Here is a 115343-nt window from a genome sequence, read left to right on the forward strand (position 1 = left end):
CTTAAAATCTATGTTTTTTATAGACTATAGCGCTCCATGGTCGACATTGAGCGAAAACATGGATGAAACGGCATGTCTTATCTCCTTAGTCTTCTCGACAAAAGTCCGATTGAACAGGGGCTCAGTGCCACCGATGCGCTTGGCGCAACGACGAGGCTCGCCGTTAGGGCCGAAGAACTTGGCTATCATCGCTTTTGGGTCGCCGAGCACCATAATATGGCGAACCTCGCAAGTTCGGCGCCGGAAGTCCTGATCGCTCATCTTCTTGCCCGGACTTCTAGGATCCGCGTCGGCTCCGGCGGAGTCATGCTGCAGCATTACAGCGCCTACAAGGTTGCCGAGACTTTCAATCTCCTGGCTTCGTTGGCGCCGGGGCGCGTGGACCTCGGTGTCGGCAAGGCGCCGGGTGGGTTTCCGCTCTCGACGCGGGCATTGCAGCGGGCCTTCGATTCCGAGAAGAAGCCTGACTTCGCCGAACAGCTTTCCGATATCAACACCTATCTCGCGGCCGACCCTCATTCCGATGGCGCGCTGGCGACGCCGTTTCCGCCACGCGCGCCGGAGCGCTTCCTTCTTGGCGCCAGCGTCGAGAGTGCGAAGCTTGCCGCGGAGAAGGGCTGGAGGTTGGTGTTTGCCGGCCATCTGAACGGCGATCCGGAAAATCTGCGCAATACCTTCGAAGCCTACGCAAATGCGACGGGCGGCAAGGTGCCGATCCTGGCGCTCGCAGCCTTGGCTGCCGAAAGCGAAGCCCATGCCCGTGAGCGCGTCGGCCAGCTGCGCATCGTCAAGCTCTTCCTGCCCAACGGCCAGAGCGTCAATGTCGGCACCCAGGAGCAGGCAGCGGAATTTGCGCGTCAGGCCGGCTTCTCGGAGTTCCGGACCGAAGAGAAGGCGCCGAGCGTGCTGCATGGCACGGCAGCGCAGATCCGCGACGAGCTTGACGCACTCCACCGCCGTTACGGCGTCGAGGAATTCGTGCTCGACACGCCGGCGCTGACCGCGGCCGAACGGCTCAACTCCATAGAATTGCTCGCCAAAGAACGCCTTTCCCTCGTTGCCTGAGCGGCCTGTCCCAGGAGGATCATCATGGCTCAAAAACACGTCACTTTCGGTATCATGCTGCAAGGCCCCGGCGGCCACATGAATGCCTGGAAGCATCCGAGCGTCCCGGCTGATGCCAGCACCAATCTCAACTTCTTCGTCAAGACGGCCCGCAAAGCTGAAGAGGCAGGGATTGCCTTCGCCTTTGTTGCCGATGGCCTCTATATTAACGAGCAATCGATCCCGCATTTCCTCAATCGCTTCGAGCCACTGACGATCCTTTCGGCGCTTGCCGCCTTCACGACGAAGCTCGGTCTGGTGGGTACGGTCTCCACCTCTTATAGCGATCCCTTCACCATCGCCCGCCAATTCGCCTCGCTCGATCTCATCAGCGGGGGCCGCGCCGGCTGGAACGCAGTAACCTCACCGCTCGAAGGCTCCGGCCGCAACTATAGCCGCGAGCATCCCGAGCATGAATTGCGCTACGAGATCGCTGACGAGTATCTCGATGCGATCAAGGGGCTCTGGGACTCCTGGGACGACGATGCCTTCGTGCGCGACCGTGAGAGCGGCGTTTATGCCGACAAATCCAAGCTGCATCGCCTGAACCATAAAGGTCGGTTTTTCCGCATCGAAGGCCCCCTCAATATCGGTCGCTCAAAGCAGGGCCAGCCGGTGGTCTTCCAGGCCGGCGCCTCTGATTCCGGCATCCGGCTGGCCGGCAAACATGCCGATGCCGTCTTCACCAATGGCGGACCGCTGGAAGACGCGAAGACCTTCTACAAGCAGGTCAAGCAATCCGCGATTGCCCATGGCCGCAGTGCCGCCGATGTCGGCATCTTCCCGGGCATCGGGCCGATCGTCGGCGCGACGCAGGAGGAGGCGGAAGCCAAGTATCAGGCGATCCGCAATCTCGTCACCATCGAGGAGGCGCTCGCCTATCTCGGTCGCTTCTTCGATCATCACGATTTCAGCGCCTATCCGCTGGACGAGCCGTTTCCCGACCTCGGAGATATCGGCCGCAACAACTTCCGCGCCACGACCGATCGCATCAAGAAGACGGCGCGGGAGAAGGGGCTCTCCTTGCGCGAGGTGGCGCTCGACGCGGCAACGCCGCGAACCTCCTTCATCGGCACGGCCGAGCACATTGCTAATGAGATCATCCGCTGGGTGGACGAAGAGGGCGCCGACGGCTTCATTCTCGGCTTCCCCGTCATCGGTGAAGGCTTCGACGATTTCTCCAGGTATGTCCTGCCGATCCTGACCGAGCGCGGCTATTTCGATCCCGCTTTGAAAGGCGAGACGCTCCGCGATTATCTGGGACTGCCATATCGGGAAAGCCGTTATGCCGCAGAGGCTGCCGACATCGAACCCGCAAAAGCCGTAGGCGCTTGAGCCAGGACGATGACCATGAACGCCATCATCAAGACCGCTTCGATTACCGATCCAATCGAGACAGGGATCGCCGCCTATCTCGATGAAATCATCGCGCTTAGGCACGACCTGCATCAATATCCCGAACTCGCCTTTCAGGAGCATCGCACTGCCAAGAAGGTAGCCTCGCTGCTTGCCGATTGGGGCTATGAAGTCGCGACCGGCATAGCCGGGACCGGCGTGGTCGCGACCCTAAGACGGGGCATTGGTAACCGCAGTATCGGCATCCGTGCCGACATGGATGCCTTGCCGATCGAGGAAGCGACCGGACTTGATTACGAGAGTGCCAATCCCGGCGTCATGCACGCCTGCGGCCACGATGGACATACGTCGATCTTGCTGGCTGCTGCCCGCTATCTTGCCGAAAGCGGCAATTTCAGCGGCACGCTGCGGCTAATTTTCCAGCCGGCTGAAGAAATCGGCGCGGGTGCGCGCAAGATGTTGTCGGAGGGACTTTTCGATCGCTTCCCGGTCGATGCGGTGTTCGGCCTGCACAATTGGCCGGGCGTCCCGTCGGGGCAGTTCGGCTTCGTTGCCGGGCCGGCGATGGCCTCAGTCGACAAGGCGGTCATCACGATCGTTGGAAAGGGCGGGCATGGTGCCGAGCCGCATCGTGCGGTCGACCCGGTGCTGGCTTCGGCCTCGTTCATCACCGCCCTGCAAAGCGTCGTCTCGCGCAATATCGATCCTCAGGAAATGGCGGTTGCAACGGTCGGTTCCATTCATGCCGGTTCGGCTTCGAACGTCATCCCGGAAAGCGTGGAGATGAAGCTGACCGTGCGCGCCTACAATGAGACTGTTCGGGCGAGATTGCAGGACCGAATTTCCGCCCTGGCACGCGCGCAGGCGGAAAGCTTTGGCGCCGCAGCGGAAGTCGATTACCGCCTCGGTTTTCCCGCCCTCGTCAATCATGCCGAGGAAACGGAATTCGCCCGCAATGTCGCCTTGCAGGCGCTTGGAGGCGCTGCCGTCGAGGCGGATTTCCGGCCGCGGACGGCAAGCGAAGACTTTGCCTTCCTGCTGCAGGCAAAGCCTGGGAGCTACTTCTTCGTCGGCAATGGCGACAGCGCGCCGCTGCACAGCGCCCGCTACGATTTCAACGACGCGATTATCGCGCCAGCGGCTCGCTACTGGGTGCGGCTCGCCGAAACTTTCCTCGCGAATGACAACGGGTGACGAACGACATGAGCGACACGTTTCTTTATACGACCACGCTGGACCCGCGCGCCAAGCCGCTGATCGACGAACTGATCCACGAATATGACAGTCGCTACGGCAACTATTTCAATGCTGAAGGGGCGGCTGCCGAACTCAATCGCTATCCGCCGGAGGCCTTCGCGCCGCCGCATGGCAATTTCCTGCTCCTGCTCCGAAACGGGGAGACGATCGGCGGCGGCGCTTTCAAGCACTATGACGACCAAACTGCTGAATTCAAACGGATTTGGACGCGGCACGATCTCCGTCGCCAGGGATTGGCGCGTAGGCTGCTGGTCGAACTGGAGGCCCAGGCGGCGCGGCAGGGCTATCGCCGCATCTACCTGACGACAGGCTTTCGCCAACCCGAGGCGGTCGGTCTTTATCTCAACAACGGCTACACAGCCCTGTTCGATACCTCCGTCGATCCGGAGATCTACAAGAGCCTGCCCTTCGAGAAAGATATCAGCCATTTGGCTCTGGCCTATATCGCCGAAACCTCGGGCTCGCAGCAGCGCTTGGCAGCCGCCGGCCGGTAATGCGTAGCGGATCAACGACAATCAAAAAGGGGTAAAGATCATGGCGCTGACGACCGATTTTGCAGGTGTCGATCGAGGCACTGGAGCCGCCGAGACGAAGACAGATTATTCGCGTTATCGCATCGTGCCGGCGAGGCACCCTGGACGAACCGCCGGCACGATCTTTGCCGCAGTCGTCATGGCGGTCGTCCTCTACTCCACCTTCACCAATCCGCGCTGGGGCTGGGGTGTCTTCGCCGAGTGGTTCTTTGCCGAGCCGGTCCTGGTTGGCCTTGGCAGGACGTTGCTTCTGACAGCGCTTGCGGCGGTCTCGGGCTCTATCCTCGGAACGGCATTGGCTCTGGCGCGCGTATCGAAGTCGGCCCTGCTTGCGAGCCTCTCCTGGGGCTATATCTGGCTGCTGCGTTCGATCCCAATGATTGTGCTGCTGCTGGTTCTCAACAATCTCGGCTATCTCTATGAAACCATTAGCATTGGAGTCCCGTTCAGCGACAAGGTTCTCTTCGATTATCCGACCACGCAGCTCCTGACACCGTTTGCCGCGGCCTTTCTCGGACTGACGCTGAACCAGTCGGCCTTCTTTGCCGAAATCGTGCGCGGCGGCATTCTGTCAGTCGACCAGGGTCAGCTGGAAGCGGCCGCGTCCCTCGGCCTCTCGCGCCGCCGTCAGGCGTTCCGCATCGTTCTGCCGCAGGCGATGCGCTCCATCCTGCCCACGGGCTTCAACGAGATCATCGGCCTCGCCAAGAGCACCTCCATGGTCTACGTGCTGGCCCTGCCGGAACTCTTCTACACGGTGCAGGTCATCTACCGCCGCAATCTGGAAGTCATTCCACTGCTGATGGTGGCAACCGTCTGGTATCTCGTCATCATGACCGTGCTATCGATTGCCCAGCACTATATCGAGCGCTATTTCTCCAAGGGTGCGGTGCGCAATCCGACGCCGTTGCCGTTCCAGGCATTCTTCAAACGCTTCCAGCGGCCGCTGCCCGCTACTGTAGACGGTAGTTCGGACACCAGGGCATTCGCCGCTTTTCGGAGCGTGACAGATCTTCGTGCCAGGGGCGGTGCCGTGCGCATCCATGGTATTTCGAAGAGCTTCGGCACGCTGAAAGTTCTCGACGATGTCGAGCTCAACCTGCCAGCCGGCAGCGTCACGGCCATTATCGGCCCGTCGGGCTCGGGGAAATCGACGCTGCTGCGCGCCATCAACCATCTTGAACGCGTCGACAGCGGCTTCATCTCCGTCGATGGCGAACTCGTCGGTTACACGCAGAAGGGCGAGGTGCTCTATGAGCTCAAGGAAAAGGACATTCTGAAGCGCCGGACCGACATCGGCATGGTCTTTCAGAACTTTAACTTGTTCCCGCATCTTACTGTTTTGGAAAATATTATCGAGGCGCCGATCCAGGTTCGTGGGGTGAGCCGCGACGAAGCGACCGCCTATGCGCAAGAGCTTCTCGCGCGCGTCGGCCTCAGCGATAAGATCGATGCCTATCCCCGCCAGCTTTCCGGCGGCCAGCAGCAGCGTGTTGCCATCGCCCGCGCGCTGGCACTCCGGCCGAAGGTCCTTCTTTTCGACGAGCCGACATCGGCGCTTGATCCTGAACTCGTGGGCGAAGTGCTCGATGTCATCAAGGAGCTTGCGCGCACCGGCACGACGCTCGTCATCGTCACCCACGAGATCGGCTTTGCCCGCGAGGTCGCCGACAGCATCGTTTTCATGGAGGGCGGCCACGTTATCGAAGCCGGCACGCCCACACAGATCCTCAACGATGCGAGACATCCGCGCACGCGCGCTTTCCTCGCCAAGGTTCTCTAGCAGTCGCAGGCAAGCATTCGACGCTCTGACGCAGCAGGCGTCCGGGCCATTATAGCTGTATCAACAACTTAAAATTGAAAAAGGAGAAAGGGAAATGACATTCATTGAGAGAGCAAGATATATCGTTGCCGGTGTTCTTACGGCGGTAGCGATGAGTGGGACGCCGACCATTGCGGCCGAAAAATTCAACCTGAGCCCGGATACATCCAATCGCATCCGTGCCGAGAAGGACGAGGCAGCGATCAAGGCGATTGCGCGGGGCTTCAAATTCGTCAATCCCGGCAAGTTCACGGTTGCGATCAACCCGTGGGACCCGCCGATCGCTACTTATGCGACCGACGCGAAAACGGTCGTCGGCACCGATCCCGATATCGCACAGTTGCTCGCCGACTCCCTCGGCTTGCAGCTCGAGCTGGTGCCGGTGGCCTGGGAGGACTGGCCGCTCGGCGTCTCCTCAGGAAAGTATGACGCTGTCATTTCCAATGTGACGGTCACGGAAGAGCGTAAGCTGAAGTTCGATTTCTCCACCTATCGCAGGGACGTGCTCGGCTTCTACGTGAAGGCTGACAGCAAGATCACCGCGATCAAGGAGCCGAAGGATGTCGCAGGCCTCAAGGTGATCACCGGCGCTGGCACCAATCAGGAGAAGATCATTCTCGAATGGGACCGCCAGAATGTGGCAGCCGGCCTGAAGCCTATCGAGGTTCAGTACTACGACGACCGTGCCGCCGCCGATCTTGCCTTGCAGTCCGGTCGTGCCGATGTCGAATTCAATCCGAATGCGACACAGGCCTATAAGGCCGCCATCAACGGCACGAGGAAGCTTGTCGGCACCGTCTCCGGCGGTTGGCCGCTGACGGCCGAAATCGCCGTGACGACGAAAAAGGGCGCCGGCCTTGCCGATGCCATCACCCTCGCACTCAACGATCTGATCAAGAACGGCAAATATGGCGAAGTGCTGAAGCGCTGGAGCCTGACTGCTGAAGCGGTCGATCAATCCAAGACCAACCCTGCGGGCCTGCCGAAGAGCGGTTCGTAATGTTGGTCGGGCGGACCGGCGTCAGTGGGGCTCACGTCGGTCCGCTCCCATCCATCGCAAATGGAGATACAGGTTCCGTGACTATCCATATGAACTTGAAAACTATACTGGCAGGTGCAGTGGTGCTTGCCTTGACCGGTTTCGCGCCGGCAAGGGCGGCCGAAAATTTCGATCTGAGCCCGGAACAGCCAGGACGTCTTCACGCGGCGAAAAACGAAGCGGCGATTGCCGCCATCCCGAAGGATTTCAAGTTCGTCACATCAGGCACCTTCACCGTGGCGGTCGCGCCCGGCGGTCCGCCGCTTGCGACCTATGCGACAGATGCCAAGACGGTGGTTGGCGCCGATCCCGATTATGCCTATGCGGTTGCCGATGCGCTTGGCCTGAAGCTCGAGCTTGTCCCGGTCGCGTGGATCGACTGGCCGCTCGGACTGACCTCGGGCAAATATGATGCCGTCATTTCCAATGTCGGCGTCACCGAGCAGCGCAAGGAGAAGTTCGATTTCTCCACCTATCGGCAAGGCCTGCACGGTTTCTTCGTCAAGAGCGACAGCAAGATAGGGTCTATCAAGGAGCCGAAGGACGCAGCCGGCCTGCGCATCATCGTCGGCGCCGGTACAAATCAGGAGCGCATCCTGCTGAAATGGAGCGATGAGGATGTCAAAGCCGGCCTGAAGCCGATCGAGCTGCAATATTACGACGACGAGGCGGCGAGCCTTCTGGCTCTGCGTTCTAACCGCGCCGATGTCATCGTGCAGCCGCACGCCCAGCTTGTCTACATCGCCGCTCGCGACAAGAACATCAAGCGCGTGGGCACGCTGAGTGCTGGTTGGCCGGATCGCTCGGATGTCGCGATCACCACGCGAAAGGGCAGCGGTCTCGCGGCGGCGCTCACCATCGCAACGAATGGGCTGATCAAGGATGGTACCTACGCCAAGATCCTCGACCATTGGCATCTTGCCGAGGAAGCCTTGCCGACGTCGGAAACCAATCCGCCAGGCCTGCCCAAATTTTGAGGAGACAGCCCCATGAGCCGCCAAGCCGCATCGATCAGCCATATCGGCTTTCTCACGCCTGGAAACTATCCGGATGAAGATCCGCTAGCCGGTCTGGAACAGACCCTGCAATTGCTCGAATACGGAGAGGAGAGGGGTTTCAACAGCGCCTGGGTTCGCCAGCGACACTTGGAGCCCGGCATTTCCTCGGCGAGTGCCTTTCTAGCGGCAGCGACCCAGCGCACGCGCCATATCGAGCTCGGCACCGCCGTCATTCCCATCGGCTATGAAAGCCCCTATCGGCTGGCCGAGGATCTGGCGACGGTGGATGTGCTCTCGCGCGGACGGTTGAATATCGGATTGAGCGCCGGCCGGCCGCTGCATGCGGATCTGATCGGGCCGCTTGCTTTCGATGGGGACTGGGAAAGCCACGATTTCTCTCATCAGCGGGTGCTGCGCTTTGCCGATAATCTGCGGGGCGCCTATCTCGGCAATCAGGATACGCTCATCAAGACGCCGTTCGGCCCACAGCGTCCGCGGCTTCAGCCCTATGCGAAGGGGCTGATCGATCGCATCTGGTATGGCGGCGGCTCGTTGCGATCTGCCGGATGGGCCGGACGCAACGGCTTCAATCTGCTGATCGGCAACGTCACCACGGGCGAGCAGACCGACGATTTCTTCGTTGCTCAATCGCGTCAGCTGGAAACCTATCGCGCCTCTGGCGGCGATACGAGGCGGGTGGCGCTCGGACGAGTCATCGTGCCCTTCGACAGCGCCGATGCGATTACCCGCAAACGCTACACCGACTATGCCGCCGGCCGCTATGAGCGCACGCTTTCACCCCAAGGCGAACGCCGCACGCTTTTCGCCCGCGATATCGTCGGCTCCTCGGATGAAATTCTTGAGCGCCTGCGCAAAGATCCGATCTTGCCTCATGTCAACGAATTCCGGCTGGAGCTGCCTTATGAGTTCCATGATGAGGAATATCGGCAGATCATCCACGACTTCGTAACGCTGATCGCTCCGGAGCTTGGCTGGAAGGAGACCATGTTTCTGCGCCGATCGGCTTCCTGAGCTGCGCTTAGCCAAGAAACCGGGCAGGTTGCAAGCTACCCGGTCCGCATCACGTCGCGTGAGGGGATGCTTAGCCGATCTGCGCGGCCGCGGCTTCATTGCCTTCAAGAATCCGCGCCGCAAGGCGAAGCGCATCCTCATGCGTCGCGACGAGATCCATTCTAGTGCCGAACGCCTTCGTCGCCAGCGCCATCTGCACCTGCATCGCTGCCCGCTTGATGGGGTTTGCCTCGATGCCGATCACTGCCCGGCAAATTGCCGCAAGCGCCGTTTTGTTCTTCTTCAGCCATATGCCGCGGGCCTTGCGATCTTCGTGATCCTCGGCTGCCTGATCGCCGTCCATGATGACCACGAAGGGCGTGGAGATGGCGAGGATAGCGTCCATCTCCCTTTCCCATTGTATGGAATAGCCTGGCTGCACGGACCCGGCCGATTGGCGCACGATTGGCCATAGGGTGACGTCGTGAAACGTGAAGGTGGTTGCATCGATTGTCATGCTGTTGTCCTTAAGCGATTTTGTCTGTCATTGCTGCGAACAGCATCGCCGCACCGCGTTCCGACGTATCAATGGCGCGGGCCGCGCGTTCGCGCATGTCGGCCTCGTAATCCAGCAAGGCCGTATAGGCCGTCTTCGCTTCCTTGCCGGATTTGGCCAGGATCTGTGCGAGCATGCGAGCATCCTCGAGCGCTGTATTAGCGCCGAGTCCACCGGCAGGGCTCATCGCGTGAATGGCGTCGCCGAGCAGCGTCACTGCACCGAATGGCCAGAGAACGTCCGGGCGTCCGCTTCTGACGGGGAGTGCCGCCACGGTTGTCGATTTGCTGTGGCTGATGATCTGTTTCAGTTCAGGATGCCAGCCGCGCATTGCTGTCCTCAGCAATACAGGCAGATCCTGCGTGTGATCGTAGGTCTCCAATCCAAGTTTTTGACGAGGGCCGATTAGCGCCCAATATAGATAGTCCGTCACCGGCGTCAGCCTGCAATCGGGTACGAGACTGACGGCGAGGTTCGGAAGATCGTTGCGGAAGCGCATGAGATCGAAGATCCCCGTGCACCCATCGGCAAAGACTACCGTCGTTCCATTCCCAAGCAGGTCGGCGGCATCGTTCAGCGGCATTTCGCTCCTGCCGTAGACACATATGGAACCTGTATCCGCCGGTTCGGCATAGGGTGCCAGGTGGCGGCGCACTTGCGAGTTCACGCCGTCGGCGCCGACCAACAGATTGCAGGAAACCGGGCCGGCACCGTCGAACTGCACCTCGACGCGACCGTCATCCATGCAACGATAATGGGTGAAGGCATGTCCGAAATGAACATGATCTTCGATCCCCGACAGCAGGATTTCGCGAAGCGTGAGGCGATTGACGCTCAGATCGCCGTCGTCTTCATCCTCGCCGGTATCCCAGCTCGCCGGCGTGCGCCCTGTGACGGGCAAAAGCTGAGGTGTCAGGAAGCAGGAGGATCGAGGACTTATCGAGGCAGTCGCCCGAAAGAGGTCAAACAGAGTGGCCGGCAGGCATGACGTCAGCGCTTGCTGTCCGTTTGCGTCGATACGGATGCGGTAGCCTTGCAAGCGGCTATCGGCGGCCGTATCGCGCTCATACACGTCAAAACGGATGCCGGCGCGCTTCAATCCCTGTGCAAGGCACAGGCCACCGAGGCCTGCGCCGATGATGACGACATGAAAGTCCTGCATGGTCTTCTATTCCACTCACTGGTCGATTTCGATCTTGCGAGAGAAAGATAGCGCAGCACCGCCAGAGCATGATAACGACATTCGGACTATGAATATTGCAAAACGGCCAAACCAAAATGGGCATCGAAGATATCGGCGAACGCGTCGACGGGCCGCCGCTCATCGCCTTCTGGGGCTCGGATGAACCCGGCAGCACCTTCCGTCTCGGCACTCAGGAATATGATTGGCACGCGCATAGCCGTGGGCAGCTTTTCTGCATTGAGAGCGGGCTCGTCCGTGTCGATACCCCCGGCGGTTCATGGTTGCTACCGCCGCAGCGTGCGGGCTGGATTCCGCCCGGCGTCATGCACAAGGCAGGGATCAACGGCGTGCCGAGCGGCTGGGGCATCCTGTTGACGCCAGGCGCCAGCGCCGGTTTGCCGGTGACGCCGTGTGTTCTGAGCGTCAGTGACGTGTTGCGAGCATTGGTGCGCCGGGCAACCACATGGCATTGGGAGGAAAAGCTGTCGGCGCAGCAGCGTCGCCTCGCAGCGGTTCTACTCGATGAGGTTCGGGCCGCACCGCGTGAAAGCCTGCATCTGCCGATGCCGACAGACCGGCGTGTTCTGCGCATCACGGACGCCGTACTGCAGGACCCTGCCAGCGAGGAGACGTTTCAGTCACTGGCGCAGCGGGCGGGCATATCTGAGCGTTCGGCCAGGCGGCTGTTTCATGCAGAAACGGGCATGTCTTTCGCAAATTGGCGCCAGCAGGCTCGGCTGTTGCTGGCACTGGAGCATCTGAGCGCGGGAGCACCGATCGCTGAGGTGGCGGACAGCTTGGGCTATGCGAGCGCGAGCAGCTTCATCGCCATGTTCCGGAAGGCATTCGGACTGTCGCCGCGCCGTTATCTGTCCGTCCGGAGGTCCTGATCCGGCGGCAATTTTGGAAGCAGAAAAGATAGGCGCCGACATGTTCATCGGCGCCAGTCGACGATTCAGGCTGCCACCCGGCGAGGCCGCAGCGCGAGCAAGCGTAGAGCATTCATGGTGACCAGTACGGTTGCCCCGGTATCGGCGAGGATCGCCGGCCAGAGCCCCGTAATGCCGGCGATCGTGGTCACCAGGAACACACCTTTCAGGCCGAGCGCGATGGTGATGTTTTGGCCGATATTGCTCATCGTCCGCTTGGAAAGATCGATCATCTCGATGACATCGCCGACGCGGCCGTGCAGCACGGCGGCATCTGCCGTCTCCAGCGCAACGTCGGTGCCTCCACCCATGGCAATTCCGATATCGGCGGCTGCCAGCGCTGGCGCATCGTTGATGCCGTCGCCGACTTTGGCGACGTGAAAGCCTTGCCGCTTCAGCTCGCCGACGATCCGCTGCTTGTCTTCGGGCAGCAATTGGGCGCGAACCTCTATGCCGAGCGTCTTGCCGATCGCCTGTGCCGTGCGCTGATTGTCGCCCGTCAGCATGATGGTCTTGATGCCCGCATCAGCAAGCGCTTTAAGACCAGCTGCCGTATCGGTGCGCGGTTCGTCGCGCATAGCGAGCAAGCCGGCGGCCGCACCTTTGGCAACCACGACGGAAACCGTTTTCCCTTCATCATTGAGCGCGGCGATCCGGGCCGATTGCTCCGAGGTCAATAATACGCGGTCGGTGGCTGCCTGCGGCGATCCGAGGAAAACGTCCACATCATCGACCGTGCCGCTGACGCCCTTTCCACCGATCGCTTTGGCATCGATGACCTGAGGGATATCAGTTCCGGCTTCAGCTGCGCGGTCGAGGATGGCACGGGCAAGGGGATGGCTGGAGCCGGTTTCGAGCGCGGCTGCCAGCCGCAACACGTCCGTTTCATTCATGCCGAGACCGACAATATCGGTGACCTTGGGCTTTCCTTCGGTCAAGGTGCCGGTCTTGTCGAAAGCAACAGCGGTGACCTTGCCGATATTTTCCAGCACGGCGCCACCCTTCAGCAGCAGGCCGCGGCGGGCGCCTGAAGACAGTGATGCCGCGATTGCCGCCGGAGTCGAGATGACCAGGGCGCATGGGCACCCGATCAGCAGGATCGCCAGACCCTTATAGACCCACTCGCTCCAACTGCCGCCCAGGAATAAAGGCGGGATGACGGCGACGAGTGCACCGACAACGACGACACCTGGCGTGTAATAACGCGAGAAGCGATCGATGAAACGCTCGGTCGGAGCCTTCGATTCCTGCGCCTCTTCGACCAGCTTGACGACGCGGGCGATGGTATTGTCCGATGCTGCCGCCGTTACCCGAACACGCAACGCGGCGTCACCATTGACCGTGCCGGCAAAGACGTTTGCATCCACGCCCTTGCGCACCGGCGTGCTTTCGCCTGTCACCGGCGCCTCGTCGATGGCGCTTTCGCCGGAGAGAATCACGCCGTCGGCCGGAACGCGGTCGCCGGGGCGCACCAGGATGATGGCGCCGACAGCGAGGCTTTCAGCCTGCACTTCGCGGGTCTTGCCATTCTCCTCGATGAGCGCGGTCTTGGGCACCAGATCCGTGAGGGACTGGATGCTGGCGCGCGCCTTGCCGGCCGCAACGCCTTCCAGCAGTTCGCCGATCAGGAAAAGGAAAACGACGGCAGCAGCTTCTTCGCCGGCACCGATGATAACGGCGCCGATGGCCGCGATCGTCATCAGCATCTCGATCGAGAACGGCGTTCCCATCCTTGCAGCCATGAGGGCGCGCCGGGCGATAGGTACCAAGCCGACAAGCATGGCCGCGCTGAAGATCCAGACGTCCAATGCCGGAACCAGCTTGCCGATACCCCAGGCGGCGGCGAGCGCCACGCCGCTTGCGATCGTCAGGCGGCCTTTGGCGGATTTCCACCATGGCCCGCTGGTCGGTCCATGATCGTGACCGTGGAGGCCGGCAACCGAGGCATCGCGCTCGTTCGAAGCGTGGTTGTGACCGGAATGATCATGCTCGTGATCGTGCCCCGCATGACCATGGTCGCGGCCATCGGACTCGTGCGTATGATGGTCGTGCCCGCAACCGCAGGCGTGATCGTCATGATTGGCTTTTTCTGTCGGAACGCTGCTTTGCGGCAGCGGAAAAACCTTGTAGCCCAGTCCCGTAACCCGCTTGGTTATGTTGGGTAACAGGTCCGGGGCGCTCTGATGCTTGATCGTCATCGTGCCTGCGGTGACCGAGACGGAAACATCCTCGACACCCTGCAGCCGGCGAACGGCCGTGTCGATTTTCGCGGCGCAGGAGGCGCAATCCATGCCCTCTACGCGATAGCGGCTCTGTTGTGTTGGCGACGTCATGTTTCGGTTCCAGATTTTGTCTTGGAACCATCGCTACATCCTCTAGTAACTAGAGGGACAAGAGCAATTCTGCGAATTTTTGTGTAATCGTTCGCAGGCGCTGCAATCGATCTAGCCGCGTGCCACGAAGCCGCCCCAGCTCTCTGCGGCGGCTACGTCAAGGCCCAGGAAAACCTATAGTAGTTTGAGCAGAACCTTGCCGGTCTTGCCGGGTGCCAACGAGGATTTCACAGCTTCTGAGATCTCGGTGATGTCGTAGGCTGCCTCCACGGGCAGCTTTACTTCGCCCGAGGCGACGCGTGTGATGAGTTCGCTAATCAGCCGCCGTCGCTCTTCCGCCGGCATGGCGGCGCTGATCTTGATGCCCCAGAAGCCCTTGATCGTGAGTTGCTTGAAGATGACGGCCCTCGAGGCGATCTGCATCGGCTTGCCGGCAGCAGTGCCGAAGGAAACCAGCAGGCCGTTTTCGCCCAGGAGGTCTGCTAGGTCGTTGCTCGCAACACCACCGACAGAATCGACTGCGGCACGGATCGGCGCGTCGCCGATCATGGCGCGCACCTTCGCCTTCCAATCGGGCGCCGCGGTCGAGACGGCATTGCCGATACCGAATGCGGATAGCTCATCGATGCCGCCATCTCGCCGAACGAGATTGATCATGTGTATGCCGCGGCTGTGTGCCAGCATGGCCAGAGTCTTGCCGACAGCACCATTCGCTGCGTTCTGGATGATCCAGTCGCCGCGCTCGACATTGAGGAATTCCAAAAGCGAGATAGCGCTGAACGGCATGGCGATCAGCTGCGCTGCGGCTTCGTCGGAGATCACATCAGGCACCGGAACAAGGCTTGCTGCCGGCGCCGTGAATTGCTCTGCCCAAGTGCCATGGACACCGGCCGCAACGACGCGCTTGCCGATCAGCGCCTTGTCGACGTCAGGTCCGACGGCATCGACGAAGCCGACCGCCTCGCTGCCGCCAATGGCAGGCAAAACAGGCTTGTAGCCATAGGCGCCGCGCACGGTCCAAAGGTCATGATTGTGGATGGGGGAGAGAATGGTGCGAATGCGCACGTCTCCGGCGGCAGGCTCCGGCAGCGGCATGTCGGCCAGATAAAGGACCGAAGCCGGGTCGCCAAAGACATCGTGGATGGCACTGCGCATTGTATTTTCCTTGTGTGTTGACATGCTGGTCCTGCTTTGGATCAAAGGCCGCCGGGTGCCAAAAGGGCTTGCTCAGTGGCAAGCATGGCCTGGTCGAGCGGTGTCTTGTCTTTTCCTAGCTTCGCCAGGATTGCCGCCCCGAGCCATAGGCTATAGAGCGAACGGGCCGTCTTTTCCGGGATGCACGATGGCGAAATCGAACCGTCCTCGCGTCCCTCGGTGATTGTGTTGGTGATGCGGCGAATGAGATCCTCGACACCGCCGAGCAGGATCACGCGCATATTGTCCGAGAGATCGGAGATCTCGGCGGCAAGCTTCACGACCAAGCACCGGTCGGCCAGGCTGGCCGTATTGCCGTCGGAAAGCCAGGCATTCCAATAGAGCATCAACCGCTGGCGGCCATTGCCTTTCCAGCCGAAGAGCGCGTCGAGCCGCTCCGCGTAGTCGGAACAATATTGCTTCAGCAGGGCGCAGCCGAAGGCCTCTTTGGATGCGAAATAGTAGTAGAATGAGCCTTTCGGCACGGCGCTCTGCTCGAGCAGCTCCTTCAGGCCCACGCCTCCGAAACCCTTGCGCAGCACCAGTTCCCGCCCGATTGCGAGAATATGGCTGCGAGTCAGCTCCGATTTCTTCTTCGTCATCATGAGCGGTCCGTAACAAATAATCGACCGGTCGTCTATAAACTCGATGTTGTTCGCAGTCAGATCAGTGCGAGGGCCGCAAGCGAGAGGATCAAAGCCGGAAACATCACGAGAGCACCGATCCTCAGAAAGGCCAGCGCTCCCATATGCAGCCCTTCGCGGCGAAGGGCAGCAAGCCAGAGGATCGTGGCAAGCGAGCCGGTGACGGAGAGGTTGGGGCCGAGATCGACGCCGATCAGCACTGCGCCGGCAATGGAATCAGGAACATGGGCTGCCTGTACGGCGCTGCCGGCGAAAAGACCGGCCGGCAAATTGTTGACCAGATTAGAGACGATTGCAACCGAAAGCCCGGCAGCGCCGACCGCCTGTGTCTGCGACTGAGCCGCCAGCAACGCCAGCTTTTCGGACAGGAGGGCGGTGAGCCCGGTGTGGTTGACCGCCTCGACGATCACGAAAAGGCCCGCAACCAGAGGTATTACGCTCCAGCTGATGCCGCGAACCGTCTCCAGCGGATTTTGCCGGGTAAGGACGAGAACGATGACGGTCGTGAGGAGGCCCGCGACAAATGTCGGGATGCCGAGATCGACATTCATGGCCGACGCCACGATCAGAATGAGGGCGGTGACTATCAGCCCCCATCCTGCCAGTTTGGCGCTATGGGAAAGGGCGGGCTGGCCAACCTCGCGGGCGATCGTGTCTTCCGCCAGTGCATGGCGCTGCGTCCAGTAGAGGCAGGCGAAGGTGACGATGATCGACACGATGGATGGCAGCAGAAAGGTCTGCATCCAGCGCGACAGGGATGGCATATCGCCGCCGGCGAAGATCACCAGGTTGGCCGGATTGGAGATCGGCAGCACGAAGCTCGCGGCATTGGCGATGAAGGCGCAGACCAGCAGATAAGGCATAGGGTCCTTCACCCGTGCCGCACGGCAGGCTGCGTAGACGGCCGGCGTGAGTACGACGGCGGTTGCGTCGTTCGACAGGAATACCGTCACGACCACGCCGACGACATAGACAAGCACGAACAGCCGGCGAGGAGAGCCCTTGGCATGCGCGGTGGCGATTGCCGCCACCCAGTCGAAGAGCCCTTCGCGCCGTGCGAGCTCCGACAAAAGCATCATGCCGATCAGGAAGAGATAGACATCGAACCCTTTGGATATGCCTGTCCATACCTCGGCTGGACCGATGAGCCGAAGCGCAACGAGAAGCGCTGCGCCGATAACAGCCCAGATTGCTTCCGGCCATCGGAATGGGCGTGTAACGACACCGAGGGCGGTCAGGCCCGCGATGCTCCAGGTGATGGCGGATTCAGTCATTCATCTCGTCTTGGATTTGAGGTCGGAGCGGCTATGTAGCATCACCACGGGGCAGCGCAAACCGTAACCGCGCTATATTCGCAGAGAACCCGGCATGAAAGGCCACTCCGAGGGAGCGTTATGCCTTCTTCGCCGTATCCGCTTTCCCGGCGATATCGTCATGCGATTTGTCGGCTCGCTCGACAAGGACGGAGCATTCCGCATGGCGGATGACGTATTCGACCGTCGAACCGAATATGCGATCGATGATATCGGACGTATGCGTTGCGAGGATAATCAGATCGGCCTTCCTCTCCTTGGCGATGGTCAGCAGCGTCGTCGATGCCGTGCCCATGCGCACATCGATGGTCGCGGTAATGCCGAGACGCCTGCACAAGGCATTGAGCTTTTCCTCGGCTTCCGTGATCGCTGAGACAGTCCATTCGTCCGGGCTTTCCCGTCCCGAGAGGAAGCGCTCGATGACGTGAGCGACCGTCAATTCGCCGTCTGGAGACAGAAGTGCGTGGGATGTACGCAACAGGCGCTCGGCGCGTTCGCGTGAGCCAAGCCCAATGGCACAAATGATATTGTCATACATTGCATTCTCCCAAAACGCCCTGGCCGCAGTCGTTCTTGGCGTCACTGGCATCTGTCTGGTTAAACTTACGACAAGCACGGCGAGCATACGAATATTCAGCACATCGACAATGGCGGGATTCGTCAAGTCTCGCCGCCACTATGATGCAAACCAAACCATGCATATCTGCGCGCTCCGTCGCCGTGGCATCGGTTTATCCCACTCTGCCGGGAAGCAGCTGCGTCATTCTGACAACTGGACTCGATCATTCCATTCATTATACATATATTGTATGCATGCAATTTCCTAATTGATTGCATTCGCTTGAGAGATTGAATCAGGAGTAATGTCATGGATATTGACTATCCCCCGATGAGCCCATTGCAGACTGGTCTCCGGTGCCGCTGCCCACGCTGTGGTCAGGGGCGCATGTTCGACGGATTTCTGACCCTGCGCAAACGATGCGAGGCGTGTGGGCTTGACTATTCCTTTGCCGATCCGGCCGACGGCCCGGCATTTTTCGTCATCTGTTTCGCCTGTATCCCGAGCGTTCTTCTCGGCGTCTGGCTGGAGGTGGCCTTCTCCGCTCCGGTCTGGGTGCAGTTTCTGTTGACTGGCCCCTTCATGCTGGCGACCTGCATCCCACCTCTACGCCCGCTGAAGGGCTGGCTTGTTGCCAGTCAGTACTTTTATAAGGCCGAGGAAGGTAAGCTCGTCCGCCTGCCGGCAACCGAAACGCTGCATTCCGCGAGCTAAGTCTGTGGGCTTCATTTCGAATTGATGACCGTCGCGGCGAGATGGACGATGGCGCCACTGTGCCGTGTGGGCGGGAATATTATGATCGAAGTTGGATTCGACGATGGTTTGAACAAAAAAGCGGCCAGAGCATCAGTTTCGAGGTGGTGCTCCTCACGATAAATAGTGTCAATTAGCCTGGAAATATCCGAAATGTGGGATTGGTTCCCTTTAGTCTTCATCTTGTTCAAGGTTCTCGTGTTAGGCACGGGCATGTTCTTCGCCATCAAGTGGCATCATGATCAAGGGAAGCAGAAATAACGAAACCAGCGGACCGCAAGCGCCCGCCGAACGCACCCTTGACGCCTCGGATCAAAGCGAAATTCTCGGCGCTCGATGCCGGATATCGACCTTCGGCATCGCAGCGCCTATGCCGCACTGCACATTTCGCCAAATAAGTCACCCTTCAAGTCAAAAAAGTATCAGTCGAGCGTACAAGGCGTAGTAGCGGCGGGCGCTTATGAGGGGTAGGTTTACCACATAGAAGACGTGATGGCCTCTGGGAGGAGGCGCCGCAACCGTTGCTATGCGGACGGATGAAAGGAGGCTTGCCGATGAACCCCGATTTGGAAGTGGTCGCGATCGGCAGCGGAGAATCCTTCAAGGCCTGGGAACACGGTTATCCCTACCGCACCGTTCGCTGGCATTTCCATCCCGAATATGAAATCCACCACGTCGTCGCGACGACGGGCCAATATTTCATCGGCGACTTCATCGGCGAGTTCGAGCCGGGCAATCTGGTGCTGACGGGGCCGAACCTGCCGCATAATTGGGTGAGCGACGTGCCCGCTGGCGTCACCTTACCGCTGCGCTGCCGCGTGCTGCAATTTTCCGAATCCTTCTTTGCCGATGCCAGTAAAGTCTTTCCGGAGCTGTCGGCCTGCGCAGGTATTCTTGAAACGAGCCGCCGTGGTGCGCTCTTTACGCCTGAGACAGCTGCCATCGTCGGCCCGATCCTCGGCGAGCTGGTGGAAGCGACCGGTATCCGCCGCATCGAACTCTTCATGAATATTCTCGACGCCATGAGCCGGGCTGAAGGCACGCGCACGCTTGCCAGCGCCGGCTATCAGCCGGACCCATCCGGCTTCATGTCGGCGGGTGTCAACCAGGCGCTGGCTTACATCAACGCACATCTGACCGAGCCGTTCAGCGAGTGCGATCTGGCCGAATTGACCGGCCAGAGCCCGAGCGCCTTTTCGCGCAGCTTTCGTCGCCATACCGGCATGGCGCTTGTGCAATATGTCAATCGTCTGCGCATCAACTTCGCCTGCCATCTCTTGATGAGCAAGGCCGACATGACGATCACCGACATCTGCTTTGCAGCGGGCTTCAACAATATCTCGAACTTCAATCGGCGTTTTCTGGATCTGAAGGGCATGGCGCCCTCCCGGTTCAGATCGCTCTTGGCACAGCACGCACGCGCGGTGGAGGCCGCCTAACACAAGGGAGGACAGGGAGGAGAGACAAAATTCAGGGCAAGCGAACGGGCAGGCACCTTTGCCGTCCGAAGGAGAAGGCTTGTCCAAAATTACCGCCGCGTCGGCCGGATGGCCGTTGCGGGACAGCCAAACAAGAGCATCGCGTGCGAACAGCCGTGATGATCGAGGGAAACCATTACCATTTGGAACGGAGAAATTCCAATGAACCATTTCGCACTGAAAATCGCCGGCGCAGCCACGCTCGCGGTTGGTCTTTTGGCCAGTACGTCCGCCTTTGCGCAATCCGCCAAGGTGACGGATACGACCGTCGCTTTCCTGATGCCCGACCAGAGCTCGACGCGCTATGAAGAGCACGATTTCCCTGGCTTCCAGGCGGAAATGAAGAAGCTCTGCGCCGGCTGCAAGGTCATCTACCAGAACGCCAATGGCGATGCTTCCCGTCAGCAGCAGCAGTTCAATTCGGCAATTTCGCAAGGTGCGAAGGCCATCGTGCTCGATCCGGTCGATTCCACTGCCGCCGCTTCGCTGGTGAAGCTCGCGCAAAGCCAGGGTGTGAAGGTCATCGCCTACGACCGCCCGATCCCGTCGGCCGCTGCCGACTACTACGTCTCCTTCAACAATGAAGAGATCGGCAAGATGATCGCCAAGTCGCTGGTCGATCACCTCAAAGCCAAGGGCGTGAAGGCGGGCGATGGCGGCCTTCTCGAAATCAATGGCTCGCCCACCGATGCTGCCGCCGGCCTGATCAAGAAGGGCATCCATGCCGGTCTCGCCGATGGCGGCTATCCAGTGCTTGCGGAGTTCGACACGCCGGAATGGGCGCCGCCGAAGGCGCAGCAATGGGCAAGCGGCCAGATCACCCGCTTCGGCAAGAAGATCCTCGGCGTCGTTGCCGCTAATGACGGCACCGGTGGTGCCGCTGTCGCCGCCTTCAAGGCCGCGGGCTTCGATCCTGTTCCGCCGGTCACCGGCAACGACGCGACCATCGCCGGCCTGCAGCTCATCATTTCCGGCGATCAGTACAATACCATCTCCAAGCCGAGCGAGATCGTGGCTGCCGCCGCCGCCAATGTCGCGATCGAATTGCTCTCTGGCGAGACACCAAAGGCCGACACGAAGCTCTTCGACACGCCGACCAAGTTGTTCACACCGGCCCTGGTCACGTCCGAAAACCTGAAGGCCGAGATCATCGACAAGACCGTCAACGGCAAGCCGATCCAGACTCCGGAACAGCTCTGCAACGACCGCTATGCAGATGGCTGCAAGAAACTCGGTATCGGCAGCTGAGAGCTGCTCCTCCCAGTCTCCGGCCGCTTCGGCGGTCGGAGGCAAAACGCCTCCGATAGCATTTCAACCCGAGAAGGTGGCTGGTCATGAGTGACGCTTCCGATCATAGAGCCCCTGACGGCGAGCTTGTGCTCAGCCTCAAGGGGATCTCCAAACACTTCGGCGCCGTCTCAGCACTGACGGATATCAACCTCGATGTGCATGCCGGCGAAGTCGTGGCGCTTGTCGGCGACAATGGCGCGGGCAAATCGACGCTCGTCAAGGTTCTGGCCGGCGTCCATCAACCGAGTGCAGGCACGATCACATTCCGCGGCAAGCAGGTGACTCTCAGCGATCCCGCAACGGCGCTCGATCTTGGTATCGCCACGGTCTTTCAGGACCTGGCGCTTTGCGAGAACCTCGATGTCGTCGCCAACATTTTCCTCGGCCGGGAGCTGAGCCCGCTGAAGCTTGACGAAACCGTCATGGAGGTTCGCGCCTGGACGCTGCTCAACGAGCTTGCTGCACGCATTCCGAGCGTGCGCATCCCGATCGCATCGCTTTCCGGCGGCCAGCGGCAGACGGTGGCGATCGCCCGATCGCTGCTGCTTGAGCCGAAACTCATCATGCTCGACGAGCCGACCGCAGCGCTGGGCGTCGCACAAACCGCCGAAGTGCTGAACCTCATCGAACGCGTCCGCGACAAGGGCCTCGGCGTCATCATGATCAGTCACAATATGGAGGATGTGCGCGCCGTCGCCGACCGTATCGTCGTGCTGCGCCTCGGCCGCAATAACGGGATTTTCTATCCCGATACGTCAAATCAGGAACTCGTCAGCGCCATCACCGGTGCCACGGAAAACGCCGTATCGCGACGGGCAGGCCGGCGGCAGGCCCAACAGGAACTCAGAGAAGGGGGCCAGCCATGAGCGAGAATGGCAAGCAATCCACCCTGCTGCTCGACCGCAGCGACGTCCGCGTCAACCATGATACCGGGCTTGCGGCCACGATCCGCTCCTCCATCGGCAAGGTGCGCTCCGGCGATCTCGGATCGTTGCCCGTCGTCGTTGGGCTCGTCATCATCTGGACAGTGTTCGGCACACTCAACCCGACCTTCCTTTCGAGCAACAACCTGGCAAACCTGCTGTTCGACGCGTCGACCGTCGGCATCATCTCGCTCGGTATTGTCTGTGTGCTGATGGTCGGCGAGATCGATCTTTCGGTGGGTTCAATCAGCGGCTTCGCCTCGGCCATGGTCGGTATGCTCTGGGTGAATGAGGGCTGGCCGGTGGCCTTGGCGATCCTGGCGGCGCTCGTCGTCGGCGGCGTGATCGGCGCCATCTATGCCGTACTGTTCAACCGGCTGGGCATGCCGAGTTTCGTTGCCACATTGGCAGGCCTTCTCGCTGTACTCGGCATGCAACTCTATCTGCTTGGAGCGACGGGTTCGATTAATCTGCCCTATGGCTCGGCGATCGTGAATTTCGGCCAGCTTCTCGTCATTCCTCGACCGCTTGCGTATGCCTTCGCGCTTATTCCGGGTGCGGTCCTGCTGTTGACCGGCTTGGGCACCGTGCGGCGGCGCAAGCAGGCGAACCTCTCCGCGCCCTCCGTCGGTGGCCTGCTGGCGAAGGCGGCCGTCATTACCGTGGCGTTGGAATTCGTCGCCTTCTACCTCAATCAGGATCGTGGCATTCCCTGGATGTTCGCCCTGTTCGTGGTGCTCGCCATCGTCATGAATTATGCGCTGACGCGCACGCAATGGGGCCGGTCGATGTCCGCCGTCGGCGGCAATCGCGAAGCGGCACGCCGCGCGGGCATCAATGTACGCAGGATCTATACCAGCGCCTTCGTGCTTTGCGCGATGTTCGCAGCCCTTGGCGGTGTGCTCGCGGCAGCGCGCCTGGCCTCGGCCAGCCAGCAGGCAGGCACCGGCGACGTCAATCTGAATGCGATCGCGGCGGCTGTCATCGGCGGCACCAGCCTCTTCGGCGGCCGCGGCAGTGCCTATTCGGCACTGCTCGGCATCATCGTCATCCAGTCGATCGCCAGCGGCCTCACCATGCTCGATCTATCGTCGGCGCTTCGCTACATGATTACGGGCGCAGTTCTTGCCATTGCCGTCATCGTCGACTCGCTCGCCCGTCGTTCCCGCGCCTCGCATGGGCGCGGCTGATTTCTTTAAGAAGGTAAGGATTGTCATGAGACAGGATTTCGCCGGCAAGGTTGCCGCCATCACCGGGGCTGCGTCCGGAATTGGCCTGGAATGCGCCAAATCGCTATTGAACGAGGGCGCCAGCGTCGCCCTCGTCGACCGGGCCGAAGATAGCCTGAAAAGCCTTTGCGCCGAACTGGGGCCGAACGCCTTTCCCGTCGTCGTCGATCTCTTGAATCCCGAGAGTGTGGCAACGATGATGCCGCAGATTCTCGGCAAGTTCGGCAAGCTCGATATCTTCCATGCCAATGCCGGCGCCTATATCGGCGGCGAGGTTGCAGAAGGCGATCCCGATGCCTGGGACCGGATGCTGGATCTGAATATCAATGCGGCCTTCCGTTCGGTCCGCATGGTGTTACCGCACATGATCGAGCGCAAGACGGGCGATATCATCATGACGAGTTCGATCGCCGGCCTGGTGCCGGTGGTCTGGGAGCCGATCTACACGGCGTCCAAGCATGCCGTGCAGGCCTTTACGCACACGGTGCGGCGCCAGGTCGCCAAGCATGGCATTCGCGTTGGCGCCGTGGCGCCGGGGCCGGTGGTGACGGCGCTCATCAGCGATTGGCCGCAGGCAAAGCTCGATGAGGCGATCGCCGCAGGCGGCCTGATGGAGGCGACCGAAGTGGCGGAGGCGGTGGTCTTCATGCTATCGAGACCGCGTAACATCGTAATCCGGGATCTGGTGATCCTGCCCTTGAGTACGGATCTCTGATGACGGCACCTTATTTCATCGGCATCGATGTCGGCACGGGCAGCGCCCGGGCTGGAGTATTCGATGCGCGTGGCCATCTGCTCGCCGCGGCGAAGCGGCCGATCACCATCTGGCACGGGGCCGGCAGCATCGTCGAACAATCGAGCGAGCAGATATGGCAGGCCGTCTGCGACAGCGTCAAAGAGGCTGTCGCCACGGCAAAGATAGCGTCCGGTGATGTTTCGGGCATCGGCTTCGATGCAACCTGCTCGCTGGTCGCCGTCAAGGCGGATGGTCAGCCCGTGCCAGTCGGCCCCTCGGGCGACGCCGATCGCAACATCATCGTCTGGATGGATCATCGCGCGGCCGGCGAGGCGGCGGAGATCAATGCCGGAAACCATGCCGTGCTGCGCTATGTCGGCGGCCGCATCTCGCCGGAGATGGAGACGCCGAAGCTGTTGTGGCTGAAGCGAAATCTGCCGCGCTCCTTTGCGGCAACTGATCATTTCTTCGATCTTGCCGATTATCTGACCTGGCGCGCGACGGCTTCGCTGCAGAGATCGGTCTGCACGGTGACGTGCAAGTGGACCTATCTGGCCCACGAAAAGCGCTGGGACGCGCAATATTTCAAGGATATCGGCCTTGGCGAGCTGGCGGACGAAGGTTTTGTGCGGATCGGCACCGAGATCGTCGAGCCGGGTACGGCGCTTGGCGAGGGCTTGAACGAAAGCGCCGCCCGCGATCTTGGCCTTGCCGTTGGTACGCCCGTCGGCGCCTCGCTCATCGACGCGCATGCCGGCGGCGTTGGCACGCTGGGCGGGCAGGGACCGGATGGTAAAGCCGATGTCAGGAGCAGGCTCGCCTATATCTTCGGCACATCCGCCTGCTCGATGGCATCGAGCGAAGCGGCCATCTTCGTCGATGGCGTTTGGGGCCCCTATTATTCGGCCATGGTGCCCGGCCTCTGGCTGACCGAAGGCGGTCAATCCGCTGCCGGTGCCGCGATCGATCATCTCGTTACCATGCATCCGGCCGCCAGTGAGGCGCGTCAGAAGGCCGAGGCGGAGGGCTTGTCGCTGGTCGCCTGGCTTGATCGGCAGGCTATGCAGACGAGCGGCAACGCGTCCAACGCCGTGAAGCTCGCGCAATCCATCCAAGTGGTCCCCGAATTTCTCGGTAACCGCTCACCCTATGCTGATCCCGATGCACGCGCCGTCATCTCCGGCCTCGGGCTGGAAACCGGCATCGACGATCTCATCGCTCTGTACATCGCCGGCCTCTGCGGTATCGGCTATGGCCTCAAGCAATTGCTCGAAAAGCTGGCGAAGGACGGCATCGCCTGCGATCTCATCGTCGCCAGCGGCGGTGCTGCCCAGAGCGGATTGGTGCGTCAGCTTCTCGCGGATACGACCGGCAGACCTGTCGCCGTCGCCGATACGGAGGAGCCGGTGCTTCTCGGTGCGGCCATGCTCGGCGCGACGGCGGGCGGGCATTGCGGTTCGCTCTTGCAAGCTATGACAACCATGTCGCGACTGGCGAAGAAGTTCGAGCCGGCGGACGGTGCCGTCAAGGCGTTGCATGCACGGCGCTACGAAGCTTTCGAACTGCTGCAATCGGCAGATCGCAGCATCCGGGTCTTGATGGCGTCGTAAGTCCGGTGAGAAACGACTTATTGCTCCAATTCATAAGTCCATACGCGGATGGCCCCCTACCGCTTTGTCAATTGCGGGCTAGATTGCCCTCATGCAGCCGAGCCGTCACGGCTCATTGTAGGAAAGGATGGTCATCATGGATATCACGAGGAACGGTGCGCAGCCCTCCGGCAAAGGCCCTTCGGACTGGTTCACCGGTACAGTCCGCATCGACCCGGTCTTTGCGGCTAACGATGCGCGGCGAGCCGCGGCCAGCAGCGTCACGTTTGAACCCGGCGCAAGAACTGCATGGCATACCCACCCGCGCGGCCAGACCTTGATCGTCACCGCGGGCCTGGGTCTCGTTCAGCGCGAAGGCGGCCCGGTTGAGGAGATCCGCCCCGGGGATATCGTCTGGTTCGAGCCGGGCGAGAAGCACTGGCACGGCGCTTCGCCGGCGACAGCCATGACCCATATCGCCATCCATGAACACCTCGACGGCAAGGTGGTGGATTGGCTGGAGCAGGTGACGGACGAGCAATATCAGGCAAGGTAAAGGTCCAACCCCGCTGTCGGGCCAACACCGAGCGGATCTTTCGCGAGTACCTAACACTTGCCATGGCTTGGCCATAAGTCAGCCGCACGAGGTCAGTATAGACGGAACCCTGCCGCTTCCACGGCGTCGGCCTAACGATCGAATGCCCCGCGACGGAACTGACCTCGCGACGGCAGCAACACGGATGGGGAAATATCATGCTTCGGCTTGTGATTGGCGCGGCTCTCGCGCTTGCAATGCTCACATGGTCCAATGCGCAATGCATGCAGATGCCGACGGGTTTTTCCCTAATGTCGAGCAGCGTATTTGCGGCTGATTGAATTCGGCACAGTCCGGTAGATGTCGCCATCACGGCGGTGCTGGCCGTAGGCAGATAAGCGTTCGGTTGCATCGCCGCGTAGTGTCGATGTACCGGCTCGAATCGAGGATATCCGATGACCTCTGCTGAACGTCCTATGCCGAGCGAAGCCGGCATCTTGCAGTTCATGGAGATCTGCGATTCCTTCTATCCGCCGGATGCGGTAACGGCCTCCATTTTCCAGCAGCGGCAATGGTATGACGCGCTCTGCGCTCGTTTCGATCGCTCTTTGCCCGACGGCATGCAGACCGCGGATGATCTCGTATCAGGAACGATTCCCGTCAGGCATTACAAGCCCGCCAATATCCGCACGGCAACGAAGCTCCTCTATTTCCATGGCGGCGGCTTCGTCGTCGGTTCGCTCGAGAGCCATCATGCGATCTGCGCGGAGATCGCCGATCATGCCGGCGCTGAACTGATCTCGGTCGATTATCGGCTGGCACCGGAATATCGCTGGCCGGCACAGACGGATGACTGTTTCAGTGTCCTCAAACAACTGCTCGCCGAGAAGAAGTCGGTCGTGCTGATCGGCGACAGTGCCGGCGGTAATCTGGCGGCCGGATTGGCGGTGCGGGCGCAAGCCGAGGGGCTTTCGGGCATTGTCGGCCAGATCCTGATCTATCCCGCACTCGGCGGCGATCTCGTCTCCGGCTCCTATGAGGAGATGGCCGAGGCGCCGGGCCTGACGACGGCCGATGTCGCCTATTACCGCACTATTCTGCAGGCGCCGGAAGGCGATCCGGTCTCGGGGCCGCTTGCTTTGTCGTCCGTGGCCGGTCTTCCGCCCACTTTCATTACCGTCGCCCATTACGATCCTCTGCGCGACGACGGCCGCAACTATGCGGCCCGTCTGGCGCAGGCGGGTGTGGAGGTTTGGTTCCGTGAGGAGCCGCAGATGGTGCATGCCTGGCTGAGGGCACGGCATATGAGCGAAGGCGCGCAGGCCGGCTTTGCCGCAATCTGCGCAGCGGCAAGCCGGTTTGCGGGGTCGCGCTGACCTATATCAGGTCACGCGCGATGCGCTTCTCCTCGAATATCTTCCTGAAAATCTCGGTCTCCCCCTCATAGGCAACGACCGAGGCACTTATGACCCAATCCTTCGCCGTGCAGGATATCGAGGATGTTGCGACCGTGCGGACGAACCAGCCGGGGCGCCGCATGTCGCAAGTCCAAGTCGAGACGCCGGACATCGACAATGGATCGTTCGGCGCGATCGACCACGTTTCCTCGCGCAGCTGCCGGGTGGAAAGCCCTGTACCGGGATGTTCGGAAAGGCCGGTATCCTCATGGATTTCATAGCGGGTGACGCCGGCCGAAAGATCACGTACCACCTGCCGTTTCGTCGAACCAGGTGCATGTTCGATATACTTCGGCAGCGGATCGGGATTGTCGGGCTGCTTGATGTCGATGATCTCATGCGCGCCGAGCTTAGGCAACGCAAGGCCGATGGAGGCGATATCGATCGTCAGGCCAGGATCTTCCGGGGGCGGCAGCACCATGGGCCAATAGGCTGTCGACAGCGACAGGCGAATGCGGTGCCCCTTGCGGAAACGATAGCCGCAGGCATCGAGCGTCAGAGTCACCTGGACCTGCTGACTCTTAATCAGCGGCTCCGGCGCGGTATTGCCATCGCGATGAGCAAGGTTGAGCACGCCAAAGGATACGCGTGTTGCCGTGCCGTCCGGATGGATATCGACGAGCCTGGCGCAGAGATTGGCGGTTTCGGCGTCGCACCGCAGCGTCAAGGTGACGACGGGGCGGCCGAGATAGTCGTTGTCCTCGACCAGCGGCGCTGTCTGGAAGGTCAGCGACCCGGCATCGTCGATGCGCTGATCGATCGCCATTTCCGCGTCCGGCTTCAGGGTGAACCATTCGCCGGAGGCCGTACCCGTATCGAGCGGTGAGCGCAGATAGACGGGATGCTCCGGCGCATGCGGGATCGGCATGCCTTCCATCAGCGTACCGAACTGCTCGACATAGAAGCACTGCATCTCCGGCTGCTGCCATTCTTGCTTGGCGATCCAGAAGCCGGGATCGAAATCACGCCGCATGGCGGGTTTGGCGGCGTCAAGAATGTAGGCACGCACCGATGGCATGGTCTCGGCGCCGTTGCGCTCGCCGCGCAGCCAGCGGTTCCACCAGGCAATCGCTTCTCCATGGAAATCGACTCGCGGCTTCGGCCAGGCGAAATGCGGATATTTGTGAACCCATGGGCCAATCAGCGCCTTCGCCTTATCGCCCAGCCCTTCGACGGCCAGCAGAGGCGTGTTGCGATAACCGTCAGCCCAGCCGGCAATGACGATGGCGGGAATATCGAAGCTCGCGAAGTCTTCGCAGATCGACCCATGCCGCCAGAAGTCATCGCGGCGCTGATGCTGGAGCCATTCCTCCATGAAGAAAGGTTCCTGCTCAAGGCGCTCCAGCCACATATCCCGCCAATCATCACCAACGATGGCCGGATCGGGTGAGCGAGACTGATAGCCGAGCATGGTCGCCGCCCAGGAAAGCTGGGCGGAGAGATGGCAACCGTTCTTGTAGTGGATGTCGTCATTATAACGATCGACCGTAGAGGCGATCGAAATGACCGCCTTCAGCGCTGGGGGCTTCAAGGCCGCGACCTGCAGGCAGTTGAAGCCGCCCCAGGAAATGCCCATCATGCCGACCGAGCCGTTCGACCAAGGTTGTGCCGCGATCCATGCGATCAGCTCGCAAGCATTGGCGAGTTCCAGTTCGGTATATTCGCCATCGATAATGCCACTGGACTCCCCGGAGCCCCTGATGTCGACACGCACGCCGGCAATCCCGGCTGCAGCGAAGACCGGGTAGGTGGATTCGTCACGCGGGCTTGTCCCGTCGCGCTTGCGGTAGGGCAGGAACTCGAAAACGGCAGGCACGGGATCGCTCTCCGCGCCATCCGGCATCCAAATGCGCGCGGCAAGCCGCGTTCCGTCCTTCAGGGTGATCCACTGATTTTCGATGGTAGTGAAGCTGCGCTCAGCCATGATCATATATCCAGAAGAGAATTAGGCATTAAACCATACACGGCTGCCGATGTAGCCGTTGGACATATCGTTGCCGATGTCGTCGACATATCCCTTCAGCGTTTTTGCAGAGGCCATGATGTAGTCGTTGAAGACGGGCAGGATCAGGCCACCATCTTCTCGCACCGTCAGTGCCAGATGTCGATAAAGCACCTTGCGCTTGGCTTCATCGAGCTCGGACCGAGCCTGCAGCACCAACTTGTCGAAGTCGGGGTGCTTGAAGCGCGTATCGTTCCACTCGGCGGTTGAGAGATAGGAGGTGGAATAGCGCGAATCCTGGGTCGGACGGCCGCCCCAGAAGGAGGCGCAGAAAGGCTGCTTGTTCCAGACATTGGTCCAGTAGCCGTCTTCCGGTTCGCGCTTGACGTCGATCGTGATGCCGGCCTTGCGCGCGCTTTGCTGGAACAGGATCGCCGCATCCACCGCGCCCGGAAAGGCTGCGTCTGACGTGAGCAACTGAACGGGGCGGTCTAGGCCCGATTTCTTGAAGTGGAAGGCGGCCTTGTCCGGATCATATGGCCGCTGCTCGATATCGGTCGGCGCAAGCGCGTAGTTGGAATTGACCGGATAGTCGTTGCCGATCGTACCGTAGCCGCCCAGAACCTTGTCGAGGATCGACTGGCGATCGATGGCATATTTCAGTGCAAGCCGCAGATCGGCATTATCGAAAGGTGCTGTGTCGCAATGCATCAGGAAGCAGTAGAAGCCCTTGCCTGCATTGCGGACGATATCGACGGTCGGCGCCCGCTGCAGCATCGGGACGGTCTTCGGATCGACATTGTTGACAAAATGCACCTGGCCGGAGGCAAGCGCTGCAATGCGGGCGGTGTTGTCGTTGATGACGAGGATCTCGACACTGTCGACAAAGCCACGGTCGGAGCGCCAATCCCTAGGGTTCTTCTCGAAGCTTGCGCGAACGCCCGGTTCGAAGCTTTTCAGAATATAAGGGCCGGTGCCGATGGCCGCCGCCGGCTTGTCGACGCCACCCTTCGGCTGGATGATCAGGTGATAGTCGGTGAGAAGGAGCGGCAGGTCCGCATTGCCTTCCGAAAGCGTCAGAACAAGATCACCCGCTTTTTCTTCGATGCCGGTGATCGAGGCCATGAGCCCAAGAGCGCCCGACTGCGAGTTCTTGTCCGCGTGCCGCTTCAGTGTCGCGACGATATCAGCAACGGTCATCTTGCTGCCGTCGTGAAACTGCACGTCGTTCCTGATCTTGAAGGTCCAGACGGATGCATCCGCTGACGGCGTCCAGGAGGTTGCCAGCGACGGCAGCGGAGCGCCGGTTTTGGGATCGGATTCGACAAGTGTGTCGCCCCAGAGGCGGCCGATGACGAACAAGACGGAGGCGCTATAGGTCGCCGGATCGAGCGCATCGCCGGTGGCGCCGCCCTTGAGGCCAAGCTTCAGATGGCCGCCACGTTTTGCTTCCTGCGCGCGGGCATCGCGCGACATCAGGAGGCCGGAGGCGAGGGCAGGCAAAGCGCCCAGTGCGACGGCACCGCCCAGGAAGTGGCGGCGGCCGATGCTCAGAGGCGAAGATTGATCCTTTTCACGCGTCATTGCAGTTCCCTTTTTCAACGTTGTTGGGAGGAAACGTAGAGGTCAGGCTGCTTCACGCAATTTCGCGACTTGACGCATCTTTAAGCGAGTTTACGCTAGTTCATTCCAAGACGGAGTTACGGATGCCTCACCTGGTTGAGAACCTTAAAATTGCCTGCGCAACGCAGCGCTCCATTTCGCATCTGTGCCGTGCAATCGATATCAACCGGCAACAATTCAACCGATATATCAATGGTCAGACGCGGCCGTCTGCCCATAATCTCGCGCGTATCGCCAAGTACTTCGATCTCGACGCAGCCGACTTTGGTCTCGCTCCCAGGCTCTTTCGCGAGCGGCTTCGCAAACCAGCCCTGGACCTCAATCAAAGTTCCGAATTGTTAAAGGCGTTCCCCGGCGATCTAACCGCGCTCCGGCGCCATATCGGCTATTTCCAGACCTATCATCGCTCGCCGTCCTGGCCCGGAATGGTTGTCTGTTCGTGCAGCCGCCTTATCGAGCAGGGCGGGCTGGTGCATGTCAAATCGATGGAGCGCCTGCGTGACCCCGGAAACGGCATCCAGCAGTTTTCCAAATATGTGGGTTTGGCAGCTTTCTATCGAAACCGGATCTTCATTACCGAGCGTGTCGTCGGCCCGAATCCCATACTGTCACAGACGATCCTCCTGCCGTTCGACGAGTACCAGCGAGTCTATCTGCGGGGGACGACAATGGGAGTTTCCTGGCGAAAGGAAAACCTCCCCTATGCGTCGCGGATGATCTGGCGCCATGTCGGTACCGAGCCGGACCTTCGTGAACTTCTGTCGCGCTGCGGACCCCTGCCACTATCGTCACGCCGGCTGCCGCCGACGGTCCGCTCATTCCTCGCCGATCCATCCGCAGAGGTATATGCTGTGCCGGCAGAATATTGAGGAGCCGATTGCCCGGTTTGGTTAGTCTTCGGCCGTTCAAGGGCGAAAACTCTCAAATACAATAGAAAGTTGTGCTTTTACAGAATATATTAAGAGTCGATTTATAAGATTGTAGTCAATCTTGAGGTTGGCGGCACATGCTTTGATATTCAGGGGCGGTTAGATGCTTTTCTCTGCGAGAACGGATGCAGATCCCAGCCCTCATACCTACGTCAGCGACCTATTTCGCCAAGAAGCAAAGGTTGATTTGCGCCATGACGCAGACATTCCCGAAGCTGTCTCAGTCAACCGTGTCTTGAATTTCATCAAGCATTTGTGGAGCGAAACCGGCGAGGAGCTTGATGTCAATGTCTTCTATCGTCATCGCACCCTTGATGCCCTCAGCCTTGCAATTTCCAATCACGAAGACCTCTCAGTCTCGCCGAAAATCATAGAGCTCCGACGCGGCGAAGGTAGTGCACCCCTACTGCTATTTGCTGGCGGAGCAAGCTGCTTCCTGGAAATGCAGCAGCTCATCAGGGAAATCCGCTTTTCGGGGCCAATTCTCGGCGTGGCATTGACGGCCTTCAACCGCGATCGTCACCATTCGGCAAGAGTGGAAGACGAGGTTCAAAGCACGCTGAAAGCGTTGCGGGCAGCGGGAATTGAAGGACCCTATCGATTGCTCGGCTATTCTTTCGGCGGTGTTTTTGCCTTGGAACTTGCGCGTGCGTTGAGGGCACAAGGGCAAAAGATCGCGTTCCTCGGCATGCTCGATACCCCCTTGGGCGAGCAAGAATGGCCGCTGCTGACCTGGGGCAGCTTCATGTGGCAACGCTGGAGACGAGCTCGTACCCGAAAGAAGAATCTGAAGAAGACCGATCCTCAACCACGCCATCGAACATCAACTCAGGCCCATAGGCCGATGATCGAGCGGCGGGAATTCCTCGCGAAGAAATTGAAACCACTTTCTTTTCGCTACGCCGACCCCCGCACGGCCTATTATCCGGAACTGGCGCCGCAATGGATGGGCGATTATCCGCCACTTTATGATGCGGCTGCCAGACAACTTCTGCGCATGAAAGGTCTTTATAAACCAAACCGTTATGACGGCGATTTGACCTTCTACCGCAGCCTGCAAGGCTCACCGGTCGATTGCGATCCCAAGACCATATGGGGGCGCTTTCTCGCGCATGCCGACTGGGTCGATGTTGCCGGCAACCACCAGAGCATGATTATCGGCCGCAACGCCGGTACGCTTGCCCGCGAAATCAGCGCGCGCCTTACGCGCTGACGTCACGGGATTGAAATAATCTAGCTCTCAATTTCCGGCGCTCTCCATCTTCCGCGTCGTCAGCACGCGCTCCAGCCACCCGATCTCCATTTCCGGCACGGATTTCAGCAGCAAGTCGGTGTAATCGTCGAACGGCGGCGAAAGCGCTTGCGATTTCGGACCGAAGCGGACGAGTTTACCGCGATGCATCACCGCGACGCTGTCGGCGATCGCGCGCACGATGGCAATATCGTGGGTGATGAAGACGTAGGAGAGATGCGCCTCTTCCTGCAGCTTCAAGAGCAGTTTCAGAATGCCCTCGGCAACCAGCGGATCGAGTGCCGACGTCGGCTCGTCGCAAAGGATGAGTTCGGGCTTGGCCGCAAGCGCTCTGGCTATGGCGACGCGCTGTTTCTGGCCGCCGGAAAGCTCGGCCGGATAGCGGTCGATGAAGCCGTTGCCCATCTCGATCTGATCCAGCAGCTCTTTCACGCGTGCCGTCTTCGCCACGCCACGCAGGCCGTCATAGAAGGTCAGCGGGCGGCCGATGATTTCGCGCACAGTCTGGCGCGGGTTCATGGCGGTATCGGCCATCTGGTAGATCAGCTGAATGCGCCGCAGCTCCTGCCGCGAGCGGTCTTTCAATGCGGGCGTCAACGGCTTACCGTCGAAGGAAATCCGGCCATCGCTCGGCGGCAGGAGGCCGGTAATCACGCGCGCAAGCGTCGATTTTCCGGAGCCGGACTCGCCGACCACCGCCAATGTCTGGCCTTTAGGAACGTGTAGAGAAACATCGTGCAATACTCTGAAACCATTCGAATATTGTGCGCTGATATTCTCGACTTTCAGAAGCGCGCTCGTCTGCTCGGCGGCTTCCGCTCGGGCCTCCTGACGAACATTGACGAGGGCGCGGGTATAATCCTGCCGAGGCTCCTCGATGATCTGCTGGACGCTGCCATATTCCACCGTCTTGCCGTGCCTCAACACCATGATGTCGTCGGAAATCTGAGCGACGACGGCAAGGTCATGGGTGATGTAAAGCGCGGCTGTATGCGTTTCCTCTATCGCATGCTTGATCGCCGCGAGCACGTCGATCTGCGTAGTGACGTCGAGCGCGGTCGTCGGTTCGTCGAAGACGATCAGTTCCGGATTGGAGCAGAGCGCCATGGCGGTCATGGCGCGTTGCAACTGGCCGCCGGAGACCTGATGCGGATAGCGGTCCCCGAAGGTTTCCGGATTGGGCAAGCCAAGCACGCGGAAGAGATAGAGGGCGCGCTTTCTCGCTTCTTCCTTGGACATCAGGCGATGCTTGACAGTTGCTTCGATCACCTGATCGCCCAGCCGATGCGCCGGATTGAAGGCGGCCGCTGCCGATTGCGCGACATAGCAGACCCGCGCGCCGCGAATCCTGCGGATGCCGGATTTGCCGAGCGGCAGGATGTCTGCGCCATCGAGCAATACCTGGCCGCCGGTAATTTCCGCACCGCCTCGGCCATAGGCAAGCGCGGAAAGGCCGATGGTGGATTTGCCGGCGCCGGACTCGCCGATCAGCCCGAGCACCTTGCCTTTCTGGAGGTCGAAGGAGACGCCGTCGACGATGGTGACGCGCTTCGGCGGCTCGCCCGGTGGATAGCTGGTCGCCTCGATCTTGAGACCGCGAACGGAAAGAAGCTCAGGCATCGCCACGCCCTCCCTTGAGGCTGGAGGTGCGCCTTAAGAGCCAGTCGACCACCAGATTGACACAGATTGCCAGCGCCGCGATGGCGGAGCCGGGCACAAGCGCGGCGGAAATGCCGAAGATAATGCCGTCCTTGTTGTCCTTGACCATCCCGCCCCAGTCGGCCGCGGGCGGCTGAATGCCGAGGCCGAGGAAGGAGAGGGTGGAGAGAAACAGGATCGAGAAGGCGAAGCGCAGCCCGAACTCGGCCAGCAGCGGCGACAGCGTATTCGGCAGGATCTCGCGGAAGATGATCCAGATCCTGCCTTCGCCGCGCAGCTTGGCTGCTTCGACAAATTCCATGACCGCAACATCGAGCGCCACGGCGCGGCCGAGGCGGTAGACGCGGGTGGAATCGAGAATAGCCATGACAAGGATCAGCACGATCAGGCTCTGCGGTAGGACGGCGAGCACGACGAGCGCGAAGATCAGTGTCGGGATCGACATCATCAGATCGTTGAAGCGCGAAAAGACCGTGTCGATCCATCCACGGGAAACGGCGGCGGTGAAGCTGAGGATAATGCCGAGCGAGAAGGAGATGATCGTTGCCGCCAGCGCGACGAAGAGCGTCGTGCGGGTGCCGTAGATCAGACGCGACAGGATATCGCGGCCGAGATTGTCTAATCCGAAGAAATATTGCGCATCGGCCGGCTGCCAAACATTGCCCACGACTTCCGTCTCGCCGAAAGGGGCGATCCAGGGTGCGAAGATCGCGCAGATGAAGGCAATTAGAATACCGATGATGCCGATCCAGGCGGTGATGGGGATATCTCTCAATCTCATCGCGGATGCCTCAGACGGGGGTTGGCGACGATGGCGAGAATATCGGCCGTCATGTTGAGGAAGATGTAGACGGCGGCAAAGATCAGGCCGCAGGCCTGGACGACAGGCATGTCGCGCACCGTCACGGCGTCGACCATATACTGGCCCATGCCGGGATAGACGAAGACGACTTCGACAACGACGACGCCGACGATGAGATAGGCAAGGTTCAGCGCGATCACGTTGATGATCGGTGCCAGCGCATTGGGGGCGGCGTGCTTGACGATGGCGCGGAAGGCGGAGAGGCCCTTCAGCTCGGCCGTTTCCATATAGGCCGAGGACATCACGGAAAGGATGGCCGCACGCGTCATGCGCATCATGTGCGCAAGCACGACCAGAACAAGCGTTGCGGTTGGCAGCGCGATGGCCTTCAGCCGCTCGACGAAGCCCATGCCGTCGAAAACCGTCGCCGGAAAGGTCGCAACGCCGAATTTCACCGAGAAGAACATGATGAGGAGATAGCCGATGAAGAATTCCGGCAGCGAGATCGCGGCCAGCGAGATGACATTGATGATCTTGTCGGGCAATCGGTTCCTGAAATGGACCGCCAGCATGCCCAGGCAGACCGCCAGCGGCACTGAAATCAACGCGGCAAAGCCGGCGAGAAACAGGGAGTTGCCGAGCCGCTTGCCGATCTGCTCGCCGACGGAATTCTTGCTGGCCCAGGAGGTGCCGAAATCACCCTGGACGGCATTGCCGAGCCATTGCACATAGCGGGTAACCACGGGCCGGTTGAGGCCAAGCTCTTCGCGGATATTGGCGACGGCCTGCGGCGTTGCCGATTGGCCAAGATAAGTGGTTGCAAAATCGCCGGGCAGGGCTTCGAGCCCGCCGAAAATGAGGACCGAGACCGCAAACAGCAGAATGATACTGAGCACACAACGCTCGATAATGAGGGCCAGCAGCGGAAAGCGCTGCTTGAACCTCAGCCCCGGCAGAACGGTTCCGGGAGGTGAATTGGACATGGCCGATGCCTCGCACTGAGAGCGGTTCCATGTTTTACAGGAATCGCTGTGCCGCTCTCTCTTGTTGTTTTACGCAATTCCGAACGGAAAACAGCTGCGCATTTTCCTGAAATTGCTTGAAACGTCGGGAGGACCGCGAAAAGTTTTCGCGGTCCCGGCTGCGTTGGAGATGAGGGCGTTCTCGTCCGCTTCAGGCGTCGAGCCAGACGCGGGTCGCCACGTAGCCGTTCGACATGTCGTTGCCGATATCGTGAACGTAACCCTTCACCTGCTTGGTGGAGGCGTTCACGAAATCGTTGAACATCGGCAGGATGACGCCGCCTTCATCGCGCACCATCATTGCCATGGTGCGGTAGAGCTCCTTGCGCTTGGCTTCGTCCAGCTCGGAACGGGCCTGAAGCAGAAGCTTGTCGAAGTCGGGTCGCTTGAAGCGCGTGTCGTTCCAATCCGCTGTCGAGAGATAGGCGGTGGAATACATTTGGTCCTGTGTCGGCCGTCCGCCCCAATAGGAGGTGGAGAAGGGCTGGACGTTCCAGACGTTCGTCCAGTAGCCGTCGCCCGGCTCGCGCTTGACCTCGATGTTGATGCCGGCCTTCTTGCAGCTTTCCTGATAAAGAACGGCCGCATCGACGGCGCCGGGGAAGGCGACTTCGGAGGTGCGCAGCAATACCGAGCCGCTATGGCCGGACTTCTTGTAATGGAAGGCGGCCTTGTCGGGATCGTATTTGCGCTGCTCGATCCCTTCGGGGAAGAGCGCATAGGTGCTGTTGATCGGGAAGTCGTTACCGACCTTGCCGTAGCCGCCGAGGATCTTCTTGACCATGGTCTCGCGATCCATGGCGTATTTCAGCGCCAGACGCAGGTCGTTGTTGTCGAAGGGCGCCTTGTCACAATGCATGATGAAGACGTAGTGACCGCGGCCGGCGGTAGCCAGGATCTCGACGTTCGGCGCACGTTTCAGAAGATCCACAGTCTTCGGGTCGACGCGGTTGATGTAATGGACCTGACCGGACGAAAGCGCCGCGATGCGGGCTGTGGCATCGTTCATGCAGATGATTTCGATGCTGTCGACGAAACCGCGGTCGGTACGCCAGTCGTCCTTGTTACGCTCGAACGTGGCGCGCACGCCGGGCTCGAAGCTGACCTGCTTGTAGGGACCGGTGCCGATCGAGGCGAGGGGATCGTCATAGCCGCCATTCGGCTGGATAACGAGGTGATAGTCGGTCAGGAGCAACGGCAAGTCGGCGTTGCCCTCGGTCAGCGTCAGGACGAGGTTGTCGCCGTCGGCCTTGATCTCCTTGATCGACTTCACGACGCCGAGCGCGCCCGATTCCGATTTCGCATCGGTATGGCGCTTGAGCGTGGCGACCACGTCGTCGATCGTCAGTTCCTTGCCGTTGTGAAACTTGACGCCCTTGCGGATCTTGAAGGTCCAGGTGGCGGCATCTTTCGACGGCTCCCAGGATTCTGCGAGCGACGGAACGGCGGCACCCGTCAGCGGATGGGATTCCACCAGCATGTCACCCCAGCAGCGGCCGATGCAGAACATGACCTGCGACAGGAATTTTGCCGGGTCTTTTGAATCGGTTGCAGCACCGCCTTCAAGGCCAAGTTTCAGATGACCGCCGCGCTTCGGTTCGGCTGCCATCGCACTTTCGGTGAAGAGTTTGTCGGCGAGCGTCAAAGTCACGCCCGCTGCCATTGCGCGTCCCATGAATTCGCGGCGGCTGAGACCGCCCGCGGTGACGCGGCTTGCAAGATATTTCGTATAGTCGTTCATTCCCCTGTTCCTTCTTCTTGCCGTGTTGACAAAGCTATCGAGCAAGCCACTTCAGGTCACGGTTCCTCTTCCGCCTGAAGCCTGTCGCCCGCGAGCATGCGGGAAATTCAGCGGTTGCTGCCGCCTCCTACCTTCCTTTCCAGATGGGGGCTCGCTTCTCGGCAAAAGCCCTTGCGCCTTCCAATTGATCTTCGCTCGAATAGAGGAGGTCAACGGTTGCAAACTGCCGTTTGGTGATCTTATTCATGGCAGTCTGAAACGTCGAACCCTCCGCTTCGCGAACGATTTCCTTGATTGCTGCATAGACCAGCGGCGGCCCACTTGCGAGCAGGCGGGCGAGTTCCCAGGCCCTGTCCATCAGCTCGTCGGCCATGACGATCTCGTTGACGAAGCCCCAGCGATGCGCCTCTTCGACATTGAGCCAGCGGCCGGTCAGCAGCATATCCATGGCGATATGATAGGGAATGCGCTTCGGCAGCTTGATCGATGCCGCATCGGCGACGGTGCCGGAGCGGATCTCGGGCAACGCGAAGGTCGCATGCGGGGCGGCGATGATCAGATCGGTGGAGAGCGCAATCTCCAGCCCACCGCCGCAACAGATGCCGTTGACGGCGCAGATGATCGGCTTGTTGAGGTCGCGGAGTTCCTGCATGCCGCCGAATCCGCCGACGCCATAGTCGCCGTCAACAGCGTCGCCGGCGGCCGCGGCCTTCAAATCCCAGCCGGCGGAAAAGAATTTTTCGCCGGCGCCGGTGACGATGGCGACGCGCAGATCCGGGTTGTCGCGAAAGTCGCGAAAGATCAACCCCATCTTGCGGCTGGTCGCGAGATCGATGGAATTGGCCTTGGGCCGGTCGATGATGACCTCGAGGATGCCGTCTTCGGAGCGGGTTCGAATCGGGTCTTGCAACTTCCGCTACCTCCTTCGTCGGATAAGGGCATCCGCAGCAACAACGCCTCGGGATTCTGCTAGGACCATCAATGGATTAATGTCTAGTTCTTCAAGATGTGAGGCGTTCGTTACGACATATTCTGCCGCTGATAGGACGGCGTCGGCTACAATCTCCAGGTTGCTTGCCGCGCCACCGCGATAGCCTTCGATCAATTTGCGAACCTTCAGCCGCGAAATCCGCTCAAGAACCTCGGCTTTCGTCACGGGGAGCGGCAAAACGACGGAATCCTCAAGCAATTCCACAAGGATTCCGCCCGCGCCGACTGTCAGGGTCAAGCCGACGACCGGATCGCGGGCCGCGCCGACGATCAGCTCCGCGATAGGGCGATCGATCATCCGCTCGATGAGGAATCCGTGTGCGACATCAGCCATGCCGTCGGCCGCGTCTCCGACGGCGTTCTTATCCCATAGGTTGAGCTTGACCGCGCCAACTTCGGACTTGTGCTCGACACCGAGCGCCTTGAGCGCGACCGGGAATCCGAGTTGCTCCGCGCACTCGGCCGCCTCGCTTGGCGTGGATGCTGTCTCGCCGCGCGGCGTGGCGAGGCCAAAGGCCGCAAGTTCGGCCTTGGCCTCGGCCTCGCTCAAGGTCTCGATTTCACCTGTCTCCGTCCGTGTGCTGAGAAGCGGCAATGGTTGCGGCTTTCTCCAGGCATCGGCAATCCCGCTGGCAACATCCGCCGCCGCCAGCGCTTCGCTGATGCCGCAGAGCGGCACGATGCCGGCTTGGATCAACTGCTCAGCGATCGCTTCCGGCATGTTTTCCGGCAGCGTCGCCAGAATGCCGGCGCTGGCCCCCGTCTGCTTCGTGGCCGCGGCAACGGCCGAGACCGTAATCATCCAGTCGGCGCCATCACAGCGATCCTCACGCGGGAAATCAAGCACGAGCAGATTGAGGGCATAACCGCCCGCGAACATGGCGCTGAAAGCCTCCGTCTGTCGGGCCAGATCGCCCCAGACGAAGGTGTGGTAATCGAGGGGGTTGGAGAGCGTCACCATCGGGCCGAGGCTTGTGCGCAAGGCGGGCAGTTGTTCGGGTTTCAACGCACGGAACTCGATAGTCCGGCCGACGGCGGCATCGGCCATCAGCGATGCCTCGCCGCCCGAACAGCTCATAGAGGAGATGGCGTTGCTTTCGAGTGGGCCGGCAACATGCAGGAGTTTCAGCGTTTCGATGAGTTCCGGCAAAGCCGCGACGCGGCCGATGCCGAGACGTTCGAGAACGGCGTCAGCAACTGCGTCGCTGCCGGCAAGCGAGGCCGTATGCGAGACGGTGGCGCGCTGCGCCTGTTCGGATTTTCCGACCTTCAGCGCGACGACGGACTTCTTCAGTTCACGGGCGCGCATGGCGAGTGCTTCCAGCGCCCTTATATCGCCGAAGCCTTCGATATGCAGGCCGACCGCTGTGACGCGCGGGTCCTCGAGGACGGCTTGGGCAAGGTCCGACAGGCCGGTCTGCGCCTGATTGCCTGCAGTCATCAGGTAGCTGATCGGCAGGCCGCGCCTCTGCATGCTGAGATTGATGGCGATATTGGAGGATTGCGTGAGGATCGCGACGCCGCGCTCGGTTCTGACGATGCCGTGCTGATCGGGCCAGAGCAGGGCGCCGTCCAGGCCGTTGATCATGCCGTAGCAGTTCGGGCCGACGATCGGCATGCTACCTGCCGCTTCGACCAGCGCGCGCTGCAAGTCCGCGCCATCAGCCAGTTCCGCCACGGCCTCGCTGAAGCCGGAAGCGTAGCAGACGGCGCCGCCGGCGCCTCTGGCTGCGAGATCACGAACAATCTCGACGGTGAGCGTCCGGTTGACGCCGACGAAGGCGGCGTCCGGCGCATGAGGCAGCTCGGCAACTGACCGGTAGCAACGGCGGCCAAGCACACTTTCCTGTGTCGGATGCACCGGCCAGATTTCGCCGGCGAACCCCATGCGGTCGCATTGCTCGATGACGCGCCGCGCCTCTCTGCCGCCGAAGACGGCGATCGTTCTGGGGCGAATGAGGCGATCGAGCGAGCGCGGTGTCATGACTTCATGCTCCAAACGGCCGGAGCAGGTCGCGGCTGATGATGTGCCGCTGGATTTCCGAGGTGCCGTCCCAGATGCGCTCGACGCGGGCGTCGCGCCAGAAGCGAGCAAGCGGCAAGTCGTCCATCAGTCCCATGCCGCCGAAGATCTGGATCGCCTCGTCGGTGACGCGGGCGAGCATTTCCGAGGCATAGAGCTTGGCGGACGCGATCTCGCGATTGGCCGGGATGCCGGCATCGAGCTTCCAGGCGGCTGACAGCGTGAGTAGATCGGCCGCGTCGATCTCGGTGATCATGTCGGCAAGCTTGAACGAGACGCCTTGATTGGCGCCGATCGGCTTGCCGAATTGTTTGCGCTCGGCCGCATAGGGCAGGGCGAGATCGAAAACACGACGAGCCCTGCCCACACAGGTGGCGGCAACCGTCAGGCGCGTCCCGTAGAGCCATTGATTGGCAAGATCGAAACCGCGATGCACCTCGCCGAGCACCTGCGATTTCGGCAGGCGGCAGTCGGTGAAGTTCAGGATGGAGTTGTGATAGCCGCGATGGGAAACCGAGTCATAACCCCTAAGGATCTCAAAGCCCGGCGTGCCGCGGTCAACCAGGAAGGCTGTGATCTTCTTCTTGACGCCCCGATGCGTGTCCTCCTCGCCTGTGGCGGCAAAGACGATGACGAAATCGGCGACATCGGCGTGCGAAATGAAATGCTTCGTGCCGTTGAGCACGAAATCATCGCCATCCTGCCTTGCCGCGCATTTCATGCCGCGCATGTCTGAGCCGGCGTCCGGCTCGGTGATCGCGAGCGCATCGATTTTCTCGCCACGCACCGCAGGCCGAAGATAGCGCTCGCGCTGCTCACCCTCGCAGGCCATCAGGATGCCGGAAGGGCGTCCGAAGAAGACGGTGAGACCCATCGAGCCGCGGCCAAGTTCGCGCTCGACAAGCGTAAAGGTTAGATGATCGAGCCCGGCGCCGCCGATTTCCTCGGGAAAATTGCAGGCATAGAAGCCAAGTTCGATACATTTGCGCCGGATCTCGTCTCCGATTTCAGGCGGCACGATGCCGGTGCGCTCGACCTCGTTTTCATGCGGATAGATCTCCGTCTCGACGAAGTCCCTGACCGTCTTGACGATCATCTCCTGTTCTTCGCTGAGCCCGAAATTCACGATCGCTTCCTCCTAGCGTTTTTGTCCCACATGACGGCCGGCTCCTTCCGGCGTGGCCAAGGCTGCGTGCGCGGCAGAAAGCGGCCTGAGCTTCGCCAGCACCTCCTCAGGTGCGGCGACGGCTTTGCCTGCTTTCGCGTCGACATGCAGCAGCATTTGTTCTGCGGTGGCGATCACGTCGCCGTTCACGCTGTCGTGCAGCGCATGGAAGACATGCAGCCGCTTTTCGTCGGATGCGAGGATCTGCGCCGTCGAATGGATGGCCTGTCCGAGCTTGGCCTCGCCGAGATGGCGGATATGGGTCTCCACCGTGTAGTAGCTATGGCCGCGCTCAACATAATCTAGATCGACGCCGATTAGGCGCAAAAGTGCATCCGACGTATCGCCGAAGACTTGCAGATAGCGATGCTCGGTCATGTGGCCGTTATAGTCGACCCAGGCCGGACTGACCTTGGTGTCGATCAGGCGCAGCGGCTTTGAGATGTCCAGGCCTTGCTTCTCGCCGCCACCCGCCGCCCAAAGCTGCTGCTCGAAATCCTTCAGCAGCTTGCCGGCGCCCCAGCCCTTGCCGCCATGGCTTCCCTTCAGGCTTTGAAGGATGCCGACGAGATTTTCGTCACGGATGCGCTCGAGTTCGCGGATCGATAGACCATCCGCCTGTTCGTCCGACTGCTGGCCGATCTTTTCGACAAGGGCATCGTCGAGATCGACGACATCCATCAGTTTCGTCCAGTTCCACTGCAGGGCAGGGCCGAACTGCGCCAGGAAGTGGCGCATGCCCGCTTCGCCGCCGGCGATCCGATAGGTCTGGAACAGGCCCATCTGTGCCCAGCGCAGGCCGAAGGAGTAACGGATGACATCATCAAGCGTCTCGACGGTGCAGATGTCGTCCTTGATCAGCCACAGCGCCTCGCGCCACAGCGCCTCCAGCAGGCGATCGCCGACGAAGGCCTCGATCTCCTTAGCGATATGAACGCCCTTCATGCCGATGGGCGGCAAGCGCTCCATTGCCGCCTGGATCGTCGCCGCGCTGGTCTTTTCGCCGCCGACGATCTCTACGAGTGGCAGGAGATAGACGGGATTATAGGGATGGGCGACGAACAGGCGCTCGGGATGGCGCATGTCGCGTTGCAGGTCGGTCGGTAGCAGGCCAGAGGTGGAAGAACCGATCAGCGCATCTGGCTTTGCCGCGGCATCGATCTGCGTCAGCACGTTGCGTTTGAGGTCCAGCCGCTCGGGCACGCTTTCCTGGATCCAGTCGGCGCCATCAACGGCGGATTCCAACGTATCCCTGAATGTGAGCCTGCCGCGCGGCGGAAGCGGAGCGCCGGTCAGCATTGCATAGGCTTTTTCCGCATTCGCCAGAACTTCGCCGACAATGCGTTTCGCCTCCGGATGCGGGTCGTAGACATCGACATCGATGCCAGCCAGCAGGAAGCGGGCGATCCATCCGCCGCCGATGACGCCGCCGCCAATGCAGGCCGCCTTGTTGATCTTGGTCATCGGGGCCTCAGCGCTTCGTCAGTTTCAGCTTCTTGCGGACATCTTCGGGGCCGATGATGCGTGCGCCCATGCCTTCGACCACTTGCACCGCTTTTTCGACGAGCTGTGCGTTGGTCGCCAGCATGCCCTTGCCGGCATAGAGATTGTCTTCCAGCCCGACGCGGACATTGCCGCCGGCAAGGATCGCCGCCGCCGGATAGGCCATGGCGTTGCGACCGATGGAAAAGGCCGAGAAGGTCCAGCTTTTGGGAACGTTATTGACCATCGCCATAAAGGTGTTGAGGTCATCGGGTGCCCCCCAGGGGATACCCATGCAGAGCTGGATGAGGACCGGATCCTCGATCAAGCCCTCCTCGGCAAGCTGCTTGGCAAACCAGAGATGACCGGTATCGAAGGCCTCGATCTCCGGGCGCACGCCGAGATCGGTCATCTTCTTCGCCATGGCCCTCAGCATCGAAGGCGTGTTGGTCATGACGTAGTCGCCAAGATTGAAGTTCATTGTGCCGCAATCGAGCGTGCAGATTTCCGGCAGGCATTCGGCGACGTGGCTAACGCGCTCGGTGGCGCCGGCCATATCGGTGCCCTTGGCATTCAGGGGTAGGGGGCTCTCGACGTCGCCGAAAATCAAGTCGCCGCCCATGCCGGCGGTCAGGTTCAGCACGACATCGACGTCTGCCGAACGGATGCGGTCCGTGACTTCCCTGTAGAGCTCGTTGCGGCGGCTGGCAGCGCCCGTTTCCGGATCGCGGACATGGCAGTGAACCACGGCCGCCCCAGCCTTGGCGGCGTCGATCGCGGAGTCGGCGATCTGCTTGGGAGTGATCGGAACATGGCTGGATTTCGAAACCGTGTCGCCGGCGCCGGTTACGGCACAGGTGATGAAGACATCGCGATTCATCGCAAGAGGCATCTTTAGTTCTCCCTCGTATTGAGGACATTACGAGCCATGACGTGCCTTCATGCTTTGCATTATCGGAAGCATATAATACAGTTTCGGAATTCTCGAGGGATTGCTGAATGCTGACATCGGCCAATGAGACGCTCGACATCGACCTCCTGATCCTTCCGGAGACGAACCTGATTTTGATCGCGTCGGTGATCGAACCGTTGCGCGGGGCCAACCGCATTTCCGGAGCCGAGCTCTACCGCTGGCGCCTTTTCACTCCGGATGGCTCTCCCGCTGAGACGACGAGCCTTATCCCGGTGCCGGCCTGCGCCAGCTTTCGCCCGACATCGGATGCGACACCGCTTTTCGTGCTCGCCAGCTACAATTGGCGGCGCAGCGCGACGCAGGCATTGAAGATGCAGCTGTCGCAGACCGCACGCCATCGCTCGATGGTCGCTGGCGTCGAATCCGGCACGTGGCTGCTGGCCGAAGCAAGTTTGCTGGACAATGTCTCCGCTGCCGTCCACTGGGAGGACTATGACGATTTTGCGATCGCCTATCCGCAGGTGCGCGCGGTTAGGGATCGCTACGTGATCGACGGCAAGCGGATCACTACCGCCGGCTCGTTGCCGACGGTCGATCTCATGCTCGAAATCATCCGGCGGCGGCAGGGCTATTCACTGGCGCTCGAGGTTAGCCGGCTGTTCATCTACGAGCCGGCGAGCACGCAGAGTGTGGCAGAACTTTCGCCATCGACGGCTGGCCTGCGCATGCGCGATCCGCGAGTTGCTCAAGCCATCCGCCTGATGGAGGACCATATCGAGCAGCCGCTGGTTCTCACGCGTCTCGCCCGCCGCGTCGGTGTCAGCGCACGCCATCTGCAGGCGCTCTTTCAAGAGAGTATTGGGGCGCCGCCGCATGTGCATTATCTGGCGCTGAGGCTCAATGCGGCGCGGCGCAAGGTCATCGAGACGAAAGCCTCCTTTGCCGAGATTGCCGCCATGACAGGCTTCAATTCGGCATCAGCCTTTTCGCGCAGTTACCGTGCCAGCTTCTCGGAAAGCCCGTCCGGCACGCGCCGCAGGTTGCGCCGGCGCATTACGGCTGCAGCAGAGCCGACATAGGACGAAAGGCCTCGCGCACCATCTCTGCCAGTTCCCGGATCGCTTCGCTCGAATGATAGGGATTGCGTCGAAGCACGACGCGGGAGGAATCGACCGGCGGGAAACCGTCATCACCCGTCAGTTCACGACAGCCATGCGGAATGTTGCTGCGCGACAGCGTGGTCACGGCAAGCCCGGCGGAGACGGCGTTTTTCAGGCCCGAGCTTGTATCGGCTATGAAGGCGATACGATAACGCCGCCCGATTTGCTCCAATGATTTCAGAGCGAAATCGCGACACCATGTCGAATCCCGATAGACAGCGATTGGCATTGGGGTCGCCTCATGCACGCGATGCACCAACGACGTCACCCAGACTGTTGGATCGACACAGAGAACTTCGCCTTTGCTCTGGTTGTTCCAATCGAAAACGACGGCGAGGTCCAGTTCGTCTTTTTCCAGCGCGGCCAGATTATGTGCCGTGTAATCGCAGGAGACCGTGACTTCGACTGCCGGATGCCTGACTGCGAACGCGGCCAAGGCGGCCGGAAGAATGGTCTGGCTGTATTCCTCGGGAATCCCGATTCGGACCGGCCCATCCAGGGGCTTCGTGCGGATATTCGCCGCCGCCTCGTTCAGAAGTTCGATCACGCGTTGCGCGTAGGGAAGTAATTGAGTGCCGGCGCGGGTGAGAACGGCGCCCCGGGCACTTCTTTCGAAAAGCGTTTCGCCGATCGTATCCTCGAGCCGCTTGATCTGGGCGCTGACCGCCGATTGCGTGCGGCCGATCCTTTGAGCGGCCGTGGAAAAATTGGACGTCTCGGTGATGACGAGGAACGTCCGCAGAAGGTCGCTCTCAATGGGGTCGCGCATTGGGGTCACAAATATTTCTGATAGCTACTATCTCTACTATTCGTTTGCCTGATGTCAAATATCGGCGCACACAGGGTGCGTTCCTTCTGCTCATTTTTTGAGTCCATACATGACATTCCAGTTTCCGACCCGCTCCGCTTTTGCCAGCGATTATGAGAGGGGCGTGCTACTCGTGGCCACAGCAATGCTTGCGTGGAGCTGCAGCGGCATCTACGCGCGCCTGCTGACGACGGACATATGGACGGCGATCGCCTGGCGATCGCTGTTCGGCGGCCTGTTCCTGCTGGTTCCCAGCTTTTTCCTCGAAGGCGGGTTTTCGCGCAGGCAATGGGCATCGATCTTTCATCCTGCCGGGTTGGCGATGCTGGCCTGCCAGACCATCAGCCAGGCCTGCTTCATCGGCGCACTCTATACGACCACAGTCGCAAACGTGACCATGATCTATGCGACGGCACCGTTCATTGCTGCCTTCCTTAGCTGGACCATGTTGAAGGAGCGGGTAGCAAAACGTACGTTGGTGGCCGGGGCCATCTGCCTCATCGGCGTTGCTGTTATCGTTGCCTCCTCGATCGGCGGCGGTACGGGCGTCGGCGATCTGCTAGCGCTCGGCATGACAGTCACCTTCGCCCTCATCATCGTCATTCCGCGCATGGACCCCAGCATTCCGATCCTGCCGTCGAGCGTCGTCAGCGGGCTTTTGACATTCGTCGTCTTCGTGCCCTTTGCCTCGACAAGCTCGGTGAACATTCACAACTGGCTTCTGCTCGCCGCTTTCGGGGCGACGAATTTCGCGCTCGCTTTTGTCCTCTTCCTGTTCGGTTCGAGAAAGATGCCTGCCGCCGACGCGGCACTTATCAGTTCGATGGAAATCGTGCTGACGCCATTCTGGGTATGGCTCTTCTTCTCGGAGATGCCGCCGGTTGCCACCTTTATCGGTGGTGCGATCATTTTCGCAACGATCGTCTGGCACACCGCGATCGATCTCCGGCATAGCCGCCGCCGTCGTGCACCCGTCAATGGGCTATAGCCATAGCCTCTCGTCTCAGCAAAGATAGCGGCTTGAGCCTCGATTTCATAAAGCGATGAAAGTGATATGACCTCCAACGATCCCTTGCTCCAGCCCTATCAGCTCAAGCATCTGACGCTTAAGAACCGCATCATGTCGACGGCGCATGAGCCGGCCTACTCGGAAGGCGGCATGCCGACGGATCGCTACAGGCTCTATCATCGTGAGAAGGCAAAGGGTGGCATCGCGCTGACAATGACGGCGGGCTCGGCGATCGTCTCGGCAGATTCGCCGCCAGCCTTCGGGAATCTGCATGCCTATCGCGATGAGATTGTGCCCTGGCTGAAGAAGCTTGCCGACGACTGTCACGAGTTCGGGGCTGCTGTCATGATCCAGCTGACTCACCTCGGTCGTCGCACCGGCTGGAACAAAGGTGACTGGCTGCCCGTGCTGGCGCCATCGCCAATCCGCGAGCCGGCGCATCGCGCCTTTCCGAAGGCGGCTGAAGACTGGGATATCGAACGGATCATTGGCGACTTTGCCGCGGCGGCGCAACGCATGCAGGCAGCCGGCCTGGACGGTATCGAGATCGAGGCCTATGGCCATCTGACCGACGGCTTCTGGTCACCGGCAACGAACAGGCGTGACGACGAATTCGGCGGTTCGCTTGAAAACCGTATGCGGTTCTCGATGATGGTGACCGAGGCCATTCGCAAGGCGGTCGGCCCGGAGTTCATTGTCGGCATGCGCATGGTGGCAGACGAAGACTGGGAGAAGGGGCTTTCGCGGGAAGAAGGCGTCGAGATCGCCAGGCGGCTGGTTGCATCGGGGAACATCGATTTCCTCAATATCATCCGTGGCCATATCGACAGCGACGCGGCGCTCAACAATGTCATTCCGATCCAGGGCATGGCCTCGGCACCGCATCTCGATTTTGCCGGTGAGGTGAGGGCTGCGACGAAATTCCCCGTCTTCCACGCCGCCCGCATCAGCGATGTCGCCACGGCGCGTCATGCGATCGCGGAAGGCAAGCTCGATATGGTCGGCATGACGCGCGCCCACATCGCCGATCCGCATATCGTCAACAAGGTAATGTCCGGGCAGGAGGCTAATATCCGTCCCTGCGTCGGCGCAACCTACTGTCTCGACCGCATCTATGAGGGCGGAGAGGCGCTCTGTATTCACAACGCGGCGACCGGCCGCGAGGCCGAAATGCCGCATCGGATCGAGCGGGCAGCAACAGCACGCAAGGCCGTCGTCATCGGTGCTGGGCCTGCGGGCCTGGAGGCGGCGCGCGTGCTGGCCGAGCGCGGCCATAAGGTCGACGTGCTGGAGGCGAGCAGCAAGGCCGGCGGACAAGTGAATCTGCTCACCCGCAACCCGCGCCGCAAGGAGATGATCGGCATCATCGACTGGCGGCTGGCGGAGCTGGAGCGGTTGGGCGTCACGATCCACTACGACGTCTATGCGGGAGCTGACGATGTAATGGCGTTCGAGCCTGATCTCGTTGTCGTGGCGATGGGCGGTATCGCGCAATCTCCCGAGTTGGAGAGCGGCGACAGCCTCGTCACCTCATCCTGGGATATTCTGGCCGGCGCGGTTAAGGCCGAGGGCCAGGTGCTGCTTTACGACGACAATGGCGGACATCCGGGCATGTCGGCGGCAGAAGTCATTGCCAATGGCGGCGCAGAACTGGAACTCGTCTCGCCGGAGCGCTTCTTCGCCCCCGAGATGGGCGGCATGAATCATGTGCCCTATGCCAAGACCTTTGCCGAGAAGAATGTCCGGGTCACCATCAATACGCGCCTGAAATCGGTGCGCCGCGACGGCAATGCACTCGTTGCGGTTCTAGGGTCCGATTTCTCGGAGGAGACGCAATGGGAGCGCCGGGTGTCCCAGGTGGTCGTCGAGCATGGCACCGTGGCGAATGATGAACTTTACCTTGAGCTAAAGGCCTCGTCGCGCAATCTCGGTGCCGTCGATTATCCCGCATTGATCGCCAGGCGATCGCCGCTGCCCGTCAAGAACGAAGCCGGTTCGTTCGATCTGATCCGCATCGGTGATGCGATCGCAAGCCGCAATATCCATGCCGCGATTTACGACGCGCTGCGCTATTGCTCGCTTCTGTGAGATCATCGGGATTGTCGACTTTAGCCGCGTTATCACGCCAGACATTTTTGTGGTTTGCCAATAAAATTCATGATGTCAATGCAGTATCTTGGATGTCTTAAGTGATATGTGAGGTTCCGCCGCCGCGATATGGCTGTGGGAACTGCCTTAATTTTGAAACAAAATGTAACAACTTATAACACCCCGTTACCTGCCGAATCATTATATTCGGGCATGTGAGTGAACGAGAGGTTGTTTGATGCTGGCTAACCATGCGCCGTCCCCTTCGCAGACCGATGTGCTGATCTGTCTGGATAATCAGCAGATTGCCTCACGCATCAGTTCGCTTTTGTCGCAACAGGGATTAACGGTCGCAGCCATACCGACGACCGGTCTTCAGGAATGGTTCGATCCAACCGGCTGTCACCTGGTGGTGACGCATACCGCGATGATCGGGGACGTGCGGACGCGATTGAACTTGCCGATCGTCAACATCGAGACGTTCATATTCGATCGCCCTGATCATGTGACAGAGGGAGCTGCGCGGCAGTTCGACGGCGATGCCTTCGTCAAACGCGTTTTTTCGGTCATGAATGGTACCCAAAGGCGCGCAGCTGAGTGATTTAGGTCCGCCAGGCGCTGTCTCCTACAGTCGTTGCTGGCTGGTCTTGTCGAAGAAGTGCAGGTTTGGCGTCTTGAGCGATATCTGAATCGTTTGCCCCGGTGCGAGTTCGGCGCGCTCCCGCATCACCCACGTCAATTCCTTGCCTTCCAACTCAAGCGCCACGTGTGTTTCCGAGCCAGTGGGTTCGACGACGGTCACGGTTGCGGTAACGCCTGCCTCCGATGCGAAGGAAATATCTTCCGGACGTATGCCGAGAATAACCTCCCGACCCTCCGATTGAGCCGGAGCGTTGGCGAGTTGGATGCGTGTGCCGGTTGGCGATACCAATTCCGGTGAGGCACCGCCGGTAAGCTTGCCTTCGAGAAAATTCATGGCTGGTGAGCCGAGGAAGCCAGCGACAAAGACATTTCTCGGGCGGTCGTAAAGCTCGAGCGGCGAGCCGACCTGCTCCACCTTCCCGCTCTGCAGCACGACGATCTTGTCGGCCATGGTCATGGCCTCGATCTGATCATGCGTCACGTAAACGATCGTCGTCTTCAGGCGCTGATGCAGCGCCTTGATTTCGGCCCGCATCTTCACGCGCAGCTTGGCATCGAGATTGGAAAGCGGTTCATCGAAGAGAAAGACCTTGGGGTCGCGTACGATGGCGCGGCCCATGGCGACGCGCTGGCGCTGGCCGCCGGAAAGCTGAGCGGGCTTGCGATCCAATAATGGCTGGAGGCCCAAGATCTTGGCGGCTTCGCCGACCTTCTGATCGATTTCGGCGCGCTTCGCCCCGGCAAGCTGCAGCGCAAAGCCCATGTTCTGCGCTACCGTCATTTGCGGATAGAGCGCGTAGTTCTGGAACACCATGGCGATGTCGCGATCTTTCGGTGGCAGATCGTTGACGACCCGTCCGGCGATGGAGATCTCACCGCCGGTGATGTCTTCCAGCCCTGCAATCATCCGCAGCAGCGTTGACTTGCCGCAGCCAGATGGGCCGACGAGAATGACGAATTCGCCGTCCGAGATCTCCACATCGACGCCATGGATGATGTTTACTGCGCCGTAGGACTTCCTGACGTTCTTGATGGTCAATCCGGACATGACATTCTTCCCTTGGATCAATGCTTCTTGCGGATGCGCAACGCCTGGTATGGCTTGCCCGGCAGTTCCACGCCGAAGGCCGCATCCGCCTTGCCGCCGCGCACGATTGCGCCATGGCGCGTCGGATGCGGGATGGGCGCTTCCACCTTCTTTGCAGGTGTGATCGTCATCTCCCATGTGTCGATGATGTCGACGTCATAGTCGGTCCCGTCCTTCGGCAGACCGGTAGACCAGATGACCGGCTGGTGCTCGCCGAGATAGACGTAGCTGACATCACCGTCTCGCGCGCCGGAGACGCGCGTCCATGGCCATTCGCCATAAGAGGACATCGGTTCAAGGCCGTTGACGACATCCTGCTCCAGCAGGTCGCGCAGGAAGCCGATGCGCTTCCATGCTTCGCCGCGCAGCTCGCCGCCTTTTGCCCACCAGATCAGGTCTTCCGGATGCGAATAGGTTTCGCCGTGGCCAGCATAGCCGCCGCGCGTCACGGTGATCCAGAAGCGATGCACCAGTTCCTGCGCCGTCAGATTGCCCCAGGACTGGATGATGTTGCCTTCATATTCCGGCTCGTCGTTGACGACGGGCTTGCCATAGGCCTCGCGCCATTCCTGCGTGCGCTTCACGTCCCAGTTCTGGATGCAGGTATGGGTGACCCACGGCTTGCGATGATCGAAGTTCATCGTTGGCTCGCCGTTGTGGATCGACTTCAGACGGCCATAGGGATCGTTCTCTTCGAGAATGTGGAAATAGCGATCCCATTGCTGCAGCGGCTTGGTGTCGAGAAGAAAGTCATATTCGTTTGCAAGCGCCCACCAGACATTGCGATAGGCGGCAAGCCGTGCCGCGAGATAGGCGACATAGCGGAAATCCTGCTCGGCCGACATGTCAGCGTAACCCCAGCGATCATAGGGGTGAAACATGATGATATCGGCCTCGATGCCGAGAGCGCAAAGGGCTGCGACCTGCTTTTCGAAATGGCGGAAGAGGACGGGGTTCGGCCGATCGAAGTCTTCCTTGCCGTCCGCACCCTTTTCGAAACAAGCGTAGAGCGGCTCGTTGACATTATAGGGATAGTCCTTGGGGAAGACGCCCATGCGGATCTTGTTGAAGCGCGATTTCTTCAGCGTCTCGAGCGTCTGTGCCTGCATGTCGAGCGGCTGATGCGTCCAGGCATAGCAGGTCGTGCCGAACGACAGGAAAGGCTTGCCGTCGGCATAGGCAAAATGGAACTTGTTATGGACATGCACGGGGCCGTGGTTGCCCTCGGATGGCTTGGTGGCGACGAAAGAACCGGTCTTGCCGTCCAGTTCCGATGTCTTCGAGCGCGTGCGGAACGACCAATCGCCTTCATTGTCCGGCATGAAGCGAACGCGATAGACGCCGTCGCCATCGTAGAAGCCGGGTACGCGGATCTCGCGGCTGTTCTGGCTGAAGACGGCATCGAATGCCACATCGAGATAGGGATTGCCGCTCGAAGGACCGTTGAAGGCCGCTTCGAAGACGCCCCATTTTTCGACGGACGCGTTGGACATGATGTTCTCCTCGGAAGATGTATGGATGGAGCGACCGCTCAGCCCTTGACCGCGCCGGAAGTGAGGCCGGAGACGAAGTAGCGCTGGAAGATCAGATAAACGATGGTGGCCGGCAGCACGGTCATGACGATCGCCGCGTTCAATTGCCCGTAATCATTGGAAAACTGCCCCTGGAAGGACATGAGTCCCAGCGGCAGCGTCCACATGTGCTGATCCTGCAGCAGCACGAGCGCCATGGCGAACTCGTTCCATGTCGAGACGAAGTCCAGGATCAGCAGCGCGGCGAGCACCGGTAGGCAGACGGGCAGGAAAATCCGGCGGAAGATGGTGAAATGGCTAGCGCCGTCGATAAGGGCTGCCTCTGACAGCTCCTTCGGAATGCCTTTGAAGAAGCCGTGAAGAATGAAGACCTGATAGGGCACGCCGAAGGCGATATAGGGCAGGATCACGCCCGGGTAGGTGTCGATGAGCCCGAGTGAATTGACCAGCGTAAACAGCGGCGCCAGCATGACCTGAAACGGGATCATCGTGCCGAAAACGACGAGGAGCAGCAGCAACTTGCTGAACCGCAGCCGGATCTTGGCGAGCGCATAGGCGGCCATCGCCGAGAGGATGAGACCGAGCGGCACCTTGATCACAGTGATGATGGTGCTGTTCAGGAAGGCATTGGCGAAATTGCCGCGCCCCCAGGCGCTCGAATAATTTTCGAAGGCCGGATCGAGCGGCGGCATGAAGGCACCCGTCGATGTCACATCGGCCTGCGTTTTCAGCGAGGTGAAGACGATGAAGACGAAAGGTGCAAGCCAGATCGCGGCGACGACCAGCAGTGCGATCCATAGGCCGATCAGGACAGGATCGCGCTTGCGCTTTGCCGGTATGATGGTCTCGAAGTCGTCCGACATGGATGTGGCCGATGTTGCCGTCATTGTTCGGCCTCCTCATGCTTCTGCGTCCAGCGCAGATAGGGAATGACGATGGCGATGGTGATGAGCAGCAGGACGACGGAGATCGCAGCACCGCGGCCGAAATCGAAGATCTGCATGGCCTGCGTGAAGGCCCAGAGCGCCAGCATCTGCGTCGATTGCGCCGGCCCGCCTCCGGTCAGGCCATAGACGATGTCGAAGGCCTTCAGTGAGGAAATGACCGACAGCACCAGCACGATGGTCAGCGTCGTGCGCAGCGCGGGCAGAGTGACATAGCGGAAGATGTTCCAACGCCCGGCGCCATCGATGCGGGCGGCTTCCACCAGCGTCTGCGAGACATTCTGCAGGCCGGCGAGAAACAGCACCATGGAAAAGCCGACGGATTGCCAGAGAAAGGCGACGAAGACGGAATAGAGTGCGATATCCTTGTCGCCGAGCCAGTCCTGGATCCAGCCCTGCGGTCCTATCGATGTCAGGATTTCGGTGAAGAGGCCGAAGAACGGATCGTACATCCACTTCCACATGGTCGCGACAGCGATTGGGGCGATGATGACCGGGAGATAGAAGATGGCGCGAAAGGTATTGCGGGCAAAGAGCTTCTGATTGAGGCTCAGCGCCAGCAGCAGCCCGACCATGGGTGGAAAGATCACACACATGATCGTCCAGATCACCGTGTTGCGGAAGGCAACCCAGAAGACCGGATCCTGCGTGAAGATATACTGATAGTTCGCGAGGCCGACGAAGGGGCGCTGCGGGTCGAGGCCGTTCCATTTCTGGAAGCTCAGCACCACCACGTTCAGCATCGGATAGAGCGCGAAAATCACATAGATCAGCATGGCCGGGGCAAGCAGGATCGCTGCCTGAAAGCGGGGGTCATGAGTACGATTGCGGAATGACATTCTGCTTGCTCCCGGCGGCAGCTGGCACGTGGGCATGAAGGTGAGGGAGCCGTCGCCACAACTGGCATTGGCGGCCCCCTCGATAGATCAGGTACGACCGGCGATGAAGGTCTGCAGCTGCTTGGCAGCATCGGCCGGCTGGACGTTGCCGGAGGCGACATCGTTGATCACCCGGAAGTATTCGGTTGTCACGTCAAGCGGGAAGGCCTGGTCGCCATTCATGTAGACCTTGCTGTAGGTCTTGAAGATCTCAAGCCATTTCGCCTCGAGCGGCTTCTGGTCGGTGTACTGGACATTCTTGTTGACCGAGATCGAGCTGATCTGGCCAACGAGATCCTGCTGCACTTTCGTCGACAGGAAATAGTCGAGGAACTTGGCGGCAAGATCCGGGCTTTTGCTCTTGGTGCTGACGTAATTGTACTCGGCAAAGCCATAGAGGCGATTGGTGTTCGTCGGGAACGGCACGATGCCGTAATCGTCGAGATTGACCTTGCTGCCGCTCAGCTGGCTGACCAGCCAGTCGCCTTCGAGCATCATCGCGGCGCGGCCGGCGACGAACAGCGTATAGGACTGCTGGTTGCTGATCCCCATGAAGGGCTTCAGCGTGTAGTCCTTCGTCCATTTGGCGAATTCGGTGAAGGCGTCGGTCGCGCAGGGCTCCTTCGTCCAATCGGCCTTCATCGCCATCAGCGCGTCATGCTTGTCGGCGCCGCACTTGGTTTCGAGCAGCACGTCCATCAGGCGCATGACATGCCAGTTGACCGAGCCGCCGAAGGTGAAGGCCGGAATGCCGGCGGCCTTGAGCTTGTCGGCTGCAGCCAGAAGCTCCTCGTAGGTCTTCGGTTCCCCGGTGATACCAGCCTTCTGGAAGAGCTTCTTGTTGTAGTAGATCGCCTCACCCTTGAAGGTGAAGGGAACGCCATGCTTGCCGCCGGGATAGAGATCGGCAAAAGCGGCGGCGGACGGAAGCAGTTCGTCGTTCCACTTGTATTGAGTATAGTATTTGTCCAGCGGCAGCGAGAGGCCCGCCTTCACATATTCGCCCCCAAGGCCAAGTCCGGCCCAGCTGAAATAGATATCCGGGCCTTTGCTCGAACCCGCTGCAACACGAAGCGCGGTCTTGTGCTCATCGACGCCGCGCTGGACGATTTCGATATGGGTGCCGGGATTGGCGGCTTCGAAATCCTTCGCCACCTTCTTAAGCGCGCTGTTTGCCGCACCATTGTCGAAGTTCAATGTCCACAGCGTCAGGTCTTCCGCGGCGACATTGGTTGCCGAAAAAGCCGTCGCCGCTATCGCAGCAGCGCCGAACCAACGCGCATATTTGAAGTTGCCAGCCATTTCCCGTCCTCCTCTGAGCAAAGCTGAGGGCGGTTTTGACAAATCGTTGTCAACATGTCAACTGGTATGATGAGCTTATCAGCAGTATCATATGAAGTGGTCGCGAAAGCAGGCCATAACGACGACGGCCGACGCGGCGCCAGGATCCATGTGCCCCAGCGCTCGGTCGCCGAGGCGCGATGACCGGCCTTTTGCCGCGATCATATCTTTGGTGGCTTCGGCACCCGCTTCACCGGCTTCAAGAGCGGCGGCCAAACAGCTGGCAAGTGAAAGCCCTTGATCCCGGGCAGCGCGGCTGGCGGCGGCGGCGGGCGTCCAGGCATCGACCATGGTCTTTTCGCCGACCTCCGCCTTGCCTCGATCCTGGATGCCCTTGGCGAGGGCCGAAAACACCTCGACCATATCGTCGTCGTTCAGCGTGCTCTTCCCTTTGGCGACGGCACCCGCACGCATTAGGGCGGTCGCATAGAGCGGCCCGGACGAGGCACCCACGGCATTCAGGAAGGACTTCGCTGCCGTGTTGAAGACCAGCGTCGGATCGGATGTCGATGAATCCAGCTCCGAAACCGCTTTAGCTGCGGCGGCGAAGCCTAGCTCCATGGCGATGCCGTGGTCGGCATCGCCGATGACGCCATCCAGCTCGCAGAGATGGTCCTTCTCGCGTGCCATCGCCTCGGCGATGCGCACGAACAGCAACTTCAGGTCTTCCGTTGTAATCGTCGTCATGACAGCGCCTCGCCGGAGCGGAACATGGCGCAATCGCAGGGGTGATCGATGAGCCGCTGCAGCTCGTCGTCCAGATGCATGAGGGTGATCGAGGCACCGGCCATTTCCAGGGACGTGCAATAGTTGCCGACCAGCGATAGGTGAATGACGACGCCCGCATGGTCGAGCATCGACTTGACCTTGCGCATCATGATGTAGAGTTCCATCAGCGGCGTCGAGCCAAGCGAATTGACGAGCACTGCGACCCGGTCGCCCGGCGCCGGCTTCATCTCATCGAGGATTTTGCCGACAAGTTCGCTCGTTACTTCGTCTGCCGATCGCATTGGTCCGCGAGCGACACCGGGCTCGCCATGAATACCCATGCCGATTTCCATCTCGTCGGCGCCGATCTCGAAATTCGGCTTGCGTGTCTGTGGCAGCGAGCAGGGTGAAAGCGCAACACCCATCGTATAGGTGCGCTCATTCGCCCAGCGTGCCACCCGTTCCACATCGTCGAAACCGTACATCAGATCGCAGGCGGCACCGGCGGCCTTGAAGATGAAGACATTGCCCGCAACCCCGCGACGGCGTTCTTTCTGATCGATCGGCGCCGAGGCGATGTCATCCGTCGTCAGGACGGTACGCACCTCGATATCGTCCATGGCCAGCATTTCCGCCGCCATGTCGAAATTCATGACGTCGCCGGCATAATTGCCATACATGAACAGCACGCCGGCGCCGCCATCGACGGCCTTGGCGCATTCGATGATCGGATCGGGCGGCGGTGAGGCAAAGACATTCCCTATAGCGGCGGCATCGGCCAGCCCCTTGCCGACGAAGCCGAGAAATGTCGGCTCATGCCCGGAACCACCGCCGATGACCAGGCCGACCTTGCCGGCTCGCGGGCCATGGTTTGCCACGATCGAGCGTGGCGATCCTTCAACGGCGCGGAGATGGCGCGGATGTGCTGCCAAGATCCCAGCTAGCATTTCATCCACGGCGGCCGCGCCTTCGTTGATCAGCTTCTTCGTCTTCACGCAGTCCTCCAAATCATTGCGATTGTTGGGACTAACATGCGCGTCTACGATTGAAGGTCAATCCATCAACTCAGCCGAAAGAGTGCCGTAGGCATCAAGCATGAGCCTGTTGCTTCCGCTCTGTTCCTTAAGTCGGAACTCCCCCAACTCCACCAGTTGTGGGATGGGTGTGATACTGACCAGATGGAGCGACCGCGCTCCGTCGGATTGTACCGTGATGAAGCTGAGTATCGCGCTCGGATCGGACGACCGGCATTCTTGCCATTGCTTGCCGGCGAGGCGTGACAGCGTCGCAATCGTATTGAACAATGGCCGTTTGGCGCCTGCCGCCGACGGCTCGTTCGCTGCGGCGATTAGCCCAAAGGAGCCTGTCAGCGCCGAAAGCGTCAGGCATTCCAATCCGGCATCGAGGACACGGGCGGCGTAACCCAACGCAAAAGCTTCCCCGAAGCGGGCATTGTGACGCGGATCGATCTTAGCCATGGCGATACGGCCGCCGCGGGGATTGTCCATTGTCCGGCTGCCATAGGGATTCTGTCGCATCGGTATTGTGGATGGGCCGATACGGTAGGGTTTGTCGCCGTAGATGGCACGTATGGAACGTGTGATGAATGGCAGTGCTTCCAGCGTCTGCATGACGCTGAGATCGTCGGCTGCATGCACGATCGGATTCGTGCAATGAGTGATGAAATCCAGAGCGCCCGCGGGCACTCGTTTGCGATTGAGTTCGGTGAAGTAGCTCAGCATGCCGCCGCCGATACGCATATCGGGAAAGGCCGCATGCGCGGCGGCGTAGACCTCCTCGAGCGGCGGACATTCCGGCCATTTGCTGCCCGGCGGGGTCGATTGCCGGTCGACGGAAGGCGAGATCATGATTGCATCGGGTTTGAAGCCGGCCGCCTGCATCCAGTCTGCTATTTGCTGTGTCTCGACGAGAGGTGTCTGGCGGCAGGGCAATGCGATTTCGAGCGTCGATTTGCCTGGATGGAGTGCGGCAACGGCGGCGAAGCGTCTGAAGGCGTCGGCACCGTGGCCGGCATCGGGATCGAAGTGAAACAGCAGCTCCTGCGGTCCGATTTCAGCCAGCCGGTCGCGCGCAGCTAGCGTCGCATCCGCCTCCTCCGGCGTAATGACAAGGCCGATGGACGGCATGATTCCGGACCTTGCTCCAGCGCTAAGCCCGACCGCGGGCGTTTCTTCCGAACCATAGGTGGAGGCGGGAGGCAGGCGGCGCATATCCCCGATGGTCAGAACGATGCGCTGCCGCATCGGCTCTCCAGCCGGAATTCGATAAGGCCAGGGTAGGGCGAGTGGGCGAACGTAGGTCTTGTAGGAAGCATCGGACCAGTTGCGCTGATCTTCCATCTCGAAGGTGTCGCCTTCCATGCGGCATTCGGCTGTTACGTTCGCCACCACGCTATGTGTAATCGCCCGCATATCCTTGAAGGGCTGCCAGGGTTCGATGAGGTCGGGAAAATGCGTGCTCTCGTGGCTGCCGTCGACATGCTCAACCGAGACAGGCATCCCGGCAACGCCGACGATCGGGTGCAGGATACAGAAGCCGCAGCGGTTGGTTTCGAAGCCGGTCGTCGAGAGCGCCGTTGCTTCGAAGATCAGGGCCTCGTCGACTTGAGCCGTTATCCGAACGTCGACTGTAAGCTCGGTGGTCTCGGGGCCAGCGCAGTGCGCTAGATAGCTGACGAAAAAGCCATCGTGACGCTGCTCGATCCGTAGATCGTCGATATCGGGCGAATAGGTGCCCCAATCGCGATCGCGGATCAGATAGGAAACAGCCCGCAGAACCTCGATGCCATCATAGCGAATGGTCCGGAGATTGCCGTCCTTGAAATCGACATCCAGCCTGCCCGAAGTCAGTCGCATCGGCGGCGTTTCGAGCTCGCGCGTGCCGTAAAGCTGAAACGGATCGATCTCGGTCTTCATCGCAGCATCGCTCCGATATCGATCAGGCGCCCGCTGGCCGCACTCTCATAGGCGGCCTCAACAAGTGCCAGCGTCTTGAGATTGTCGGCGCCTGACGTGGAAGTCTCGCCGCCATAAGCAAGACGGTCGATCCAATGCTGCTGGATCGCCAGAACGCTTTCCTGGATATTATGCCAGGGGCGCGAGGCCCAGGACAGAAGTCGCGGCGATGCGTCCGTAACGCTCGCGCCATCGGGGCCATTGACCTCGAGGTGATAACCTCGCGAGAGGCGAATGCTACCCTTCGTGCCGTCGAGTTCGATCAGCGTCTCCGGAAAGGGTTCGGTCGCAAGCTTGGAGGCGTAGCTGACGTCGACGATCGAGGTCGCGCCGTTCCCATGGTCGAGCAGGATGGTTGCAACATCCTCGCCCTTGATCTTGGGATTGACCCGTTTGGTGCGGGCCGTCAACGAGGTGACGTCGCCGAGGATGAAGCGGGCGATATCGAGCGTGTGGATACCGAGATCCTCGATAATGAACCGTTCGCCTTCGGCCAGATAGGGTTGCCCCGAAAATACGTCGTAGCCGGAGCGGAAAGAGAAACGCCCCCAGAAGGGCTCGCCGATCGCGCCGGACTGGAGGGCATGCTTGACGGCCTGAATAGGCGTCTGCCAGCGAAAGTTCTCATGCACCATCAGCGGCACGCCGGCCGCAGCACAGGTCGCAACCATGGCTTTTGCATCGCTCAGCGTCTTTGCGAAAGGCTTCTGGCAGATCGCCGGGATATTGTGAGAGGCCGCCATCTCCACCAGGGCGCGATGGCTTTGCACCGTCGTTGCGATGTCGACGAAATCGAAGCCGCCGTCGATGAACATCGCTGCGGCATCCGCATAGCGACGCTCAATGCCGAACTGGTCGCCGACGATCTTCAGCCGCTCCGGGTCGCGATCGCAGATCGCAACGATGCTGGCGCCTTTGATGTCTCGCCACGCATGCATCTGATTGATCGCGAAAAAGCCGCAACCGATCAATGCGCCCTTGAGTTCTGCCATTTCAGCCTGCCTTTGCCATTTGCATGAGAGTTACGCGCTGCTGGAGGCGCCGTTGCGCCTGATCCACGACGACAGCGATGATGATGACCAGCCCCTTGATGACCATCTGCCAGAAGGATGAGACGCCCATCATCACGAGCCCGTCCGAAAGAATGCCGATGACGAAGGCGCCGATGATCGTCCCGCCGATGGTGCCGCGGCCGCCGGACATGGAAGTGCCGCCGAGCACGGCCGCCGCGATCGCGTTCAGCTCGAAGCTTTCGCCGGTTGCCGGATGTGCCGCCATCAGCTCCGACGATATGACGATGCCGACGATCGCGGCGCAGAGGCCTGAGAACATATAGACGAAGATCTTGACCACATCGACGCGGATGCCGGACATGCGCGCGGCGCGCTCGTTTCCGCCGACGGCGAAGATGTGCCGGCCAATCGGCGTCGAGCGGGCGACGTAAGCGGCGAGTAGCGCGAGCACGATCAGGATCCAGATGGAAACCGGAAGGCCGAGCAGGCGGCCGGCGCCAAAGACATCGAAGCCCGTCGTGTCATATTCCGGCCGCCCGACCAGGTTCGGGAAGGTCTGACCGTCGGAAGACAGAAGCGCCAGGCCGCGGGCGATGTAGAGCGTTCCAAGCGTGGCGATGAAGGGCGCGACGTTGAGCTTGGTGATGAGCAGTCCGTTGATGAGTCCAATCCCTAGGCCGACGGCCAGTGTGATGAGGATGATCTCGTAGATGTTGAAGTAGACCGTATATCCGATCGGCAGTTCGACGCCATTCAGGATGAGGGCACCGGCCACCATGCCGCAAAGGCCGACGATCGAACCGACCGATAGATCGATCCCGCCGGTGACGATCACGAAGGTCATGCCCATGGCGAGAAAGGCATTGAGCGCGACATGCTTCGACATCAGGATGATGTTGGCGGTCGAGGTGAAGTTCGGGGCGAAGATCGCAAAGAAGATGACGACAGCGAACAGCGCGATGAAGGTCCTGAGCTTCATCAGCGTCAAGAGAACGGAGCCGTTCGAGCGATTGGTCGCAAAGGCGGAGGACGTATCTGCGGTCATGACGCGAGTTTCCCTGTATGTCCGTGTCCCTTGGCGGATGCCGCGATGATGGCCTCTTCCGTCGCTTCGCTTCGGTCGAGAACGGTCACGAGCTTGCCGTTGCTGAGCACTGCGATGCGGTCCGAAAGTGCCATGACCTCTTCAAGGTCCGATGTTGAAAACAAGATTGCCAGGCCCTTGCTGGCGAGCCTGCGCATGGTGCGAAAAACGTCGGCCTTGGCGCCGACATCGATGCCGCGGCTCGGCTCGTCCATCAAAAGCACCTTCGGGTCGGTCATCAGCGCCTTGCCGATGACGACCTTCTGCTGGTTGCCGCCGGACATGGAGGTGACCTCGAAATCGGGATTGGGCGCCTTGATGGAGAGATCGCGGATCATGTCGCGAATGGCGTTCTTTTCGGCACCTGGATCGATATGGAAAAACAGCCGGGCGAAGCGGCCGAGGCTCGCAAGCGTCAAATTGCTGGCGATCGACAGCACCTGCACTAATCCTTCGCGCTGACGGTCCTCCGGAATCAAGGCGAGGCCATGCCGGATGCGCCGGGTGGTGTCGCGGGCGCGAACCTCCACGCCATCGATGTAGATCCGCCCGGTCGAATGCATATGCCGGCCCATTACGCATTCGAAGAATTCGCTGCGCCCGGCCCCCATCAGGCCGTAGATGCCGAGGATTTCGCCGGCACGCACCGACAGCGAGACATGATCGACGGCAAGGCCGCCGGTACGTCGCGGCAGGCTGATCTCTTCGGCGCGGAAGGCTTCCTTGCCGATCGTATGGCCTCCGTCCCTGGCAAAGTCCTTGGCATCCGATCCGATCATCGACCGGACGATCCATTTCGTATCGATATCGCGAACCATGGCCTGGCCGGTGATCTGCCCGTCGCGCAGCACGGTAATATAGTCGCCAATCCGCATCAGCTCGTCCAGCCGGTGCGAGATATAGACGATCGCCACGCCGTGAGCCTTCAGCTCCGCAATAACCTTGAACAGAATATCGACCTCCGCCGCGGATAGCGCCGATGTCGGCTCGTCCATGATGAGGATGCGGGCATCGAGCGAGATGGCCTTGGCAATCTCGACAAGCTGCTGCTGTCCGATCGGCAGGTCCTCAACCATGGTTTCGGCGCCTATTCCGGCATCGAGCCGATCCAGAAACTCGTTGGCCCTTGCGATCTGTGCCTTATGATCGATACCGAAAATGCCGCGGGTGATTTCGCGCGTGGCAAAGATGTTTTCGGCCACCGTCATATTGGCGAAGAGATTGAGCTCCTGGAAGATCATGCCGATTCCGCGCGCCTGCGCGTTGGCCGGGCTGCTGAAGGAGACTTCCTCGCCCTCAAGCAGGATGCGCCCCGAAGTCGGCCGTTCGACGCCGGCGATGATCTTCATCAGGGTAGATTTGCCGGCGCCGTTTTCGCCGACGAGCACGTTGACCGCGCCGCGGTGCAGCTCGAGGTTGGCGTGCTTGACGGCGACGATGCCGGAATAGACCTTGGAAACGTCCTCCAGGCGCAGGATGATGTCGTTGCTTGTCGTTTCGCTCATGGTCATTGCCCCAACGTCAGGGCCGAAGGGGTGATCAAAGGAAGCTGACCGGATGGGGGCAGCGGAAACGCACCCGTCACAGTGATCGTCTTCCCAACCAGCCCGTCGCGAGGCAGAGCTGCCAGAAAGGATGCGTTTGCCTTCTCATTGAAGGCCTTGCCGAACTGAGCCCATTCGATCTGGTTCCTGAATTCGTTGAAGTCCAGGAAATCCAGCGCGTCGCGCAGCGCCGTGCCGCGGACCGCCGGACCGATCTGCACCTTTACATCCGCCTTGCCGTCGCCATCCACATCGACATCGAGGGTTCCGGCGCGAGAGGCTGTGTCGGCAGCCACGATGTTGCCACTCAGCTTGACGGCGTAGGTCCAGGGCGATGAAGCCTGTTTTCGCGGATTTCCGTATTTCGCGCCGGCGTCATCGGGATTCGTTGCTATCGCCTGCAACACCGTCTTGAGTTCGCCCGCGCGTTTATCAATGGCGGGCAGCACCTGGGATTGCCAGATCGCCTCCACTTTGGTTGCAGGGTCGAAGGCACTCTTTGCCGCCGCTGCCGCTTTCTCCTCGGGCGTCGGCGTCTTGATAATCTTGCAGCCGGGCAATGCCGCGGCCAATACAAAGGCCACGAGCGCGCCTCTGATCCTCAACATGCAATGCACCTCGATTTTGCAGAAAAGCTCCGGAGAGCGCGGTTTTGCCGCGCCCTCCAACCCAGAGCGTGATGCCGAAAAGTGTAGGCGGTTTTCGGACGACATCACGCTCTACTTCTTTGATTCTAGGCCGGATTCAGATTTTAGGTCGAACAGACCTAAAATCATCCGGCTCTAGTGGTCCGCCATCAGTTCTTCAGTGCGAAGGTTTCAAGCTTGTCCGCGTTGTCGGCATTGATGAGGACGCAATCCATCAATTGCTTCTCATCCTTCGGCGCCGTCTTGTTCTTGATGTAGGCGTCGGCCTGTTCGACCGCTTTCTGAGCCTGGGCATAGGCCGGCTGCATGACCGTTGCCTTGATACCACCTGCCTTGATCGAATCGCGGACATCGTTGGAGCCGTCGAAGCCGACGACGATCACGTCCTTGCGACCGGCGGCCTGCAGGGCGGCAATCGCCCCCATCGCCATGGTGTCGTTGCCCGAGATCACGCCCTTGATGTCAGGATTTGCCTGCAGGATGGTTTCCATCTTGGCATAAGCCTCGGTCTGGCTCCAGTTCGCCGACTGCTTGGCGACCAGCTTCAGATCCGGATAGTCGTCGATGACGTCGTGGTAGCCCTGCGAGCGGATACCGGCATTGGTATCGGCTTCGCGGCCGACGAGTTCGGCATAGTTACCTTTCTCGCCCATTAGCTTGACGAATTCCTGGGCTCCGAGCTGTGCTCCCTGGTAATTGTTGGAAACGATCTGGGCGACGGCGATGCCGGTGACGTTGATTTCGCGGTCGATGAGAAAGGAGGGGATGCCTGCATCCTTGGCCTTCTTCAGGGCAGCGACCGTCGCATCCGCGCCGGCATTGTCGAGGATGATGGCTTTGGCGCCACGTCCGATGGCGGTGTCGATGACTTCCGATTGCTTGTTGGCATCGTCGTCATGCGTCATGACGAGTGTCTCGTAACCCAGCTCTTTTGCCTTGGCTTCGGCGCCGACGGCCTCTGCCTTGAAGAATGGATTGTCGAAGGCCGGCGTGATGATCGCGATCAAATCGGCCGCGAAGGCCGGCACTGCCGTGCCCAGCGCCAGTGCAGCGGTAAAGGCTGCAAGTGTCAGTCTGCGTCTCAGTTTCATGGTCTCCTCCCAGTTATGAAACAGGCCCTGTTCCCGGCAGGGCGGCAAAGGGAGGGCGACGCCCTCCCGGGAACGTCGATCAGGTGATGCGACGGATGCTGTCTGCGATTTCCTGCGGCTCGAACACCTTCTTCCAGTCGTCGCGCATCAAGGCAGGAATGCCGAATTCGATCGCCTTGTTGCAGGCGTCGGAGAAGACGCCATCGACTTCCTTGAAGATGACGGCGCCGAGCACGTTCATATGGCCGAGCAGGAAGTCGCGGGCAGCTTCCGATGGAACGCCGCGGGCGACGCACTCATCCATGGCCTGGCGCATGACGACGAGCAGCGAGGCGCAGACGGTCTCTGAAAGACCCGGCTCCAGCATCGCCATCTGCTCGACGGTGACGCGGTGCGAGCGCATGACGGGCGCCCAGATGACCTTGGCGATTTCCTCGCCGAGGGCATAGGCACTTTCCGGACCCTGCATCAGCGCGGAGACGATATGCTGTTTGGCAAAGAGGCCGCCGAAATGATCCTTCTTCGCCTGCATGTCGGTCTCGTCATTGAAGATCGGTGGATGGCAGGGGTGGGTGACGAAATAGGTGAGGTCTTCGCGCTGCGGCAGATGGCCTGCAAAGGGGGCTGCGGCATCGAGAGCGACGACCATCGTACCGGGCTTCAGCTTGTCGACGATGCCGGCGGCGACCTTGCCGATCGCCGTGTCAGGTACAGCAAGGATTACGACGTCTGCGCCATCCAGCGCGGTATCGACGGGGACGCAATCGATGGAAAGGTCATTCTTCAGGCGGGCTTTACCGGCATCGCTGACCTCGACATGGCGCACATCGAAGCGCGAGCCTTTCAGGTTCTTGGCGAGCCGGTAGCCCATTTTGCCGCCGGCGCCGAAAAGAGCAATTGCAGTCATGTTAGTACCTCGTTCACTTTCAGAATGTGGTATCGCAAGTGGTATGATGAGTCAATGAGTATGCCAATATCATGCTGAAGAACGACGCAGCTATGATCCCCTGCCGTCGCGGATCTGCGCGAAGTAATCGTCTGTGCCGACCTGCCCGCCTTTCAGCGCGATCTGCAGGCCGTTGGTGGGCGCGTAGCTGCCATGGGCGGTGCAAAGCGGCGATCCCGGCGTTTGCGGTAATGGGAGAAGTGTCGTCAGGGCTTCGACACGCAATTCCTTGAGCGCATGGCTCGACGTATCACCGCCGGCGATGACGGCGCGGCCGAGATTTTCCGCTTCGATCAACCGTCGCAGGATCGTGCCGAGAGCTTGCCCCAGGCGATGGCGAGCGCCGGGAATACGGTCGATATCGCCGCCGCGGTCGGCGGAAGGGCCGAGCGCCGTATGAAGGATGACACTGCGTCCGGCCTTTAGGCTGGCTACGCCCGAGGCCACTGCCGCATCCAGCGTCTGCCCGGCATCTTCGCCGACAAGCGCCAAGGGGTCGAGATCGATGCCGTCAAAACCATTGGCCGTCGCGCAGCGGATCTGCCGTTCAGTCGTCGGCGATACACTGCCGGAGACCACAGCCAGACGATCGACCTTGCCGGGAGGAGCGAACTCCGGCTTCTCTCCGATCAGACTTTCGCTGCGCCAGGCATCGAGAAGGGCATATTCGACACCGGATGAGCCCGCGACGAAGGCGTTGCCCTTGCTTGCCAGACGCCATAGCTGCCGTCCTGCGCCTGCCTGCGTTTCCGCACTATCGACGTCAAGCAGCAGGATACCCTCCTTGTCTCCCGTCAGCGCATCGATCCGCGCATCGGCGTCGGCTGCGCGGATCGTGACGAGATCGGCGAGGCTGACGGGGAGGGACGTCTGCCTGCTCAGATGCACGGCTAGATCGGCCTCATCCATCGGCGTGACGGGATGCCGGCTCATGACAGGATGCCGGTCGATGCGGAAGATTTTGCCCTGATAGGCCGCGAAAAGGTGGCCGAAAGCGGTGTAGCGCTTGAGCTGCGGCGCTCCGACCACGACCGGTACGACGGATTGCGCAAAGAGCGCTTTTCCGATCTCGATTGCCTTGCCGATGTTGCCGATCCTGGGGCTGGAATCGAAGGTCGAGCAGACCTTGTAATGGCATATCGCGGCATCGAGGCTCTTCAGCCATTCGAATGCTGATGTCAGATGCTCGTCCATCCATTGCGGCGTCTCGCTGCGGCTGGTGCCGGCAATGCCGATGGCGCGGCAATCCTTGAACCGCTCCAGCGTGGCTTCGCTCGGAACGCCGAGAAAGAGAGCCGTCGGCACGCCGTTCGAGGCAAGCGCCTCCATGACGTCGGTGGAGCCAGTGAAATCATCGCCGTAATAGTTGAGAAGAAGATTGGACATTGCTCTCAGGCGTCCTTGCCGTCACTGAATTTTGCGATCGAGGCGGCAAGTTCCGGGTGGTCCTTGGCATATTGTTCAAGCGGAATGTCCGAAACCGCCGCCTGCCAGGCCTGCTGGATCGCACGAACGCCGGCCGCCGGTCCGAAGGGGTGGCTGACAATGCCGCCGCCGCAGAGATAGAGAAGGTCCGTCGTCCGGCCGGTGCGCTGATAGGTTTCGGGCGCCTGGCCGCCCCATTGACCGGAACCGGCAACGGGGAGCGGACAGTCTGTGGGGTCGAAGAGCGGCGTGCGGATCGCCTTGAAGGATTCGACGAAACTGTCGTCCGGTTCCCAATATTTGATCCTGATGCCATTGATCTGGAACTGGTCGACGCCGAGCAGGCGCCAGAACTGCTGATACACCTTGAAATCCATGCCGGCGCCGGGATGGCGGGTCAGGATATCCCAGCCATTGCGATGCGCATGCAACACCAGCCCGGAGCGCTTGCGCAGGAAGCTCATGCCGCCGAAGCCGATGGAATTGATGTTGACGACGGCGCAATTGCCGCCTGCCTTCAACACGAGATCGTGGTTGCGCATCATCTCATCGGGATCCGCATGCGAAATGCCGAAGGCATACATGACCTTCTTGCCGGTCTTCTGCTCGTGATCGAGGATCAGCGGCATAATGGCCTCGACGCGCTCTTTGAGCGGCGAATAGGCCGGGCTCATCAGCTTCTCGTCGTCCTTGATGAAGTCAACACCGGAGCCGATCAGCTCGCCGACCAGTGCCGCCGTTTCTTCCGGCCGAAGGCCGAGCGCCGGCTTGACGATGGTGCCAATGATCGGGCGGCCGTTGACGCCGGTCAGGCGCAAGCTGCCGGCAACGCCGAATTGCGGGCCGGGATGCACGTTGCGGAAGGCCTCCGGCAGCTTCATGTCGACGATGCGGATGCCGGTCATGCCCTTGATCGAGAAGACGCCGCCGATCGCGATCGTCATCAGTGCCGAAAGATCGGTGCCGATCGCATCCAGCGGAAAGGCGATGTCGACATCGGCCCGATGGATCGGACCGTGGCCCTCGGCCACCTCCGGCCAAGTCGGACGCTCCGCGTCAGCAAGGGGATGGATCGCGACGACACGCGCGGCCACGCGCGCCTTGAGTTCTTCCGTCTCGCCCGGCACAGCGACGAAGGTGCCTGTCGACTGATCGCTGGCGATCTTGCGAGCCATCGCCTCGATACTGCCTGGCGTTTCGATACGGTAGGTGATGGTGATGGTCATGAGTGGGTGAATGCTCCTCTCGCCGACGATTTTCCGCGTGGCGCAAACTGGTGATCTGGTATAATGAGTATTCCAACTTCTGCAAACTATTTTTTGCCCGGTTGTCGGTAGGGTGGGGCTTCCGCCATGGCGGCCAAAAATGCATAAGGGAGTAAAGCTTTGGGAAAGCGGGATTCCATGGGCGAGCCAGTCGAACAAATTGTACGCCGAAAGCTATCCGATGAAGTATTCGACCGGCTGGAACGGTTGATCACGTCGGGAGAGCTCAAGCCGGGTGATGAGATGCCGTCAGAGCGTGTCCTCATGGAACGCTTCGGTGTCGGACGTCCGGCGATCCGGGAGGCCATGCAGGCCCTTGCCAATATGGGGCTGGTCAACATCTCCCATGGCGAACGTGCCAAGGTGCTTCAGCTCACGGCGAAGTCGATCTTTCGGCAGGTCGACCTGACCGCAAAGATCATGTTGTCGCAATCACCTGATTCCCTTGAACAGTTGAAGAGCGCCCGCATCTTCTTCGAGCGCGGCATGGCACGCGAGGCCGCACAGCGCGCGAGCAAGAAAGATGTTGCCGATCTCCGTGAGATCATCGACCGGCAGCGCAACTCACTCGGACATGCCGAGGACTTCATTTCTGCGGACATGCAGTTCCATACGCGCATCGCCCAGATTTCCGGCAATCCGATCTTTGCTGCCGTCAGCGAAGCGATGCTCGCATGGCTGAAAGCCTATCATACCGACATGCTGATCTGGACTGGCAAGGAAAAGTTCACGCTTGTCGAACATGAGGAAATTCTTGCGCGTCTGGCTGAAAACGATGCCGATGGCGCCGAGCAGGCGATGCTCAAGCATCTGGAAAGATCGCGCGCGCTCTATACGAAATGAGCCCCATCGGTGTTCGCCTGCCACGGCGCCGCGGCTCAGTGCCTTTGTCGTAATTCCTCCCCAATCCTTATGGAATCTGTTGGCACTCAAACGAGGTGTGCGTGATGATTGATTTCTTTCAGCGAAACATGGCGCTATTCCTGGCCGCTCTCATGACGGCGGTGGCCATAACCCTTTACAATCTGAGCTGCCTTCTGCTCAGGCATCACCATACGATGCTGCACAATCTGCATCATGCGGCAGGCGCGTTGGTCCTCCTCGCCGGCTTCTACACCATGATTCGCTACATGCAGGCGTTGCCGGAGGATGAAGGCTAGAAATACGCCAAACTCCGAAATTCGAGCCGGCAATTTCAGATAGAGTTCAGCCTGCGCGGCTATATCCTCAGCTTGTCCCGATATGAAATTGGCGACACCTTCGCCAGGTGTTGCCAAGTTCAATTTGGGAACCAGTTTCACAGCTAGTTCGTCGCACCACTCCGGTGCTAAGCCCCCTGAACAACTGAGGATATCAAAACGTGGCTGATGTTTGTACGCAAGGCGTGGATACGGGCTTTGTTGCCCTGGGTTATGCCAAGATCGCAATTCTGGGCATCGTGCAGGGATTGACCGAGCTACTGCCGGTCTCGTCCACTGCCCATATGCGCGTAGTGCCGGCCTTGCTGGGCTGGCAGGACCCTGGTTCTGCCTTCTCGGCTACGATGCAGCTTGCTGCCCTTGCCGCGATCGTCTCCTATTTCTGGAGCGACGTCCGCTACGTCACCTTTGGATCGCTCGATGCGATCAGGCAAAGGGATTGGAGCTCTCCTTCCATCCGGCTTGCCATCGCCATCGTGATTGCCACCGTACCGATCGTGATCGCCGGCCTGCTGCTGTCATCCTCCCTGAACGCTTGCGGCACGTCTTTCCGCAGCCTCTGGGTCATCGGCATCGCCTGCGTGGTCATGGGCTTGCTCTTGGCGGTCGCTGAGCTTTACAGCCGCCATAGGAAGGATATCGGACAGATGACGCTGATGGATGCCCTTTTTGTCGGCATCACGCAGGTCGGTGCTCTTATCCCCGGTGTCTCGCGCTCGGGTTCGACCCTAACCGGCGCACTGTTCCTCGGCTTGAAAAGAGAGGAGGCGGCACGGTTCTCCTTCCTGCTCGGCTTACCGGCCATCGCTCTTGCCGGCTTGAAGGAGCTTTATGAGCTTCACAAGGCGCATATTCCGATGGAAGCCTGGTCGGTACTGCTCGTTGGCCTGATCGTCGGCAGCATAGCGTCCTTCATCACCATCTGGGGGCTGATGCGCTTCCTTGAGCGCTTTTCGACCTGGCCTTTCGTCATCTATCGTATCGTGCTCGGCGCCGTCATTCTCTTTGGCGTGCTGACCATGGGCTGGGCTTGAGCTGCCCGAACCAGCCGGCTGCAAAGCTTCAATATCGGCGTTGCCTTGGAGGCAGCGCCTTTTTCATACGGGCCGTTACTTGAGGACGAGGCCACCATGGCAAAGCGCGCCACGTCCTTTTCCGTTCTGAGCAAGGAACTCAGCATTGAGCGCGTCACCCGCTATCGATATGTCATCCGAAGGGCGAACTTAGGGACTATGGAAAGCGGGTTCTTGAATTGGCGTAGAGCCGCTAATCCGGTTGACTTCGATGCCCAATAACCTAGGATTTTTGAATAGCCTTCATTCGGAGATGAAAGCGTGCGCAATCAGGTCCTAAGAGATTATCTTTTCCACCTTTCGCCTGCAGTTCTCATCCCAATGTTTCTTTATCTTCTCGATGACCACATAACAGTGGTGAACCTCTTTAAGATTGGCTTGCTTTTCCCGCTCCTTATGCTGGCTATGAAGGGGCTAACGGTCTTCTTCCCTGCAGAGAATTTGAGGGAAAGATCTTTAGGGCGAGTGGCCGAATACGCTATTTTGCAAGCTTTGGTTTTTGCAGCTTTTATGGTGCTATTTGGCGGGTTCATGCAGCCGCACTTGCAATCAACTCTCTCGTCCGCCTTAAAGCCGTTCGCAATAGCCTTGCTCATCATGGGCTCTTTCAATTTTTTCACCGCAGTCCAGGCTCAGAAAAAACTTCGCGCAACTGAACCGTGAGATTCCCCGGTAGAGCTTAGCGTAGGTTTCCGTCCCTCCCGCAAACGACCCCTTGATGGCAACCTTTGCGCCCTCCCGAGCAAAGGCCGTTGCGATGGCAGCGCCGAGACCGCGCCCGGCGCCTGAGATGATGACGATCCGCTCCTTGAGCGACACTTATTTCTCTACTCCTTGCTTATGTGCCAGAGCGCATGGAAATGCTGCACAGGCCCATGGCCGCTGCCGACGGAAAGCTGGCCTGCAGCAGCAACTGCGGCGGCGAGATAGGCCTTGCCGACGGCGACAGCATCGGCAAGCGACAGGCCTTTGGCAATCTCCGCGGCTATAGCGCTGGAGAGCGTGCAGCCCGTTCCATGCGTATTCTTGGTCGGCAGCCGTTCAGCTTCGAACCAGGTCACATGGTCTCCGCTTGCGAGCACATCCGGGCTTTCATCTCCTTCGAGATGACCACCCTTGACGAGGACAGCCGAAGGCCCGAGCGCTGCCAGCGCACGCGCCTGGCGCGCCATGTCTTCGCGGCTTTTCGCCTCCGCGTCATGCAACAGCGCAGCCGCTTCGGGCAGGTTCGGGGTAATGACGGTCGCAAGCGGCAGCAATCGTGTGGTCAGCACGTCAACGGCATCGGCAGCGAGCAGGGCGGCACCACCCTTGGCGATCATGACCGGGTCGAGAACGACGGGTATATCGCGATGTCGCGCCAGAATATCCGCAACGGCATTGGCGATGGCGGCATTGGCGATCATGCCGATCTTGACAGCATCCACACGGATGTCGGCAAAGATCGCATTGATCTGGTCTGCCACGAAATGAGGGGGCACGGGATGGACGCCGGAGACGCCCTGCGTGTTCTGCGCCGTCAAAGCAGTCAGAGCCGCCATTCCATAAACGCCGCGGGCCGAGAAAGCCTTCAGGTCGGCCTGGATGCCAGCGCCGCCGGAGGGATCGGAGCCAGCGATGGATAAGACATTGCGGATCATTGGCGAGCCTCCTTGATGGCTTTCGCGATGATGGTTGTCGCGGCTTGCGGGTCCGGTTGGCCGCATATGGCCGAGACGACCGCAAGACCATCGGCGCCGGCTAAGTAAACGCTCGCGGCATGCTCTGCCTTCACGCCGCCGATCGCGACTGATGGAACGGGGCAAAGCCTGACGATGCGGGCAAGCCCGTCGAAGCCGATCGGCTGCTTGTGGTCGGGCTTGGTGGGCGTGGCAAAGATCGGGCCGATCCCGGCATAGTCGACAATCCGGGCATCGATGGCGGAGGCGAGGGCCTCCGTCTCCACCGAGAGGCCGAGGATCATGTCCGGGCCGATCACGCGGCGAGCGTCGGCGGCATTCATATCTTCCTGGCCGATGTGAAGGCCATCGGCGCCGATGGCGATGGCGGCCTCGACATTGTCGTTAACGATCAGCCGGACATTCGTTCCGTGCAGGATTTGCTTGAGGGCGCGGCCGGTCTCGATCATGGCGGCGGTCGAAGCCTCCTTGTCGCGAAGCTGGATGATGGTAGCGCCACCGGCCACCGCCGCCCGCGTCGTCTCCACCATGCCGAGATCACGGCATAGCAGCGGATCGAGGACGAGATAGAGCGATAGATCGAAGTCTTGTTTCATGCTGCCGATATCCTTGCGTCGCGATCCAGCGTTTCCGGGGTGAGGGCGGCAAGGGCATCGAGGAAGCGCCAGGAGAAAGAGCCTGGGCCATCTGCAATTGCTCCCGCCTGTTCACCGGCAACGGCAAAGACGGCAAGCGCCGCTATGGTCGCATCGAAAGGATCATCTGGAGCTGCCGCCGCAAACGCACCGACAAGGCAAGTAAGGGAGCAGCCGAGTGCCGTCACCTGCGGCATGAGCGGCGATCCTCCGGCAATGCGCCGCGCTTTCCCTCCATCCGTCACGAAATCCGTAACGCCGGTGACTGCCACTACGCAGCCGTGCCTTTCGGCGAGCAGTCGGGCGGAATCTTCGGCTTGTTCGACGGCATCCCTGCTATCGACGCCCTGGCCGCGGCTCGTGCCGCCGGCAAGCGCGATGATTTCGGATGCGTTGCCGCGAATGATTGCCGGCTTTAGTTCCAGCAAGCGCGCGATGGCATCGCGACGGAATGCGGTCGCATAATGGGCGACGGGATCGAGGACCCAGGGCTTGCCGGCATTGCTTGCCGACCTCGCAGCCGTCAGCATGCCCGCAAGCCAGCCGGACGAGAGTGTACCGATATTGACCGTCAGTGCGCCGGAGATAGCGGCAAACTCGCCGGCTTCCTCTTCGGCATGTACCATTGCCGGCGATGCCCCGGCGGCAAGCATCACATTGGCCGCGATATTCATGGCGACGAAATTGGTGATGCATTGCACCAGGAGAGGGCTTTCCCGCATGGTGCGAAGTAGATTGCCCGGTGTGATTTGGTCTTGCATATCGCCCCTTTCAGGCGGCGAGACGCGTAGGGACGACGTGCTTCAGCTTCGCGAGGTCCCGAGCGACTCCCTCCGCCAGCATGATCTGGTTCAGGTTCGAAGGGTGCTTCTCAGCCCGCCGGATGGCGGACGCCCCTGTCTCTCATCTCTCTTCTTTTCGCAGACAAAGGAGGCGCTGTCATCAGCAAATCGCAAAGGCAGGCGTGATCGACAGGATGACGACCGCCTGCTTTTCGGGCGACATATGCAGTATGTGCATAGGTGCAGTGATTCCTTAGCTCTGCAAAAAGCCGAGGGTTTCGACTATATATTTCTCATCGAAGCGACGGGAGCGCCAAGCACGGCAGCTCAGCTTCGAAAGCCCAAGGAAAGGGGATCATCATGAACGTAGCACGCTCTTTCAATAACTGGCGCAAGTATCGTCAGACGGTCGCCGAACTGGGCCGTATGTCCACGCGCGAACTGCACGACCTGGGTATCGATCGCGGCGAAATCCGCAACGTTGCCCGCGCAGCGATCGCTCGCTAACGGCCGCACCGGCTCCTTATAAAGCATGCATTATGCCAGCGCCTGTTCCTCCGAGCAGGCGCTTTTGCTTTATGGGTATCCCGCTCATTCTTCGCCGCGCTGGCTGAAGATTGCGATTGACTCAGCTGCCCGGTTTTCGCATGGCGCATAACTGCCTTGCAAAGAAATGCCTATGAACTGAGCAAAAGACTGGTATGTTCGTCTTCATCGAAGCGATGCATCTCCTCCCGCATCCCTTCGCTTGGCAGACGTCCTTATCCTCCTCCCAGGGACGGCTGCAGGAATAGCGGAACTCCTCCTCCCATCCGCTGTTCGGTTCTTGTAAAAAGCCTGCCGCTCCTCCTCCCGCGGCAGGCTTTTTCGTTTCATGAACCTCCAGACATTTGCCAATGGCCTAACGCGGTCGAAGAGTCGCGCCCTAACCCAGGCGGCAAGAGCGCTTCCGCGTTAAAGAGTGCGCATTCTCCTCTCGCAAAAATGAAGAGCGGCCCCTATGTGCGATCTATGTAGCGCGCTACATCGAAGATCGCCCAAATTCGATTCCCGAAAAAGGAGGATGCCCATGACCGGCCCTGCCGAATATACCCCGCCGAAAATCTGGACCTGGAACAAGGCCAATGGCGGCCAGTTCGCCAATATCAATCGCCCGATTGCCGGCCCGACTCACGAGAAGGAACTGCCGGTAGGACGCCATCCCCTTCAGCTCTATTCGCTTGGAACGCCAAACGGCGTGAAGGTCACCATCATGCTGGAAGAGCTGCTGGCGCTCGGTCATAGCGGCGCGGAATATGATGCCTGGCTGATCAAGATCGGTGAGGGCGACCAGTTCGGCAGCGGTTTCGTTGACGTCAATCCGAATTCGAAGATCCCGGCTTTGCTCGACCGCAGTGGCCCGAAGCCGGTTCGCGTTTTCGAATCGGCCTCGATTTTGATGTATCTCGCCGAAAAATTTGGCGCCTTCCTGCCGACCGAGCAGCCGGCGCGTGCCGAATGCATCTCCTGGCTGTTCTGGCAGATGGGCAGCGCTCCCTATCTCGGCGGCGGTTTCGGTCACTTCTACGCCTATGCGCCGACGAAGATCGAATATGCGATCGATCGCTTTGCCATGGAGGTGAAGCGCCAGCTCGACGTGCTAGACCGCCGTCTGGCTGAAAGCGAATATATCGCCGGCAGCGACTATACGATTGCCGATATCGCCATCTGGCCGTGGTACGGCGGTTTGGCCAAGGGGTGGCAGTACGGTGCGACCGAGTTCCTGCAGGTGCAGGACTACAAGAACGTGCAGCGCTGGGCCGAGCAAATCTACTCGCGTCCTGCCGTCAAGCGCGGCCGCATGGTCAACCGCATGTCGGGCGATCCATCCGAGCAGCTGCGCGAGCGCCACGATGCCAGCGACTTCGAGACGAAGACGCAGGATAAGCTGGAAGCTGCCGGCTGACCCGACAATTCGCCTTGCAGAAATGAGCTCGCGACCCTCCGGATCGCGAGCTTTTTTATTGCGCTTACTGCTGGCGCTGCCGGCCTGGCAAGTCAGCCTCGCTCCATCTTGTGAAGCGTAATGTTCGACTGCCGAGGCTCCCCCCGCTCGGCGTAGACCGCAGCGCGATTCTGCAAAGCGTGTCGACATTGGCGAAAGAGGAATGCTTCTCCATGCAGCAAGTTGCTGACGATTGTGCCCTGGATAAAAATGCGACTACGGGTGCGTTGTCGAGGCAACAGAGCGAGGCGAGGGATGCGCTGCTGAAACACTTGGTGTCGGGTGGCGATGAACGTCTGGATTGCGATCCGCTCACCGGGCTCAACATGTATGGCTATGGTCCGGCGCCCCGGCCCGAAGATCTTGCTTTCGGTTCGTCGACGGCATCGACCATATCCGCTGCCGCCTTTGCCGCGGTCGAATCCTTTTACGCGGATCTGAGGCGGGAGATGGAAACAAGCTCGCCGACGACTGTCTACGATCGCGAAATCGGGCGCGTGCGGGAGGATCTGTTGTGCTTGCTTGGCCTTAACCAAGCGTCGGCACCCCGGATCGATGCGATCCTGGCCACATCGGGCACGGACATTCATCTCTTTTCGGCAGCACTGCTGGCGGGCGAGGATCAACGTGCCCTGATGACCATCACGCTGATGGGGAACGAAACGGGCAGCGGCGTCATGATGGCGACGGCCGGGCGGCATTTCATGAGCCGCGTCAGCAGCGCACGGTCCGTCGCCAAGGGCGAAGAATTGCGGCCAGGGGACGCAACACGCAACGCCACCATTGCCGTGCGCAGCAAGGATGGTTCCCTTCGCGCCGATAGCGAGGTGGAAGAGGAGCTGCGCGGCCTCATCGAACTTGCCCGCGCAGCCGGCCTCAGATGCCTTCTCGTCGTAACAGACGTATCGAAGACCAGCCTGCTGGCCCCGAGCCTTGAGACCGTCATGCGTCTGAAGGAGCGTTTCGGCACCGTGCTGGATATCATGATCGATGCCTGCCAGTTTCGCCTGTCACCGGCAACGATCCGGGCCTATCTCGCCCATGGCTTCATGGTTGCGCTCACGGGTTCGAAATTCCTCGCCGGACCGATTTTCAGCGGCGCGCTTCTGTGCCCGCCAGAAATGTCGGAACGCTTCAAATCGCGCACTCTGCCTGCAGCCTTGGCGGATTATTGCGGGAGAGCGGAGTGGCCTGAAGGCTGGGCCGCTCGCAATATCTTGCCGGACCGCACCAATCTTGGCCTGCTGCTGCGCTGGAAAGCCGCGTTGTTCGAGCTCGAACGCCTCGTCGGCGTAGCCGAAGATCGCATGATTGCCGTCTTGTCCGCTTTTGCCGACGCCGTCTCTGATCGTCATGCGAACGATCCGGCTTTCGAGCCTTTGCAGAGCCGGCCATTGGACCGGCGTGCGCTGTGGGGCGCATCATCGGCTCTTCGCTGGGATGAAATTCCCTCCATCTTTTCGTTTTACCTGCGCAATTGCACAGATGGCGCCATGCTGACCGCAGCGGAAATGGCGGCGGTCTACAAGGAGCTGGCCGTCGAAGGCGATGGAGTTGCCTTGGTGCGTCTCGGCCAGCCCGTTCGCTGTGCCGATTTTGGTGATGTACCGGCAAGTGCCCTTAGAATTTGCCTGAGCGCGCCGCTGGTGGTGGCCGCTTCCAAGAGCGATGAAGCGCTTGCGGCGGTGGTCGCGCAAGCTATGCTGGTTCTGGATCGCACCGCCGAGGCAGCGACCCGACTAAGCGACGGTTCCAATGCCAAGGAAATGCGCCGCAGCGCCTGAAGCGCGTCGCGCCAACCCGCTTCGATTGGCATGATCCGCTGATCGGCAGCGGATCATGAGCCTCGGCGATCATCCCCGTCAAAGCCGGCAAAATCGCCTCTGACGATGCCGTGTCGCTGCAGCTTGTCGTAGAAGGTCTTTCTTGGAATGCCGAGCGCTTCGATGGTACGGCGCACATCTCCATTGTTCTGCGACAGGGTTTCGCGGATGAGTTCGGCTTCGTAGCGCTCTACTCGAGCAGGCAACGGCAGGCCTTCATCCGCTGCCGGCGCTTCGTCGGATTTTACGGTTGTTGTCGATTCGAGACCGAGCACGAAGCGCTCGGCAAAATGCGAGAGTTCGCGAACATTGCCCGGCCAGTCGTGCTCCCGCAGATGGCGGCGCACCGTTGTGGACATGGCCGGCACCTCGCGGTTGAAGCGATTGGCGGCACGATCGGCGAAATGGCCGAAGAGCAGGGGAATGTCATCGCGCCGTTCACGCAATGGCGGAATGGAAAGCGTGACAACGTTGAGGCGATAGTAGAGATCCTCGCGAAAATCGCCGCGCTGGCGGGGATCGCCGAGATCGACCTTCGCCGCCGCAACGACGCGAAGATCGACGGGGCGGACTTCATTGGTGCCGAGTGGCGTCACCTCGCGCATTTCCAGCACGCGCAGCATTTGCACCTGAATTGCCGGCGGCATGCTTTCGATCTCGTCGAGAAACAGGGTGCCGGCGCTTGAATGTTCGATGCGCCCAACGCGCTTCTTCTGGGCGCCAGTAAAAGCGCCCGGTTCGTGGCCGAAAAGCTCGCTCTCGATCACGGTTTCGGGCAGGGCACCGCAGTTCAGCGCGACGAAATTGCCCTTCGCTCGCCGGCTCCACCGATGCAGCAGGCTCGCCACCACTTCCTTGCCGCTGCCAGTCTCTCCCGTGACAAGCACATCGACATCCGTATCGGCGATCTGCCGCAGCGTATGCCGCAGCCGTTCAATTGCGGGGGTCTGGCCGATTAGCGGCAGATCGCTCTGGGCCTGCTCCGCCGCCTGCCGCAAAGCGCGGTTCTCCAGAACGAGCCGTCGTTTCTCGGCAGCTCGCCGCACGCTTTGCACCAGCCGGTCAGTGGCGAAGGGCTTCGCGATGAAATCATAAGCGCCATCCTGGATCGCCTGAACCGCCATCGGAATATCGCCATGACCCGTCACCAGAATGACCGGCAGATCGGCGTCGAGCGCCTTGATGCGGACAAAGAGCTGCTGTCCGTCCATCTGCGGCATGCGGATATCGGAGACGACCACACCCGCAAAATCGACATTGAGAGCATGGAGCGCTTCGCTTGCGGCAGAAAAGGCGGAGACGGCAAAGCCAGCCAGTTCAAGCGTCTGTTTCGTCGCTCTCAACAGATCCCTATCGTCGTCGATCAGGAAAACGGGGGAACTCTCACTCATGGTGTGGCCTTGCGCAAATGGACGGTGAAGCGTGTGCCGCTGTCATTGCTCTCGACATCGATCCGGCCGCCATAATCGACGACGATATCCTTTGAAATGACGAGACCAAGGCCGAGGCCTTTTTCCTTGGACGTGTTGAAGGGTGTAAACAGCGAGTCGAGGATCGCCGCGGGAATGCCGGGGCCGTTGTCAGAAACCACAATTTCGACTTCCTCTGAAGTCTCGTGCACTGACACCTCCACCTTGGCCTCGTCGCGACCTTCCAGGGCTTCCAGAGCATTCTGAAAGAGGTTGATCAGCACTTGTTCCAGCCGGATGCGAGTCCCGACAACGCCGAGGCCCGTTGGTGGCAACTCGATCTTCAGCGCATCCAGCCGACCGGCAAAACGGCTCCTCAGCAGGACCACGGCCCCTTCTATCACGCTTCTGAGATCAACCGGCTCCGGTGCAGTCCTTCCCTTGCGGGCAAAGGCCTTCAGTTCTTCGGTGATCGTGCCGATACGCTCCGTCAACGCCGCGATCGCCGAAAGATTTTCCTTCACCGGCTCCGTCTGCTGCCGATCAAGGAAGACATTGGCATTCTCAGCATAGGCACGGATCGTCGCCACCGGCTGATTGATTTCATGGGCTACGCCGGCGGCGACCTGACCCAGGATGGCAAGGCGATTGGCCTGCACGAGATCCTGCTGCACACCCTGCAGCTTGGCTTCCGTCGCACGGTGGTCTGCAATTTCCGCCTCCAGCCGATCGCGGGCCTGGCTTAAGTCCTCCGTGCGCTCAAGAACCCGGCGCTCCAATTCTTCACGCGCGATCCGGCTGACGGCGATCTGCATGGCCGATACGTCGCGGCGTCGCAGCAGGAAAGCGGCGAATGCGAGGATCGGCAGAAGGATGGTCAAAGCGAAGAAACGTGTCTCGCGCACGGACGAGGCGATCGCCTGATCGGTCGGGATCAGATAGCCGAGCTGCCAGGGCGTCGATGGAACCGCGACTGTCAGCTGCAAATATTCCGCAGCGCTGCTTCCGGGCAGAATGGCGCGCACGATGGTTGCATCCGGGCCAAGCTCTTCGGGATGGCTGACCGGAAGGGGCGAAAGCGGTGCAGCGCCGAATTGCAGGCTTTTTCGAATCGCGTCGGCTTCCCCGCGCGCAAGCGGAGCGGTCGTCATGAAGCGCCATGAGGGTAGGCTAGTGATGAGCACGACACCGCGTTCGTCGGTCACGTAAGCGGGGCGGCCGGTCTCGCTCCAGTCAGCCTCCAGCTGATCGAACTCCATCTTCACCACAACGACACCGAGCGCAGAGCCGACATCGCCGACACGGCGGGAAATGTAGAGGCCGGGGCGATTGCTGACCGTGCCGAGTGCATAATGTTCGGCGGTTCCCGTTTCCATGGCTTTGCGGAAGTAGTCACGAAAGGAATAGTCGTTGCCGACGAAGCTCAAGGGCTCGCGCCAGTTGCTGGAGGCCATGGCAACGCCGTCCTTGCCGGTGACGTAAAGGACGGATGCGCTGGTGCCCGAGACGAGACTTTCGAGCTTACGGTCCAGGGCGACAACATCGTCGATGTGCTTCTCGGCGAGCGCATCTCGCACCTGCTGATCGTCGGCCAGCAAGAGTGGCAGGGCGCGCGGACGTTCGAGGACTGCGCGCAGCAGGGCGACCTTGAGGTTCGCATCCGTGTGCCCCTGCCTCTGCAGCGTTTCTATTGCCGAGAGCCGACCATAGAAATTCGCGCCATAAAGACCAGCTGCAATGACAGCCGCACTTAGAAACGCAAACACGAGCCAGACCCGGCGGGAGCGCCGGCCCAGTTGCTCGGGCGTTAGAAATCGTTCGTTGGCCGGGCGCTGCAGCATTGCCGTATTGTGCATGATTTCGCGCGCGCCGCAATTCGATCTGTGCGAATAGTCGCACAGATCGAGGATCTTCGATCCGCGCCGGAAATTAAAACTCAACAAAAGCAATGTGTTAAAATCATGGCGCGCATTTGGCACGGTCATTGCAGAGGATGATGAAACAGTCGGAGGCTGTTGAATTCTAGTCGTCGCCCGGAGGGCCGAGAGATCGGTTGGGCTTAACGGAGGACATCATGATTGCTCCCATCGCTGCCGCGGAAACGCACGCCAAAGTTCCCTTCTACCGGCACCTCTACGTGCAGGTTCTCACCGCCATCGCCGCCGGCATCCTGCTTGGTCACTACTATCCGCAGCTCGGCACGTCGTTGCAGCCGCTGGGTGACGCCTTCATCAAGCTGGTGCGCATGGTCATCGCGCCCGTAATCTTCCTCACGGTCACGACCGGTATCGCCGGCATGTCGGACTTGAAGAAATTCGGTCGCGTCGTCGGCAAGTCATTCATCTACTTCCTGACCTTCTCGACGTTGGCGCTGATCGTCGGTCTCATCATTGCCAACGTCGTGCAGCCGGGTGCCGGCATGCACATCAATCCGGCGACGCTGGATACGAAGGCCGTCAACAACTATGCGGCACAGGCCCATGACGCGTCGGTCGTTGGCTTCCTGATGAACATCATTCCGGATACCATCGTCGGCGCTTTCGCCAAGGGCGATATTCTCCAGGTGCTGTTCTTCTCGGTCGTCTTCGGCATTGCGCTTGGCGCTGCCGGCGAACGCGGCCGCCCAGTGACGGATTTCCTGCAGGCACTGACCACGCCGATCTTCCGCATGGTTGCCCTGCTGATGAAGTTCGCCCCCATCGGTGCCTTTGGCGCCATGGCGTTTACCATCGGCAAATACGGTATCGGCACGATCGCCAATCTGGCCTTCCTGATCGGCACCTTCTACGCCACGTCGCTGCTGTTCGTGCTCGTCGTGCTCGGCGCCGTTGCCCGCTATAACGGCTTCTCGATCCTGGCGCTGATCCGCTACATCAAGGAAGAGCTGCTGCTGGTGCTCGGCACCTCGTCGTCCGAAGCTGCATTGCCAGGCCTGATGAACAAGATGGAGCGTGCCGGCTGCAAACGCTCCGTCGTCGGCCTCGTCATCCCCACGGGTTACTCCTTCAACCTGGACGGCACCAATATCTATATGACGCTGGCTGCGCTGTTCATCGCTCAGGCAACCGATACGCCGCTGACCTTCGGCGACCAGATCCTGCTGCTGCTCGTCGCCATGTTGAGCTCCAAGGGTGCTGCCGGCATCACCGGTGCAGGCTTCATCACGCTTGCTGCTACCCTTGCTGTCGTACCGTCGGTTCCGATCGCCGGCATGGCGCTGATCCTCGGCATCGACCGCTTCATGTCCGAATGCCGTGCACTGACGAACTTCGTCGGCAATGCGGTAGCCACGGTCGTCGTCGCCCGCTGGGAAAATGAACTCGACCAGACCAAGTTTGCCGCCGCCATGGCGGGGCAATTGAGCGAAGAGATCGAGGTGCCTGCCCTGCAGGCGGCCGAGTAAACTTCGCATCATCCTCCCAAGGATGAAACGGCCCTTTCGAGGGCCGTTTTCCACTTCCGTGCCGTTTGATCACAGTTTCGTGTAGCACCGCCAGATGGCTGCTGCCCCTCGCATCATCAACAGCCGCCTTCATAAAACTGTCACTGCAACAGCTCACAGCATCATACTGACAGTTGTGAATTTCGACGAAACCCAAGCGGACAGGAGGGCAGCGTGTCACAGACGATTTTTGTGAGCACAAGCCAGCCAGCTTCGAGGAACATGTGCGTCGATCGACCATGTCGCGAGTAGCGCACATGGCTTCCTCACTCTCAGCGCAGCAAAAAGCCTTGCGACGGTCGGAGAGCTTTCTGTCCGAACTTGCCTCTCATGCGGACGAGTTGCTGCACGGCCAGGTCCATGAGCAATATGCCGCCATCTGCTACAGGAAGACGCCCGACTGCGATGAAGCCGAGATGCTCGTCGTCACCAGCCGGGAAAGCGGCCGATGGGTCGTGCCCAAGGGCTGGCCGATCAAGGGCAAGAAGCCGCATGAAGTTGCTGCCATCGAGGCTTACGAAGAAGCCGGCGTACGCGGCAAGGTTAAGAAAAAGCCGTTCGGCTATTTCACCTATTTAAAGCAGCTTGCCGACGGTAATCGCGTTCCCTGCATTGTCGGATTGCATCTGCTTGAGGTTGAGCAGACCTTTCAGGACTTCCCGGAGCGAGGCCAGCGCCGTGTCGAGTGGGTTTCCTTCGTCGAAGCAGCCAACCGTGTGCGTGAACCGGAACTCAAGGGACTTTTACTTGCGGCTGAGCGCAAGGTGCGCAAGGCAAAAGGCCGGAAGTGATCGTCATCGTTGCAGGTGGCGTTCGCAGCCGGCCGGCGGCAACCGTCTCAAGACGACGCGCAGCAGAGTTCGTTCTTCTGTAACCCTGACGTGTCGTCGCCATCACAGAATATTAAATTTCGAAATGAGCTGAGAGCCAAGCGATTGGCTGCTATGCGCCTGCGTGCTTGCCCTCGCCGCATTGATGCCTATATTGACGCAGCGTTCGGCCGCTTTTGTTTGGGCCGATTTGCCTCATGGCTGCAATAGCTGCCTTCACCCGGCAACGATTTGGCCGGCGGACTTTGGAAGGAGAAATTTCATGTCCATTACTCCGAATAATATCGATAGTTCAAAGGTTTCTACCGTTCCTGATGGTGAGATCGCTGCTGCCGTGCGGCAGGCGCGTGAAGCCATCGGCTACACCGTTGACGACCTCTCGGAAACCTGCGGCCTCACCAGTGAGGAAATCATTGAAATCGAGGCTGGAGCCGAGGCCGATCCGGCAAAACTTCGCCGTATTGCCACCGCATTACAGGTTCCGCCATCGACTTTCTTCATCGTCTGAGCAGGCGGCGCACTTCGGTGCGCCCCTTCAACGTTCCGACGGCTTTTTTCGTCGCAAAACACCGCAGATCTTGACGCGACATGCACCGGGTCGGCGTGACGACTTCCGAAGAGCGCCTGTCGCGCTCACGCATGTCTATCGGCTTTTTAAGCGAAAACTCCCACAATTATACATCGAAAATAAGCCAATATTCGTATGATTTTATGAGTATTCGCTCTTTTTCCTGTCGCGATACTGGTCAAAATCGTTTCAAAGCTTTAACCTGTACCAATCAAATACGTTTTATTAGTCGTACTTTTATCGAAGCAGCATGATACGGCACGCCTGCCGTAAGTGAGATGTATTCGATGGCGCTCATTGGGACGTACAGCATGCGGCGGAATGATGAGAATGGCGGCGCCGACCTCGATCATGGTGAGCAGCTCGTTAATTCAATCCCTGTTGAAGTTCCCAGTCCTCAGACGAACGCGGATGACCGCCCGCCATTACCCCAGGAGCGAACGCAAGCTGAAGGGAGTAGTTTGGATGGGGCGCCAGCTAAAGAGGACAAACTAGCAGCCCTGGACCAGATCGCTCGGGACATGACATTGCTCGCCACGCTCGTGACGAGACGGCGACACGCGAAATCCGAAAACGCCGGGGATCAAGATCAGGCGCCGCCATTTGACGCCTCCAACGATCCAGAAGAGCTGGCATTCGCGCCTATCGGCATTGCACCGCCTGATGGCGGCGAGCTTCAATTCATCGCTTCAATTGGCCAGGCGATCGAGTATCTTACTACGCAATGGCCGATCCACAGCGGGGATGCCTTCGAAGAAGCGCTGCAAGCCTGTATCGACGGCGTCAAAGGCAGAGCCTCGCCTGAACAGGTTCGCTCTGCTTTCCTGAAGGCAGCGGATGCGGTGAGTATACGCGTTGTTACCTCCGGCGATTAAAGCCCGGTCTGTTAAACCTTTCCGTCCCCTGAAATCCCAAAGCGCTACAGCGTGTGCGAGAAAAGACGCAACTGCATGGTGAGCCACGCATGGTGCAAACGAGGAGGCCCGACCGGTGCTTGAAGCAAGGCGGCCGGGCCTCCCGTCCATCGCAAATTGGCGGTTGCGATAGCTCCAAAGATGTGGCTTTTCACCGTCCTGTCGTCCATACGCAAAGCGACAGCAGAGGTCCGATTGCGTCTGACGTTGGAAAGCCGGTTTTAAAGTAAGCCGATACCTAACGCCCGACACGCCACCTGTCTCGCAATGCTGCAGCCCGAGATGCCGCCAGTTCTTCTCCCGTTTGAATGCTATTGCGAGCACAGACCATATACGTCTGCTTTCGCGCATGCACTGCCGGCAGGTTCTTTCCGAAAGGGATGTTGGGGCAGGGCATTGCGCGCAGTTGGGAGGCCAGACGTTCCTTCAAAGGGTCCGCCCCGTCAGGCCTCCCGGCGCAGCAGATTGATATCTGCGGTAGCGCTCGAAACGTGCAGAACAGCGCGTGGACTGTCTATATCGAAAGCGACAGGCTGCATCCAATTACGTCACCGGAAATTGACGGCGACCTTTTGCCGACGAAACAAGTTATTCGCATGCAGCGACGCGAAGCCCGCCTTCCGATTCTAAACCGTGTTGATCCGCAACGGTAGATTCCGGAATATTTGGGTGCTCCCCAAGTATAGAATCACCGTTACCTCAATACATATTGCGACAGCGTTATACAAATAACGTATAGTTTATAAAGATATTTATTAGCAATTACGTATTTACAGCTATAATCACGTCGATATTATGGCTTCAACGTGAACTTTCACAGGTTACATGTTGAATCTCGTGAATTCCTTTAAGGAGAATTTTCGAATGCGCAAGTTTTTGGGATCCACCGTTTTTCTGATGGCGGCGGTTGCGGGGAGTACCGTTTATGCAGCAGACCTTGCGGTTTCCACGCCGCCTCAAGCCCCTGTCGAAGCGGCGCCGGTATTTTCGTGGACCGGCTTCTATGTGGGTCTGAACGCCGGCGGCGGTTTCGGCGGCAACGACACTGTCGGTTTCCATTCGTTCGGAGATTATCTTGGCAGGTATGGCAAGCTTGAGGGATCCGGTTTTCTCGGTGGTGGTCAAATCGGCTACAACTATCAGTTCGACCCGAACTGGGTAGTCGGCCTTGAAGCTGATTTCCAGGGTGCTGACATCAGCGATTCCTTCAGAAGCGATATCGCAAGCGCATCGTCCAAAATCGACTGGTACGGCACTGTCCGTCCTCGCATCGGTTACGCCTATGACAATACTTTGTTCTACGGCACCGGCGGTCTCGCCTATGGGCATGTCAACTATAAGGGTGCATTGGCTGGCGTCGGCTTCGACGATGACAAGACAAAGGCCGGCTGGACTGTCGGCGCCGGTGTCGAACACGCCTTCACCGATCATGTGACGGCAAAACTCGAATATCAGTATGTCGATTTTGGCAGCAGCAAATTTGGGGGAGATGCCCTCAACACGAAAGGCAGCCTTGATTTTCATGCCGTTCGAGTGGGTCTGAACTACAAGTTCTGACGGGAAATTTGGCTTGAAAACAACGTGTTAATCCAATGGAGAGGGTAATAACATGGCTTTGATTGACGTAAATCTAGTCAACGGCGGCACGACCACCATCAACAGCAGCAATGCCGGCGGCCCGTCAGACACGCTCCAGCTGAACCTGGTTTCCAATGGCACGGTCATAGTGGACGGTGTTAATGTCGATATCAGCAGCTTTGTCGGTACCGGCGCGCTGTCGAGCACGACGATCGAAGCGATCAACGGCGCAAACGTGACGATCAATGCCGGCCTTGCGAATATCGGAGCCGGTTCCACCTATACTTATGCGATCGGCGCTGGCTCCAGCATTAACGTCGAAGCCAGTCTGCTTAACGTCGGTTTGCTGAACGGCGTCACCGTGGATTTTGCCAGTGCTAATGGCACTGGTCTGTTCTCGTACAATCCCGGTCTCGTCAATTTGAACATTTCGACGCCACCGAACGTGACAAACGTTCAATCCGGCGACAAAATCGAGATCGTCGGTTCGAACTTTGTCGGCCAGTCGGGAAATACCGTCACCTTCTATACCGATGCGCTTCACCTCATCTCACTTGGCTCCTATACGATCCCGGCCGGCGTCACTTATACCTATGACGGAGGCACCGACACGCTGACGTTTACGAGCTGCTTCCTGCGCGGCACGCTGATCCATACACCGGAGGGAGATATTCCGGTTGAGGATTTGCGCGTCGGCGATCTTGTGGTCACTCACAAGGGCGTTGCGGAAATCAAATGGGTCGGTCGCCGGCGCCTCGATCCGAAGGCCGTCGATAAGCCGCGCGATACCCTTCCTATCCGTATCCAGGCCGGGGCATTTGCCGAAAACGTCCCCTCGCGGGATCTCTATGTCTCTCCGGATCACTGCATGTTCCTGGAGGCGTCTCTGATTCCCGCCAAGTTCCTCGTCAACGGAACCACCGTTACCCAGGAGGCGACGCTCGCACCTTTCGAATATTTCCATATCGAACTGGAGCAGCACTCGATCATTCTCGCCGAAGGCGCTCCAACGGAAACCTACCTGGATCTCGGTGGCCGTATGTCCTTCCTTGAGCCAGGCGTCCTGCGGTTCGGCGCGATGTCGGGCACGGCGACACGCGGTTGGAACGACTGGTGCTATCCTCCGGTCTATGCCGGCAAGGTGCTGGAGCAAGCCCGCGCGATCCTCGAGCAGCGAGCCGAGGAACTGGGTTACATCGTTCAGGATGCGCAAGCATCCTGATACTCGAATGCAAAACGAACTGCGGGCGGTTAAGACCGCCCGCAGGCGATTGAAGCAGGATGTTGAGGTGTCGGTCCCGTCTCGACTTTCGTATGACCGAGAAACTCTTAGCCTTAAAAATATCGTTCATTTTTTGTTTTCAGCGCTTGGGAGTACTGAATGCGCCATGACGATGCTGTCTCGCCCTACTTGCTCGATGCAGACCGCATCGATGAGCGATCGCTGATCGAAAAATTTGCCGGCAAGACAGTTTTCTTCGACGGAGTGTTCAAAGGCGATTACAGCCTGGCGATCGTCAATCGCCACCTTGCGCAAGCGCTCATCGATTTGGGCATCAATATCACTTGTCATTCGGCTGAAGAAGATTGGCAGAGCGATGTCAATCTGGCGACAGCACCGGATATCATCCGCCGAATGCGCGATGACTATCCTTTCAAAGAGACCTTTGACATCCATCTTCGCAATACCTGGCCCCCGGCTACCCATAACATGGTCGGACGGCAGAATGCCTATGTCGCCTTTGCCTGGGAGGAGCTCGAATTTCCGCAATATCTGGTGGATCGCTTCAACCGCGATCTCGACCTTGTGACCGTCATTTCGAATTTCGTTCGCGACAGTTTCGCGCGGTCCGGCGTCACAATACCAGTGGAAGTTACCGGAAATGGCTGTGATCATCTCTCGGCTTTTGCTGACGACGTGCCATCCCCATTGCCCGAAAGCGGGCGCAGACGCATTCTGCATGTCTCTTCCTGCTTTCCGCGCAAGGGTGTCGACGTCCTGATCGATGCATTTCTGGACAGCTTCCATGCGGATGATCCGGTCGAACTGGTAATCAAGACTTTTCCGAATCCGAATAATATCTCGGCATCTGTTCTAGCCGACAGGCGTGACAGACTCGCCGATGCTCCCCCCATCACCATCATCGACCAGCATTACAATCCCAGCCAGCTCCGCGCACTCTATCGTTCGGCCGCGATGTTGGTGGCGCCGAGCAGGGGGGAGGGGTTCGGCCTGCCGCTGGCGGAAGCCATGCTGCTCGATGTTCCCGTTGTCACCACGAATTACAGCGGCCAGCTCGATTTCTGCCGACCCGATACGGCTTGGCTGGTCGACTGCCATATGTCGGCATCTCAGGCTCATGTGGCTGGCTCTCATAGCCTTTGGGCCGAACCCTCTGTGCAGCATCTGGGAACGCAGATGCGCGCCGTGCTCGACCATCCCGATGAGGCTCAAAGCCGAACGGAAAAGGCGAAATCATTGTTGAAAGCGCATTTCAGCTGGAGATCGGTCGCTATCCGTACCCTGAGCGCTCTTGCAAGATCCACGCGGACAGCGGCCCAACCACGGCAGGATTGGACCATCGATCTCATCTCCTCCTGGCAACAGCAGTGCGGTATCGCCACCTATTCGCAGCACCTCTATAGCGCGCCCGCATTCGAGGGCAGGATCGAGCATATCTTTGCCCGGCGGATCATGGACGATGCGCTGCCCGAAGCGCCCGTTGATATGGTCGAGGCAACACCGCGCAGCATGTCGCGGCTGTGGGGCTATGATCTTGCTTCGCTCAAACGCCTGGCTGGACGGCTGGAGCAGGGACGCGGCGATGTCTTATGGATGCAACATCATCCGGGGCATTTCTCAACACCGGACATGGAATTACTGGCACAGCCGATCGCAGCAACCAGTCATCGGCTGCGCGTGCTGACTATGCATAGCGTAAAAGAGGCGCTGCGCGGTGGGTCACTCGACTGGACCCGCGCGTTCGACATCGTCTTCCTGCATTCGGCAGAGGATGCAGCAGCCGTTTCGGCTGCGGGTCACCCGAACCCGATCGTCATACCGCACGGTGTCCTCTTGGTGCCGGAAGATGCACCTGCACCGGACCCGTCGCATTTCACCATCGGTTCCTTCGGGTTCCTGATGCCACACAAGAACATCGACCGTCTAGTATTGGCTTTTGCGGAGGCATTGAACTACGAGCCGAGACTGCGCCTCAAGTTGTTCAACTGCATGGTGCCCGCCGATGAATCGCGCGCGGCACGCGCCATGATCGAAAATCTGATCGCCTATCTCGGACTATCCGACAAGATCATCACACGTTTCGACTTCATTCCGGAAAGAGAGCTACGTCGCGAACTTATGACCTGCGACCTGCTTTCCTTCCTGTATGGCCACTCGACCGAAACGGCGACCGGGGCAGCGCGTATCGCAATGAGCGTTGACCGCCCGCTGCTTTGCTCTCGCTCGCCGGTTCTGCGCGACTTGTGGCCGTTCAGTCACGTCGTGAGGAGTACCGAGATAGAGTGCATCGCGGAAGCGCTTCTCAGCCTTGCTCAAAATCCCTCGCTGCTCTCGATGCTGGATCGAGACCGCAGCCAGGCCGCCCATTGGTATTCCTATCCGCGCACTGCCGCGCGGCATGTCACAGCCATCGAGAAGATGTTGGGGGAAAATATTGACCATCGCCGAGTTGCATAGGCAGCCTTTGAGCTCGCTGCCGAAAGACGTGTTCTCCTTGCCCGCGGAATCCTTCATCGACGCCTGGGCAAAGGCATTGGACCTGACGGAGGTCGATCTGACAGCGGACGATCGTCTTTCGCTTGCAAACGCCATTCGCGGCGGCACCAATCGGCTGCGTGTGGTGGACGCGCTGAGGGCTCGCCGTCCCATTCCGCAATCATTGAACGGCCTGTCCGGCCTGCATGCATTGCGTCGGGAACCGGACCAGTTCGCCATGCTGGAGAATTTCGTTCGATTCGCGAAAGACGATGACCCGGCTTTCCTGCGCCATGCATTTTCGCGGATCTGCGGCCGCGATCCGACATCCGCCGAGCGATTGGGGATGGAGTTCGACCTTAGGCGCGGCGTCCTTAAGCGAAGAGACGTAGTGAAGCGGATTGTCGCTATTGCGCGCCGAGATGGCAAGACAGCGTATTGGGATACGCTGCTGCCTGAAGATGACGATGACACGCATGATCTGCCCGATGCCTCCAACGCAAACATCACGCCGTCGGGGCTGCTGGTCAATCCGGATGGTCAGGCGATGCTCGTCCTTGTGCGTGAGGTGGAAAACGTCGGCTGGATGATCGCTCCAGATCTCCTGTGCCAGCCGCTGCAGATCAATGACGGCAACTGGACAGTGCAGTCGGGCTGGCTGTTGACAGGTCCTAAGCGCAGCATGGCGGAAGGCGACTGGTTGCTGGATCTCGACATTATCCAACCGCAAACGGCCAGGCTCGATATCGAGATCGTCGCCAATTCAGGTCTCGATTTTCTACAGGTCATGACGCTGGTCGGTTCGTTCTCCGGAACCGTGTGTGTGGCCATCAAGCGGGAGCATCGTTTCATCGAATTGCGTGTTCGCATTCACGAGCGCTCTCCCGAAGACCGCTGGTTGCGTCCCCGAAACATTTCGATGCGGCGCGTATCATGAGACGAGAACTGAGATTTGCATCGACGCTCCTGCGCGTCGGCCAGACGGGAAAAGAGGCAGCCGAAGCCGATATGCCAGTCAATGCTCTCGCCGAGGCGGATGCCGCACGCGATCGGCGCGATTGGGCGACGGCCGCCTTCTATTATCAGCAGGCGCTGAAGCAAAATCCGGCGCGTGTATCGCTATTCGTTCAGCTGGGGCATGCTCACAAGGAGAATGGGGATTTCGATGCGGCGCTTGAGGCATATCAGCAGTTCCTCGCGGAAGAGCCCGACGATGTCGACATTCACCTCCAGCTCGGGCACCTCTACAATCGGATGAATGAGTGGGAATCCGCCCTTCAATGGTACGAGCAAGCCCATGTTCTCGAGCCCGATAATGTTGATATCGCCGCTCATCTGGAGTCGGCGCGTCTTCGATTTTCGCGCATCGATATAGAGCGCAAACGCCAGAACGCGATGGAATTGCTTCAATCGCGGCGCTGGCATCAGGCGCGGGTGCAATTGTACGATCTGGTGGAGACGAATGGCGAAATCGATCTGATTGCCGTTTACGCCAACGCGACCAAGGAAGCCGGCGATTTCGATGAGGCGCTGAGGCTCTATGATGTTTATCGTGAATATGCGCAAAACCTTGATGCAGCCTCAGTGATCGACGTCGAAATCCAGACTGCGCATCTGTATAAAGCCATGCGGGATATCGATGCTGCCTTGCGATATTACATTCGCGCACGCGATGCGGAATTCAGTCTCTATGGCCATGTTACGCCAGATTCGATCGCCAGCCGAGAGATCCGCGCCTGCATGGCGGAGATTTATACCTGCTTCTGGCATCCTGATTGATATCGGGATCAGCCGCTTTCGTGATCCCTGATGGCGGTGACCATGAGCCAGCCCAGCAGATAGCAAAGGCTCAAGGACAGAAAAACGACTGTAATGTTCTTGAGCTCATAAGGCATCTCTGCCTCGTCGGGCATCTGCGGTGGAACGACGACCTCGAGATACAGCTGCTGGCGGCGCGCATCAGCCCTGGCTGCTTCGAGTGCATCGAGTGAGGCAACGAGCGCCTTGTTGGCAAACTCCCGCATCAGGACGAGACTTTCGTAATCGGCAATTCTGGGCGCGACGGATTTATCCGATCCGACCATTTTGGCTCGTTCACTCTCGATTTGCTGCTCCAGTGCAGCAGCCTGACTCGTCAAAAATGGGATGGAGTTACTGTCCGGCGCAGTCTTGCGTGTTTCTGCAAGGCGTGCCCGCGTGTTGGCGAGAGCCGACGTCAGATTGCTGATGAGATCGATCATCGACGTGGAACTGGCATTCGGGTCGATCATCAGCTCCTTGTTTCTGAAGTTCGTTATGTTTCTCTGCGCGTCGATGACCCGCTGCTGCCCCTGCTGCACCTCGCCATCGGCAAAGCGAACCGCATCGCCACGGGCGCGGTTGTTGAGCCGGTCGAGAAGATCGCCGCCGAGCGCCAGCAATGATGTGTTCATGTCCGCGGCATCCTGCGCGTGAAAGGCTGTCGTCCGCAGGACGGTGATACCTGTGGTGTCGTTGTGAATGACCGACACTCGGTTCGAATAGTAATTATAGAGCTGTTCCTCGCTATTGGTTTCCCAGAAGCGGGGAAAACGCGTCAGCCAATCCGCCTGCGGGCTGCCGAAAATAGCTCGTATGGGAAGCCGCTCGGCAAGTTCCTTCAGCGCCTGACGGGAGCGGATATATTCCTGCACGGAAAAAGTATCGTCCTGCGAGCGCGTAATCCCGCTGTTCTGCAACAGAGAGCCAAAGACGCTGGATGATGGTGGCGCGGCCATACGAACGACGAAGGAGGATTCCGATACATAGATCGGGGCGGCGACAAACGCGTAATACGCGCTGACGGCAAGGGTAGGGGCGACAACTGTCAGCAGATAAATGCGCATACGGCCAAGGCGCTTGCGATGCCTGCGGGCTTTTGTCGGTCCGCTGATCGATCTTGCGACCATTTGACGTAAAGGTTGCGAGCGCTGCTCAGTATCCACTTTCTTATTTTCGTTCTCGGAGTTTATCAGAGCCATGGCCATGCCCTTTCTGATGATGATCGCCTGTCGTTGGATATCCGCAAGCGGACGCTCTGGACGGTAATTGTCCAAGTCCGGCGCAATGAAGGTTGAGCCGTCGCACTCCGCCGGTATCGTTGACCGACCGTCTGATGGAGACGGCGTAGCGACCAGGAGGGCTTCGAGTGCATCAGGTATCGGCAAGCGCGCGTGGGGGTTCGCAGTTCATTACCGGATTGAAGATTCAGGGGCGCGTCCTCGGTGCGCTGATCATGCGCGAAATGCTCATACGCTACGGGCGGGAAAACATCGGATTTCTCTGGCTTGCGCTGGAACCGATGATCCTGACTACGGGCGTCATGATCATGTGGACGGTGCTCAATCACGAGGCGCACGGATTGACGGTCGCAGCCTTCGTTTTGAGCGGCTACATGCCGCTGACGCTCTGGCGCCACATAAGTGGTCACGCGGTCTCGTGTCTTCGTCAGAATATGCCTCTGATGTATCATCGTCAGATCCGCTTCGCGGATGCGCTGATTGCTCGTGCGCTTCTGGAGATTGCCGGCACGACCGCGGCGCTCATTGTCGTCTATACGGTTGTACGTTTGGCAGGCATCATCCCGCCGTTCCAGGATCTCGGCCTGCTTTTGACGGGCTGGCTGTTCATGGCTTGGTTTTCGTTCGGGGTAGGGCTTATCTTTGCCGCGAGTTCGGAGCGGTTCGAGTTCGTCGAGAAGTTCATACCGCCGTTCCAATATCTGACGCTGCCGATCTGCGGCATGTTCTTCATGGTGGCCTGGCTTCCCAGTGGCGCCCAGAAGCTGGCGCTTTATGTCCCAACCGTTCACTGCTTTGAGCTTTTCCGCGCCGGCGTATTTGGCGACACGGTGCAGAGCTTCTACGACGTCAGCTATCTTTTGAAATGCTGCCTGTTCACCACAGCCGTCGGCCTCTTTCTGGTCAACATAGCACGCAGCCACATCAAGTTCGAATGATGCGATGATCGTCCGGTTTCCCGCCGCGCTACTGCTGCTTGGCATAGTGAGGTACCTGACTCTGGAATTCGAAGGAACGCAGCAGCGTTTCACGTAACTCGCCACGATTGGGTAGTGCGTAGTGATTGAGAAAGGTTTCTGCGGATTCCGGCTCACGCCCAAGAATCCAGCGGAAGGCGGCGACGACGTCGTGGGAATCGATCGGATCGCCGAAATGACTGTGAGCGGGACTGCTGATTTTGGCGAAAAGATAGGGTAGTGCCCCATGCAGAATATCGAGGCCGAACCGGTGAAGGTTCGGGTTCGACAACGCGGTCCTGGTGAAGGCGTCCATAAGGCCGGAATAGTTGGTCAGGATCGAAACCAGGTTACTGGAGCGCGGCAAGCCTTCAAAACCGCCATCCTCATGGAAGCGCCCCGCCATCTCCTTCCAGACCTCGGCAGAATAGTGCATCGGTGCAGGTCCGTAGAGCGCGGTGTCGTCGGAATAGAGCTCGACGGTTGGTGTCAGCACCCGACTGTTTTCGATGTGCTCCAGGCAGAAGTCGACGAGCATGCGCGACATCGGATAGCGCATCTGCCAGCGGCAGAAGTCGATCATGTAGGTATTATTGTCGATGAGCGTGCCGCGATAATCGGCAGTGGGCGGAACGTCGAGCAGAATCAGCCTCGTATCGGGAATTTCTGCGTTCACGAAATCGCAAAATGCCTTCATTGCTGTGATCACGTGCGTCCAAAATTCACGACAGCCGAAGGGGATGATCTTGAAGATACCGAAAGCTTCCCGCTGCAAATCCGGTCCCGCCTCCAGTAGCTCATAGGGTACTGTCAGCAAGGTGTTCCTGTAGCGCATGAGCGAGGCGCGCGTGATGCGGCTGAAATCGACGACAAGCATTTTCGGGGCTGCCTGTCTCAGTCGCTCCCGGAAGCCCTTACGTGCTTCGAAGTGCAGTCTTTTCTTGATCGGCTCCGGCCATGCCTCGATCGCTCTGAGGTTTGCTTTCCGCTCGTCCATGAAGCTGGCGACATTGATGCCGTAGCAGAAGAACGGGATTCTGCTATTCGGAAAGGCGTGGCGAACGAACTCCTCGCTCGGGCACGAGCCGTAGTAGGCGACCTCAACTATGTCATTGATCTGCTTGCGCAATCATGTCTCCGTATAGGATGCGGACATGCCGGTGTCTCGCACCGACATCGCACAATCGGGCACTGATGGGGCTAAAGCGCCGGTTCCCGCTGATGTTGTTTCTTTGCCTTCGTCGACCCAAGTGTCAGCCCAAGTCGCTGAAGACTTTCGCTGACGTTATCGGCGCGGTCGTCATGGACGGCCAGGATGTTCGCGACTGTGCCGACCTGAAAATTCAAGTCGAGTTCCTCAGGTGAGGTCATCCGGGTCAATTTATTTTGCGCGCTGTTCCAGATGCGATAGCCGCGTTCGGTAAGTTGCTGGTGGATCGCACCGGGCGTCGTTTTCGACAGGACGGAGAGCATGTCGCGGTTGATCTCCATCAAGAGCGAAGGCCTATGTGCAGAGAGCGTTTTTTGCGCGCCTTTCAGGAACAAGCCTTCTGCACCCTCGATATCGACCTTCATGACATCGGGCCGCAGGTCACCGACGACGCGGTCGAGTGTCTCGACCTTGGTCATGCGCCCGACCTTGGTGTCGGCCGAATTCGTGACTAGCCGCGTCGCCCCGGCATTGACGGTATCCTCGGCATTATTGAGTTGTAGCTCGCCTGGCACATCGGCAAGCGCGAGCTGGCGAACGCTAACGCGATCTTCAAAGCCGTTCTCCAGGATTGACCGGTTGAACAGATCCCAGAGCTTCGGCAACGGCTCGAAGGCAAGGACCGTTCCTTTGAACGTCGGATGGGCCGCAATGGAGAGTGAGTAGTATCCGACATTGCCGCCGACATCGATGAACTGCCCGGTCTCGGGCAGAATGGCCTTGACGAGATCGACATCGAATTTCTCATATTCGCCGCTCATGATGCCAAAAGATATGTGATACTGGCGCAGATCAAGATACAATTTAAAATTGTATTTGGTCTCGAACAGAACGAAAATCGATTTCGGTACGAAATTGTTGAAGAGAAGCTCGCTATGGCGGTGATGGAATTCGTATGAGCTGAGGAAACGCCGACGATGCTCATCAAGAGAAACGTCCGTCAGCTGCAATAGATTCTGTCCGATGACGTTACGTTCATCCTCGTTCATTGCGCGGCCGAGGATGAATTTGTAGCAGTTCTCGATGTCGTAAAAGCTTGTCACTTTGCTGCTCCCAGATCTTTGATCAACCGTATTTGTGTTGTTACTGTCTTTTGCCTGCACTGTTGCCTCTCACTGTAAAACCGGCGAGGTCGATATTCTCTCGATGCGCCGCGGAGCCCGTTGGGCAGCATGGCGTCGCGCAGAAAAATCGGCTTCGATCAGCGTCTCCAAATCATCGAAATGCGTGTCCCACCCGCTCGATGGAGCGGGTTTCATTCGGCGTTGTGGCGAGGCGGCGATCATGTCGAGCGCGGCTCTCCAACTCAGCCCATCAAGCGGATCGAGGAAGATGGCGGGCTGTCCGGCGGCCGCTTCACGATGGGCACTGATGTTGGAGGCGATGACAGGTGTACCGAGCGCGATCGCCTCGGCGACAGGCATGCCGTAACCCTCGGTAAAGGATGGGGCCAAAAGACCAGCTGCGCCAGCGACCAGCGGCGCCAAAGCCGCATCCTCGAGCCCCGGCACTTCGATGACGAGTCCAGGCAAGGCAGGGCATCGCTCCAGCATTGCTAGGATGTGACTGTTTTCCCACCCTCTCTTGCCGACAATTACCAGCCGCGGGGCCATCGCCCCATCACGTTCGGCCAGATATTGCCATAGCTGCAGCAATAGCATGTGGTTCTTGCGCGGTTCGATCGTTCCGAGTGTCACGAAGTAAGGCATTCGCGGACGCGGCATGTCGTTTGGCGGAGAGAGGAAGCAGCGCTCGATGCCTGGAGGCAGGACTGCGATCGAGGGGGGTGTCCTGTCGCTCTGCTGAGCAAACGTGCGCAGTGCACGTGCGGTTACCTGCGAATTGCAAAGCACCAGCGATGCATGTTTCAGCACCGTCTCCATCCTGCGGCGATGTCGCTCAGGCTCCTCCGGTCGGACGAATTCCGGATGCGATAGCGGGATAAGGTCGTGGACATAAAAGACGCCGTTGCGACCGGTCTCTCCAAGCCACGAGAAGGCGGATGTTCGATCCAGCCGGCTGTGCGACACGTGGACAAAGGAAGCCCTGGGCGGCAGCATCAGGCCATGCGTGAAACGGCTGGCGACAGCATGCGCGATCTTGCGCAGCTTTTGCGTATGAGCTTCGCCTGCCCTTACTTCCGCTGCGGCCTGCCACCTGATCTTGCCGTCGATAGCGGCGAAAATCCGTTCGAGAAGAGCAGTCTGCGTTGGCGATATATCTGTCGCTGACCAGCGACTATTGAGGATGGAGACCAGCTTGTCCGCCCGTTCGGACGGAATGGCAACGGCGCTGTTGCGACCGGTCTCGACAAACCAGGACGGCTGCGAAAACGCATCGAAATCTGTCAAGGCAGTCCGTTTGCGGCGTTCGTTCAGCCAGTTGGCGTAATGAAGCTCATAGCGATCGATACCGGTGGGCGTCGGGCAATGCGCCCGTTCCATCAATCGAGAAATATCCATGACGACGGGCTTGGTCATAATTTTCTAGCCTCGAGCATATGGATAGCCTGCGCCAGCCAGCGGCGCCGCGATGGATTTGGAGCAATGCCCTGGCGGGAGCGATAGAGTTCGGCGACGACGTCTTCCGCCTCGCATGGAAGATTGGTGATATTCGACCAGTATCGAGGATAGAGGATGAGCGTGCCTGCAACCAGTGCATCGAGCGTTAGCACCCGCTTTCGCCGCAAGGAGACGACCGCATCATGCGTAAGACCCCAGCCGGCGTAAAAGGGGAGACCATGGCACCATACCGGTCTTTCGCGCAGCAGCGCCTCGAATCCGATCTGCGAGGTTGCGACATGAACTTCGTCGACCACACTCAGAAGATTGCCCAGATCGACATTGCCGATCACCAGATCGGCGGCCTCCGCTGGCGGGGATGGAGTTGGGTGACGGCCGGTCGCCTTCGCTAGAAGATCCGGATGCTGCTTATAGACGATGAACGCCTTGGGCCTGGCGCGTCGGACAGCCCTCAGCAGTTCAATATCGGAGGAATGGCTTGCCATGCCGAAGCGCAATGAGGCGTCGTTCGGAACTTGGCCGGCCACCAAAACGATGGTGCGGCCTTCGGCCAGTGAACGATAATCCGGTGCAGGCTGCGGCGGCAGATTGTATTTGGTGATGCCCATGGAAACGATGGCTTGCCGCAAGCGTTGCGCCCGCTCGAGAAGCGCATCATCGAAATTCGTCCTGTTCAGGATTGTTTCCAGCTGGCTCGGCGCGGAGGCATCAAAATAGATACCTTCCTCATCGAAGCAGAGCGAGGATGGCGGCACGAGCGAGCTGCCAAGGCCGGAAGAGCGGATGAACCCGTCTTCAACCCGCATGACCGGCAATCTCTTGCCATGCTTCCATAAAACTCCTTCCTCGGGAGCGGGAGCATTGCCCCAAAGAACGATCGTGTCGGCGCTCTGGATTTCGGAAACGCTCGGATTGTTGGCGAAATGAACTTGCGACCGAGGGCTGCTCAGGTATCGGCGCATGACCGCGCGTTTATGAAGCGAGAAATTGACGCAAAGGTAACGGCCCGTGAGCGAGCGGGCGCGAGCGCGCCATTCAAGGAGCCGTTCCACCGCCTGCTCGGCCGTGATCGGACTGCGTGAGACGGGATCAACATAGCGCGAATATTGAAAAAATGAAGCCGCGGCAAACTCGTCTATGCTGACATGGCGCCCCCGACGGGAGCGTGCCGTAGCCGCTACCGTGCCCTCGGCACGGTCTGCGGTCAGTCCCCAGCCGGCATAGGCGGGCATGCCAAAGGTAACGACGGGTATTTCCCGCAGAAGTGCTTCGAGGCCGATCTGGCTCGATACCGTCCAGACCTCATCCACCATATCCAGAAGGGAGTGCGTTGAAATCGCCTTGTCCACGAATTGCACATCCGCGGTTTGCGCAAGAGGCTGAAGAAAACCTCGTGCGCGGCCAGCGACGACGTCGGGATGGCATTTTATGATGATGTCGGCATTTGCCTCCGCGAGAGCCGACGTCCACATTCTCGCGAAGGTCTCTGCATCGGCACCGGCGCTTTCGACGGCGGTATCTCCGACTACTTCATCGACGAGCAGGATGCGCCTGCGACGGCTTCGGCGAAGACGAAACGTTCCTTCGGAGACGTGGCCGTCTTGGGAAAGTCTCTCGTGGTTGATCCAACGCCGCAGGTCCCGCGCTCGCCGAACATCCGCACCGGAGGACGAGTCTTGAAGCAGTGCCTCGAGCCGTGAAGGTTGGCGTGCGGAAAAATGAATGCCGAGGTCGTCGGCGATAACGGAGATTGGTGAAGCAGCGTCCGGACCGGTCGACTGCAGGAAGCCACCTTCCACCGTCCAGAAAGGCAAGCGCAGCACCTGCGCATAGAGGCGTGCCAGGCGGGAAAGCGGACCGCTTCCCCAGCTGACGACGCCATCGGCAGCACCCATCGTCAATTCGATCGGCCTGAGGGACGCGGAAAAAGCGGGGCCAATAAGGGGAAAGCGCTGACGCGTCGGAAGGAAAGCAAGCAGCCGCGCGTTGATTGGCGGTAACCAGAACGGCTGCTCACTTGGTTTTGCGACCGAAGATTGCGCTCCCTCGGGAAAGACCATCGAATCCCTGTACATATAAATCCCCCAAGATTCCCGCTAGGAGCAATCACCCGTGCCTGAACGGCGGGGCCTGCGATATCCGACCACGGCCGGCCGCATGAGCGGAACCGCTTTCGGGGGCACGAAAAGCAGTTGCAGCCGGATGACATCCTCAAATATTCCGCTTGCTGGTTTGCGCCGCTGGCGGGCGAGAAATTTCAGGAGGCTTCGCTGAAGCCGGCCGAACAGCAGGTCTTCATGACCATCCGTCGCAACGTTACTGCCGACTTGCCTCAAGGTGCCTCCGAGCCTTCCCATTCCGAATTCCTTGAACCAGCAACGAGGGAAAAACAGCTAATCGAATGGCAGTTATTGCCGTCGCAATCTCCCCTCGCCATACGGATCGCGTCGTCAAAGTATTAATTGCGACAGCAGGGGAATTATTCTTACGCACTTATGTAAAAATTTTCAAACTTCGGAATTATATTTGACTTTTGAAGGATATATGGGAATCTCTTGCGAGTAAATTTCCGCCTAAATCGTCCCCGGGCATTGTCGCGGAAGGCGATGCTGAACGGTGCAAGCCGCGAGATTCACAAGAGCCGATGCAATATTTCGGAGAGGCAGCCAGTGGAATGGTCTTGGCAATTCCGAGAGAGATTTGATGGTCCCAGATGAGCCGCATCGAGAATAATAAGGAATTTACCGATTTCATTACACTGGTGGATGCTCGTTCGTCCGGCGTCGTCATAGGCCAACCGGTTTCCTGGCCCTATTCCCTTGTGCGGTGGGTTCGATCGCAGCTGCTGCTATTGCTGATCGTCGTCGTCCCCGGCGTGTTCGGGGCGATCTATTATGGTTTCATCTGCGCCGATCAATATGCCTCGGAAACGCAATTTGTCGTGCGCAGCCCCAATAGAAATGCTGCCGGCCTGCTCAGCGGGTTCCTTCAGAGCACCGGGTTCGTTCGCGCACAGGACGATAGCTACATCGTCACCGAGTTCATCAAGTCGCGCGCAGCCGTCGACGCGCTGGCGAGCAGGGACGATCTGAAAGCGATTCTTTCCCGCCCGGAAGGCGACGTCCTCAGCCGCTATCCGCTACCCTGGGCCGAAGCCAATAATGAGGAGCTGTATCAGCATTATCTTCGTTTCATCAATGTGCACACCGACAGCGGCAGCGGCGTGACAACGCTGGATGTGCGTGCATTTCGCGCCGACGATGCTTATCGCCTGGCCAATGCCCTGGTGCAGCATGCGGAAGAGCTCATCAACCGGCTCAACGATCGCGCCCGTGAGGATGCCATTCGCTATGCTCAGATCGAGGTAAATGACAGTCAAACGAGACTGTCCAAGATGCAGACAAGCCTGACCGATTTTCGCAATCGCGAGGCGCTCGTCGACCCGAACAAGCAATCAGCGGCCGCCCTGGATATGATCGCCAGGCTCTCGGACGGTCTCGCCGACAACAAGGCACGGCTTTCAGCGCTTGAGGAGCAAGCGCCGCAAAGCCCGCAGGGTGAGGCGCTGAGGGCGCGGGTGGCGGCGATGGAACGGCAGATCAGCGATGAACGGACAAGGATCGTCGGCAGCGACGGATCAATGGCGCCGCGCATCGCACAATATGAACAGTTGCTGCTGGAGCGGGAAATGGCTGCGAAGATGCTGACATCGGCGACCACCTCCCTGGAAAACGCCAGGATCGATGCGCAACGCCAGCAACTGTATCTCGAACGAATCGCCGACCCGAATTTGCCTGACCATGCATTGTACCCAAAACGGCTGATCTCGTTTCTGATTCTGGTTGCGGTTTGCTTTGCAACCTTCTGGATTGTGCGCTTTTTCGTGATCCAGGTCTACGAGCACGCGGCCCAGCAATGACCATTTCTCCTTCCAATCTCGCGCGAATCGCGCCGTCAGAGGCACCGGGGTCGAAGGCGGAAATTCCCTGGCATGAAGATGGCATCGTCGGGGTGTTCGATCTCGTCAAAGAGTATGAAGTGAATGGCCGGATGCGCCGCGTAGTTGACGGCGTGTCATTCAAGATCGGCCGAGGCGAGAAAATCGCCGTGCTTGGGCACAATGGCGCCGGCAAATCGACTCTGGTGCGCATGATTGCGGGGATAGAGGAGCCGACCTCGGGTAAGGTCGTGCGCAACATGTCGATGTCGTGGCCAATCGCCCTGAGCGGTGGCTTCGGTGGTTCGATGACCGGATTCGACTGCATGCGCTTCCTGTCACGCATCTATGATAAGCCATTCAACGAAATTCGTGATCTGGTAGAGGATTTCAGCGAACTTGGCCGCTATCTGCGCATGCCTCTCAGAACCTATTCCTCGGGCATGCGGGCCCGGCTGGCGTTTGGAATGTCGCTTGCCATCGATTTTGATTGCTATCTCATCGATGAGGTGCTGGCCGTTGGGGACAAACGCTTCCAAACGCGTAGCTTCGAGGAGCTTTTCGTCAAGCGCAAGGATCGCTCGATGATCATTGTGGGACATAATCTCAACGTGATCGGCGATTTATGCACGTCGGCGCTTGTGTTGAAGAACGGCCGCGGTCGCGTGTTCAACGATATTGAAGCGGCGTTTCGTATCTACTCCACATTGTAGGCCGCATCGGCGTCTTGGTTGTCTTGATCGGCAACAATAGTGCACGCGGCCATTGCAAATTGAAACAATAACGGACGGCAGCCGGCGACATTTCGCTACCTTTGCGCGCTCCGCCAAAGGAGGGGCGAGAGCTTCGCGTGTCGTCAGAGGCTTGCGCATCTAAACCCCCAGATAAATTAGGATAATTGAAAATGCCGTGGTCAAGCAATCGACCCATCGGCCACGGCACCATCAAGTTCCGTCGCCGCCTGCAATCCGAAGGATCGGGCCGGGTTAACTGCCTTCCGGCAAGTCTATTCGCAGAAACAGCTGGCTACCTCTGCAACCTAAACCCGTAGGGCTCCGATTATATTGTCCGGTAGGGCTGTATTTTGTCCGATCTCGTCGCTTTGGGAATTCAACGTTCAGTCGAGCTGTGAACTGGTAGGATTCTGTATAACATCGTCACTATCTGTACTGTTGTGCTAAAATTCATCGTGCTAATTTAAAGACAGATAATGCAACTTGCGCTAAACGATCCCGCAACTTCGTAGCCGCGGGAACGGGATGATGGAGTCGTCATAACGAACGCTGAAAAAAGTGTAGCCTAGATAGAAATCACGTGTTAGCAGTCGCTAATATACAACTTGGGATTTTGAGTGGGAATAGCGGATGGCGATGTTGGAAAGAGTTGTCGAGCAATGCGTGGGTACTTTCGAGGTGTATTCCCGTGATGCAATCATTCGTAATCTCGACATGCTTGAGCCAAACTGGAAGTGGTCTGTTCCCTCGGAAACTTCTGGCGACTATTCCTTCAAATTCAGCAAGCAACCCCTTCAGTCAGCATCGATCATAAGCGCCGAGCATTCGGCGGGCCTGGAAGGTATCGCCAAACAGGATTTGCCGCGCGTCAGCATCGTCTTCGTTCTCGCCGGAGAAATAGAGATCAATCATCGGCGAATGCAGAAATCCCTCCGGATTCCCGCCAACAATGTCGCCAGCATCAGTGATCGTGCCGGCAAGCGCATCGAAATCAAGCCGCGCAGCTCCTGGCTGCTGTTTCAGATCCCGGAAGCGGTTATTCGGCAGCACTTTGAAGAGCTGACCGGCAAGCCCTACGTGCAGGAATTCGCGCTAGCACCGGTAAGCTTCCGCCAAGGTGGTGCGCAGGGGCTCTATCAGACGTTACGCCAGGCCGAAAAGGATCTGACGACTGCGCGCCAGACGGAGCGAATGATGCTCGCCAAAGCCTACGGCGAGCTCCTGCTGGTGAAGCTGTTTGCCAAGCTGCCGCACAATCTGTCCGATGCCTTCAATCGCGGCACCTTGGATAACGCGCCGCGCCAGCTCCTGAGGGCAGAGGCGTTCATGCGCGACAATCTGCATAATGCCATCATGCTGGAGGATCTCGCGCACGCCGCGAGCTGCAGCCCGCGAGCGCTGCAACGCATGTTCAAGACCTATCGCGGCGATACGCCGATGGGAATCCTTTGCAATTACCGGCTGGCCGCGGCACATGGCGCCATCAAGGGCGGCCAGGCCGAAAGCATCACCGATCTTGCCATGAGCCTGCAATTCTCCAACCCCGGGCGTTTTTCCGTTCTCTACAAGCATGCCTACGGCTCCAGCCCATCGTCGATCCTTCGCTTTTCCCGGGAGCGCAGCGACAATGCCGGAACGGCCTAGCCTGCTTGGCACGATGTTGCCTCGTCAAAACTGCCTCCATGCCAATCAGGATCATCGATGCCGTTGAAGTTTGGATTATTGTGCGTTCTTGCCTGCGTTCTTACGGGCTGTGGATTACCGGAGGCCGGCCCCAAGGCCTCCCGCATATTGGAGGAGGCGGCTGCGCGCGCCATGCCACCATTCGCGGTGGTCGATGTGACTTCGACGGCGATGGTCAAGAGCGTTGCGCGACCTGAAGCCAGCTTTGCCACCTATTTCGGCCAGGGCGCACGTGATCCTGGCTTAAGGATCGCGGTGGGGGACGTTGTCTCCGTCAGCCTCTGGGAAGCACCACCTGGAAGCTTGTTCGGGATGGCCTCGAGCGCTTCGGGTCAGCAACAGGCGACCGGCAGTTCGGTGACGATCCCGCCGCAAACCATCAACAGCGATGGCACGATCAGTATTCCCTATGTGGGTCGGATCACGGCTGCCGGCCGCACGCCGGCTTCGGTGGAAAAGGCGGTGGTTTCCGGCCTGACGGGCAAGGCGGTGCAGCCACAGGCATTGGTGACCGTCCAGCAAAGCTCATCGAACACCGTCACGGTTACCGGCGAGGTGGCCGGCGGTGCACGCGTCGCACTTTCGCCCGCCGGCAGCCGGGTGCTCGATGCTATTGCCGCAGCGGGAGGATTGCGCGCCGGCGTCAACGACAGCGTCGTCTACTTGACGCGCGGCGGACGAACCATGCACCTGCCTTTTACCGCGATTGTTCAAAATCCGCGCGAAAACGTGAGATTGCGGCCCGAAGACGTCGTTACAGTGGTGCGCGAGCCGGTTACCTACACGATTCTCGGCGCATCAGGCCAGAATGGCGAAGTCCCCTTCAGCGTTCAGCATTTGACCATGGCAAACGCCGTTGCACGTGCAGGAGGCTTGCAGGACAGCCGCGCCGATGCTTCGGGCGTCTTCCTTTTCCGCTACGAGCCGCTTGAGGTTGCCCGCCGCATCGTTGCGCCGAGCAATCCGTTGCTGCGCCGTGGTGGACCTGTCCCGATCGTCTACCGGTTCAACCTGAAGAACGGCTCGACGCTGCTTGCAATGCAGAACTTCGAGGTTCAGCCGCGAGATATAATTTATATCTCCAATGCCTCGTCGGTCGATATTCAGAAGTTCATGGGCCTCTTCCAAGGGGTTACCGGGACGGCTCTGTCGGCGGCGTCGGTCGGGATCTCCGCGTCGGCAGCAAACTGAAGACGACGGAGCAAGTGCCTGGAACGGCCGGAGGCGGATGATCTCGCTGCGATCGAGGGAGTTTCCCGATGCTGGCTGGCCTGCGGAATGCGTTACGGGCATGCTGGAACGAGAGAGGTACGATGAGTTCTTCGGCACTGCTACATCTTCATGAATTGATGGCGTTCGATCGGCATCAGGCCGAAACGGCCATCTTGCAGCGCGTGAACAGCGCCTACCTTGGAAACCACACGGCTTTGGTGCGTGTACTCGGTCGCTACAAGCTTTATGTGGACACCCGAGACAGAGGCTTCGGATCCCATGTTCTTCTGGACGGCTTTTGGGAAATCTGGCTGACGCTGTTCTGCGCGCGCAACGTCAAGCGCGGCATGACCGCGATCGATGTCGGAGCGAATTTTGGCTATTACTCCCTTCTGCTAGCCGAACTCGTCGGCGCAAGGGGCGAATTGATCGCCGTCGAGCCCAATCCCCATGCCGCCGATTTCCTGCGTCGCAGCGTCGAGCTCAACGGGCTGCTTGGACGGACGCGGATCGAAATATCGGCGCTCGGTGCAACGATATCGGGAGACGCCTCTTTATATGTTCCCCATAGCGAGCCGAAGAATGCCCAGATCGTTTCGGAAATGTTTCAACCTCGCCCACAGGACGGCGTTGTCATCAAGGTCCCCGTGACAACCCTCGACGGGATGAGCGCCGCCTGCTCGCGCGTCGATTTCATCAAGATCGATGCGGAGGGAGCAGAGGAGGTGATACTCGAAGGAATGGCCGAGACCATTGCCCGCCATAAGCCGATGCTCGTGGTCGAATTCAATCCTGCCCGCTATGCCGACGCATCCGGTTTTCTCGAACGGCTTGCCGGCATCTACGGAGCAATGCGGCGTCTCGATTTCAGCGGCGAGGCAGTTCCCATCACCAGCGAAGACCTGCTTTCGAAATACGGGGCCGACGATTCGCTGCTCGTTCTTTCGCGCGATAAGCCAGCTTGATCGAGAGCGGTGAGAGTTCCCAAATACTGAGGGAGAGATAGGAATGAGCCAGACGATCCTTTACGACGGTCTCAATCTTTCCCTCAAGAAGGGCACCGGGGTTGCGACCTATACCCGCGGCCTGATGGCGACGGCCCAGTCCCTCGGCTATCGGACGGGCGTGGTCCATGGAATTCCCGGAAACGTTCCGAAGGATCCTGTTTTGCGGGAAGTGCTCCTCTTCGATGAAGCCAGCGCTCAAGTGCCCGGAGCGATTTCGGTCGCCAAGCGTTGGCTGCGGCGGCGCATCGCCGCGCCGTTCGGCATCGCTCCGGTTCCGATCTCATTGAGCGGCACCGTCATTGTGAAATCGCTTCAATCGCAACTTGGTGCGGCCGATGCGATTTATGCCGCCAACGATCTGTTTCAACTCGCGCGCCATCATTTCAAGCGTTACGGCAACAACCTGACCATGAAGTTCGAGACGCAGCCCGATCTTCTCCATTGCACCTATCCGATGCCGATCGCAGCAAAAAGGGCGTTGAATGTCTACACGATCCACGACTTGGTTCCCTTGCGGCTGCCTTATCTGACCGAGGACAACAAGCGCTATCACTACAAGATGCTGCGCTCTCTGGTTCGGCGAGCGGATCACATCGTAACGGTATCGGAAACGTCACGGGCCGATATCATCAAGGTTCTCGGCGTCGACGAGGCACGGGTCAGCAATACCTACCAGGCCGTTCAGGTGCCGGAGCGACTTCGCGAGAAACCGGACGATGTTGTCGCCGATGAGGTTGCCGGCATCTTCCATCTCGATTGGAAGGGCTATTTCCTTTTCTTCGGCGCTTTCGAGCCGAAAAAGAACATCTCCCGGCTGATCGAAGCTTACCTTGCTGCAAAGACAGACAAGCCGCTCATCATTGTCGGCGCTCCCGGATGGAAGGGGGCGGAGACGCAACAGCTGATCGATGACGACCGTTTCCGCTTCTATCTTCGCGCGGAGGATCGCATCCTGCCGCAGCGGCAAATCCGGCGCTTCGACTTCGTATCCTATCCCTTGCTGATCAGCCTGATCAGGGGAGCGCGCGCAGTGCTATTTCCGTCGCTCTACGAAGGCTTCGGCCTGCCCGTGCTGGAATCTATGCAGCTTGGGACACCTGTTCTGAGCTCCACGGAGGGATCGATTCCCGAGATAGCCGGGAATGCAGCGCTGCTGGTCGACCCCTATGATACGGAGGAGATGCGCAAGGCGATCGTCAGCCTGGACCAGGATGACGGGCTATGCGCCTCCTTTGCCAAGTCCGGCCCCAGACAGGCCGCGCGTTTTTCGCCGGATCGATATCAACAGAAGGTTGGCTCGCTTTATGACAGCCTCTTCAACGGATAATCAAAAGAGGAGTGCGTCGTGACCATCCTCTTTGCATTCGGAATGCCGGGGGTCATGTCTTCCTGGGGCGTTGCAGCGGTTCACGCCCTGGCCCGCGAAGCCTTCGGCGATTATGCGGTCATTGCCACCGATACTGTGGAGGATCTCAAGCAGCACGTCCTGGCGCGATCGGGCGCGCATGCCGTTCTCGTCTCGCAGTTTCCTGAAGCAGGGCTATCGGAACTGATCCTCAGGGTCAACGTGCCGTTTCTGTTATTTCTCGAAGATCCCCTCGACGCTGTTTCCTACCTCGCTCGTGCGACCGGGCAGCGGGATATCGCTTTGGTCAGGGCCGTTTCGGCGAGCCTTGCCTGCCTCGAGCCGCTTGCGGGCGCTTCCGGGGCGCTGGTCTTGCGTCGCGGCGATGTCGATCAAAAGGGCAGCATAGATCTGTTGCTGAGGACCATAGACCGGCATTTCAGCACCGATCTTAAACTGGAGCAGATAGCCAACGCGCTGCTGCATGTCGGCATGGCGCCTGCCGGACAACCACCGCATAAAGCGCCGAAACTGGAGGAAGCCGCCGCGGCTGTCATTGCGGGCTATCTGACACCGCAGGAGGCGGTTCCGGAGGTCAGCGAGGGACTGCGCGAGACGGCAAGGAAGGTTCTCCGTCCCCTCGAATTCGACCGCCGTAAAGCCCCGAGCACGGTCTTCTGGCCGCAAGAAGCGTTCCTATCAGGCGATAGTTTGGGGCAGGCTCTGGACGATCTTGTCGATCTCACCGGTGGCGCCCGCTGCCTCATCTATGGCCCCTATCTTCACCTGCCGACGGGGCGCTGGAATGCGAAATTCATTTTCGATGTCGACGAAGACTGCCAGGGGCAGATCTTCACCGTAGAGGTGCATGCCGCCGAATTGCTCGGCCGCCTGCGTGTGTGCCCGCAAGGCACCGGCTCATTCGAAGCGGCAGTGCCGATCGACGTTGTCGATCCGCGTGCGCCGATCGAAATTCGATTGATGATGGATAGCGGCGCCATCGAGGGACGTCTTTCCGCCTGGAGCGTCGAGTGGCTGCGAGCGGCCTGACAATCGGCTCTCGTCGTTGACAGCGGCGTGCGCGCAGGTCGACCAAGGGTAAGTGTTATCGCGTGGGAGCAGGGAGGCGAGGATGATCGAACTCGCCGACGGCATTCACGATTGGCGAAACCCGGCGTCGTAAAGGAACAACCCTTGTCACATAGGATATAAGGTAAACAACTAGAGCAGGCCTCTCACTTAACAGTGATATTGTTTATGGGGGACCTGTCTTGTCTGTAACTGCAAAACTTCGAGTATCGACGGCGCTTTGTCTGGTTTTCAGCGCATGCCCCGCCATAGCGCTGGCGCAAGAAGCCTATCTGAATAAGAATGTTCCGGCCTTCATGGATACCGGTGCAACGAACCAGCGCGGTGACGCGCGCTATGCCACGAAGGAAACCAACGCAGCCGTCCGGCTGCTCAGCGGTTTTCTCGATATCTGGCAGCCCCGCACGCCCTTTGTGGATGCCGGCACTTCGGCCCCCGCACGCGATGGTTTTCCCGCCGTCCCGACAACGGACTGGGATGGCATACCAGGCAGCGCCACGGATGGGACCATCCTCAATCGGGCGATACATGACTACAATATCCAATATGTCATCAATGCCACGCATAATCGTACCGCCCAGCAGGCTGTCGATGCCTATCTCGATGACCGGCGCGGCAAGGCGATCAGCATGCTGGATGGGCTCGGCCCGCTTCAGGATGCCTGGACCAAGGGGACCAAGCAGACCACAACCATCCTGAATGTCGCGCCCGATGCGACAACAGTCAAATATGACGACGGGGGCAACAACACAGGCATCGGCAGCAGCAGCAATCCCGATCTTGGCCTGGCTGTCGATCTTCTGGGGCGTGTTGGTCAGGATGCATCCACGGAACCCGCCAAGCGCTATTTCAAATATGCGCGACCGTGGCGGTGGTCGAGCGACGTCAAGGTCCTCCCGACGCTGGAACCGGCCAAGAGCGGCACCCCCGTCACCGATGGCGGTTTCCCGAGCGGTCATACCGCAGAGGCGTGGCGCGACGCGCTGACTATGGCCTATCTCGTGCCACAGCGCTTTCAGGAGCTGGTTACGCGCGCCGTGGTGATGGGCGACAACCGCATCATTGCCGGCATGCATTCGCCGCTCGACGTCATCGGCGGGCGCATGCTGGGCACGGCAGCGGTGGTCTACAATCTCAATCAGGCTAGCGCCCAGGACCTCAAGGCCCAAGCCTATGAGCAGACCCAGGCTTGGCTGAAAAAGGAAACAAACTCGACAACGGCAGCCGATCTTTATGTCGCGGCGCACGCTGCCGATCTCTCAACGGATCGTTTCGCAAACCACGATGCCAATGCAGCCTATGTCGCCGCCCGCATGACCTACGGCTTTGCGCCCATAGGCGCGACGGACAAGCCCGCCTATGTACCGAAGGGGGCGGAGGTGCTGCTGGAAACACGTATGCCTTACCTGACCGCGGATCAGCGCCGCGCGGTTCTTGCCACCACGGCTCTCCCTTCCGGCTATCCGGTCATGGACGACCCGGAAGGCTATGGCCGCCTCAACCTCTTCGCTGCGGCCGATGGTTATGGCGCATTCCGGGAGGATGTCACCGTCAATATGGACAAAAGCCTCGACGGCTTCAACGCCTTCGACGCCTGGCGCAACGATATCGGCGGAAGCGGCAAGCTGACGAAAGAAGGCACCGGCACGCTGATGCTCACCGGATTCAATACCTATTCCGGCGGAACCCGCGTGAGCGGTGGCATGCTCGCCGGTAGCAGCGGCAGTGCTTTCGGAACTGGCCCGGTCCAGATCGACACCGGTGGCCAATTGATGGTGAACACGCTTGTGACGAGTACGCTCGCCAACACCATCTCCGGGACCGGCGTGTTTGAAAAACGCGGAACGGGCAATCTGATTTACGCGGGCGACGGCTCGCAGTTCACCGGAACGACGCTCCTCAACGGCGGGCGCTTCTCGATCAATGGTTCGTGGGGCGGATCGTTGGACGTAGAAGCCGGTGCAATCCTAGGCGGCAATGGCACGATCGGAAGCGTAACGCTGAAAAGCGGCAGCCATCTGTCTCCTGGCAATTCCATCGGCACGCTCAACGTCAATGGCAATCTTACACTCTCGCCTGGTTCCGCCTATGATCTCGAAATCGCCAGTAACGGCAAATCCGACCGGGCGATCGTCAGCGGAACGGCTGCGGTCGAAGGGGCCAGCGTGAATGTGATCGCGCTCGACCCGACCGTCAGCTATGCAGCAGGCCAGTCCTACACATTCCTGACAGCCGGTAATGTGACCGGGCGGTTCGGCAATCTTCTGATCGACTCCGCCTTCATCGATTCGCAGCTCCTCTATACGGCCAACGACGTGACCTTGCGTCTCTCATCCTGGGGCGGCCATTCCTTTACCACCGCGGCGCAGACTGCGAACGAACGAGCTGTCGCCTCGGCTCTCGATGCGCTCGATCAATCTGTCGGCTCCGATAGCCTGCCGCTCTACAACGCGGTTCTCTTCATGAATGCAGAGAATGCGCGCAATGCATTCGATCAGCTTTCCGGTGAGGACCACGCCAGCGCCCAGTCTGCCCAGCTTACGAATTCGCAGATTGTCACCGAAACGATCCTCGACCGTTTGAGCTCCGGCGATACGGGGGCGTGGACGTCCGGCTACGGCATGCGCAGCCGCTTCGGCAGCGATGGCAATGCCGGCTCTTACGATCTGTCCGGAGGAGGAGTCTTCATCGGTGGCGATGGCTTCGTCGCGGACGACGTGCGTCTCGGCCTGATGGCCGGATGGGGTCACTCCACGCTCGAAAGCCGCCGCACGAGTGGTTCGACGGATATCGATAGCTATCATATCGGCGTTTATGGTGGAAAAGACATCGGCCATCTGTCGCTCAAGGCAGGCGCTGCCTATAGCTTCAACCAGATCGATACAAGCCGGTCGATCTTTATGAATGGCTTCAGGGACTCACTGAATGCCGACTACGATGCGGGTCTGGCGCAATTCTTCGGCGAGGCGAGCTACGCATTTCAACTCGGTCAGCAGGTCGAGTTGTCTCCCTTCGCAAATCTGTCGCATGCCATCCTCTCGACGGACGGCTTCAGCGAAAAAGGCGGCGCTGCGGCTCTTTCGGCAACGGATAGCGATGCCCGGGCGACCTTCACCACGGTTGGTCTGCGGGCTACGGGCAATTTCGATCTTGGCGGCAAGGTCATGACCTGGAACACGATGGCCGGCTGGCAGCATGCTTTCGGCGATGTCACGCCCGAAAGCCGGGTGTCCTTCGCCGGAGGTGACAGTTTCCTAGTTTCGGGAACACCGATCGGGCGTGACGCTGCCAAGGTTTCGCTCGGGATTGGCATGAAGATCAGCGAGAACGCGGATTTCGGAATCTCCTATCACGGTGAGTTTTCGAAGGATGTAACCGAAAACAAGGCCCGCGCAGACTTCAAGCTGCGCTTCTGATAGACAGGCGTTGCGGCGCTCCTGCCGCAACGCCTCCATTTCGATTAATCGCGGGGCCGGCCCGACAGCTTTGCTATTCCTTGCCGCTCGCAGCGGCTGACGTCGATTGCCCGGCTTCTTTCAAGGCAGCCGCACATTCCTCGCAGCATACCTCAACCGATTTGCCGCCAAGGTTGACCTTGATGGTCTCCGAGCCGAGTTCGCAATCGCAGGCGGCACATGTGGTTCTCTTCATCTCATGATCCTTTTCTGATTGATCCCCTTGCTGAGGCAGGCTCATGAGTGCATCGATGATGGTATCGGCGCTGTCGAAATCTTTAGCGAACCGCGTAGCGCTTCGGCTTCAGCTGCGCCGAACGCTGAAATTCCGCCGGTGTCTGCCCGTAAGTCTGTTTAAACGCAGCACTGAAATGGCTGTGGCTGGAAAAGCCGAGATCGAGGCCGAGCATGGTCAGGTCGTCATAGACGCCGAGGAGATCGAGCGCGCGTGCCAGCCGAAGCCGCAGCTGATAGCGATAAAGCGGAATGGCTTCCACCTGTTGGAAGACTTGCGTCAGATAGACGGGCGAGACGCCGACTTCTTTTGCGATCTCTGCAAGCGTCCAGCGGCGGGCAAGATCGGAGGACAGAACGAGCTTTGCCCGGTCGACGAGCTTCTGCCGGCCGGCACTTGCGCCGGCCGCATGCGACGTCCGTTCGCCGAGAGAGCGGCGTACCAGGGTCAACGCCAGCGTTTCACCCTCCAGGCTCTCGGCTATATTGCGGCTGAGCCCATGGCGAAGCATCGCCACGAGTGCCTGCGCGCGCGGATCTATGCGTCGGCGCTGCCGACGGAAGATGACGCTTTCGCCGGACTGAACCTGCTCTTTCGGCGCGAGCTCGTGAAGGACGCTCTCATCTATACTGAAATCGAGACAGGAATCGCCGCCGTCAATGGGATGACTGATCCGATATCCCTGTCCCTTATTGAAGAATAATACCTGGTTTGCTTCCGCAACGGTATCACTCTGGTCGACGTGGCGCTTGAAAACGCCACGATAGGGATAGACGAGGCTTGTCTTGTGGGCGCACTCCTCACCGCTCTTATGTCGGCATTCGCCATTGCAGACGATATCGCGGATGAGGACGGTTTTCGTCTTCAGCAGCAAGGCGGTCGTAATTTCTGACATGCCGAACTTCCTCATCCCGGCGTTGACGCCCGCCACACCAGTGAAGCTTAACACATCCTGCGCCATCTTTTTAGTAGCGGCTATAAATATGGACATCGCTTCCATTTTGACCGCGGGAAAGGCCAATGTCTTTCAACTGATCGTCCGACAATCCCAGAAGCGCATTGCGGTTTCTGCGCTCGACCATTTTGCGTACGAGCGCACGTACAAGGTCCAGCAAGGTCGAGAAAGACGCGCCTCGAGTCTTATGGAAGGCGCGGGCCTGTTCGGAAGAAGTGATGATGTTTGTGGCTTGCATAGCGATACTCCATCGGTTGCTTCGATGAGAGCAGTGAACCACTGGAGCCGTATTCGCGCTGTCAAATAATTTAGCTATCGAATCCGGCAGCGACCTTCGTGAAAGCGGTGAATTTGTATTTTTCTTGTCGACATACGTGTTGCAGGAGCGATAGTGTCGGCACCGCTCCGCGTGGCGTGAGGATAAGCTATGCAGGGCGAAGAGTATTGAGGAGAGTAAGAATGTCGTGGCAACACCCAGTACCCCGGATTACCGCAGGGGAAAGACAACAGCGCCTTTCGAGCCTTCGAAAGCTGCTCGATGCAAAGGGATGGGCCGGTATGTTGCTCGGGCCGACCGAGAGCCTGCGTTATTTCACCGGGCTCGTCTGGCATGCAAGCGAGCGGTTTCTCGGCGCGCTGGTGACGCCGACAGACCTCTACTACATCGTACCGGGCTTCGAGCGCAGCAGGGTGGAAACCCTGCCGCATCTGCCGGCAGATATCCTGGAATGGCAGGAGGAAGAGAGCAGCGCGGCACTCGTAGCCCGCGTGCTGAGAGAT

The 115343-nt window shown here is 59.6% G+C and carries 99 protein-coding genes and 1 riboswitch (1 of these 100 running past the window's edge); of the genes, 51 read left to right on the forward strand and 48 right to left on the reverse strand.

The window, feature by feature from the left end:
- The first annotated feature begins 72 nt into the window (after positions 1-72).
- The 8 genes from AC13RE_RS23385 to AC13RE_RS23420 all read left to right on the forward strand — a co-directional run bounded on the left by AC13RE_RS23385 (position 73) and on the right by AC13RE_RS23420 (position 9141).
- Positions 73-1065, forward strand: a complete 993-nt coding sequence (locus tag AC13RE_RS23385) for an MsnO8 family LLM class oxidoreductase (protein ID WP_488564706.1) — start codon at positions 73-75, stop codon at positions 1063-1065.
- Between the two features lie 24 nt (positions 1066-1089).
- On the forward strand, positions 1090-2439 hold the full coding sequence (locus tag AC13RE_RS23390) for an LLM class flavin-dependent oxidoreductase (protein ID WP_488564707.1): 1350 nt from the start codon (positions 1090-1092) through the stop codon (positions 2437-2439).
- A gap of 15 nt (positions 2440-2454) precedes the next feature.
- Positions 2455-3654, forward strand: a complete 1200-nt coding sequence (locus tag AC13RE_RS23395) for a M20 aminoacylase family protein (RefSeq protein WP_488564708.1) — start codon at positions 2455-2457, stop codon at positions 3652-3654.
- Positions 3655-3662: 8 nt separating this feature from the next.
- Positions 3663-4211 (forward strand): GNAT family N-acetyltransferase, encoded by a 549-nt coding sequence (locus tag AC13RE_RS23400; RefSeq protein ID WP_095437626.1) that lies wholly within the window; start codon positions 3663-3665, stop codon positions 4209-4211.
- A gap of 40 nt (positions 4212-4251) precedes the next feature.
- A complete protein-coding gene (locus AC13RE_RS23405; protein WP_488564709.1) occupies positions 4252-6033 on the forward strand; it encodes an amino acid ABC transporter permease/ATP-binding protein in 1782 nt (593 codons plus the stop codon).
- 94 nt (positions 6034-6127) lie between these two features.
- A complete protein-coding gene (locus AC13RE_RS23410) occupies positions 6128-7072 on the forward strand; it encodes an ABC transporter substrate-binding protein (protein ID WP_488564710.1) in 945 nt (314 codons plus the stop codon).
- Between the two features lie 89 nt (positions 7073-7161).
- Positions 7162-8088, forward strand: a complete 927-nt coding sequence (locus tag AC13RE_RS23415; protein ID WP_488564711.1) for an ABC transporter substrate-binding protein — start codon at positions 7162-7164, stop codon at positions 8086-8088.
- 12 nt (positions 8089-8100) lie between these two features.
- On the forward strand, positions 8101-9141 hold the full coding sequence (locus AC13RE_RS23420; RefSeq protein ID WP_488564712.1) for an LLM class flavin-dependent oxidoreductase: 1041 nt from the start codon (positions 8101-8103) through the stop codon (positions 9139-9141).
- A 70-nt stretch (positions 9142-9211) separates the two neighbouring features.
- On the opposite strand, the gene AC13RE_RS23425 is transcribed toward AC13RE_RS23420, so the two are convergent.
- On the reverse strand, positions 9212-9637 hold the full coding sequence (locus AC13RE_RS23425; RefSeq protein ID WP_488564713.1) for a hypothetical protein: 426 nt from the start codon (positions 9635-9637) through the stop codon (positions 9212-9214).
- A 10-nt stretch (positions 9638-9647) separates the two neighbouring features.
- A complete protein-coding gene (locus AC13RE_RS23430; RefSeq protein WP_488564714.1) occupies positions 9648-10838 on the reverse strand; it encodes an FAD-dependent oxidoreductase in 1191 nt (396 codons plus the stop codon).
- Between the two features lie 116 nt (positions 10839-10954).
- Here AC13RE_RS23430 and AC13RE_RS23435 point away from each other — a divergent pair, with 116 nt between their 5' ends.
- Entirely contained in the window at positions 10955-11749 is a 795-nt protein-coding gene (locus AC13RE_RS23435; RefSeq protein ID WP_488564715.1) for an AraC family transcriptional regulator, read from the forward strand.
- Positions 11750-11814: 65 nt separating this feature from the next.
- Here AC13RE_RS23435 and AC13RE_RS23440 read toward each other — a convergent pair whose 3' ends face one another.
- The 5 genes from AC13RE_RS23440 to AC13RE_RS23460 all read right to left on the reverse strand — a co-directional run bounded on the left by AC13RE_RS23440 (position 11815) and on the right by AC13RE_RS23460 (position 17810).
- Complete coding sequence (locus AC13RE_RS23440; RefSeq protein WP_488564716.1) at positions 11815-14121, reverse strand: heavy metal translocating P-type ATPase; 2307 nt, start codon at positions 14119-14121, stop codon at positions 11815-11817.
- A 174-nt stretch (positions 14122-14295) separates the two neighbouring features.
- Positions 14296-15276: a zinc-binding dehydrogenase gene (locus AC13RE_RS23445; RefSeq protein ID WP_112337223.1), complete on the reverse strand. Its 981-nt coding sequence runs from the start codon at positions 15274-15276 to the stop codon at positions 14296-14298.
- Between the two features lie 41 nt (positions 15277-15317).
- Entirely contained in the window at positions 15318-15920 is a 603-nt protein-coding gene (locus AC13RE_RS23450) for a TetR/AcrR family transcriptional regulator (protein WP_112337222.1), read from the reverse strand.
- A gap of 56 nt (positions 15921-15976) precedes the next feature.
- Positions 15977-17233, reverse strand: a complete 1257-nt coding sequence (locus tag AC13RE_RS23455; RefSeq protein ID WP_488564717.1) for an arsenic transporter — start codon at positions 17231-17233, stop codon at positions 15977-15979.
- Positions 17234-17351: 118 nt separating this feature from the next.
- Positions 17352-17810 carry a universal stress protein gene (locus tag AC13RE_RS23460; protein ID WP_488482744.1) on the reverse strand — a complete coding sequence of 153 codons (459 nt, stop codon included), beginning with the start codon at positions 17808-17810 and terminating at the stop codon, positions 17352-17354.
- A gap of 330 nt (positions 17811-18140) precedes the next feature.
- Here AC13RE_RS23460 and AC13RE_RS23465 point away from each other — a divergent pair, with 330 nt between their 5' ends.
- The 9 genes from AC13RE_RS23465 (at position 18141) to AC13RE_RS23505 (ending at position 27740) form a co-directional block, all read left to right on the forward strand.
- Positions 18141-18545 carry a DUF983 domain-containing protein gene (locus AC13RE_RS23465; RefSeq protein WP_488564718.1) on the forward strand — a complete coding sequence of 135 codons (405 nt, stop codon included), beginning with the start codon at positions 18141-18143 and terminating at the stop codon, positions 18543-18545.
- Between the two features lie 593 nt (positions 18546-19138).
- Complete coding sequence (locus AC13RE_RS23470; protein ID WP_132718294.1) at positions 19139-20023, forward strand: AraC family transcriptional regulator; 885 nt, start codon at positions 19139-19141, stop codon at positions 20021-20023.
- A 201-nt stretch (positions 20024-20224) separates the two neighbouring features.
- Positions 20225-21310 carry an ABC transporter substrate-binding protein gene (locus AC13RE_RS23475; RefSeq protein WP_488564719.1) on the forward strand — a complete coding sequence of 362 codons (1086 nt, stop codon included), beginning with the start codon at positions 20225-20227 and terminating at the stop codon, positions 21308-21310.
- An 86-nt stretch (positions 21311-21396) separates the two neighbouring features.
- A complete protein-coding gene (locus tag AC13RE_RS23480) occupies positions 21397-22218 on the forward strand; it encodes an ATP-binding cassette domain-containing protein (RefSeq protein ID WP_488564720.1) in 822 nt (273 codons plus the stop codon).
- The gene (locus tag AC13RE_RS23485; RefSeq protein ID WP_488564721.1) at positions 22215-23465 is read left to right on the forward strand and encodes a sugar ABC transporter permease; all 1251 of its coding nucleotides are present in this window, start codon (positions 22215-22217) and stop codon (positions 23463-23465) included. The genes AC13RE_RS23480 and AC13RE_RS23485 overlap by 4 nt, the downstream gene beginning before the upstream one ends.
- A gap of 25 nt (positions 23466-23490) precedes the next feature.
- Complete coding sequence (locus tag AC13RE_RS23490) at positions 23491-24219, forward strand: SDR family oxidoreductase (RefSeq protein ID WP_488564722.1); 729 nt, start codon at positions 23491-23493, stop codon at positions 24217-24219.
- Positions 24219-25850, forward strand: coding sequence for an FGGY-family carbohydrate kinase (locus tag AC13RE_RS23495; RefSeq protein WP_488564723.1), 1632 nt, complete (start codon positions 24219-24221; stop codon positions 25848-25850). Before AC13RE_RS23490 ends, AC13RE_RS23495 begins: the two co-directional genes overlap by 1 nt.
- A 136-nt stretch (positions 25851-25986) precedes the next feature.
- Positions 25987-26385 (forward strand): (R)-mandelonitrile lyase, encoded by a 399-nt coding sequence (locus AC13RE_RS23500; RefSeq protein ID WP_488564724.1) that lies wholly within the window; start codon positions 25987-25989, stop codon positions 26383-26385.
- 434 nt (positions 26386-26819) lie between these two features.
- Entirely contained in the window at positions 26820-27740 is a 921-nt protein-coding gene (locus tag AC13RE_RS23505) for an alpha/beta hydrolase (protein ID WP_488564725.1), read from the forward strand.
- 1 nt (position 27741) lies between these two features.
- On the opposite strand, the gene AC13RE_RS23510 is transcribed toward AC13RE_RS23505, so the two are convergent.
- On the reverse strand, positions 27742-29745 hold the full coding sequence (locus tag AC13RE_RS23510; protein WP_488564726.1) for a CocE/NonD family hydrolase: 2004 nt from the start codon (positions 29743-29745) through the stop codon (positions 27742-27744).
- Between the two features lie 21 nt (positions 29746-29766).
- On the reverse strand, positions 29767-31347 hold the full coding sequence (locus AC13RE_RS23515) for an ABC transporter substrate-binding protein (RefSeq protein WP_488564727.1): 1581 nt from the start codon (positions 31345-31347) through the stop codon (positions 29767-29769).
- 122 nt (positions 31348-31469) lie between these two features.
- On the opposite strand from AC13RE_RS23515, the gene AC13RE_RS23520 reads away from it, so the two are divergent.
- Positions 31470-32255, forward strand: coding sequence for a helix-turn-helix domain-containing protein (locus AC13RE_RS23520; RefSeq protein ID WP_488482875.1), 786 nt, complete (start codon positions 31470-31472; stop codon positions 32253-32255).
- Positions 32256-32418: 163 nt separating this feature from the next.
- A complete protein-coding gene (locus AC13RE_RS23525) occupies positions 32419-33528 on the forward strand; it encodes a thioesterase domain-containing protein (protein WP_488564728.1) in 1110 nt (369 codons plus the stop codon).
- 27 nt (positions 33529-33555) lie between these two features.
- Here the strand turns inward: AC13RE_RS23525 and AC13RE_RS23530 are convergent, their stop codons facing one another.
- From AC13RE_RS23530 to bcoG, 9 genes are all read right to left on the reverse strand, one after another.
- The gene (locus tag AC13RE_RS23530) at positions 33556-35187 is read right to left on the reverse strand and encodes an ABC transporter ATP-binding protein (RefSeq protein ID WP_488564729.1); all 1632 of its coding nucleotides are present in this window, start codon (positions 35185-35187) and stop codon (positions 33556-33558) included.
- Positions 35180-36007, reverse strand: a complete 828-nt coding sequence (locus AC13RE_RS23535; RefSeq protein WP_488564730.1) for an ABC transporter permease — start codon at positions 36005-36007, stop codon at positions 35180-35182. Before AC13RE_RS23535 ends, AC13RE_RS23530 begins: the two co-directional genes overlap by 8 nt.
- Positions 36004-37011, reverse strand: a complete 1008-nt coding sequence (locus tag AC13RE_RS23540) for an ABC transporter permease (RefSeq protein WP_132718327.1) — start codon at positions 37009-37011, stop codon at positions 36004-36006. The genes AC13RE_RS23535 and AC13RE_RS23540 overlap by 4 nt, the downstream gene beginning before the upstream one ends.
- 190 nt (positions 37012-37201) lie before the next feature.
- Entirely contained in the window at positions 37202-38791 is a 1590-nt protein-coding gene (locus AC13RE_RS23545; RefSeq protein ID WP_112337206.1) for an ABC transporter substrate-binding protein, read from the reverse strand.
- A 127-nt stretch (positions 38792-38918) separates the two neighbouring features.
- Complete coding sequence (locus AC13RE_RS23550; protein WP_488564731.1) at positions 38919-39701, reverse strand: carnitinyl-CoA dehydratase; 783 nt, start codon at positions 39699-39701, stop codon at positions 38919-38921.
- A 6-nt stretch (positions 39702-39707) separates the two neighbouring features.
- Positions 39708-41765, reverse strand: coding sequence for an acetate--CoA ligase family protein (locus tag AC13RE_RS23555; protein ID WP_488564732.1), 2058 nt, complete (start codon positions 41763-41765; stop codon positions 39708-39710).
- 4 nt (positions 41766-41769) lie between these two features.
- Positions 41770-42930 carry an acyl-CoA dehydrogenase family protein gene (locus tag AC13RE_RS23560; RefSeq protein ID WP_488564733.1) on the reverse strand — a complete coding sequence of 387 codons (1161 nt, stop codon included), beginning with the start codon at positions 42928-42930 and terminating at the stop codon, positions 41770-41772.
- Between the two features lie 12 nt (positions 42931-42942).
- On the reverse strand, positions 42943-44433 hold the full coding sequence (locus tag AC13RE_RS23565) for a carnitine 3-dehydrogenase (protein WP_488564734.1): 1491 nt from the start codon (positions 44431-44433) through the stop codon (positions 42943-42945).
- A gap of 7 nt (positions 44434-44440) precedes the next feature.
- The gene (gene bcoG / locus AC13RE_RS23570; protein WP_132718338.1) at positions 44441-45343 is read right to left on the reverse strand and encodes a 3-dehydrocarnitine:acetyl-CoA trimethylamine transferase BcoG; all 903 of its coding nucleotides are present in this window, start codon (positions 45341-45343) and stop codon (positions 44441-44443) included.
- A gap of 107 nt (positions 45344-45450) precedes the next feature.
- Here bcoG and AC13RE_RS23575 point away from each other — a divergent pair, with 107 nt between their 5' ends.
- Entirely contained in the window at positions 45451-46443 is a 993-nt protein-coding gene (locus AC13RE_RS23575; RefSeq protein ID WP_488564735.1) for a GlxA family transcriptional regulator, read from the forward strand.
- Here AC13RE_RS23575 and AC13RE_RS23580 read toward each other — a convergent pair.
- Positions 46418-47293, reverse strand: a complete 876-nt coding sequence (locus AC13RE_RS23580) for a LysR substrate-binding domain-containing protein (RefSeq protein ID WP_132718343.1) — start codon at positions 47291-47293, stop codon at positions 46418-46420. The genes AC13RE_RS23575 and AC13RE_RS23580 overlap by 26 nt on opposite strands.
- 109 nt (positions 47294-47402) lie before the next feature.
- On the opposite strand from AC13RE_RS23580, the gene AC13RE_RS23585 reads away from it, so the two are divergent.
- The 3 genes from AC13RE_RS23585 to AC13RE_RS23595 all read left to right on the forward strand — a co-directional run bounded on the left by AC13RE_RS23585 (position 47403) and on the right by AC13RE_RS23595 (position 51030).
- A complete protein-coding gene (locus AC13RE_RS23585) occupies positions 47403-48320 on the forward strand; it encodes a DMT family transporter (RefSeq protein ID WP_488564736.1) in 918 nt (305 codons plus the stop codon).
- A gap of 66 nt (positions 48321-48386) precedes the next feature.
- On the forward strand, positions 48387-50429 hold the full coding sequence (locus AC13RE_RS23590) for an oxidoreductase (RefSeq protein WP_488564737.1): 2043 nt from the start codon (positions 48387-48389) through the stop codon (positions 50427-50429).
- A gap of 238 nt (positions 50430-50667) precedes the next feature.
- A complete protein-coding gene (locus AC13RE_RS23595; RefSeq protein ID WP_112337196.1) occupies positions 50668-51030 on the forward strand; it encodes a hypothetical protein in 363 nt (120 codons plus the stop codon).
- A gap of 24 nt (positions 51031-51054) precedes the next feature.
- Here AC13RE_RS23595 and AC13RE_RS23600 read toward each other — a convergent pair whose 3' ends face one another.
- From AC13RE_RS23600 to oiaX, 16 genes are all read right to left on the reverse strand, one after another.
- Entirely contained in the window at positions 51055-52119 is a 1065-nt protein-coding gene (locus tag AC13RE_RS23600; protein ID WP_488564738.1) for an ABC transporter ATP-binding protein, read from the reverse strand.
- 17 nt (positions 52120-52136) lie between these two features.
- Positions 52137-53651: a DUF5060 domain-containing protein gene (locus AC13RE_RS23605; RefSeq protein WP_488564739.1), complete on the reverse strand. Its 1515-nt coding sequence runs from the start codon at positions 53649-53651 to the stop codon at positions 52137-52139.
- A gap of 38 nt (positions 53652-53689) precedes the next feature.
- Positions 53690-54577, reverse strand: coding sequence for a carbohydrate ABC transporter permease (locus AC13RE_RS23610; protein WP_132718355.1), 888 nt, complete (start codon positions 54575-54577; stop codon positions 53690-53692).
- A complete protein-coding gene (locus tag AC13RE_RS23615; RefSeq protein WP_488564740.1) occupies positions 54574-55473 on the reverse strand; it encodes a carbohydrate ABC transporter permease in 900 nt (299 codons plus the stop codon). The genes AC13RE_RS23610 and AC13RE_RS23615 overlap by 4 nt, the downstream gene beginning before the upstream one ends.
- Before the next feature lie 87 nt (positions 55474-55560).
- Positions 55561-56814 carry an ABC transporter substrate-binding protein gene (locus tag AC13RE_RS23620; protein WP_488564741.1) on the reverse strand — a complete coding sequence of 418 codons (1254 nt, stop codon included), beginning with the start codon at positions 56812-56814 and terminating at the stop codon, positions 55561-55563.
- 87 nt (positions 56815-56901) lie between these two features.
- Positions 56902-57540, reverse strand: a complete 639-nt coding sequence (gene dhaL, locus AC13RE_RS23625; protein WP_488564742.1) for a dihydroxyacetone kinase subunit DhaL — start codon at positions 57538-57540, stop codon at positions 56902-56904.
- The gene (locus tag AC13RE_RS23630) at positions 57537-58556 is read right to left on the reverse strand and encodes a dihydroxyacetone kinase subunit DhaK (RefSeq protein ID WP_488564743.1); all 1020 of its coding nucleotides are present in this window, start codon (positions 58554-58556) and stop codon (positions 57537-57539) included. Before AC13RE_RS23630 ends, dhaL begins: the two co-directional genes overlap by 4 nt.
- Positions 58557-58613: 57 nt before the next feature.
- Positions 58614-60497 (reverse strand): D-apionate lactonase, encoded by a 1884-nt coding sequence (gene apnL / locus AC13RE_RS23635; protein ID WP_488564744.1) that lies wholly within the window; start codon positions 60495-60497, stop codon positions 58614-58616.
- A complete protein-coding gene (locus tag AC13RE_RS23640) occupies positions 60494-61528 on the reverse strand; it encodes a Gfo/Idh/MocA family protein (protein WP_488564745.1) in 1035 nt (344 codons plus the stop codon). Before AC13RE_RS23640 ends, apnL begins: the two co-directional genes overlap by 4 nt.
- Position 61529: 1 nt before the next feature.
- The gene (locus tag AC13RE_RS23645; protein WP_132718374.1) at positions 61530-62594 is read right to left on the reverse strand and encodes an ABC transporter permease; all 1065 of its coding nucleotides are present in this window, start codon (positions 62592-62594) and stop codon (positions 61530-61532) included.
- A complete protein-coding gene (locus AC13RE_RS23650; RefSeq protein ID WP_488564746.1) occupies positions 62591-64144 on the reverse strand; it encodes a sugar ABC transporter ATP-binding protein in 1554 nt (517 codons plus the stop codon). Before AC13RE_RS23650 ends, AC13RE_RS23645 begins: the two co-directional genes overlap by 4 nt.
- Positions 64141-64785 (reverse strand): DUF2291 family protein, encoded by a 645-nt coding sequence (locus tag AC13RE_RS23655; RefSeq protein WP_488564806.1) that lies wholly within the window; start codon positions 64783-64785, stop codon positions 64141-64143. Before AC13RE_RS23655 ends, AC13RE_RS23650 begins: the two co-directional genes overlap by 4 nt.
- Positions 64786-64973: 188 nt before the next feature.
- Positions 64974-65915, reverse strand: a complete 942-nt coding sequence (locus tag AC13RE_RS23660) for a substrate-binding domain-containing protein (protein WP_488564747.1) — start codon at positions 65913-65915, stop codon at positions 64974-64976.
- 79 nt (positions 65916-65994) lie between these two features.
- Positions 65995-66822 (reverse strand): phosphogluconate dehydrogenase C-terminal domain-containing protein, encoded by an 828-nt coding sequence (locus AC13RE_RS23665; protein WP_488564748.1) that lies wholly within the window; start codon positions 66820-66822, stop codon positions 65995-65997.
- A 90-nt stretch (positions 66823-66912) separates the two neighbouring features.
- A complete protein-coding gene (locus tag AC13RE_RS23670) occupies positions 66913-68247 on the reverse strand; it encodes a four-carbon acid sugar kinase family protein (protein ID WP_488564749.1) in 1335 nt (444 codons plus the stop codon).
- Positions 68248-68252: 5 nt separating this feature from the next.
- Complete coding sequence (gene oiaX, locus AC13RE_RS23675) at positions 68253-69512, reverse strand: 3-oxo-isoapionate-4-phosphate decarboxylase OiaX (RefSeq protein ID WP_488564750.1); 1260 nt, start codon at positions 69510-69512, stop codon at positions 68253-68255.
- A 177-nt stretch (positions 69513-69689) separates the two neighbouring features.
- Here oiaX and AC13RE_RS23680 point away from each other — a divergent pair, with 177 nt between their 5' ends.
- The 4 genes from AC13RE_RS23680 (at position 69690) to AC13RE_RS23695 (ending at position 72486) form a co-directional block, all read left to right on the forward strand.
- A complete protein-coding gene (locus AC13RE_RS23680) occupies positions 69690-70394 on the forward strand; it encodes a transcriptional regulator NanR (protein WP_132718388.1) in 705 nt (234 codons plus the stop codon).
- Positions 70395-70498: 104 nt separating this feature from the next.
- Positions 70499-70711: a hypothetical protein gene (locus AC13RE_RS23685; RefSeq protein WP_015342989.1), complete on the forward strand. Its 213-nt coding sequence runs from the start codon at positions 70499-70501 to the stop codon at positions 70709-70711.
- A 200-nt stretch (positions 70712-70911) separates the two neighbouring features.
- Positions 70912-71784, forward strand: a complete 873-nt coding sequence (locus AC13RE_RS23690) for an undecaprenyl-diphosphate phosphatase (protein ID WP_488564751.1) — start codon at positions 70912-70914, stop codon at positions 71782-71784.
- A gap of 300 nt (positions 71785-72084) precedes the next feature.
- Complete coding sequence (locus tag AC13RE_RS23695) at positions 72085-72486, forward strand: hypothetical protein (RefSeq protein ID WP_488564752.1); 402 nt, start codon at positions 72085-72087, stop codon at positions 72484-72486.
- Between the two features lie 164 nt (positions 72487-72650).
- On the opposite strand, the gene thiD is transcribed toward AC13RE_RS23695, so the two are convergent.
- The 3 genes from thiD to thiM are packed head-to-tail and all read right to left on the reverse strand — an operon-like array spanning position 72651 to position 74898.
- Entirely contained in the window at positions 72651-73463 is an 813-nt protein-coding gene (gene thiD, locus AC13RE_RS23700; RefSeq protein ID WP_488564753.1) for a bifunctional hydroxymethylpyrimidine kinase/phosphomethylpyrimidine kinase, read from the reverse strand.
- Positions 73460-74098, reverse strand: a complete 639-nt coding sequence (thiE, locus tag AC13RE_RS23705) for a thiamine phosphate synthase (protein WP_488564754.1) — start codon at positions 74096-74098, stop codon at positions 73460-73462. Before thiE ends, thiD begins: the two co-directional genes overlap by 4 nt.
- Positions 74095-74898: a hydroxyethylthiazole kinase gene (gene thiM / locus AC13RE_RS23710; RefSeq protein WP_488564755.1), complete on the reverse strand. Its 804-nt coding sequence runs from the start codon at positions 74896-74898 to the stop codon at positions 74095-74097. Before thiM ends, thiE begins: the two co-directional genes overlap by 4 nt.
- Positions 74899-74948: 50 nt before the next feature.
- Positions 74949-75045: riboswitch (TPP riboswitch) on the reverse strand.
- 234 nt (positions 75046-75279) lie between these two features.
- Between thiM and AC13RE_RS23715 the strand changes: the two genes are divergently transcribed.
- The 3 genes from AC13RE_RS23715 to AC13RE_RS23725 all read left to right on the forward strand — a co-directional run bounded on the left by AC13RE_RS23715 (position 75280) and on the right by AC13RE_RS23725 (position 78687).
- Positions 75280-75426 (forward strand): DUF1127 domain-containing protein, encoded by a 147-nt coding sequence (locus AC13RE_RS23715; RefSeq protein WP_015342994.1) that lies wholly within the window; start codon positions 75280-75282, stop codon positions 75424-75426.
- Between the two features lie 562 nt (positions 75427-75988).
- Entirely contained in the window at positions 75989-76864 is an 876-nt protein-coding gene (yghU, locus tag AC13RE_RS23720) for a glutathione-dependent disulfide-bond oxidoreductase (RefSeq protein WP_488564756.1), read from the forward strand.
- 212 nt (positions 76865-77076) lie between these two features.
- Positions 77077-78687: a hypothetical protein gene (locus tag AC13RE_RS23725; RefSeq protein WP_488564757.1), complete on the forward strand. Its 1611-nt coding sequence runs from the start codon at positions 77077-77079 to the stop codon at positions 78685-78687.
- Between the two features lie 53 nt (positions 78688-78740).
- Here the strand turns inward: AC13RE_RS23725 and AC13RE_RS23730 are convergent, their stop codons facing one another.
- Both AC13RE_RS23730 and AC13RE_RS23735 read right to left on the reverse strand, forming a co-directional pair.
- Positions 78741-80117, reverse strand: a complete 1377-nt coding sequence (locus AC13RE_RS23730) for a sigma-54-dependent transcriptional regulator (protein WP_488564758.1) — start codon at positions 80115-80117, stop codon at positions 78741-78743.
- Positions 80114-81991, reverse strand: a complete 1878-nt coding sequence (locus AC13RE_RS23735; RefSeq protein WP_488564759.1) for a sensor histidine kinase — start codon at positions 81989-81991, stop codon at positions 80114-80116. Before AC13RE_RS23735 ends, AC13RE_RS23730 begins: the two co-directional genes overlap by 4 nt.
- 218 nt (positions 81992-82209) lie before the next feature.
- On the opposite strand from AC13RE_RS23735, the gene AC13RE_RS23740 reads away from it, so the two are divergent.
- The 9 genes from AC13RE_RS23740 to AC13RE_RS23780 all read left to right on the forward strand — a co-directional run bounded on the left by AC13RE_RS23740 (position 82210) and on the right by AC13RE_RS23780 (position 92964).
- Positions 82210-83538, forward strand: coding sequence for a dicarboxylate/amino acid:cation symporter (locus tag AC13RE_RS23740; protein WP_488564760.1), 1329 nt, complete (start codon positions 82210-82212; stop codon positions 83536-83538).
- A gap of 296 nt (positions 83539-83834) precedes the next feature.
- The gene (locus AC13RE_RS23745) at positions 83835-84368 is read left to right on the forward strand and encodes an NUDIX hydrolase (protein WP_132718411.1); all 534 of its coding nucleotides are present in this window, start codon (positions 83835-83837) and stop codon (positions 84366-84368) included.
- A 301-nt stretch (positions 84369-84669) separates the two neighbouring features.
- The gene (locus AC13RE_RS23750) at positions 84670-84915 is read left to right on the forward strand and encodes a helix-turn-helix domain-containing protein (RefSeq protein ID WP_015343001.1); all 246 of its coding nucleotides are present in this window, start codon (positions 84670-84672) and stop codon (positions 84913-84915) included.
- 371 nt (positions 84916-85286) lie between these two features.
- Positions 85287-85850 (forward strand): DUF982 domain-containing protein, encoded by a 564-nt coding sequence (locus AC13RE_RS23755; RefSeq protein ID WP_488564761.1) that lies wholly within the window; start codon positions 85287-85289, stop codon positions 85848-85850.
- A 903-nt stretch (positions 85851-86753) separates the two neighbouring features.
- Positions 86754-87446: an outer membrane protein gene (locus AC13RE_RS23760; RefSeq protein WP_488564762.1), complete on the forward strand. Its 693-nt coding sequence runs from the start codon at positions 86754-86756 to the stop codon at positions 87444-87446.
- Positions 87447-87498: 52 nt separating this feature from the next.
- Positions 87499-88689 carry a Hint domain-containing protein gene (locus AC13RE_RS23765; RefSeq protein ID WP_488564763.1) on the forward strand — a complete coding sequence of 397 codons (1191 nt, stop codon included), beginning with the start codon at positions 87499-87501 and terminating at the stop codon, positions 88687-88689.
- A gap of 159 nt (positions 88690-88848) precedes the next feature.
- Entirely contained in the window at positions 88849-91167 is a 2319-nt protein-coding gene (locus AC13RE_RS23770) for a glycosyltransferase family 4 protein (RefSeq protein ID WP_488564764.1), read from the forward strand.
- Positions 91168-91330: 163 nt separating this feature from the next.
- Positions 91331-92122, forward strand: coding sequence for a hypothetical protein (locus tag AC13RE_RS23775; protein ID WP_488564765.1), 792 nt, complete (start codon positions 91331-91333; stop codon positions 92120-92122).
- Positions 92119-92964, forward strand: a complete 846-nt coding sequence (locus AC13RE_RS23780) for a tetratricopeptide repeat protein (protein WP_488564766.1) — start codon at positions 92119-92121, stop codon at positions 92962-92964. Before AC13RE_RS23775 ends, AC13RE_RS23780 begins: the two co-directional genes overlap by 4 nt.
- A gap of 8 nt (positions 92965-92972) precedes the next feature.
- Here AC13RE_RS23780 and AC13RE_RS23785 read toward each other — a convergent pair whose 3' ends face one another.
- Positions 92973-94049 (reverse strand): KpsE/RkpR family capsule polysaccharide export protein, encoded by a 1077-nt coding sequence (locus tag AC13RE_RS23785; RefSeq protein ID WP_488564767.1) that lies wholly within the window; start codon positions 94047-94049, stop codon positions 92973-92975.
- 302 nt (positions 94050-94351) lie between these two features.
- Between AC13RE_RS23785 and AC13RE_RS23790 the strand changes: the two genes are divergently transcribed.
- Entirely contained in the window at positions 94352-95161 is an 810-nt protein-coding gene (locus AC13RE_RS23790) for an ABC transporter permease (protein ID WP_132718435.1), read from the forward strand.
- Between the two features lie 28 nt (positions 95162-95189).
- On the opposite strand, the gene AC13RE_RS23795 is transcribed toward AC13RE_RS23790, so the two are convergent.
- The 4 genes from AC13RE_RS23795 to AC13RE_RS23810 all read right to left on the reverse strand — a co-directional run bounded on the left by AC13RE_RS23795 (position 95190) and on the right by AC13RE_RS23810 (position 100806).
- Positions 95190-96308, reverse strand: a complete 1119-nt coding sequence (locus tag AC13RE_RS23795; RefSeq protein WP_488564768.1) for a DUF6270 domain-containing protein — start codon at positions 96306-96308, stop codon at positions 95190-95192.
- Between the two features lie 71 nt (positions 96309-96379).
- Complete coding sequence (locus AC13RE_RS23800; protein ID WP_488564769.1) at positions 96380-97432, reverse strand: FkbM family methyltransferase; 1053 nt, start codon at positions 97430-97432, stop codon at positions 96380-96382.
- A gap of 69 nt (positions 97433-97501) precedes the next feature.
- Entirely contained in the window at positions 97502-98869 is a 1368-nt protein-coding gene (locus AC13RE_RS23805) for a glycosyltransferase family 4 protein (RefSeq protein ID WP_488564770.1), read from the reverse strand.
- The gene (locus AC13RE_RS23810; protein ID WP_488564771.1) at positions 98866-100806 is read right to left on the reverse strand and encodes a capsule polysaccharide biogenesis protein; all 1941 of its coding nucleotides are present in this window, start codon (positions 100804-100806) and stop codon (positions 98866-98868) included. Before AC13RE_RS23810 ends, AC13RE_RS23805 begins: the two co-directional genes overlap by 4 nt.
- A 297-nt stretch (positions 100807-101103) precedes the next feature.
- On the opposite strand from AC13RE_RS23810, the gene AC13RE_RS23815 reads away from it, so the two are divergent.
- The 9 genes from AC13RE_RS23815 to AC13RE_RS23855 all read left to right on the forward strand — a co-directional run bounded on the left by AC13RE_RS23815 (position 101104) and on the right by AC13RE_RS23855 (position 113334).
- The gene (locus AC13RE_RS23815; protein WP_165915250.1) at positions 101104-101373 is read left to right on the forward strand and encodes a hypothetical protein; all 270 of its coding nucleotides are present in this window, start codon (positions 101104-101106) and stop codon (positions 101371-101373) included.
- Between the two features lie 389 nt (positions 101374-101762).
- Positions 101763-102830 carry a KpsE/RkpR family capsule polysaccharide export protein gene (locus AC13RE_RS23820; protein ID WP_488564772.1) on the forward strand — a complete coding sequence of 356 codons (1068 nt, stop codon included), beginning with the start codon at positions 101763-101765 and terminating at the stop codon, positions 102828-102830.
- 92 nt (positions 102831-102922) lie between these two features.
- Positions 102923-103561: an ABC transporter ATP-binding protein gene (locus tag AC13RE_RS23825; RefSeq protein WP_488564773.1), complete on the forward strand. Its 639-nt coding sequence runs from the start codon at positions 102923-102925 to the stop codon at positions 103559-103561.
- 651 nt (positions 103562-104212) lie between these two features.
- Positions 104213-105226, forward strand: a complete 1014-nt coding sequence (locus AC13RE_RS23830; RefSeq protein WP_132718458.1) for a helix-turn-helix domain-containing protein — start codon at positions 104213-104215, stop codon at positions 105224-105226.
- A gap of 171 nt (positions 105227-105397) precedes the next feature.
- Positions 105398-106456: a polysaccharide biosynthesis/export family protein gene (locus AC13RE_RS23835; RefSeq protein ID WP_488564774.1), complete on the forward strand. Its 1059-nt coding sequence runs from the start codon at positions 105398-105400 to the stop codon at positions 106454-106456.
- A 122-nt stretch (positions 106457-106578) separates the two neighbouring features.
- Positions 106579-107442, forward strand: coding sequence for an FkbM family methyltransferase (locus tag AC13RE_RS23840; RefSeq protein ID WP_488564775.1), 864 nt, complete (start codon positions 106579-106581; stop codon positions 107440-107442).
- A 43-nt stretch (positions 107443-107485) separates the two neighbouring features.
- Positions 107486-108811: a glycosyltransferase family 4 protein gene (locus AC13RE_RS23845; protein ID WP_488564776.1), complete on the forward strand. Its 1326-nt coding sequence runs from the start codon at positions 107486-107488 to the stop codon at positions 108809-108811.
- Positions 108812-108829: 18 nt separating this feature from the next.
- The gene (locus AC13RE_RS23850) at positions 108830-109879 is read left to right on the forward strand and encodes a hypothetical protein (RefSeq protein WP_488564777.1); all 1050 of its coding nucleotides are present in this window, start codon (positions 108830-108832) and stop codon (positions 109877-109879) included.
- Between the two features lie 221 nt (positions 109880-110100).
- A complete protein-coding gene (locus tag AC13RE_RS23855) occupies positions 110101-113334 on the forward strand; it encodes an autotransporter domain-containing protein (RefSeq protein ID WP_488564778.1) in 3234 nt (1077 codons plus the stop codon).
- 73 nt (positions 113335-113407) lie between these two features.
- Here the strand turns inward: AC13RE_RS23855 and AC13RE_RS23860 are convergent, their stop codons facing one another.
- The 3 genes from AC13RE_RS23860 to AC13RE_RS23870 form a co-directional block, all read right to left on the reverse strand.
- The gene (locus tag AC13RE_RS23860) at positions 113408-113569 is read right to left on the reverse strand and encodes a hypothetical protein (protein ID WP_165915251.1); all 162 of its coding nucleotides are present in this window, start codon (positions 113567-113569) and stop codon (positions 113408-113410) included.
- Positions 113570-113651: 82 nt separating this feature from the next.
- A complete protein-coding gene (locus AC13RE_RS23865) occupies positions 113652-114503 on the reverse strand; it encodes a helix-turn-helix domain-containing protein (protein ID WP_488564779.1) in 852 nt (283 codons plus the stop codon).
- Between the two features lie 70 nt (positions 114504-114573).
- Positions 114574-114801: a DUF1127 domain-containing protein gene (locus AC13RE_RS23870; RefSeq protein ID WP_488564780.1), complete on the reverse strand. Its 228-nt coding sequence runs from the start codon at positions 114799-114801 to the stop codon at positions 114574-114576.
- Positions 114802-115022: 221 nt separating this feature from the next.
- On the opposite strand from AC13RE_RS23870, the gene AC13RE_RS23875 reads away from it, so the two are divergent.
- Positions 115023-115343, forward strand: the 5' portion of a protein-coding gene (locus AC13RE_RS23875) for a M24 family metallopeptidase (protein ID WP_488564781.1). Its footprint extends 825 nt past the window's final position; only the first 321 of its 1146 coding nucleotides appear in the window; it begins with the start codon at positions 115023-115025; its stop codon lies beyond the right edge, outside the window.

Source organism: Martinezella sp. CNPSo 3959, from assembly GCF_057784355.1.

What these genes read in the sequence shown, in the direction of transcription:
- AC13RE_RS23505 (WP_488564725.1), top strand. Translation starts at nt 26,820, where the DNA reads ATGACCTCTGCTGAACGTCCTATGCCGAGCGAAGCCGGCATCTTGCAG.
- AC13RE_RS23445 (WP_112337223.1), bottom strand. Translation starts at nt 15,276, where the DNA reads ATGCGCAGTGCCATCCACGATGTCTTTGGCGACCCGGCTTCGGTCCTT.
- AC13RE_RS23485 (WP_488564721.1), top strand. Translation starts at nt 22,215, where the DNA reads ATGAGCGAGAATGGCAAGCAATCCACCCTGCTGCTCGACCGCAGCGAC.
- AC13RE_RS23385 (WP_488564706.1), top strand. Translation starts at nt 73, where the DNA reads ATGTCTTATCTCCTTAGTCTTCTCGACAAAAGTCCGATTGAACAGGGG.
- AC13RE_RS23745 (WP_132718411.1), top strand. Translation starts at nt 83,835, where the DNA reads ATGGCTTCCTCACTCTCAGCGCAGCAAAAAGCCTTGCGACGGTCGGAG.
- AC13RE_RS23470 (WP_132718294.1), top strand. Translation starts at nt 19,139, where the DNA reads ATGAACCCCGATTTGGAAGTGGTCGCGATCGGCAGCGGAGAATCCTTC.
- bcoG (WP_132718338.1), bottom strand. Translation starts at nt 45,343, where the DNA reads ATGCCTCTTGCGATGAATCGCGATGTCTTCATCACCTGTGCCGTAACC.
- dhaL (WP_488564742.1), bottom strand. Translation starts at nt 57,540, where the DNA reads ATGACGACGATTACAACGGAAGACCTGAAGTTGCTGTTCGTGCGCATC.
- AC13RE_RS23620 (WP_488564741.1), bottom strand. Translation starts at nt 56,814, where the DNA reads ATGGCTGGCAACTTCAAATATGCGCGTTGGTTCGGCGCTGCTGCGATA.
- AC13RE_RS23715 (WP_015342994.1), top strand. Translation starts at nt 75,280, where the DNA reads ATGAACGTAGCACGCTCTTTCAATAACTGGCGCAAGTATCGTCAGACG.
- AC13RE_RS23650 (WP_488564746.1), bottom strand. Translation starts at nt 64,144, where the DNA reads ATGACCATGAGCGAAACGACAAGCAACGACATCATCCTGCGCCTGGAG.
- AC13RE_RS23685 (WP_015342989.1), top strand. Translation starts at nt 70,499, where the DNA reads ATGATTGATTTCTTTCAGCGAAACATGGCGCTATTCCTGGCCGCTCTC.
- AC13RE_RS23865 (WP_488564779.1), bottom strand. Translation starts at nt 114,503, where the DNA reads ATGTCAGAAATTACGACCGCCTTGCTGCTGAAGACGAAAACCGTCCTC.
- AC13RE_RS23390 (WP_488564707.1), top strand. Translation starts at nt 1,090, where the DNA reads ATGGCTCAAAAACACGTCACTTTCGGTATCATGCTGCAAGGCCCCGGC.
- AC13RE_RS23680 (WP_132718388.1), top strand. Translation starts at nt 69,690, where the DNA reads ATGGGCGAGCCAGTCGAACAAATTGTACGCCGAAAGCTATCCGATGAA.
- AC13RE_RS23495 (WP_488564723.1), top strand. Translation starts at nt 24,219, where the DNA reads ATGACGGCACCTTATTTCATCGGCATCGATGTCGGCACGGGCAGCGCC.
- AC13RE_RS23465 (WP_488564718.1), top strand. Translation starts at nt 18,141, where the DNA reads ATGGATATTGACTATCCCCCGATGAGCCCATTGCAGACTGGTCTCCGG.
- apnL (WP_488564744.1), bottom strand. Translation starts at nt 60,497, where the DNA reads ATGAAGACCGAGATCGATCCGTTTCAGCTTTACGGCACGCGCGAGCTC.
- AC13RE_RS23585 (WP_488564736.1), top strand. Translation starts at nt 47,403, where the DNA reads ATGACATTCCAGTTTCCGACCCGCTCCGCTTTTGCCAGCGATTATGAG.
- AC13RE_RS23395 (WP_488564708.1), top strand. Translation starts at nt 2,455, where the DNA reads ATGAACGCCATCATCAAGACCGCTTCGATTACCGATCCAATCGAGACA.
- AC13RE_RS23845 (WP_488564776.1), top strand. Translation starts at nt 107,486, where the DNA reads ATGAGCCAGACGATCCTTTACGACGGTCTCAATCTTTCCCTCAAGAAG.
- AC13RE_RS23760 (WP_488564762.1), top strand. Translation starts at nt 86,754, where the DNA reads ATGCGCAAGTTTTTGGGATCCACCGTTTTTCTGATGGCGGCGGTTGCG.
- AC13RE_RS23600 (WP_488564738.1), bottom strand. Translation starts at nt 52,119, where the DNA reads ATGTCCGGATTGACCATCAAGAACGTCAGGAAGTCCTACGGCGCAGTA.
- AC13RE_RS23765 (WP_488564763.1), top strand. Translation starts at nt 87,499, where the DNA reads ATGGCTTTGATTGACGTAAATCTAGTCAACGGCGGCACGACCACCATC.
- thiE (WP_488564754.1), bottom strand. Translation starts at nt 74,098, where the DNA reads ATGAAACAAGACTTCGATCTATCGCTCTATCTCGTCCTCGATCCGCTG.
- AC13RE_RS23565 (WP_488564734.1), bottom strand. Translation starts at nt 44,433, where the DNA reads ATGACCAAGATCAACAAGGCGGCCTGCATTGGCGGCGGCGTCATCGGC.
- AC13RE_RS23480 (WP_488564720.1), top strand. Translation starts at nt 21,397, where the DNA reads ATGAGTGACGCTTCCGATCATAGAGCCCCTGACGGCGAGCTTGTGCTC.
- AC13RE_RS23870 (WP_488564780.1), bottom strand. Translation starts at nt 114,801, where the DNA reads ATGCAAGCCACAAACATCATCACTTCTTCCGAACAGGCCCGCGCCTTC.
- thiM (WP_488564755.1), bottom strand. Translation starts at nt 74,898, where the DNA reads ATGCAAGACCAAATCACACCGGGCAATCTACTTCGCACCATGCGGGAA.
- AC13RE_RS23660 (WP_488564747.1), bottom strand. Translation starts at nt 65,915, where the DNA reads ATGAAACTGAGACGCAGACTGACACTTGCAGCCTTTACCGCTGCACTG.
- AC13RE_RS23420 (WP_488564712.1), top strand. Translation starts at nt 8,101, where the DNA reads ATGAGCCGCCAAGCCGCATCGATCAGCCATATCGGCTTTCTCACGCCT.
- AC13RE_RS23500 (WP_488564724.1), top strand. Translation starts at nt 25,987, where the DNA reads ATGGATATCACGAGGAACGGTGCGCAGCCCTCCGGCAAAGGCCCTTCG.
- AC13RE_RS23810 (WP_488564771.1), bottom strand. Translation starts at nt 100,806, where the DNA reads ATGGGTGCTGCCGATGGCGTCGTCAGCTGGGGAAGCGGTCCGCTTTCC.
- AC13RE_RS23725 (WP_488564757.1), top strand. Translation starts at nt 77,077, where the DNA reads ATGCAGCAAGTTGCTGACGATTGTGCCCTGGATAAAAATGCGACTACG.
- AC13RE_RS23670 (WP_488564749.1), bottom strand. Translation starts at nt 68,247, where the DNA reads ATGTCCAATCTTCTTCTCAACTATTACGGCGATGATTTCACTGGCTCC.
- AC13RE_RS23440 (WP_488564716.1), bottom strand. Translation starts at nt 14,121, where the DNA reads ATGACGTCGCCAACACAACAGAGCCGCTATCGCGTAGAGGGCATGGAT.
- AC13RE_RS23515 (WP_488564727.1), bottom strand. Translation starts at nt 31,347, where the DNA reads ATGACGCGTGAAAAGGATCAATCTTCGCCTCTGAGCATCGGCCGCCGC.
- AC13RE_RS23730 (WP_488564758.1), bottom strand. Translation starts at nt 80,117, where the DNA reads ATGAGTGAGAGTTCCCCCGTTTTCCTGATCGACGACGATAGGGATCTG.
- AC13RE_RS23830 (WP_132718458.1), top strand. Translation starts at nt 104,213, where the DNA reads ATGGCGATGTTGGAAAGAGTTGTCGAGCAATGCGTGGGTACTTTCGAG.
- AC13RE_RS23490 (WP_488564722.1), top strand. Translation starts at nt 23,491, where the DNA reads ATGAGACAGGATTTCGCCGGCAAGGTTGCCGCCATCACCGGGGCTGCG.
- AC13RE_RS23525 (WP_488564728.1), top strand. Translation starts at nt 32,419, where the DNA reads ATGCTTTTCTCTGCGAGAACGGATGCAGATCCCAGCCCTCATACCTAC.
- AC13RE_RS23735 (WP_488564759.1), bottom strand. Translation starts at nt 81,991, where the DNA reads ATGCACAATACGGCAATGCTGCAGCGCCCGGCCAACGAACGATTTCTA.
- AC13RE_RS23770 (WP_488564764.1), top strand. Translation starts at nt 88,849, where the DNA reads ATGCGCCATGACGATGCTGTCTCGCCCTACTTGCTCGATGCAGACCGC.
- AC13RE_RS23750 (WP_015343001.1), top strand. Translation starts at nt 84,670, where the DNA reads ATGTCCATTACTCCGAATAATATCGATAGTTCAAAGGTTTCTACCGTT.
- AC13RE_RS23595 (WP_112337196.1), top strand. Translation starts at nt 50,668, where the DNA reads ATGCTGGCTAACCATGCGCCGTCCCCTTCGCAGACCGATGTGCTGATC.
- AC13RE_RS23555 (WP_488564732.1), bottom strand. Translation starts at nt 41,765, where the DNA reads ATGACACCGCGCTCGCTCGATCGCCTCATTCGCCCCAGAACGATCGCC.
- AC13RE_RS23665 (WP_488564748.1), bottom strand. Translation starts at nt 66,822, where the DNA reads ATGACTGCAATTGCTCTTTTCGGCGCCGGCGGCAAAATGGGCTACCGG.
- oiaX (WP_488564750.1), bottom strand. Translation starts at nt 69,512, where the DNA reads ATGACCATCACCATCACCTACCGTATCGAAACGCCAGGCAGTATCGAG.
- AC13RE_RS23860 (WP_165915251.1), bottom strand. Translation starts at nt 113,569, where the DNA reads ATGAAGAGAACCACATGTGCCGCCTGCGATTGCGAACTCGGCTCGGAG.
- AC13RE_RS23530 (WP_488564729.1), bottom strand. Translation starts at nt 35,187, where the DNA reads ATGCCTGAGCTTCTTTCCGTTCGCGGTCTCAAGATCGAGGCGACCAGC.
- AC13RE_RS23575 (WP_488564735.1), top strand. Translation starts at nt 45,451, where the DNA reads ATGCTGACATCGGCCAATGAGACGCTCGACATCGACCTCCTGATCCTT.
- AC13RE_RS23535 (WP_488564730.1), bottom strand. Translation starts at nt 36,007, where the DNA reads ATGAGATTGAGAGATATCCCCATCACCGCCTGGATCGGCATCATCGGT.
- AC13RE_RS23520 (WP_488482875.1), top strand. Translation starts at nt 31,470, where the DNA reads ATGCCTCACCTGGTTGAGAACCTTAAAATTGCCTGCGCAACGCAGCGC.
- AC13RE_RS23545 (WP_112337206.1), bottom strand. Translation starts at nt 38,791, where the DNA reads ATGAACGACTATACGAAATATCTTGCAAGCCGCGTCACCGCGGGCGGT.
- AC13RE_RS23615 (WP_488564740.1), bottom strand. Translation starts at nt 55,473, where the DNA reads ATGTCATTCCGCAATCGTACTCATGACCCCCGCTTTCAGGCAGCGATC.
- AC13RE_RS23805 (WP_488564770.1), bottom strand. Translation starts at nt 98,869, where the DNA reads ATGACCAAGCCCGTCGTCATGGATATTTCTCGATTGATGGAACGGGCG.
- AC13RE_RS23400 (WP_095437626.1), top strand. Translation starts at nt 3,663, where the DNA reads ATGAGCGACACGTTTCTTTATACGACCACGCTGGACCCGCGCGCCAAG.
- AC13RE_RS23415 (WP_488564711.1), top strand. Translation starts at nt 7,162, where the DNA reads ATGAACTTGAAAACTATACTGGCAGGTGCAGTGGTGCTTGCCTTGACC.
- AC13RE_RS23540 (WP_132718327.1), bottom strand. Translation starts at nt 37,011, where the DNA reads ATGTCCAATTCACCTCCCGGAACCGTTCTGCCGGGGCTGAGGTTCAAG.
- AC13RE_RS23835 (WP_488564774.1), top strand. Translation starts at nt 105,398, where the DNA reads ATGCCACCATTCGCGGTGGTCGATGTGACTTCGACGGCGATGGTCAAG.
- AC13RE_RS23755 (WP_488564761.1), top strand. Translation starts at nt 85,287, where the DNA reads ATGCGGCGGAATGATGAGAATGGCGGCGCCGACCTCGATCATGGTGAG.
- AC13RE_RS23780 (WP_488564766.1), top strand. Translation starts at nt 92,119, where the DNA reads ATGAGACGAGAACTGAGATTTGCATCGACGCTCCTGCGCGTCGGCCAG.
- AC13RE_RS23740 (WP_488564760.1), top strand. Translation starts at nt 82,210, where the DNA reads ATGATTGCTCCCATCGCTGCCGCGGAAACGCACGCCAAAGTTCCCTTC.
- AC13RE_RS23590 (WP_488564737.1), top strand. Translation starts at nt 48,387, where the DNA reads ATGACCTCCAACGATCCCTTGCTCCAGCCCTATCAGCTCAAGCATCTG.
- AC13RE_RS23425 (WP_488564713.1), bottom strand. Translation starts at nt 9,637, where the DNA reads ATGACAATCGATGCAACCACCTTCACGTTTCACGACGTCACCCTATGG.
- AC13RE_RS23475 (WP_488564719.1), top strand. Translation starts at nt 20,225, where the DNA reads ATGAACCATTTCGCACTGAAAATCGCCGGCGCAGCCACGCTCGCGGTT.
- AC13RE_RS23455 (WP_488564717.1), bottom strand. Translation starts at nt 17,233, where the DNA reads ATGACTGAATCCGCCATCACCTGGAGCATCGCGGGCCTGACCGCCCTC.
- AC13RE_RS23460 (WP_488482744.1), bottom strand. Translation starts at nt 17,810, where the DNA reads ATGTATGACAATATCATTTGTGCCATTGGGCTTGGCTCACGCGAACGC.
- AC13RE_RS23510 (WP_488564726.1), bottom strand. Translation starts at nt 29,745, where the DNA reads ATGGCTGAGCGCAGCTTCACTACCATCGAAAATCAGTGGATCACCCTG.
- AC13RE_RS23430 (WP_488564714.1), bottom strand. Translation starts at nt 10,838, where the DNA reads ATGCAGGACTTTCATGTCGTCATCATCGGCGCAGGCCTCGGTGGCCTG.
- AC13RE_RS23405 (WP_488564709.1), top strand. Translation starts at nt 4,252, where the DNA reads ATGGCGCTGACGACCGATTTTGCAGGTGTCGATCGAGGCACTGGAGCC.
- AC13RE_RS23655 (WP_488564806.1), bottom strand. Translation starts at nt 64,785, where the DNA reads ATGTTGAGGATCAGAGGCGCGCTCGTGGCCTTTGTATTGGCCGCGGCA.
- AC13RE_RS23580 (WP_132718343.1), bottom strand. Translation starts at nt 47,293, where the DNA reads ATGCGCGACCCCATTGAGAGCGACCTTCTGCGGACGTTCCTCGTCATC.
- AC13RE_RS23645 (WP_132718374.1), bottom strand. Translation starts at nt 62,594, where the DNA reads ATGACCGCAGATACGTCCTCCGCCTTTGCGACCAATCGCTCGAACGGC.
- AC13RE_RS23840 (WP_488564775.1), top strand. Translation starts at nt 106,579, where the DNA reads ATGAGTTCTTCGGCACTGCTACATCTTCATGAATTGATGGCGTTCGAT.
- AC13RE_RS23410 (WP_488564710.1), top strand. Translation starts at nt 6,128, where the DNA reads ATGACATTCATTGAGAGAGCAAGATATATCGTTGCCGGTGTTCTTACG.
- yghU (WP_488564756.1), top strand. Translation starts at nt 75,989, where the DNA reads ATGACCGGCCCTGCCGAATATACCCCGCCGAAAATCTGGACCTGGAAC.
- AC13RE_RS23605 (WP_488564739.1), bottom strand. Translation starts at nt 53,651, where the DNA reads ATGTCCAACGCGTCCGTCGAAAAATGGGGCGTCTTCGAAGCGGCCTTC.
- AC13RE_RS23610 (WP_132718355.1), bottom strand. Translation starts at nt 54,577, where the DNA reads ATGACGGCAACATCGGCCACATCCATGTCGGACGACTTCGAGACCATC.
- AC13RE_RS23435 (WP_488564715.1), top strand. Translation starts at nt 10,955, where the DNA reads ATGGGCATCGAAGATATCGGCGAACGCGTCGACGGGCCGCCGCTCATC.
- AC13RE_RS23785 (WP_488564767.1), bottom strand. Translation starts at nt 94,049, where the DNA reads ATGCGCATTTATCTGCTGACAGTTGTCGCCCCTACCCTTGCCGTCAGC.
- AC13RE_RS23640 (WP_488564745.1), bottom strand. Translation starts at nt 61,528, where the DNA reads ATGGCAGAACTCAAGGGCGCATTGATCGGTTGCGGCTTTTTCGCGATC.
- thiD (WP_488564753.1), bottom strand. Translation starts at nt 73,463, where the DNA reads ATGATCCGCAATGTCTTATCCATCGCTGGCTCCGATCCCTCCGGCGGC.
- AC13RE_RS23450 (WP_112337222.1), bottom strand. Translation starts at nt 15,920, where the DNA reads ATGATGACGAAGAAGAAATCGGAGCTGACTCGCAGCCATATTCTCGCA.